93 protein-coding genes and 3 tRNA genes (2 of these 96 only partly in view) are annotated in these 113,219 nt (G+C 74.3%); 25 read left to right on the top strand and 71 right to left on the bottom strand.

From position 1 onward, the window contains the following. The 4 genes from ACFQ8E_RS10685 to ACFQ8E_RS10700 form a co-directional block, all read left to right on the top strand. Positions 1 to 206 carry the 3' portion of a sensor histidine kinase gene (locus ACFQ8E_RS10685; protein ID WP_430550531.1) on the top strand. 1,036 nt of this gene lie to the left of the window's left edge, so only the last 206 of its 1,242 coding nucleotides appear in the window; the start codon falls outside the window, past its left edge; it ends in the stop codon at positions 204 to 206. Further along, positions 203 to 868, top strand: coding sequence for a response regulator (locus ACFQ8E_RS10690; RefSeq protein WP_430550532.1), 666 nt, complete (start codon positions 203 to 205; stop codon positions 866 to 868). Before ACFQ8E_RS10685 ends, ACFQ8E_RS10690 begins: the two co-directional genes overlap by 4 nt. Positions 869 to 1,011: 143 nt before the next feature. After that, positions 1,012 to 1,296 (top strand): SHOCT domain-containing protein, encoded by a 285-nt coding sequence (locus tag ACFQ8E_RS10695; protein ID WP_430550533.1) that lies wholly within the window; start codon positions 1,012 to 1,014, stop codon positions 1,294 to 1,296. 299 nt (positions 1,297 to 1,595) lie between these two features. Continuing rightward, on the top strand, positions 1,596 to 2,621 hold the full coding sequence (locus ACFQ8E_RS10700) for a L,D-transpeptidase family protein (protein ID WP_430550534.1): 1,026 nt from the start codon (positions 1,596 to 1,598) through the stop codon (positions 2,619 to 2,621). Positions 2,622 to 2,639: 18 nt separating this feature from the next. Here ACFQ8E_RS10700 and ACFQ8E_RS10705 read toward each other — a convergent pair whose 3' ends face one another. Continuing rightward, positions 2,640 to 3,866, bottom strand: a complete 1,227-nt coding sequence (locus ACFQ8E_RS10705) for a UDP-N-acetylmuramate dehydrogenase (RefSeq protein WP_430550766.1) — start codon at positions 3,864 to 3,866, stop codon at positions 2,640 to 2,642. A gap of 2 nt (positions 3,867 to 3,868) precedes the next feature. Continuing rightward, positions 3,869 to 5,152, bottom strand: coding sequence for an MFS transporter (locus ACFQ8E_RS10710; protein ID WP_430550535.1), 1,284 nt, complete (start codon positions 5,150 to 5,152; stop codon positions 3,869 to 3,871). Positions 5,153 to 5,253: 101 nt separating this feature from the next. Between ACFQ8E_RS10710 and ACFQ8E_RS10715 the strand changes: the two genes are divergently transcribed. Then, positions 5,254 to 6,390: a LacI family DNA-binding transcriptional regulator gene (locus tag ACFQ8E_RS10715; RefSeq protein WP_430550536.1), complete on the top strand. Its 1,137-nt coding sequence runs from the start codon at positions 5,254 to 5,256 to the stop codon at positions 6,388 to 6,390. A 29-nt stretch (positions 6,391 to 6,419) separates the two neighbouring features. Here the strand turns inward: ACFQ8E_RS10715 and ACFQ8E_RS10720 are convergent, their stop codons facing one another. The 5 genes from ACFQ8E_RS10720 to ACFQ8E_RS10740 are packed head-to-tail and all read right to left on the bottom strand — an operon-like array spanning position 6,420 to position 14,827. Next, positions 6,420 to 7,115 (bottom strand): GNAT family N-acetyltransferase, encoded by a 696-nt coding sequence (locus ACFQ8E_RS10720; RefSeq protein ID WP_430550537.1) that lies wholly within the window; start codon positions 7,113 to 7,115, stop codon positions 6,420 to 6,422. Further along, the gene (locus ACFQ8E_RS10725) at positions 7,112 to 9,316 is read right to left on the bottom strand and encodes a penicillin acylase family protein (RefSeq protein ID WP_430550538.1); all 2,205 of its coding nucleotides are present in this window, start codon (positions 9,314 to 9,316) and stop codon (positions 7,112 to 7,114) included. The genes ACFQ8E_RS10720 and ACFQ8E_RS10725 overlap by 4 nt, the downstream gene beginning before the upstream one ends. After that, positions 9,313 to 11,802 carry a GNAT family N-acetyltransferase gene (locus tag ACFQ8E_RS10730; protein WP_430550539.1) on the bottom strand — a complete coding sequence of 830 codons (2,490 nt, stop codon included), beginning with the start codon at positions 11,800 to 11,802 and terminating at the stop codon, positions 9,313 to 9,315. The genes ACFQ8E_RS10725 and ACFQ8E_RS10730 overlap by 4 nt, the downstream gene beginning before the upstream one ends. Next, on the bottom strand, positions 11,799 to 13,259 hold the full coding sequence (locus ACFQ8E_RS10735; RefSeq protein WP_430550540.1) for a lysine N(6)-hydroxylase/L-ornithine N(5)-oxygenase family protein: 1,461 nt from the start codon (positions 13,257 to 13,259) through the stop codon (positions 11,799 to 11,801). The genes ACFQ8E_RS10730 and ACFQ8E_RS10735 overlap by 4 nt, the downstream gene beginning before the upstream one ends. Next, positions 13,256 to 14,827, bottom strand: coding sequence for a pyridoxal phosphate-dependent decarboxylase family protein (locus ACFQ8E_RS10740; RefSeq protein ID WP_430550767.1), 1,572 nt, complete (start codon positions 14,825 to 14,827; stop codon positions 13,256 to 13,258). Before ACFQ8E_RS10740 ends, ACFQ8E_RS10735 begins: the two co-directional genes overlap by 4 nt. Positions 14,828 to 15,080: 253 nt before the next feature. Between ACFQ8E_RS10740 and ACFQ8E_RS10745 the strand changes: the two genes are divergently transcribed. Further along, entirely contained in the window at positions 15,081 to 16,400 is a 1,320-nt protein-coding gene (locus ACFQ8E_RS10745; RefSeq protein ID WP_430550541.1) for a C39 family peptidase, read from the top strand. 94 nt (positions 16,401 to 16,494) lie between these two features. Here ACFQ8E_RS10745 and ACFQ8E_RS10750 read toward each other — a convergent pair whose 3' ends face one another. From ACFQ8E_RS10750 to ACFQ8E_RS10780, 7 genes are all read right to left on the bottom strand, one after another. Beyond that, the gene (locus tag ACFQ8E_RS10750) at positions 16,495 to 18,702 is read right to left on the bottom strand and encodes an N-acetylmuramoyl-L-alanine amidase (RefSeq protein WP_430550542.1); all 2,208 of its coding nucleotides are present in this window, start codon (positions 18,700 to 18,702) and stop codon (positions 16,495 to 16,497) included. 153 nt (positions 18,703 to 18,855) lie between these two features. Next, positions 18,856 to 19,293 carry a MaoC family dehydratase gene (locus tag ACFQ8E_RS10755; RefSeq protein ID WP_430550543.1) on the bottom strand — a complete coding sequence of 146 codons (438 nt, stop codon included), beginning with the start codon at positions 19,291 to 19,293 and terminating at the stop codon, positions 18,856 to 18,858. Next, entirely contained in the window at positions 19,293 to 19,775 is a 483-nt protein-coding gene (locus ACFQ8E_RS10760; protein ID WP_430550544.1) for a MaoC family dehydratase N-terminal domain-containing protein, read from the bottom strand. Before ACFQ8E_RS10760 ends, ACFQ8E_RS10755 begins: the two co-directional genes overlap by 1 nt. Positions 19,776 to 19,804: 29 nt before the next feature. Further along, positions 19,805 to 19,975, bottom strand: coding sequence for a 50S ribosomal protein L33 (rpmG, locus tag ACFQ8E_RS10765; protein WP_079572326.1), 171 nt, complete (start codon positions 19,973 to 19,975; stop codon positions 19,805 to 19,807). A 90-nt stretch (positions 19,976 to 20,065) separates the two neighbouring features. Then, positions 20,066 to 20,139 (bottom strand) — tRNA-Met (locus ACFQ8E_RS10770). A gap of 65 nt (positions 20,140 to 20,204) precedes the next feature. Beyond that, a tRNA-Thr gene (locus tag ACFQ8E_RS10775) sits at positions 20,205 to 20,277 on the bottom strand. A 142-nt stretch (positions 20,278 to 20,419) separates the two neighbouring features. Continuing rightward, positions 20,420 to 20,501, bottom strand: a tRNA-Tyr gene (locus tag ACFQ8E_RS10780). Between the two features lie 125 nt (positions 20,502 to 20,626). Here ACFQ8E_RS10780 and rarD point away from each other — a divergent pair. Next, a complete protein-coding gene (gene rarD / locus ACFQ8E_RS10785; protein ID WP_430550545.1) occupies positions 20,627 to 21,562 on the top strand; it encodes an EamA family transporter RarD in 936 nt (311 codons plus the stop codon). A gap of 34 nt (positions 21,563 to 21,596) precedes the next feature. Here the strand turns inward: rarD and ACFQ8E_RS10790 are convergent, their stop codons facing one another. From ACFQ8E_RS10790 to ACFQ8E_RS10865, 16 genes are all read right to left on the bottom strand, one after another. Beyond that, positions 21,597 to 22,244 carry a hypothetical protein gene (locus ACFQ8E_RS10790; RefSeq protein ID WP_430550546.1) on the bottom strand — a complete coding sequence of 216 codons (648 nt, stop codon included), beginning with the start codon at positions 22,242 to 22,244 and terminating at the stop codon, positions 21,597 to 21,599. 22 nt (positions 22,245 to 22,266) lie between these two features. Beyond that, entirely contained in the window at positions 22,267 to 23,040 is a 774-nt protein-coding gene (locus ACFQ8E_RS10795; RefSeq protein WP_430550547.1) for a hypothetical protein, read from the bottom strand. Then, positions 23,037 to 23,513: an LpqN/LpqT family lipoprotein gene (locus ACFQ8E_RS10800; RefSeq protein ID WP_430550548.1), complete on the bottom strand. Its 477-nt coding sequence runs from the start codon at positions 23,511 to 23,513 to the stop codon at positions 23,037 to 23,039. The genes ACFQ8E_RS10795 and ACFQ8E_RS10800 overlap by 4 nt, the downstream gene beginning before the upstream one ends. A gap of 32 nt (positions 23,514 to 23,545) precedes the next feature. Continuing rightward, on the bottom strand, positions 23,546 to 24,796 hold the full coding sequence (locus tag ACFQ8E_RS10805; protein WP_430550549.1) for a hypothetical protein: 1,251 nt from the start codon (positions 24,794 to 24,796) through the stop codon (positions 23,546 to 23,548). Between the two features lie 138 nt (positions 24,797 to 24,934). Then, positions 24,935 to 25,219 carry a WXG100 family type VII secretion target gene (locus ACFQ8E_RS10810; RefSeq protein ID WP_430550550.1) on the bottom strand — a complete coding sequence of 95 codons (285 nt, stop codon included), beginning with the start codon at positions 25,217 to 25,219 and terminating at the stop codon, positions 24,935 to 24,937. A gap of 299 nt (positions 25,220 to 25,518) precedes the next feature. Further along, positions 25,519 to 25,803 (bottom strand): WXG100 family type VII secretion target, encoded by a 285-nt coding sequence (locus tag ACFQ8E_RS10815; protein WP_430550550.1) that lies wholly within the window; start codon positions 25,801 to 25,803, stop codon positions 25,519 to 25,521. A 121-nt stretch (positions 25,804 to 25,924) separates the two neighbouring features. Next, a complete protein-coding gene (locus ACFQ8E_RS10820; protein ID WP_430550551.1) occupies positions 25,925 to 30,406 on the bottom strand; it encodes an FtsK/SpoIIIE domain-containing protein in 4,482 nt (1,493 codons plus the stop codon). A gap of 1 nt (position 30,407) precedes the next feature. Continuing rightward, a complete protein-coding gene (locus ACFQ8E_RS10825; protein WP_430550552.1) occupies positions 30,408 to 31,103 on the bottom strand; it encodes a hypothetical protein in 696 nt (231 codons plus the stop codon). Next, positions 31,103 to 32,806 (bottom strand): serine/threonine protein kinase, encoded by a 1,704-nt coding sequence (locus ACFQ8E_RS10830; RefSeq protein ID WP_430550553.1) that lies wholly within the window; start codon positions 32,804 to 32,806, stop codon positions 31,103 to 31,105. The genes ACFQ8E_RS10825 and ACFQ8E_RS10830 overlap by 1 nt, the downstream gene beginning before the upstream one ends. 7 nt (positions 32,807 to 32,813) lie before the next feature. Next, positions 32,814 to 34,625, bottom strand: a complete 1,812-nt coding sequence (locus ACFQ8E_RS10835) for an FHA domain-containing protein (protein ID WP_430550554.1) — start codon at positions 34,623 to 34,625, stop codon at positions 32,814 to 32,816. After that, complete coding sequence (locus ACFQ8E_RS10840; protein WP_430550555.1) at positions 34,622 to 35,485, bottom strand: PP2C family protein-serine/threonine phosphatase; 864 nt, start codon at positions 35,483 to 35,485, stop codon at positions 34,622 to 34,624. Before ACFQ8E_RS10840 ends, ACFQ8E_RS10835 begins: the two co-directional genes overlap by 4 nt. Then, positions 35,482 to 37,122, bottom strand: a complete 1,641-nt coding sequence (locus tag ACFQ8E_RS10845; RefSeq protein WP_430550556.1) for an RDD family protein — start codon at positions 37,120 to 37,122, stop codon at positions 35,482 to 35,484. Before ACFQ8E_RS10845 ends, ACFQ8E_RS10840 begins: the two co-directional genes overlap by 4 nt. Beyond that, positions 37,119 to 39,614, bottom strand: coding sequence for a transglutaminase-like domain-containing protein (locus tag ACFQ8E_RS10850; RefSeq protein ID WP_430550557.1), 2,496 nt, complete (start codon positions 39,612 to 39,614; stop codon positions 37,119 to 37,121). The genes ACFQ8E_RS10845 and ACFQ8E_RS10850 overlap by 4 nt, the downstream gene beginning before the upstream one ends. Beyond that, positions 39,611 to 40,903: a DUF58 domain-containing protein gene (locus ACFQ8E_RS10855; protein WP_430550558.1), complete on the bottom strand. Its 1,293-nt coding sequence runs from the start codon at positions 40,901 to 40,903 to the stop codon at positions 39,611 to 39,613. The genes ACFQ8E_RS10850 and ACFQ8E_RS10855 overlap by 4 nt, the downstream gene beginning before the upstream one ends. Further along, the gene (locus ACFQ8E_RS10860; protein WP_430550559.1) at positions 40,900 to 41,871 is read right to left on the bottom strand and encodes an AAA family ATPase; all 972 of its coding nucleotides are present in this window, start codon (positions 41,869 to 41,871) and stop codon (positions 40,900 to 40,902) included. Before ACFQ8E_RS10860 ends, ACFQ8E_RS10855 begins: the two co-directional genes overlap by 4 nt. Positions 41,872 to 41,926: 55 nt before the next feature. After that, positions 41,927 to 48,034 (bottom strand): Ig-like domain-containing protein, encoded by a 6,108-nt coding sequence (locus ACFQ8E_RS10865; RefSeq protein ID WP_430550560.1) that lies wholly within the window; start codon positions 48,032 to 48,034, stop codon positions 41,927 to 41,929. A 305-nt stretch (positions 48,035 to 48,339) separates the two neighbouring features. On the opposite strand from ACFQ8E_RS10865, the gene ACFQ8E_RS10870 reads away from it, so the two are divergent. Further along, entirely contained in the window at positions 48,340 to 48,837 is a 498-nt protein-coding gene (locus ACFQ8E_RS10870; protein ID WP_429764848.1) for a YajQ family cyclic di-GMP-binding protein, read from the top strand. Positions 48,838 to 48,875: 38 nt separating this feature from the next. Then, positions 48,876 to 49,757, top strand: a complete 882-nt coding sequence (locus ACFQ8E_RS10875; RefSeq protein ID WP_430550561.1) for an HAD family hydrolase — start codon at positions 48,876 to 48,878, stop codon at positions 49,755 to 49,757. Here ACFQ8E_RS10875 and ACFQ8E_RS10880 read toward each other — a convergent pair. The 6 genes from ACFQ8E_RS10880 to ACFQ8E_RS10905 all read right to left on the bottom strand — a co-directional run bounded on the left by ACFQ8E_RS10880 (position 49,730) and on the right by ACFQ8E_RS10905 (position 55,969). Then, positions 49,730 to 50,602 (bottom strand): potassium channel family protein, encoded by an 873-nt coding sequence (locus ACFQ8E_RS10880; protein WP_430550562.1) that lies wholly within the window; start codon positions 50,600 to 50,602, stop codon positions 49,730 to 49,732. The two genes, ACFQ8E_RS10875 and ACFQ8E_RS10880, sit on opposite strands and share 28 nt — an antisense overlap. Positions 50,603 to 50,662: 60 nt before the next feature. Further along, positions 50,663 to 51,556 carry a zinc metalloprotease HtpX gene (gene htpX, locus ACFQ8E_RS10885; RefSeq protein WP_429764854.1) on the bottom strand — a complete coding sequence of 298 codons (894 nt, stop codon included), beginning with the start codon at positions 51,554 to 51,556 and terminating at the stop codon, positions 50,663 to 50,665. A 141-nt stretch (positions 51,557 to 51,697) separates the two neighbouring features. Beyond that, positions 51,698 to 53,104: an FAD-dependent oxidoreductase gene (locus ACFQ8E_RS10890; RefSeq protein ID WP_430550563.1), complete on the bottom strand. Its 1,407-nt coding sequence runs from the start codon at positions 53,102 to 53,104 to the stop codon at positions 51,698 to 51,700. Positions 53,105 to 53,280: 176 nt separating this feature from the next. Continuing rightward, positions 53,281 to 54,366 carry an NAD(P)/FAD-dependent oxidoreductase gene (locus ACFQ8E_RS10895; protein ID WP_430550564.1) on the bottom strand — a complete coding sequence of 362 codons (1,086 nt, stop codon included), beginning with the start codon at positions 54,364 to 54,366 and terminating at the stop codon, positions 53,281 to 53,283. Beyond that, positions 54,366 to 54,890: an isoprenylcysteine carboxyl methyltransferase family protein gene (locus ACFQ8E_RS10900; protein ID WP_430550565.1), complete on the bottom strand. Its 525-nt coding sequence runs from the start codon at positions 54,888 to 54,890 to the stop codon at positions 54,366 to 54,368. The genes ACFQ8E_RS10895 and ACFQ8E_RS10900 overlap by 1 nt, the downstream gene beginning before the upstream one ends. After that, positions 54,887 to 55,969 carry a type III polyketide synthase gene (locus ACFQ8E_RS10905; protein ID WP_430550566.1) on the bottom strand — a complete coding sequence of 361 codons (1,083 nt, stop codon included), beginning with the start codon at positions 55,967 to 55,969 and terminating at the stop codon, positions 54,887 to 54,889. The genes ACFQ8E_RS10900 and ACFQ8E_RS10905 overlap by 4 nt, the downstream gene beginning before the upstream one ends. Positions 55,970 to 56,111: 142 nt before the next feature. Between ACFQ8E_RS10905 and ACFQ8E_RS10910 the strand changes: the two genes are divergently transcribed. Both ACFQ8E_RS10910 and ACFQ8E_RS10915 read left to right on the top strand, forming a co-directional pair. Then, positions 56,112 to 56,963, top strand: a complete 852-nt coding sequence (locus tag ACFQ8E_RS10910) for a UbiA family prenyltransferase (protein WP_430550567.1) — start codon at positions 56,112 to 56,114, stop codon at positions 56,961 to 56,963. Positions 56,964 to 57,036: 73 nt separating this feature from the next. After that, complete coding sequence (locus tag ACFQ8E_RS10915) at positions 57,037 to 57,615, top strand: prepilin peptidase (protein ID WP_430550568.1); 579 nt, start codon at positions 57,037 to 57,039, stop codon at positions 57,613 to 57,615. A gap of 62 nt (positions 57,616 to 57,677) precedes the next feature. On the opposite strand, the gene ACFQ8E_RS10920 is transcribed toward ACFQ8E_RS10915, so the two are convergent. From ACFQ8E_RS10920 to ACFQ8E_RS10995, 16 genes are all read right to left on the bottom strand, one after another. After that, on the bottom strand, positions 57,678 to 58,622 hold the full coding sequence (locus tag ACFQ8E_RS10920; RefSeq protein WP_430550768.1) for a polyprenyl synthetase family protein: 945 nt from the start codon (positions 58,620 to 58,622) through the stop codon (positions 57,678 to 57,680). Between the two features lie 268 nt (positions 58,623 to 58,890). Then, positions 58,891 to 60,657, bottom strand: a complete 1,767-nt coding sequence (nuoN, locus tag ACFQ8E_RS10925) for an NADH-quinone oxidoreductase subunit NuoN (protein WP_430550569.1) — start codon at positions 60,655 to 60,657, stop codon at positions 58,891 to 58,893. Further along, the gene (locus ACFQ8E_RS10930; protein WP_430550769.1) at positions 60,654 to 62,297 is read right to left on the bottom strand and encodes an NADH-quinone oxidoreductase subunit M; all 1,644 of its coding nucleotides are present in this window, start codon (positions 62,295 to 62,297) and stop codon (positions 60,654 to 60,656) included. Before ACFQ8E_RS10930 ends, nuoN begins: the two co-directional genes overlap by 4 nt. A gap of 94 nt (positions 62,298 to 62,391) precedes the next feature. Further along, the gene (nuoL, locus tag ACFQ8E_RS10935) at positions 62,392 to 64,317 is read right to left on the bottom strand and encodes an NADH-quinone oxidoreductase subunit L (protein WP_430550570.1); all 1,926 of its coding nucleotides are present in this window, start codon (positions 64,315 to 64,317) and stop codon (positions 62,392 to 62,394) included. A gap of 28 nt (positions 64,318 to 64,345) precedes the next feature. After that, the gene (gene nuoK / locus ACFQ8E_RS10940) at positions 64,346 to 64,645 is read right to left on the bottom strand and encodes an NADH-quinone oxidoreductase subunit NuoK (RefSeq protein WP_430550571.1); all 300 of its coding nucleotides are present in this window, start codon (positions 64,643 to 64,645) and stop codon (positions 64,346 to 64,348) included. Further along, on the bottom strand, positions 64,645 to 65,472 hold the full coding sequence (locus ACFQ8E_RS10945; protein WP_430550770.1) for an NADH-quinone oxidoreductase subunit J: 828 nt from the start codon (positions 65,470 to 65,472) through the stop codon (positions 64,645 to 64,647). Before ACFQ8E_RS10945 ends, nuoK begins: the two co-directional genes overlap by 1 nt. 47 nt (positions 65,473 to 65,519) lie before the next feature. After that, the gene (nuoI, locus tag ACFQ8E_RS10950; protein ID WP_430550572.1) at positions 65,520 to 66,299 is read right to left on the bottom strand and encodes an NADH-quinone oxidoreductase subunit NuoI; all 780 of its coding nucleotides are present in this window, start codon (positions 66,297 to 66,299) and stop codon (positions 65,520 to 65,522) included. Then, a complete protein-coding gene (gene nuoH, locus ACFQ8E_RS10955) occupies positions 66,296 to 67,654 on the bottom strand; it encodes an NADH-quinone oxidoreductase subunit NuoH (RefSeq protein WP_430550573.1) in 1,359 nt (452 codons plus the stop codon). Before nuoH ends, nuoI begins: the two co-directional genes overlap by 4 nt. Next, positions 67,651 to 70,308 (bottom strand): NADH-quinone oxidoreductase subunit G, encoded by a 2,658-nt coding sequence (locus ACFQ8E_RS10960; protein WP_430550574.1) that lies wholly within the window; start codon positions 70,306 to 70,308, stop codon positions 67,651 to 67,653. Before ACFQ8E_RS10960 ends, nuoH begins: the two co-directional genes overlap by 4 nt. Continuing rightward, positions 70,308 to 71,642: an NADH-quinone oxidoreductase subunit NuoF gene (gene nuoF / locus ACFQ8E_RS10965; RefSeq protein WP_430550575.1), complete on the bottom strand. Its 1,335-nt coding sequence runs from the start codon at positions 71,640 to 71,642 to the stop codon at positions 70,308 to 70,310. Before nuoF ends, ACFQ8E_RS10960 begins: the two co-directional genes overlap by 1 nt. Further along, entirely contained in the window at positions 71,635 to 72,471 is an 837-nt protein-coding gene (gene nuoE, locus ACFQ8E_RS10970) for an NADH-quinone oxidoreductase subunit NuoE (protein ID WP_430550576.1), read from the bottom strand. Before nuoE ends, nuoF begins: the two co-directional genes overlap by 8 nt. Next, entirely contained in the window at positions 72,468 to 73,814 is a 1,347-nt protein-coding gene (locus ACFQ8E_RS10975; RefSeq protein WP_430550577.1) for an NADH-quinone oxidoreductase subunit D, read from the bottom strand. The genes nuoE and ACFQ8E_RS10975 overlap by 4 nt, the downstream gene beginning before the upstream one ends. After that, positions 73,811 to 74,539: an NADH-quinone oxidoreductase subunit C gene (locus tag ACFQ8E_RS10980; RefSeq protein ID WP_430550578.1), complete on the bottom strand. Its 729-nt coding sequence runs from the start codon at positions 74,537 to 74,539 to the stop codon at positions 73,811 to 73,813. Before ACFQ8E_RS10980 ends, ACFQ8E_RS10975 begins: the two co-directional genes overlap by 4 nt. After that, entirely contained in the window at positions 74,536 to 75,087 is a 552-nt protein-coding gene (locus tag ACFQ8E_RS10985) for a NuoB/complex I 20 kDa subunit family protein (RefSeq protein WP_380245150.1), read from the bottom strand. Before ACFQ8E_RS10985 ends, ACFQ8E_RS10980 begins: the two co-directional genes overlap by 4 nt. Positions 75,088 to 75,204: 117 nt before the next feature. Further along, positions 75,205 to 75,567: an NADH-quinone oxidoreductase subunit A gene (locus ACFQ8E_RS10990; protein WP_429735904.1), complete on the bottom strand. Its 363-nt coding sequence runs from the start codon at positions 75,565 to 75,567 to the stop codon at positions 75,205 to 75,207. A gap of 76 nt (positions 75,568 to 75,643) precedes the next feature. Beyond that, positions 75,644 to 76,957, bottom strand: a complete 1,314-nt coding sequence (locus ACFQ8E_RS10995; protein ID WP_430550579.1) for a geranylgeranyl reductase family protein — start codon at positions 76,955 to 76,957, stop codon at positions 75,644 to 75,646. Between the two features lie 304 nt (positions 76,958 to 77,261). Here ACFQ8E_RS10995 and ACFQ8E_RS11000 point away from each other — a divergent pair, with 304 nt between their 5' ends. After that, positions 77,262 to 77,477, top strand: a complete 216-nt coding sequence (locus ACFQ8E_RS11000; RefSeq protein ID WP_430550580.1) for a YtxH domain-containing protein — start codon at positions 77,262 to 77,264, stop codon at positions 77,475 to 77,477. Positions 77,478 to 77,567: 90 nt separating this feature from the next. Here the strand turns inward: ACFQ8E_RS11000 and ACFQ8E_RS11005 are convergent, their stop codons facing one another. Together ACFQ8E_RS11005 and ACFQ8E_RS11010 are read right to left on the bottom strand one after the other, a co-directional pair. Next, positions 77,568 to 78,899 carry an MFS transporter gene (locus ACFQ8E_RS11005; RefSeq protein ID WP_430550581.1) on the bottom strand — a complete coding sequence of 444 codons (1,332 nt, stop codon included), beginning with the start codon at positions 78,897 to 78,899 and terminating at the stop codon, positions 77,568 to 77,570. A gap of 126 nt (positions 78,900 to 79,025) precedes the next feature. Beyond that, positions 79,026 to 79,721 carry a demethylmenaquinone methyltransferase gene (locus tag ACFQ8E_RS11010; RefSeq protein WP_430550582.1) on the bottom strand — a complete coding sequence of 232 codons (696 nt, stop codon included), beginning with the start codon at positions 79,719 to 79,721 and terminating at the stop codon, positions 79,026 to 79,028. Positions 79,722 to 79,882: 161 nt separating this feature from the next. Between ACFQ8E_RS11010 and ACFQ8E_RS11015 the strand changes: the two genes are divergently transcribed. From ACFQ8E_RS11015 to ACFQ8E_RS11025, 3 genes are all read left to right on the top strand, one after another. Then, entirely contained in the window at positions 79,883 to 81,238 is a 1,356-nt protein-coding gene (locus tag ACFQ8E_RS11015) for an 8-oxoguanine deaminase (protein WP_430550583.1), read from the top strand. 131 nt (positions 81,239 to 81,369) lie between these two features. Next, on the top strand, positions 81,370 to 82,830 hold the full coding sequence (locus ACFQ8E_RS11020) for a nucleobase:cation symporter-2 family protein (protein WP_430550584.1): 1,461 nt from the start codon (positions 81,370 to 81,372) through the stop codon (positions 82,828 to 82,830). Positions 82,831 to 82,908: 78 nt separating this feature from the next. Continuing rightward, a complete protein-coding gene (locus tag ACFQ8E_RS11025) occupies positions 82,909 to 84,345 on the top strand; it encodes an isochorismate synthase MenF (RefSeq protein ID WP_430550585.1) in 1,437 nt (478 codons plus the stop codon). A gap of 18 nt (positions 84,346 to 84,363) precedes the next feature. Here the strand turns inward: ACFQ8E_RS11025 and ACFQ8E_RS11030 are convergent, their stop codons facing one another. Further along, positions 84,364 to 85,902, bottom strand: a complete 1,539-nt coding sequence (locus tag ACFQ8E_RS11030) for a DUF6114 domain-containing protein (RefSeq protein ID WP_430550586.1) — start codon at positions 85,900 to 85,902, stop codon at positions 84,364 to 84,366. 28 nt (positions 85,903 to 85,930) lie between these two features. Further along, entirely contained in the window at positions 85,931 to 86,521 is a 591-nt protein-coding gene (locus ACFQ8E_RS11035) for a DUF6230 family protein (RefSeq protein WP_430550587.1), read from the bottom strand. A gap of 154 nt (positions 86,522 to 86,675) precedes the next feature. Here ACFQ8E_RS11035 and ACFQ8E_RS11040 point away from each other — a divergent pair, with 154 nt between their 5' ends. Further along, positions 86,676 to 87,275, top strand: coding sequence for a TetR/AcrR family transcriptional regulator (locus ACFQ8E_RS11040; protein ID WP_430550588.1), 600 nt, complete (start codon positions 86,676 to 86,678; stop codon positions 87,273 to 87,275). A gap of 140 nt (positions 87,276 to 87,415) precedes the next feature. Here ACFQ8E_RS11040 and ACFQ8E_RS11045 read toward each other — a convergent pair whose 3' ends face one another. The 4 genes from ACFQ8E_RS11045 to ACFQ8E_RS11060 form a co-directional block, all read right to left on the bottom strand. Next, positions 87,416 to 89,221 carry a trypsin-like peptidase domain-containing protein gene (locus ACFQ8E_RS11045; protein WP_430550589.1) on the bottom strand — a complete coding sequence of 602 codons (1,806 nt, stop codon included), beginning with the start codon at positions 89,219 to 89,221 and terminating at the stop codon, positions 87,416 to 87,418. Between the two features lie 96 nt (positions 89,222 to 89,317). Then, positions 89,318 to 91,156: a 2-succinyl-5-enolpyruvyl-6-hydroxy-3-cyclohexene-1-carboxylic-acid synthase gene (gene menD / locus ACFQ8E_RS11050; protein ID WP_430550590.1), complete on the bottom strand. Its 1,839-nt coding sequence runs from the start codon at positions 91,154 to 91,156 to the stop codon at positions 89,318 to 89,320. Beyond that, positions 91,153 to 92,169 carry an o-succinylbenzoate synthase gene (locus ACFQ8E_RS11055; protein ID WP_430550591.1) on the bottom strand — a complete coding sequence of 339 codons (1,017 nt, stop codon included), beginning with the start codon at positions 92,167 to 92,169 and terminating at the stop codon, positions 91,153 to 91,155. The genes menD and ACFQ8E_RS11055 overlap by 4 nt, the downstream gene beginning before the upstream one ends. A gap of 92 nt (positions 92,170 to 92,261) precedes the next feature. Next, a complete protein-coding gene (locus ACFQ8E_RS11060; RefSeq protein WP_430550592.1) occupies positions 92,262 to 92,429 on the bottom strand; it encodes a hypothetical protein in 168 nt (55 codons plus the stop codon). A 337-nt stretch (positions 92,430 to 92,766) separates the two neighbouring features. On the opposite strand from ACFQ8E_RS11060, the gene ACFQ8E_RS11065 reads away from it, so the two are divergent. Continuing rightward, positions 92,767 to 94,488 (top strand): BCCT family transporter, encoded by a 1,722-nt coding sequence (locus ACFQ8E_RS11065; RefSeq protein WP_430550771.1) that lies wholly within the window; start codon positions 92,767 to 92,769, stop codon positions 94,486 to 94,488. 44 nt (positions 94,489 to 94,532) lie between these two features. On the opposite strand, the gene ACFQ8E_RS11070 is transcribed toward ACFQ8E_RS11065, so the two are convergent. After that, a complete protein-coding gene (locus ACFQ8E_RS11070) occupies positions 94,533 to 95,933 on the bottom strand; it encodes a PLP-dependent aminotransferase family protein (protein ID WP_430550593.1) in 1,401 nt (466 codons plus the stop codon). A gap of 117 nt (positions 95,934 to 96,050) precedes the next feature. Here ACFQ8E_RS11070 and ACFQ8E_RS11075 point away from each other — a divergent pair, with 117 nt between their 5' ends. The 4 genes from ACFQ8E_RS11075 (at position 96,051) to ACFQ8E_RS11090 (ending at position 101,379) form a co-directional block, all read left to right on the top strand. Further along, positions 96,051 to 96,974 carry a DMT family transporter gene (locus ACFQ8E_RS11075; protein ID WP_430550594.1) on the top strand — a complete coding sequence of 308 codons (924 nt, stop codon included), beginning with the start codon at positions 96,051 to 96,053 and terminating at the stop codon, positions 96,972 to 96,974. After that, the gene (locus ACFQ8E_RS11080; RefSeq protein WP_430550595.1) at positions 96,971 to 97,948 is read left to right on the top strand and encodes a 1,4-dihydroxy-2-naphthoyl-CoA synthase; all 978 of its coding nucleotides are present in this window, start codon (positions 96,971 to 96,973) and stop codon (positions 97,946 to 97,948) included. Before ACFQ8E_RS11075 ends, ACFQ8E_RS11080 begins: the two co-directional genes overlap by 4 nt. 157 nt (positions 97,949 to 98,105) lie before the next feature. Then, positions 98,106 to 99,722, top strand: a complete 1,617-nt coding sequence (locus tag ACFQ8E_RS11085; protein ID WP_430550596.1) for a PQQ-binding-like beta-propeller repeat protein — start codon at positions 98,106 to 98,108, stop codon at positions 99,720 to 99,722. Positions 99,723 to 99,744: 22 nt separating this feature from the next. After that, positions 99,745 to 101,379: a PQQ-binding-like beta-propeller repeat protein gene (locus tag ACFQ8E_RS11090; protein ID WP_430550597.1), complete on the top strand. Its 1,635-nt coding sequence runs from the start codon at positions 99,745 to 99,747 to the stop codon at positions 101,377 to 101,379. 31 nt (positions 101,380 to 101,410) lie between these two features. On the opposite strand, the gene ACFQ8E_RS11095 is transcribed toward ACFQ8E_RS11090, so the two are convergent. Together ACFQ8E_RS11095 and ACFQ8E_RS11100 are read right to left on the bottom strand one after the other, a co-directional pair. Beyond that, positions 101,411 to 102,472, bottom strand: a complete 1,062-nt coding sequence (locus tag ACFQ8E_RS11095) for a DUF3048 domain-containing protein (protein ID WP_430550598.1) — start codon at positions 102,470 to 102,472, stop codon at positions 101,411 to 101,413. 76 nt (positions 102,473 to 102,548) lie between these two features. Next, positions 102,549 to 103,661: a DUF3048 domain-containing protein gene (locus tag ACFQ8E_RS11100; RefSeq protein ID WP_430550599.1), complete on the bottom strand. Its 1,113-nt coding sequence runs from the start codon at positions 103,659 to 103,661 to the stop codon at positions 102,549 to 102,551. A gap of 142 nt (positions 103,662 to 103,803) precedes the next feature. Between ACFQ8E_RS11100 and ACFQ8E_RS11105 the strand changes: the two genes are divergently transcribed. Both ACFQ8E_RS11105 and ACFQ8E_RS11110 read left to right on the top strand, forming a co-directional pair. Next, positions 103,804 to 105,018, top strand: coding sequence for an AMP-binding protein (locus ACFQ8E_RS11105; RefSeq protein WP_430550600.1), 1,215 nt, complete (start codon positions 103,804 to 103,806; stop codon positions 105,016 to 105,018). A 49-nt stretch (positions 105,019 to 105,067) separates the two neighbouring features. Beyond that, positions 105,068 to 105,937, top strand: a complete 870-nt coding sequence (locus ACFQ8E_RS11110; protein ID WP_430550601.1) for a 1,4-dihydroxy-2-naphthoate polyprenyltransferase — start codon at positions 105,068 to 105,070, stop codon at positions 105,935 to 105,937. 19 nt (positions 105,938 to 105,956) lie between these two features. Here ACFQ8E_RS11110 and ACFQ8E_RS11115 read toward each other — a convergent pair whose 3' ends face one another. Beyond that, a complete protein-coding gene (locus tag ACFQ8E_RS11115) occupies positions 105,957 to 106,232 on the bottom strand; it encodes a DUF4229 domain-containing protein (protein ID WP_430550602.1) in 276 nt (91 codons plus the stop codon). A gap of 55 nt (positions 106,233 to 106,287) precedes the next feature. Between ACFQ8E_RS11115 and ACFQ8E_RS11120 the strand changes: the two genes are divergently transcribed. Next, positions 106,288 to 106,644 (top strand): PLD nuclease N-terminal domain-containing protein, encoded by a 357-nt coding sequence (locus tag ACFQ8E_RS11120; protein ID WP_430550603.1) that lies wholly within the window; start codon positions 106,288 to 106,290, stop codon positions 106,642 to 106,644. Positions 106,645 to 106,720: 76 nt separating this feature from the next. Here ACFQ8E_RS11120 and ccsB read toward each other — a convergent pair whose 3' ends face one another. The 6 genes from ccsB to ACFQ8E_RS11150 form a co-directional block, all read right to left on the bottom strand. Further along, the gene (gene ccsB / locus ACFQ8E_RS11125) at positions 106,721 to 107,722 is read right to left on the bottom strand and encodes a c-type cytochrome biogenesis protein CcsB (RefSeq protein ID WP_430550604.1); all 1,002 of its coding nucleotides are present in this window, start codon (positions 107,720 to 107,722) and stop codon (positions 106,721 to 106,723) included. Between the two features lie 2 nt (positions 107,723 to 107,724). Continuing rightward, positions 107,725 to 109,509, bottom strand: coding sequence for a cytochrome c biogenesis protein ResB (locus ACFQ8E_RS11130; RefSeq protein ID WP_430550605.1), 1,785 nt, complete (start codon positions 109,507 to 109,509; stop codon positions 107,725 to 107,727). Next, positions 109,509 to 110,288 (bottom strand): cytochrome c biogenesis CcdA family protein, encoded by a 780-nt coding sequence (locus ACFQ8E_RS11135; RefSeq protein ID WP_430550606.1) that lies wholly within the window; start codon positions 110,286 to 110,288, stop codon positions 109,509 to 109,511. Before ACFQ8E_RS11135 ends, ACFQ8E_RS11130 begins: the two co-directional genes overlap by 1 nt. Then, positions 110,288 to 110,908: a TlpA family protein disulfide reductase gene (locus ACFQ8E_RS11140; RefSeq protein ID WP_430550607.1), complete on the bottom strand. Its 621-nt coding sequence runs from the start codon at positions 110,906 to 110,908 to the stop codon at positions 110,288 to 110,290. The genes ACFQ8E_RS11135 and ACFQ8E_RS11140 overlap by 1 nt, the downstream gene beginning before the upstream one ends. After that, positions 110,908 to 111,552, bottom strand: a complete 645-nt coding sequence (locus ACFQ8E_RS11145) for a histidine phosphatase family protein (RefSeq protein WP_430550608.1) — start codon at positions 111,550 to 111,552, stop codon at positions 110,908 to 110,910. The genes ACFQ8E_RS11140 and ACFQ8E_RS11145 overlap by 1 nt, the downstream gene beginning before the upstream one ends. A 169-nt stretch (positions 111,553 to 111,721) precedes the next feature. Beyond that, on the bottom strand, positions 111,722 to 112,228 hold the full coding sequence (locus tag ACFQ8E_RS11150; RefSeq protein WP_430550609.1) for a MarR family winged helix-turn-helix transcriptional regulator: 507 nt from the start codon (positions 112,226 to 112,228) through the stop codon (positions 111,722 to 111,724). A 101-nt stretch (positions 112,229 to 112,329) separates the two neighbouring features. Here ACFQ8E_RS11150 and ACFQ8E_RS11155 point away from each other — a divergent pair, with 101 nt between their 5' ends. After that, positions 112,330 to 112,878 (top strand): YceI family protein, encoded by a 549-nt coding sequence (locus ACFQ8E_RS11155; protein ID WP_430550610.1) that lies wholly within the window; start codon positions 112,330 to 112,332, stop codon positions 112,876 to 112,878. A 119-nt stretch (positions 112,879 to 112,997) separates the two neighbouring features. Here ACFQ8E_RS11155 and ACFQ8E_RS11160 read toward each other — a convergent pair whose 3' ends face one another. Further along, positions 112,998 to 113,219, bottom strand: the 3' portion of a protein-coding gene (locus ACFQ8E_RS11160; RefSeq protein WP_430550611.1) for a redox-sensing transcriptional repressor Rex. 441 nt of this gene lie beyond the right edge of the window; 222 of the gene's 663 nt are visible here — the last part of the coding sequence; its start codon lies off the right edge, out of view — the gene reads right to left on this strand; its stop codon occupies positions 112,998 to 113,000.

Consider the following 113,219-nt stretch of genomic DNA (forward strand, 5'->3'; position numbering starts at 1 on the left):
GCGGGGACGCGGTCGGCTACGGGCTGCGCGGCATGCGCGAACGCGTCGAGGGCGCGGGCGGCGCCCTCGCCGCCGGGCCCGGCGCGCGCGGGTTCTCCGTCGCCGCGACCATCCCGCTGCCCGCCGACGTGTCCGCCCCGGGGCCGTCGGACGCACGGCCTCCTCGGGCGCCGCGGGGGTCCGACAGCTCGCGGGAGGACGCATGATCCGGGTGCTGCTGGCCGACGACCAGGCACTGGTGCGCGGCGGCTTCCGCGCGCTGCTGGACGCCGAGGACGACATGACCGTGGTGGGCGAGGCCGCGACCGGCGACGAGGCCGTGCGCCTGGCCCTGCGGCTGCGGCCCGACGTCGTGCTCATGGACGTGCGGATGCCCGGCGCGGACGGGCTGGAGGCGACCCGGCGCATCGTCGCCGACCCGGGCGCGGGCGGCGTGCACCTGGTGGTCGTGACGACGTTCGAGCTGGACGAGTACGTGGCCGAGGCCATCCGCGGCGGCGCGAGCGGCTTCCTCGTCAAGGACACCGAGCCCGCCGACCTCGTGCGCGCGGTGCGCGTGGCGGCGGCCGGCGACGCGCTGCTCTCCCCCGGCGTCACCCGCCGGCTGCTCGCCCGGGTCGCCGACGCGACCCGCGACGTGCCGCCCCCTCCCGGCCTCGACGACCTCACCGCCCGCGAGCGCGAGGTGCTCGTCGAGGTCGCCGGCGGCCTGTCCAACGACGAGATCGCGCGCGCCCTCTACCTGTCCGAGTCGACCGTCAAGACGCACGTCTCGCGCGTCATGGCCAAGCTGGGCGCCCGCGACCGCGCGCAGCTCGTCGTCGCGGCGTACGAGGGCGGCGTCGTGCGGCCGGGCTGGACCGGCTGACCTCCGCCGGCCCGGCGCACCACGGCGGCACGAGGGGACGACGCAGGTCGGTACGAGGGGCTGACGACGGCGCCCGCCCCGCCGGGCGACGGTGGTGGTGAAGGGCCCGCACCGGGCGGACCCACCGTCACGAGGAGTCCCCGATGCTCACCACTGCCACCGCGACCGCCGTCCCCGCGGCCCTCGCCGCGCACCCGTACGCCGCCGGCGGCGGGCCGGGCTGGTGGATCGTCTTCCCGATCCTGTGGTTCCTGCTCTTCGCCACCGTCGTGTTCCTCATCGCCCGCCGCGCGCGCCGGTACGGCCCGCCGTGGGCCCGCGGCGGTGCGGGCGGCGTCGACGTCCTGGGCGAGCGGTACGCCCGCGGCGAGATCGACGAGGCCGAGTACCGGCAGCGGCTCGCCGTCCTCAAGGAGGACCGGCGCTGAGGACCGGCGCTGACGACCGGCGCTGACGACCGGCGCCGCTCCGGTCGAGAACGCGATCGGTCCCGCCGCCCTCGGGGGCGGCGGGACCGACCGCGTTCTCGACGGGTTCGCTCGCCCCGCGGACCGGGCCCAACCTTTTCCCTCCGTCGTGCGTCTGAGCAGGTGAACGGCAGACGACAGGTCACGACACGGTGACGATCACGACACGAACGGAGCGCTGCGTTCGCGCCCCGGGCACCCGCAGGGCACGGTAGTACCCCGCGGCGCGCCTGGTGCGCCGACGGCGCGGAAGGGGCTCCATGCGTACGGTTCCCAGCCTGAGGCGACGCCTGCGGGCGTCGCTCGTCGGCGTCCCGGTGGTGCTCGCCCTGACCCTTGCCGGGTGCGCTCCCCTGTCCGGCGAGACCGAGCCCGAGCCGGGCGCGGCCCCGACGACCTCCGCTCCCCCGTCCGAGGACGGCGCCGGGTCGGCGTCCGACGACGCGCAGGGTCGTGCCGACCAGGACGCGCAGGAGCAGGCCGAGCAGGAGGCCGCCGAGAAGAAGGCGGCGGAGAAGAAGGCCGCCGAGGAGCAGGCCGAGCAGGACGCTGCGGAGGAACGGGCCGCGGAGAAGGCGAAGAAGGCCGCGGAGAAGAAGGAGGCCGAGAAGAAGGCCGCCGAGAAGGCCGCGAAGGAGCAGGCGGAGCAGGAGGCGGCGGAGAAGAAGGCCGCCGAGGAGCGGGACAAGATGCTCGAGTACGGCGACTCCGGCGAGCGGGTCGTCGCGCTCCAGGAGCGGCTGCAGGAGCTCGGGTACTTCATCCAGGACGCCGACGGAAGCTTCGGCCCGGCCACCCAGCAGGCGGTGTGGGCGCTGCAGAAGGCCGCCGGGCAGTACCGTGACGGCGTCGTGGGTCCCAAGACGCAGGCCGCGCTGGACGACGGCGTCCGCCCGAAGGCGCACACGTCGTCGGGCAAGGCGATCGAGATCGACCTCGACCGGCAGCTGCTCATGACCGTCGAGGGCGGCAAGGTCACCCGGATCATCAACGCGTCGTCGGGCAACGGCGAGACGTACGAGGCCAAGGGCCGCAGCTACCACGCGACGACGCCGCGCGGCTCCTACGCCGTGTACATGGAGCGCAACGGCATGCACGAGTCCACGCTGGAGCTGGGGTCGATGTACCGGCCGAAGTACTTCTCCGGCGGGTACGCGGTGCACGGCTCGGGATCCATCCCGCCGTACCCCGCGTCGCACGGCTGCGTGCGCGTGTCCAACGCCGCGATGAACTGGCTCTGGGACTCGTGGGGCACGCCGAAGGGCACCCCGGTCGTCCTCTACTGACCCGGCCGGCGGTGCCGGCTACAGGGCGGTGCCGACCAGGACCGGCTCGGGCTCGAGCTCGATGCCGAACGCGTCGCGGACGCCGTCGCGCACGGCGCGGGCGAGGGCCACGAGGTCGGCCGCCGTCGCTCCGCCGCGGTTGGTCAGCGCGAGCGTGTGCCGTGTCGACAGGCGCGCCGGGCTGTGCTCGCCCGCGACGCCGAAGCCCTTGGTGAACCCCGCGTGCTCGATGAGCCAGGCGGCGCTCGTCTTCACGAGCGTCGGGTCGACGACGCCGAGGCTCGGGCTCACCGTCGACTCCGGCGTCGCGGAGCGCACGGCGAAGCGCGGCGCGTCCTTGGGCAGCTCGTCCGCCGCGTCGGCCGGCAGCACCGGGTTGGTGAAGAACGACCCCGCCGACCAGCGGTCGTGATCGCCGAGCGGCACCCCGCCCACGCCGTCCAGCAGCATGCCCTTGCCGCCGCGCAGCTCCAGCACGGCCTCGCGCACCTCGGCCGACGGCGCGCGCTGCCCCACCTCGACGCCGAGGCGCCGGGCGAGCTCGCCGTAGCCGACGGGCGCGGACAGGCTGCCGAGCCGCATCTGCAGGTTGACCTCGAGCACGACGTACCGCGGCGTGGGGTACCAGGGCGCGCCCTCCCCGCCGTCGGCCCGCATCGTGCGCTTGAGCAGCGACGTGCGGTACCCGAAGCCCAGCTCGCTGAGCGTGAAGGTCCTGCGGCTGCCGGTGGCGCGGTCCCAGGTGACCACCGACGCGACGACGCCGGACACGTCCTGGCCGTACGCGCCGATGTTCTGCACCGGCGCGGCGCCGAGGGTGCCCGGGATGCCGGACAGCGCCTCGACCCCCACCCACTCGTTCGCGACGGCCTCGGCCACGAAGGCGTCCCAGTCCTGCCCGGCGGGCAGACGCAGGCTCGCGCCCCCGCAGGCGCCGTCGGTGCCGCAGGAGTCCTCGAGGTCGGCACTGAGGCCCTGGCGCGCGTCGCGCACGACGACGCCGGCGAACCCCTCGTCCGCGACCAGCAGGTTGGAGCCGCCGCCGATCACGAGCAGCGGCCGCCCGGCGTCGTCCGCGGCGCGCACCGCGTCGATCAGCTCGGCCTCGGACTCCGCCTCGACGTACTCGTCGACCGGGCCTCCGACGCGCAGCGTGGTGAGCTCGGAGAGGGCCGGAGCGGCCGTCTCGCGCCCGTCGTGCTCACGGGCGGGCTCGTCGGCGGACGGCGTGTTCAGGGTCGACAGGCTCACTCGCCCAGCGTACGCGCCGGGTCGGGAGCGGCCGGCAGCGGCTTCGCCGCCCCGGCGACCAGCAGCCCCAGCGCCACGGGCACGGCCAGCACCAGCAGGGCGTCGCGGTAGCCGACGTGCTCGGCGAGGAAGCCGATGAGCGCGGGGCCGACGAAGAACGCCGAGTACCCGATCGTCGAGACGACGGAAACGCGCAGGGCGGCCCGCTTCGGGTCGTCCGAGGCGGCGGACATGCCCAGCGGGAACCCGAGCGACGCGCCGGCGCCCCAGATCGCGACCCCGACCAGCGCGACCCACAGGGACGGCACGAGCGCGAAGACGAGGACGCCCACGAGCGCGGCCGCGCCGCACACCCGCAGCATGGGCACGCGGCCGTAGCGGTCGATGAGCGACGTGCCCGCCAGCCGGGCGAGCGTCATCGCGCACAGGAAGACGGCGAGGCCGATGGCGCCGACGGAGTCGTCGGTGCCGAAGCCGTCGACGACGGCGAGGCTCACCCAGTCGTTCGCCGCCCCCTCGGTGAGGGCGGCGGCGAGCACGACCAGACCCACGAGCAGCGTGCGCGACTCGCGCCAGGTCGCCAGGGTGTCGCGCAGGGTGTGGCCGGTGCCCGTGTCGACGGCCGTGGCCGGGTCGGCCCGCGTGTCCGGCGCGGGCGCCCCCACCGCCGCGGCGTCCGCCGTCGGCTCGAAGAACCGCACGCAGGCCACCACCACCAGCAGGTCGATCACCATCACGGTGATGACGTGCCCGGGCAGCGAGGCGCCGGCGTGCGCCGCCAGGGCACCGATGCCCGCGCCCGCGACCGTCCCGAGCGAGAAGCCGGCGTGGAAGCGCGGCATGACGGACTTCCCCAGGCGCTGCTCGACGACGGCGCCCTCGAGGTTCATCGCCGCGTCCCAGATGCCCACGCCCATGCCGCCGAGGAAGAGGCCGACGCGCACCAGCATCGGGTGGTCGCCGTCGACGGCGAGGGTGGCGACGGCGAAGCCGGCGGCGGCCAGCGCGGCGAACGACACGCAGGTGCGGCCGGCGCCGATGCGGGAGGCGATCATGCCCGACAGCGGCAGCGCGACGAGCGACCCGATGGCTCCCGTGAGCAGCAGCACGCCCATCTCCGCCTCGGAGAAGCCGAGGCCGTCACGCACCGCGGGGATGCGGGAGGCCCACGTGGCCATCCCGATCCCGGCGACCACGAAGACGACGAAGACGGCCCAGGCCGCACGGACGGCGTGCGCGGGCGGCGCGGCCGGGCGCTCGGGCGGCAGATCGGTGCTCACGGTCCGACGCTTCCGGATTCCGCCACGCCGGTCAAATCGATTCGAGCACGCGCTGGTCAGCGCGGGTAGGCTTCGCCCCGGACCTCGCCGGAAGGAGCCCCATGGGCCGCAGCAACGCCCGACCGACCCTCGCGCGGGTGGCCGAGCTCGCGGGTGTCTCGGTCTCCACCGCCTCGCTGGCGTTCTCGGGCGCGGGACCGATCACCGCCGAGACGCGCGACAAGGTGCTCGCCGCCGCCGCCGAGCTGGGCTACTCCGGCCCCAACCCGCTGGGCCGGCAGCTGCGCTCCGGACGCTCCGGCATCGTGGGCGTCGTCCTCGGCGACCAGCCCGGCCGCGCCTTCCGCGACCCGGTCGCGGTCAAGGTGCTCGACGGCCTCGTGGACGTGCTCGGCGCCGAGGGCCTGGGCGTGCTGCTCATCCCCGGCGTGCGCGCGGTCCCCGGGCCGCGCGTCGACGGCGAGGAGACGGCGCCCGTGCCCGCCGTCGACCCCCTGCTGGAGTCCGCCGCCATGGACGTGGCCGTGCTCGTGTGGGGCGTGCTCACCGACGACGCGACGCTCGCGGCCCTGCGCCGCCGCGACGTCCCCGTCGTGGTCGGCGAGGGCGGCCGGGTCGAGGGCGCGCCGCTCGTCGCGCTGGACGACCGGGCCGGCACGGCCCTGGCCGTGCGCCACCTCCAGGAGCTGGGGCACACCCGCATCGCGGAGATCACGCTGCCCCTCGACGCCGCGGAGCGGTCCGGCCCGATCGACGCGGCGCGCCTCGCCCAGGCGGACCGCACGTCGACGCGGCACCGTCTCGCGGGCGTCCGCGACGCGGTGGAGCCCGTGATCTCGTGGGAGACGCCCGCGTCCCTCGTGGAGCACGGTCGCGACGCCGCGACGGAGATCCTCGGGGCGTGGGTGCCCGAGACGGAGCGCCCGACGGCGATCGTCGCGCACTCGGACCTGCTCGCCGCGGGTGCCGTCATCGCGGCCCGCGAGCTCGGGCTGCGCGTGCCCGAGGACGTCTCGGTCGCGGGCTTCGACGGCATCGACCTGCCGTGGCTCTCCCCCGACGTGCTCACCAGCGTGCACCAGCCGCTGCAGGCCAAGGGCGCCGCGCTCGGCCGCGCCGTCCTGGGCGTGCTCGCGGACGAGGCGCCCACCTGCACCACGCTCCCCGTGGAGCTCGTGCCCGGCACCACGACCGGCCCCGTGCCCGACGTCGTCCGCCCCGCCGACCCGCAGGCCTGACGCCGGCCCGGCGCCGGCCCGGCGCCGGCTCAGCCGGCGGCGCCGAACGCTGCCGCGACGAGCTCCTCGGCGCGCTCGCGGGGGCAGAACGCCAGCACGGCCTCCTTCGGCCCCTGGGGGGACTCGAAGCGCACGGTGCCCGCGGCCTCGAAGCCGAACGCCGCCATACGCGCGACCGCGGACCGGTTGCGGGCGTCCGGCTCGCCGACCAGCCGCCGCGTGCCCGGGCGGGCGAATGCGAAGGCGAGCACCGCCGGCCCGACCACGGCCCACGGCACGACGTCGTGGCGCGCGGCCGGGCCGTCGCCGCCCTTGAAGAAGTGCATGCCGAGGTCGCCGGGGAGCACGTCGTAGGCCGTCGAGACCGGGTCGTCCTCCGGGTGGTACAGCTGCACCAGGACCACCGGCTCGCCGTCCCAGCGCACCAGGTAGGCGTGGTGCGTGGGCAGGGAGTCGACGAACGCGTACGTGGCGCTCAGGTCCTCGCGGCTCAGGCCCGCCAGGCCCCAGAACCCGGCGTGCGGGCGGTTGACCCACTCGTGCAGCACGTCGAGGTCGGCGACCGGATCCAGCACGTGCGCCGTGACCGTGCCCGCGCCCGGGACGTCGGCGCGCCACACCTCCGCGCCGCGCGCCCCGGACAGGAGGCGGTTGGACGTCGCGGGCTCGGGCAGGGAATCGGGCAGGGGCTCGGTCGGGTGGTCGGCGGTGGGCTCGCGGGTCATCGGTCCTCCGAGGGTCGTCGGGTCGGCAGGGGTTCCGGGCGCAGCCGCGCCCAGTCGGTCTCGATCGGGGTGGTGCGCGCCTCGGCCCACGCGGGGTGCTGGTCGGCGAAGTGCGGCGAGCGGGGGTCGCCGGAGGTGCCGAACGGCACTCCCCAGCGGCTGCGGCGGCGGTCGCCCAGGTCCCACACCCAGCGGGCGACCGACCCGTGCAGGACGGCGTGGGTCACGCCGGGCACGCCCGCCGTGCAGCGGACCGCGTCGACCGACCCGCCCAGCGGACGCGCGTGCTCCGCCGGCACCGCGGGCGCCGCCGCGCCCGGCACCAGGCCCAGCGCGTGCAGCGGGGCCAGGCGGTGCAGGTCGCCCCACATCTCGACCGGGCGGCCGGGGTGGTCGCCCGGGTGATCGCCGCTCGGCTCGTCGTGGACGTCGACCTCGTCGAGGTCCGCGAGCGCCTCCGCGGCCAGGCGCCCGTCGTCGACGACGCCCGAGCCCAGGATCACCGCGAGCGCGTCTCCGACGCGTGCGACGACGTCGAGCCACGGCGCGAAGACCTCGGGCAGGCCGTGGGGCTCGTGCAGCGCGGTGAGGGCCGGGTCGGCCGCGACGCGGCGCACCAGCGCGTGCCGCCAGCGCGCGAACAGCGCGGCGTCCGCGGAGCCGGCGTCCATCCGCGCGCCCGCCGCCGCCCACGCGCGCAGCCGCGCAGCGCGGCCCGCGGTCCCGACAGCGCCGACCGCCTCGGCCGCCCCGAGCGCGCCGACGGACGGGCCCGGCCCGAGCCGGGCGACGAGCCCCGCCGCGCCGCCGTCGTGGGTGTCCGCGAGCACGCGGTCCTGGGCCTCGGCCGTCTCCCCGCCGGGCGGCAGGTCGGCGAGCAGCGCGCGCACGCGCGCGGCCCGGTGCGGGGCGTAGGCGTGGCCGAGGTCGTGCTCCGTCCGCGCGGGGCGGTGGTTGGCGTCCACCGCGACGTCGGTCACGACGGCGGGCGCGGGCAGCCGGCGCCACCCCGGCGAGGTGCCGCCGGTCGCCGGGACGACGCGGCCCGACGGCGCCACCTCGGGCACCAGGCCGGCGGTCAGGCGCAGCACCTCGCCGGTCGAGTCGGCGGCGAGCACCCGGTCCACGGGGTCGACCCAGCCGGCGAACGCGGCGGCGACGTCGCGCGCCGTGGCCGCGTGCTGGAGCGCGCGCCAGGCGGCCACACCGGCGTCCGCGGTGACGCGCACGGGCCAGCGGAGGCTGTGCCGGTCTGTGACGAGCGGGCCGCGGGGCGCCTCGGCCCAGCGCACGACCACGGGTTCGCCGCCGCGCACGGGCACGGTGTCCGAACCCTGCGCGACCACCCGCGCCCCCGCGGCGGCGGCGTCGCACCCCTCCGCGTACAGCTCGACGTGGTGCGCCATCGCGTTGGTGACGCCCCAGGCCACGACGGTCTCGGCGGATCCGGCCGACGACACCGCCTGCCCGAAGTGCAGCACCCCGGGGACGCCGGGGAACGCCAGCCCGACGACGTCGTGCCCCGGGCGGGCGAGCCGGACCTGCTGGTAGACGCCGGGCAGCTCGAGCAGCCGGTGCGGGTCGCCGGCGAGCAGCGGAGCGCCGGACGCCGTGCGGGAGCCGTGCAGCGCCCACGCGTTGGACCCCGACGACGGGCCGCCCGCGCCGTCCCGTGCGCCCCACCAGCCGACGGCCGCGTCGCCCAGGGTCGGGCCGAGGGTGCGCGCCACGTGCTCGCGCCACAGCAGGTGCGGGAAGCCGCTGAACAGCACGTGGTGCACCAGGAACGTGCCGACCGGCGTCCAGGGCCGCCAGGGCTCGTCGTCGGGCAGGTCCGCGCCGCCGAGGGCGCGGGCGAGCTCGGCCCGCTCGGGCGTGTCCCGACCGCCGGCGTCGAGCCCGGCGCGCACGCCGTCGGCGTACGCGCCGAGCCACGCCCGCTCCGGCTCCGCGAGCGCGTCCCAGACCCGGCGCGTCGTGTCGGCCAGGCGCACGCGGGCGGCGAACCGGTCCCACTCCAGCCCGGCCGGGCCGACCCGCGCGGCGAGCCGCCCCTCGCCGTACCAGCGGTCGACCTCGAGCTGCCAGCCCCGGTCCAGCGCGGTGACGTAGCCCTGCCCGTACGCCAGGTCCGCCTCCGAGCCCGCCCGCACGTGCGGCACCCCGAGGTCGTCGCGGAAGAGCTCGAAGGGGTGGGTCACGGGGCGTCCGGGCGGGCGACGGGGTTGGCCATCGTCCCTGCGTACAGCAGCGAGGCGGACTGGTCGGTGAGGTCCACCATCTGCAGCGTGTTGCGCAGCTGCAGCCGGTTGAGGCACGAGTGCGCGAACCGCCGGCCCCGCAGCTCGATCCGCCCCGCCAGGTCGGGGTGCTCCGCCCCGTGCCGGTCGATCACGTCGGCCACCACGGCCCAGAACCGGTCCTCGCCCAGCAGGCCGTCCACCGCGAGGATGCCCGCGAGGTGGCGAAGCACGCCGTCGAACACGTCGGTGAAGATCGACAGCGCCTTCTGGTCGGCGTCGACGACGGCGCGCGCCCGCTCCACGCCGGCCGGCAGCTCGCGGTGCCCGAGGACGGCGATCTCCTCCCCGATGTCCTTCATGAACACCCGCCGCACCACGCCGTCGCGCAGCACGAGCACCAGGTTCTCGCCGTGCGGCATGAACGCCAGGTCGTGCGCGCGCAGGCAGTGCACCAGCGGGTACAGGTAGGCGTCGAGGTAGGCGCGCAGCCACGCCTCGGGCGCGATCCCCGACTCCCGCACGAGGGCGGTGGCGAGCGCCCGCCCCGCCGCGTCGCGGTGCAGCAGGCTCGCCATGGTCGCCAGCCGCTCCCCCGGCGCGGTACGGGGCACGGGCGACTCGCGCCAGAGCGCGGCGAGCATCTTGCGGTGCGCGCTCGGGCGGGCGGTGCGGTGGTAGACGTCGCCGGTGTAGCCGACCGACGCGCGCTCGCGCAGGACGCCGAACCCGGCGTCGCGCAGCGTGGGGTCGCCCGCGACGACGCCCGCCACCCAGTCGTTGATCTCCGGGGTGCCGCGCATGTAGGCCGGGGAGAGCCCGCGCAGGAAGCCCATGTTCTGGATCGCGAGCGCCACCTTGACGTAGTGCCGCTCGGGCCGCGTGCGGTTGAACATCGTGCGGATCGACTGCTGCGGCTGGTACTCGTCGGCGCCCGGGCCGAGGGGTACCAGGTCGCCCCGCGCGACGTCCGCGGCGAACGTGATCGGCACGCGGTGCTGCCACTGCCAGGGGTGCACCGGCAGGTACAGGTAGTCGGCCGGGTCCTGGCCGCGCGCGGCCAGCCGCTCGGCGAACGCGGCGCGCTCGGCGCCGGAGAGTTCGGCGCCGTACAGCTCCCGCTCGGTGAGGCCGTCGCCGACGGCGAGGTGGGTGTGCTCGCGCCGCGCCGCCAGCCACATCAGGCGCATCCGCTCGCCACGCTCGGGGGCGAACGACCGGTAGTCGTCGAGGGAGAACCCGATGCGGCCGTTGTTCGCGAGGAAACCGGGGTGCCCCTCGGTCATCGCCGCCTCGGTGGCCTGGAACGCGTCGGCCCGCCGCCGGTCGTCGTCGCCCTCGTCGCCGGCGCCGGAGCCGTGCGGGACCAGGTCCGTGAGCAGCGCCGGCACCTGCGGGGACGCACCGGCCAGCTCGCGGTCGCGCTTGGCGCACGCGGCGGCGAGGGTCGAGGACAGCTCCTCGAGGTAGGTCGCCACGAGGTCGTCCGGGATCTGCAGCAGGGGCTGCAGCTCCGCCACCAGCTCCAGCGCGTCCACGGGCAGGTCGGCGCCGTCGCCCGACGACGCCGTGCGCGTGATGGACGCCGGGTCCACCACCCAGTGCTCCAGCGCGAACGTCCGCGCCGCGAACCGGTACGTGACGCCGTCGAGCGCGAGCACGAACCGGCCCGGCTCCGGGTCGGGCTCGGGGCGGAAGAGCCGCTCGTGCGCGAGCTCCGCGAGCGCCTTGGCGGCCAGGTGCCGGTGGGCGTGCTCGGCGACGTCGGGGCGCAGGTGCGGCGCGAGGTCCGCGCCGTCGCCCTCGCCGAGGCCGGCGAGGGCGCCGAGCGGCGAGGCCGCGAAGTCCGCCCGCGTGCACACGCTCAGCGCCGCGCGCTTGGTGTGCCCGCCGGGCCCGTCGCCGTCGTCGAGCTCCACCTCGCGCAGCACGCGGAACCCGGCGGCCGCGTTCTTCGCGGCGATCGCGCGGTTGCGCACGTCCGGCTCGACGACGACGCGCGCCCCGCCGCGGCCCTCCGCGGCCAGGCAGAAGCGCACGACGGCGGCCATCACCGCGTCGGTGAAGCCCGGCGCGCGGGCGGCCGGGTCGTCGGGCGGAGGCGCCACGAGCAGGTGCATGCCGACGTCGCCGGGTGCGGCGTCGTGCACGCCGACGAGCAGCACGCGGGCCGGGTCGTAGGTCTCGGCGTAGAAGGCGGGGACGCCGTCGACGCGGCCGAGCCAGCCGTCCTGCCGGTCGTCGTCCGCGACGTCGGCGAGGTAGTCGCGGACCTCCGCGACGTCCAGGTGCCCCATCTGCCAGAACACCGACGCCGGGTGGGTCAGCCACCCGTGCACGGTCGCGGCGTCCCGCGCCGGGTCGACCGGCTCGAGGACGACGGCGTCCGGGGACGTGCGGGGCGTGCCGGCGCCGCGGGCGGTCCGGGTCTCGGCGACGGCGGTCATCGGGCCACCTCCCGCACGGCCGCGGCGGGTTCGGGCGGCGACCAGGGCGTCGAGGGCTCGCCGTCGGGCCGGCCGCCCGGCAGGCCGAACGTCTGGAACGCGATCCGTCGCTCGATGGCGTACGGCTCGCGGCCGGTGACCTGCGCGAGGATCACGGAGTTCCGCCAGGCGGCGAAGCCCAGGTCGGGCGCGGTGACACCGTGGGTGTGCGCCTCCGTGCCGCCCACGTGCAGGCGGCCGCCCGCGCCGGCCGTGTAGTCGCGGGCCACGTCCACGCGGCCCAGCTCGTCGAGGTCCACCAGGCCGGGCGCCACGAAGCCGGGCACCCCCGCCCCGTACCCGGTGGCGGCGACGACGGCGCGCGTGCGGTGCTCCGCCGTCGTGCCGAGCTGGCCGTGCCGCAGGGTGAGGACGTACTCCCCCGCACGGTCGGTGCTGCCGTCGGCTCCGTCGTCGGGCTCGTAGCGCGCCGCGACCACCTCCGTGTCCGACAGCAGGGTGGTCGGCACCTCTCGCCCGAGGGCCGACTTGCGGTACAGCGTGTCGTAGATGTCGTCCACGAGGTCGCCGCTGATCCCCTTGTACAGCGCGCGCTGCTCGCGGCCGAGGATCTCGCGCAGCTCGGTGGGCAGCGCGCGGTAGTGGTCGGTGTACTCCGGCGACGTCATCTCGAGCGTGAGCTTCGTGTACTCCATCGGGAAGAAGCGCGGCGAGCGGGTCACCCAGTCCACGCGGTGGGCGTCGGGCGCTGCGTCCTCGAGCAGGTCGCGGTACACCTCGGCAGCCGACTGCCCCGACCCGACGACGGTCACCGCGCCCGACGCGGCGAGCGCGTCGCGGTGCGGCAGGTAGTCGGCGCTGTGCACGACCGGCCCGGCGCCTGGGTGCCGGGCCGCCTCCGCCGCCAGGACGGCGAGCGGTCCGGGGAGCTGCGGCGTCGTCCCGACGCCGAGGACGACGTGGCGGGCCCGGTACGTCTCCGTGCGGGCCGTGCCGTCCGGGCCGGCGGAGAGGCGGGCGGTCACCACCAGGTCACCGGTCTCCTCGTCCCGGTCCACCGCCGTGACGTCACGGCCCCAGCGCAGGGTGGTGAGCCGGTCGGCCGCCCAGCGGCAGTACTCGTCGTACTCGGCGCGCAGCGGGTAGAAGGACTCACGGATGTAGAACGGGTACAGCCGGCCCGTGTCCTTGAGGAACGCGAGGAACGAGTACGGCGACGTGGGGTCGGCCATCGTCACCAGGTCGGCCAGGAACGGCACCTGGATCGTGGCGCCCTCGAGCATCATCCCGGGGTGCCAGCTGAAGCCCTCGCGCCGGTCGAGGAAGACGGCGTCGACGTCGTCGAGCGGGTCGGCGAGCGCGGCGAGGCCCAGGTTGAACGGCCCGACGCCGATGCCGACGAGGTCGTAGGTGCGGTCGTGGGCACGGTCGTGGGCACGGTCGGTCGGGCGGGTCATCGGGCGACCTCCTCGAGGGCGGGGTCGGTGGGCACGGCGGACGCCCGGGTCAGGCGCGGGTGGACGCCCCGGCACGGCGGCGCGTCCAGGTCGAGCAGCTCCTCGCCGGCGAGCAGCCCCTGCGCCGTGGCGCGCACCAGGTCGAGCACGCCGCGGACGTCGTCGAGCGTCGCGTCCGGGTTGAGGAGCGTGAGCTTGAGGCACGGACGCCCGTCGATCACCGTCTTCGCGACGAGCGCGCGGCCGGAGTCGAACAGCACGCGCCGCACACGCGGCACGAGGGCGTCGGCCTGCGCGTCGTCGAGGCCGCCGGGCTGGTAGCGGAACAGCACGGTGGACAGGTCGGTGGGGGCGAGGAGCTGCAGGTCGGGGTCCTCGGCGAGGTCGGCGTGCACGGCCGCGGCGAGGTCGCAGACGGCGTCGACCATGTCGCCGATCCCGTCCGCGCCCACGGCGCGCAGGGTGGCCCACAGCTTGAGCGCGTCGAACCGGCGCGTGGTCTGCAGCGACCGGTCGACGAGGTTGAGGTCGGGGTTCGGCTCCCCCGCCTCCTCGGCGGGGTTGAGGTAGTCCGCGTGCCACGCGGCCCGCGCCAGGTCGGTGGCGTCGCGCACCAGGAGCGCGCTGGAGGAGACCGGCTGGAAGAACGTCTTGTGGAAGTCGACCGTGACGCTGCGTGCCCGCTCGACGCCTTCCAGCAGGTGGCGACGGCGCGGCGAGACCAGCAGCCCGCCGCCGTACGCGGCGTCGACGTGCAGCCAGGCCCCGACGGCGTCGCACAGGTCGGCGACCGGGGCGATCGGGTCGACGCACCCGCGGTCGGTGGTCCCCGCGGTGACGACGACGGCCATGACGACGTCGCCCGCCCGCTCGACGTCGACCAGGGCCCGGGCCAGCGCGCCCGGGTCGAGGCGGCCCTCGGCGTCGGTGCCGACGCCGATCACGGCGTCGTCGTCGAGGCCGAGCAGCAGCGCGGAGCGCGCCACGCTGAAGTGCCCGGCGGTCGTGGCGAGCACCCGCAGCCGGCCGAGCCGCTCGCGCCGCGCCGCGCCGCCGAGCCGGGCGCCGTCGGGCCCGGTGAGCGCGGCCTCGCGCGCCAGGTGCAGCGCCTGCAGGTTGGACTGCGTGCCGCCCGAGGTGAAGACGCCGTCGCTCCCGGCCGGGAAGCCGATGCGGCCGGCCGTCCACTCGACGAGGCGCTGCTCCATGAGCGTCGCGACCGTGGACTGGTCGTACGTGTCGACGGACGTGTTGATCGCGGCGAGCATCGCCTCCGCCCCGACCGCGGGGAGCGCCACCGGGCAGTTGAGGTGCGCGGCGTACGCGGGGTGGTGGAACCAGACGGCGTGCGAGGCGTAGAGGTCGGCGCTCTCGCGCAGCGCGTCGGGCGTCCCGACCGGCGGCCCGTCGAGGTCGACGGCGTCGACGAGCGCCTGCAGCTCGCGGCGGCTCGCACCGCAGAACGGCTGGCGGGCGGTCTCGACGCGGGCGGCCACGTCGTCCACGACGGCGTGCAGCGCGCCGGCGTAGTCGGCCGCGGTCGCGGCTCCGAGCAGGGCGGAGGGCATCGTCACGGGGCTCCTTACGAGGATCGGGTTAGGTCAGCCTCGCCTAACTTAGGTGCCGAGACTTCCGCTGCCAACCGCAGCGACGCAGATCACACCGCGGCGCCACGGCGCCCGCGTTGCCCGCAAACCCGTGACACGGACCGCACGATCTGGGAAAGTCTTCGCCATCAGGGCAGTGGGGACCGTCCACCGCCCCCGCCTGCGGGGAGGACCCATGAGAGGCACGGCGCGAGGTACGGCACGAAGGAGCTGGATGCGAGCGACGACGGCGGCACTGGCGGCGGGGGCGGTGATCGCACCCACCGCGGGCGCGGCCGGCGCGGCCCCCACGGACGACCCGGGGCCGACCGGCCACAAGATCACCACCACCCACTGGCAGGGCATCGATGACCTGCGGCAGGGCGAGTGGGAGAACCTGCGGCCAGGGGCGCGCGGCACCCTCGGCCTGCGTGGTCCCGGCGGCCCGAAGACGGAGTACACCGACCCGTTCGGCGACGGCGCCGCGGTCGAGTACGAGACGGGCACCTGGACGTCGCCGGTCGTCGAGACCGGGTACGCCGTCGACGAGTCCCTCACGTCCTGGAACGCCACCACCCCCACCGGCACGTGGGTCGAGGTCGAGTTCCGCGGACGCAAGGCCGACGGCGCGTGGACCAAGTGGTTCGTCATGGGGCGCTGGGCGTCCGGCGACGACGTCGAGCCCGCCGACGGCGGCGTGGGCGACATCCACCGCACCTCCGTGGACGGTCAGAACGACGACGACGCGTACCTGTTCACCGACACGTACGTCGCCAAGTCCGGGCGCGAGCCCGAGGCGTTCCAGACCCGGGTCACGCTCTACCGGCCGGCCGGGTCGACCGCGACCCCGCGGCTGGCGGGCGTGACGACCATGACCAACGAGTACCTGCCCGACTCCGCCTACACCGGCACCAGCGACTTCACGCTGGGGCGCGCGGTCGAGCTCGACGTGCCCGGCTACTCGCAGCTGACCCACATCGGCGAGTACCCGGAGTTCGGCGGCGGCGGCCAGGTGTGGTGCTCCCCGACGTCGACGACGATGATCCAGTACTCCTACGGCAGGAAGCACCAGGTGCCGGCGTCGGAGCTCGAGGACATCGTGGCCCCGAACGGTGACCCCCAGGTCGCCTACGCCGCCATCAACACGTGGGACTACACGTACGAGGGCTCGGGCAACTGGCCGTTCAACACCGCCTACGCGCACCGGTTCGGGCTGGAGTCGTTCGTGACCCGCCTGCGGTCGCTGGCCGAGGCGGAGCGGTTCGTCGCGGCGGGCATCCCGCTGGTCGTGTCGATCCACTTCGCCGAGGAGGAGATGCCCGAGGCCGGCTACGGCACCGACGGCCACCTCGTGACCATCGTCGGCTTCACCGCCGAGGGCGACCCGGTCATCAACGACCCCAACAAGGCGACCGACGCCGACGTGCGCAGCGTCTACACCCGCGAGAACTTCGAGCGCGTGTGGCAGACGTCCACCGACGGCATCGCCTACGTCATCCACCCGCACCAGGTGAAGCTGCCCCGCAACGTCCCCGGGGCCACCCCCAACTGGTGAGGTAGCACGAACCTCGCCGAGGTAGTTCGCACAGATGTGCGAACTACCTCGGCGAGGGCCGGGCTACCTCGGCGAGGGCCGGGCTACCTCGGCGTCAGTGCGGACGGACCGGGCCGACGGCGTCGGACGTGAACGTCGCCGACGTGTAGCCGGGCGCCGACACGGTCACCTCGACCGAGATGTCCGCGCCGCGGTCACGACCGGTGAGGTGGTACCGCGTGCCGTCCGCGCCGCGCACGGGCTCGCCGTCGCGCAGCCACTGCACGTCGACGTCGGTGCCGTCCCCGGGCAGGTACTCCCCCGGGTCGACGGTGAGGACCTTGCCGATCTTCGCCCTGCCCTCGATGCTCGGCCCCTCGACGTCGGTGACGACGGGGTCGTGCAGGGTCACGTCGGCGGCCCGGGTGAACACCTGCCGGTGCGCGTACCAGAGCTGGTAGTAGGCGTCCTCGCCGCGCACGTCCGTGCGGTCGTCGGGCACGGAGCCGTCGAACGAGGTGGCGTAGTAGTAGTCGGTCGAGACCGAGTCGTCGGACACCACGTAGCTCTGCTCGGCCCCGATGGTGTACTCGATCGGCGTGACCGCCTGCTCGGCGATGCCCGGGTAGGGCTGGTACGCCTCGCCCTCCGGGTACGCCCGGCCGTAGATGGCCGCGGTCTCGTCCCCGCTCACGGTCACCGTCTGCCCGGTGCTCGGCACGACCACGGGGCGGTCCGCCGGGTTGTGGATCCAGGCCAGCGACCCGGCCCACCACACGCCCAGCCACTGGTCCCGCACCTGCGCGACGACGAGCTTGTGGCCCGAGGTGACGCGCGCGCTGATGTCGCTGGCGTAGGTCGTGCCGTCCGCGCCGCCCGGCTTCCAGCCGGGGTCACGGGCGTAGGGGGCGTCGAGCGACGGCTCCTGGTACGCCACCGCAAAGTTGGTGCCGGCGCCCGCGACGCAGTCGCCGGACCCCGGCGACGCCTGCTCGCACCCCGTGACCGGGTTGGCGTTGTCGTCGTAGCCGGCGACCACCTCGACGACGTCGCCGGGCGCGACGTCCGTCGTCGTGTCCAGCCCGCCGCCGATCGGTGCACCGAGCAGCTCGAAGTAGTGCTCCCAGTCCCAGTACGGGCCCGGGTCCCAGTGCACGCTCTTCGTGTAGCCGGGCAGGATGCCGGGGATCTGGTCGTGCCCGATGACGTGCGCGCGGTCGAGCGGGACGTCGTACTTCTCGCCCAGGTACCGCACGAGCTGCGCGGACGACTGGTAGAGCGCCTCCGTGAACCAGCCCGACGTGCCGGCCCAGCCCTCGTGCTCCAGGCCGATCGAGTGCATGTTCATGTACCAGTTGCCGGCGTGCCAGCCCACGTCGGAGGGCTCGAGGTGGTTCGCCACGTGCCCGTCGGACGAGCGCAGCGTGTAGTTCCACGCCAGGTAGTTCGGGTCCTGGACCATGTTCAGGGTCCCGTCGTACCCGCCCTCGGTGTCGTGGACGACGATGTAGTCGATCGACGGGCCGCCCTCGCCCGTGCGGTCGGCCTGGTCGTGGTTGCCGTAGTTGCCCGTGTCGTCGGGCAGGTCGGCGCTGCCCTTCGCGTACGGCGCCGGGATCCAGTCGCAGCCCAGGTCGGGCGGGCAGTCGGCGGCCGGGTCGCTCGCCGCGGCCGCGGACGCCTCGGGCAGGACGGCGTCCGGACGGGCGGCGAGGGTGACCAGACCGCCGTCGTCGGTCGTGCGGCTCTCGCCCTTCCGCAGGGTCGAGTACACCCGCGCGGCGAACGACGGCGAGCCGCCCAGCCGCGCGACGGCCGTTCCCCAGGACGCGAGGTCGCCCGCGCCCTCGCCCGCGTCCTCCTGGTAGGAGGCGAGGAGCGCGGCGGCGCCGCAGGTGTTCGCGGCGGCGTCGGACCTCAGCTCGGCGACGGGCAGCCCGGTCAGGGCGGCGGCGCGGTCGAGCTCGCTCACGGCGGTGCGGGGCGTGGCGTCCTTGCCGGCCCCGTCGGGCGCCTCGGGCGCGTGGTCGAGCAGGTTGAACAGGCCGTAGCCGCCGTCGATGCTGGGGGTGCCGGCGTGCTGGTCCCAGCGGGACTCCATGTAGGAGACGGCCTTGAGCAGGTCGGCGGGGACCCCGGTGGCGTCGCTCGCCGCGGCGAACGCGGACTCCCGGTCCGGCGCGGCGACGACGGCGTCGCAGGTCACGTCGGACGTGGGGGCGGTGGACGGCCCCGCCCCCGCGGCGACCGCGGGGATCGTGACCAGGGGCAGGAGGAGGCCGGCGGCTGCCAGCCCGGTGGTGCGTCGTCGTACGGATCTCACGGGGAGTGCTCCTCTCGAGGACGGAGTGCGCTCGGGGCGCACCTCGTCATCGAACCGTGAAATCCCGTTTCATGGGAAGTGATAGACGTAAAAAATCTCGTCGCGCGAGATCGCGACGAGATCCGGCCACGCCCGGGGGACGGACGGCGGGAATCAGGAGAGGCGGACGGTGGCCTGCGAGCGGCCGAGCACCTTGGCGCCCTCGTGGGTCACCGTGAGGTCGACCCGCACCGTCCCGGCGTCGGCGTCGATCGCGCCGACGGCGGCGGAGACCTCGACGACGGCGCCACCGTCGCGCGGCACCGGGACCGGCTTCGTGAAGCGGGTCTGGTAGGCGACGACGGCGCCCGGGTCCCCCGCCCAGTCGGCGACGACGCCGACGACGGAACCCATCGTGAGCATGCCGTGGGCGATGACGTCGGGCAGCCCGACGCCGGTGGCGAAGGACTCGTCCCAGTGGATCGGGTTGAAGTCGCCGCTGGCCCCGGCGTAGCGCACGAGGCGGGCGCGGTCGAGCTCGACCGTGCCGGTGGCGACGACGTCGCCGACGGCGAGGTCCGCGAGCACGGGGCGGGGCTGCTCGTGTGCCATCAGGAGTCCTCCCCGCGGATCACCAGGCTCGAGCTGACGGTCGCGACGGGCTCGCGGGCGCGGTCGTCGGCCGCGCCGTCCGCGGCCGCGAAGATCTCGCAGCGCGTGGTCACCATCGCGATGCCCGCCCGCTCGGTCACCGAGTCCACGTGGAGCACGGTGACCAGCTCGTCGCCCGCGACGATCGGCCGGTGGTGCGTGAACCTCTCGTCCGCGTGCACGACGCGCGAGAAGTCGATCCCGGCGGCCGGGTCCTGGACGTACTGCGCCTCGGCCCGTTGCGCGACGACGACGGCGAACGTGGGGGGCGCGACCAGGTCCGGATAGCCGAGACCCCGCGCTGCCACGAGGTCGTGGTGCGCGGGGTGGGCGGCACCGACGGCGGAGGCGAACTCACGGAGCTTCTCGCGCCCTACCGAGTAGGGGGCGGTGGCCGGGTACTCGCGGCCAGCGAAGCCTCGATCGGGAAGCGTGTTCGCCACGTCGGTGCGGTGATCCGTCGAGAGCTGCGTCAGCGGGTCTCGCGGTGCGACGTGTGCTTGCCGCAGCGCGGGCAGAACTTCGCCAGCTCGAGACGGTCGGGGTCGTTACGACGGTTCTTCTTCGTGATGTAGTTCCGCTCCTTGCAGTCCACGCAGGCCAGCGTGATCTTCGGGCGGACGTCCGCGCTCTTGGCAGCCATGGTGTGTCACCTCTCGCGCCCCCGGAAGGCGCCACGTGAATCAAGGAACAGGCCGGTCCGACGCCGGCCGTCGAACCGTGATGGTGTCGGTAGCGAGGGCGGGGCTCGAACCCGCGACCTCACGATTATGAGTCGTGCGCTCTGACCAGCTGAGCTACCCCGCCGCGCGTGACGGAACGCAGGACCATTCGTCCTCGAACAAGGACGACGGTCCCGCGTCACATCACAGAGCCCCGAAAGGGAATCGAACCCTTGACCTTCTCCTTACCATGGAGACGCTCTGCCGACTGAGCTATCGGGGCAGCGGAGAAGACTCTACACGGCTCTCGGCACCTGATGAAATCCGCGGGATGCCCGCTCGATCACATCGTGCACCGGGGCCGTGCAGGCCCCTCCAGACGTCGGACGAGGCGCCTCCCGAGGGTGGCGCCCCGTCCGTCGCGGTGGCAGGTGAGGGATTCGAACCCCCGAAGGCTGAGCCGTCTGATTTACAGTCAGATCCCTTTGGCCGCTCGGGCAACCTGCCGTGCGGGCTCGCGGACGAGCTCGCGGGTAGAACCATAACGCCCCGGAGGGCCCCGGCGGAAATCGTCCCGCCGTGGCCCCCGTCACGACCGCACGCGGGGTACGCCGGGGCCCTACATTGAGGCGGTGACGTCCCCCTCCTCCCCCGACCGCTGGGGGCTGCCGCTCGGCCTCTCGGCGTTCGTCCTGTGGGGCGCGATGCCCCTCTTCTTCCCGCTGCTCGAGCCCGCCGGCCCGGTCGAGATCATCGCCCACCGCGTGGTGTGGAGCCTCGTGTTCTGCGTGGTGCTCCTGCTCGTCACGCGCACGTTCGGGTCGTTCCTCGCCGTCCTGCGCAACGGGCGCGTCATGGGCGCGCTCGCCGTCGCGTCCGTCCTGATCATCGCGAACTGGACCACGTACGTGTACGCGGTGCTCTCCGGCCACGTGCTGGACGCCGCCCTCGGGTACTTCATCAACCCGCTGCTGACCGTGCTCCTCGGCGTGCTCGTGCTGCGCGAGCGCCTGCGCGTGGCGCAGTGGGTCGCGCTCGGGTTCGGAGCCGCGGCCGTCGTGGTGATCTCCACGGGCGTGGGCGGCCTGCCGTGGATCGCCCTCGTCCTCGCGGGCGCCTTCGGGCTCTACTCCCTGGTGAAGAACCGGGTGGGGCGCGACGTCGGCGCGCTGCCCGGCCTGGCCGCGGAGACGGCCGTGGCCACCCCGTTCGCCCTGGCATACCTCGTGGTGCTCGGCGTCACCGGCGTCGGCACGTTCACGACCGAGGGCATGGGGCACGCGCTCCTGCTCGCCGCCTGCGGCGTCATCACCGGGCTGCCCCTGCTGCTCTTCTCGGCCGCCGCGCGCCGGCTGCCGCTGTCCGTCGTCGGGATGCTGCAGTACCTGACCCCGGTGCTCCAGTTCCTGCTGGGCCTGCTGGTCTTCGGGGAGCACATGCCGCCCACCCGCTGGGCCGGGTTCGTGCTCGTGTGGGTGGCGCTCGTGATCCTCACGGCCGACGGCACCCGGCAGGCCCGCGCGTCGCGCCTCGCCACCCGGGACGCCGCAGGGGCGGTGCGACCCTGAGGTCGCACCGCCCCTGCGCGCGGTCGGGAGCCGGTCAGCCGGCGGCCTTGCCCTCCCAGTCGCCGTTGAGGTTGAGCGACTGGTCGAAACCGGTGACGAAGTCCTCGGTCATGATGTCCTGGGTGCCGGACAGCTGGACGAGCGACGGGATGCCGTTGCCGTCCACGAGCCCCCACACCACCGAGGTGTACGTCTCGCCGCCGGACGAGTAGGTGTACGACGTGTTCGCGCGCTCCGGCTCGTCGCGGAGCGTCGTCACGGGCGCGTAGTTCTCGTCCGTGACGCCCTTGCCCTCGACCTGGCTGACGTACCAGTCGACCGACTCCTGCGCGGTCATCGCGGAGCCGCCCGGCATGAAGCCGACACGACCGGCGACGCCGCCGGAGTCGTTCGCCTTCTGGTGCACGTAGGACCAGCCGTCCGCGTCGCCGACCTGCTGCCAGTCGGCCGGGACCCGCGCCGCGATGTGCTCGGCGTGGATGGTCGTGAGCTCGGCGGCGGCCGTCTCCTCGGGAGCCGACTCGGTCGGCTCCGCCGACTCCTCGGCAGGCTGCGACGCCTCGGCGTCGCCCCCCACGGGCTCGAGCTCGCCGGCCGAGAACGAGCACGCGGCCAGAGCCGGCGCCACGATCAGGGCCGCGAGCGCGAGGCGCGCGCGACGTCGGGTGCGGATCTGCTTCATAGGTGTCCTTCGATGGGTGTGGCTAGTTCTCGAACATGCGCGAGCCGGCCCAGTCGGCCCGGGGGCGCCACCCGTGGTTGCGCAGCACGGTGAAGACCGGCTTCTTCGCGTCGGCGGGGCGGATGATGGTCGCGCCCTCCCAGGAGGCTCGCGCGCCGCTGGCGTCCGCGACGACGATCTGGCCGTCGGCGCCCTCGCGGAACGAGGCCGACGTCTGGAACGCCGTCTTGCCCCGCTTCCAGTTCCAGTCGCCGCGGGCGTAGACGCCGCCGGGGCCGAAGCCCGCGTTGGTCGACGCCGTCCCGGAGTACTCGGTGAACTTGTACTGCGCCTTCGCCGGGTCGAGCGTCAGCTCCATGCGCCACGCGTACGCTACCCGCCCGCGGACGAAGAGCGTCTGCCAGCGGAGCTCCTCGGACTTCCACCGGACCTCGACCTCGACGTCGTCCCCCGACCGCGTCGCGTCGATGCGGTAGGGCAGGCCGTCGCTGTTCATCCCGACCAGGTCGGCCACGACACGGTCGACGGGCGACGCCGAGCCCGGCGCCACGACCGGGGCGTCCGGCACCTGGGCCTTCTCCCTGCCGGCCGCCACGGCGCGCGTGCCGCGCACCGCGGTCCAGACCCCTCGGGCGATGACGAGCAGCGCCGCCACCACGATCAGCACGATGCCCAGCACCGTGCTGCCGGACGCGAGCGCGAGGGCGCCGAAGGCCAGGAGGGCGATGCCGACGACGAGCACGACGACGCGGCTGACCACCGCGAAGCGCTGGGCCCCCCGGTCCTCGGCCGTCATCGGGCGACCAGCTCGACGCTGTCCTGGATGGCCCGGACGGTCTGCCAGACCTCGGTGGCCTGCGATCCCGCGCACGTCCCCGTGACCTCGACGACGTCCCGGACGCCGTCGTGCTCGATGACGGCGATGCGCAGGGCCTGGGCGACCGTGCCGGTCTCCTCCGTGGACCACGCGCCCTCGATCCGGGCCGCGGGGGCCCCGGCGAGCGTCGTGCGGATGCGGCCGACCTCCTCGTACCCGGGGGTCGCCTCCAGCCGCTCGACGGCCTGCTGGATGACCTCCTCGATCGTCTGGTCACCGCTGAGCCGCTGCATCACGACGACGACGTTGGGGCGGAACTCCCCGTCGGGCCGCTGCTGCACGATGGCGAGCTGTGCGGCCGGCACCGGGTGCGGCGCCCAGCCCTCCGGGCAGTCCATGGAGATCTCGGGGAAGCCCGGGAACGTCTCGCTCGGGTAGGTGACTGTGCTCATGTCCTCATCCAATCAGTCGCTGCCATGACGGGTCACCACCATCCACCGGTGATCCCGTCGACGAAGTCACCGCCGAGGTCACCGATCGCGTCGACCGTCTCCGACGGCGACCAGTCGAACGAGACGTCGAAGCCGGCGCCGACGCCGAGCGCGGCACCCAGCTCCAGGTCGACACCCACGCTGTCCCAGCCGACGTTGACGTCCGCGTTGGCGGTCACGCCGACACCCGCGTAGACCTCCGCGCCGGCCCCCACCTGCGCACCCGCGATGTTCACCGATCCGTCCACGCCCGCCTCGGCACCAGCGAAGGCGTCGACGCCGACGCTCGCACCGAGGCCGTGCGGACCCACGGAGACGCCACCGGTCGCCTCGGCCCGGGCGCCGACGAGCGCGTCGGCCGACCCCTCGGCCGTCAGGTGCTCCCCGACGCCGACCTGGCCGCTCGCGTTCGCGCTCACGCCGGCGCTGCCGCCGACGGAGCCCTCCGCGACGAGGCCGTTCTCCGAGATGCTCACCTCGCCGGACGCGTCGTACCCGGCACCGGCGGCCACGCCCGCCTCGCCCGAGCCGTGCACGCCGTCCTCGGAGCCGAACTCGCCCTCGGCGCCCGCCTCGTACCCGACGAAGCCGCCCGTCTCCCCCTCGAGGAGCGTCTCGCCGACGTTCCCCTTCTCCGAGCTGGTCAGGTTGCTGTTGTTGCCGGTGCCGTCACCCGTGCCGTCGCCGGTGCCGTCGCCCTCACCGGTACCGGTGCCGTTCTCGCCCGTCCGGATCTGGTTCTCGGCCTGGTACGAGGGACCGCGGTGCTCGCCGCCCTCGTAGCCGTCGGTCCAGTGGTGGTCCGGGTCGGTGGTGTCGGTCGGCGTCCGCGTCGGGTCGGCCCCGGGCGACGACAGCGGGTTCTCCCCGCCCTCCGCCTCCTCGTCGCCGACCCCGCCGCCACCGCCACCGCCGCCGCCACCGCCGGCGTTCCCGGTGCCGCTGCCCGTGGCCCCGCCGAAGCCCGAGTAGTCGTTCGACGTCGTGTCCTGCTCGTCCGCGTTCTCGCGCACCTTCGTCGCGACGTCGCGCAGCAGGTTCGCCGTGTCACGCAGGCGCACGACGTGCGTGTCGCCCCACTCCGAGCGGAACCCCTCCGCGTCGGGGCCGTCCCACCCCTCCGGACCGGGCATGGCCGTCTCGACCGCGGTGATGACGGCCTCCAGCGTGGTGCCACCCTCAGCGATCTTGTCCGCGAGCAGACGCAGCGCCTCGATATCGGCGCCGTACATCCCTTCGCCCACAGCTCCTCCTCAACACCCCGCCGGACGTCCGTCCGGGATCCGCACCACTCGACCGACCCAGCGTTCGAGGGGTGCGGCACCTCTCTGCCGTGTGCCGCACCCCTCGTTCGTCCCCGCAGCGGGGACCCCCACCCGAACTCAGTACGAGTTCGAGGTGTCCTCCTGCTGCGACGCGTTGTTGTCCGCCGTCGAGGCGTACCCGTCAAGCGCCGACGCGATCTCGTTCAGCTTCGCCGAGTGCGTCCCGTCCCACTCCTCCTGGAACTGCACCGCGTCCGGACCGTTCCACTCCGTCTGACCCATCTGCGACGTGATCGTGGAGACCGTCGTCCGCACCTGCTCCGCCTGCTCCCGCAGGACGTTCGCCAGGCTCCGGACCGCCTCGACGTCAAGACCGAAGACGTTGCCACCCTCTGCGACCATGTGCTGCTCCTTCATTCATGGCTGCCCCCGACGGACAACCTCTTCACGTTTCGACGCCGCTCACTCAACCAGAGCCCGGGGCATCCGGGAATGGGGAGCGCTACCCATCCGGTTCGATACCACCGCCCAGGGAGCGGTCAGGGAACGGCGCCGTTCCCCGGCGGACCCGAGCACGACGAGTGCGCCACCGGGGCTCCGTCCCGGCCCTGCCGCCGCCCCCACCGACCGCGAGGGGTGCGGCGCCACGCCCGTGGTCCGCACCCCTCGTTCGTCCCCGCAGCGGGGACCCCCACCCGAACTCAGTACGAGTTCGAGGTGTCCTCCTGCTGCGACGCGTTGTTGTCCGCCGTCGAGGCGTACCCGTCAAGCGCCGACGCGATCTCGTTCAGCTTCGCCGAGTGCGTCCCGTCCCACTCCTCCTGGAACTGCACCGCGTCCGGACCGTTCCACTCCGTCTGACCCATCTGCGACGTGATCGTGGAGACCGTCGTCCGCACCTGCTCCGCCTGCTCCCGCAGGACGTTCGCCAGGCTCCGGACCGCCTCGACGTCAAGACCGAAGACGTTGCCACCCTCTGCGACCATGTGCTGCTCCTTCATTCATGGCTGCCCCCGACGGACAACCTCTTCACGTTTCGACGCCGCTCACTCAACCAGAGCCCGCGACGTCGGGGAATGGGGAGACCTCCCCATCTCCCTGCTCCCGTCAGCCCGGCAGGGCCACGTGGATCTTGACGGCGCGCCCCGCGGTGACGAGGAACCCTCGGCCGGGCGGGAAGTCCTTGCGCCGCATGCGCCCGAGCGGCGTGTTCATCAGGGTGTCGCCGTCCGTGTCGCCGGGCGTCAGCAGGATGCCGTTGCGCCCCGACTTGAACGGGCCGGCCAGCGTGAACGCCTTCGACCAGGTGGACGACTCCGACTCGCCGACGACGAAGTGCTCCTTGCGCACCGCGAGCTTCACGAACGCCTCGAGCGGCTTCTCCGCGGGGGTGCCCGTGAGCTCGGTGTAGTTCTCGATCATCACGGCGAGCCCGCCCGGCGCGACGCTCTCGGCGTTGAGCACCTCCGTGAGCTCCTTGACGAGCTCGACGACGTCCTCCGGGTTGGCCGCCTGCTGGTCCCACAGGTCCAGGGCGCCCAGGCTCGTGCGCCGTGACGACAGGTACACCAGGCGGGTGCCGCCCCGGCGCCGCAGCGCCGTCGCGAGCGTGACGAACGCCGTCGTGCGCCCCGACCCCGGCGGGCCCGCCAGCATGAACGGTGAGCGCAGCGGCAGCCCGACCGGCAAGAGGTCGAGGTCGCGCAGGCCGATCGTCGCCAGCTCGCCGGTGCGCACCGGCAGGCTGTCGAGCGTGAAGTTGTCGGGCAGCCGCGCCACGCCGGGCGCCTGTACCGCACCCATGCGACGCATGGTCTGCTCGAGCTTGGCCAGCTCGCGCGACTGCACGGCGCCGTTCGGGTCGCCGCCGAGCACCGCGATCTGCGCCTCCTGGCCGTGCATGATCGCGCGGCCCGGCGCCGACGCGGGGGTCAGCACGTCCTTCGGGACGTTGAGCATCATGTAGTCGTCCTCGCGCGCCATCCGGTGCACGATCCGCTTCTGCACCGTGGAGGCGAGCGCCGGCGGCACCGCCACGGCCCGGTCGCCCGACATCACCAGGTGGATGCCCACGGGGCGGCCGTCGGTGGCCAGCTGGGAGAACGCGCCATAGACGGAGAACCCCCGGCCCGCGAAGATCTCGTAGCTGTCCCGGAACGACTGGATGCCGTCGACCAGCACGATGATGCGGGGCTCGTCCGGGCGGTTCGCGATGCGCCGGTACTCGTCGATCGTGCTCGCCCGCACCTCCGCGTACCGCGCGGAGCGCTCGTCGAGCATCTCGGTGAGCCGCCGCATGAGGCGCGACACCCGCTCCTCGTCGTCGCCGGAGATCACCGCGCCGACGTGCGGCAGGCTCTCCAGCATCGACAGGCCGCCGGAGCCGCAGTCGATGCCGTACACCTGGACCGGGCCGCCGCGGGCCGTGAGGCCTGCGGTCACCGCGATCGTGCGCAGCGTGGTGCTCTTGCCGGTACCGCCCGTGCCGTACACGGCGAGGTTGCCGTCGACGTCCGGCTCGTAGTGCACCGTCGGCTGGGCCTGCCCGTGCGGGTCGTCGCGCACGCCGAGCAGCAGGCGCGAGTCCGTGCGCGGGTTGGGCAGCAGGGCCAGGTCGTAGGTGGCGGCCAGCTCCTCCAGCCACGGCTTGCGGGGTGCGGGCACCCCCGCGCTGGTCGCCGCGTGGCGGATCGTCGCCACCATGCGCGCGATGTCGTTCGGCCCCGGGTCGCCGTCGTCGTCGGACCGGGCGACCGTCGGCATCTCCCAGCGCCGGCCCGTGCCGAAGTCCATCTCCTCGACGTCGATCTGGGACGGCTCCGGCTCGTCCTTCGTCCACCCGCCGGCGTAGCCGGTCTGGAAGGTCGTGAGACGGCCGGGACCGGTCTTCGCCGCGCCGCGGCCGGGGATCGTCGGCGGGAAGTGCGCCGCCATCGTGTCGCCGAGCACGTCCTTGGAGTCCGACTCGTCGGCCATCCGCAGGGCGATGCGCAGGTTCGTGTTGGCGCGCAGGTTGTCCTTGATGACGCCCGCGGGCCGCTGCGTCGCGAGGATGAGGTGCAGGCCGAGGGACCGGCCACGCTGGGCGACGTCGACGACGCCGTCCACGAACTCCGGGACCTCGCCGACCAGCGCCGCGAACTCGTCCACCACGATGATGAGGCTCGGCGGCGCCTCCGGGTCGCCCGTGCGCTCCAGGGACGCGAGGTCCTTGGCCTTCTTCCGGTTCAGCAGGTGCTCGCGGTAGTGCAGCTCCGCGCGCAGCGACGACAGCGCGCGCCGCACCAGGTGCGGCGACAGGTCGGTGACCAGGCCCACCGTGTGCGGCAGGTGCACGCAGTCCGCGAACGCGGCGCCGCCCTTGTAGTCCACGAACAGGAACGTGACGCGGTCCGGGCTGTGCGCCGCGGCCATGCCCAGCACCCACGACTGGAGGAACTCGGACTTGCCCGCACCGGTGGTGCCGCCCACCAGCGCGTGCGGGCCCTGGGTGCGCAGGTCCAGGTAGAACTGCTCGACGCCGTTGTGCCCGATGAGGGCGCGCAGGTTGGTCGGCGTCTTGCGGCGCACCGGCGGCGAGCCGTCGCGCGGCGTGAGCGAGAGGTTCTCCCGCCACCGCTCGACCACGCCGGCCGCGTCGGAGCCGAGGTCCGTGCCCGCGAGCGCCAGGTACGACACGGAGCGGGGCAGGTCGGACTCGTCGTCCACGGGCGCGCCGACGTCGACCACCGGGGACAGGATGCGGGCCACCTCGGCCGCCGTGGCCAGGTCCGCCGCCTCGCAGCGCACCGGGAACGCGAGGCGGCCGTAGTGCACCTCGCCCGTCATGCCGGAGCCGGCGCCCTCCTGGGCGTCGAGGAGCACGAACGTCCGGCACGCGGCGGGGAGCTGCTCCACAGTGGGGGCCACCCACACGACGTGCACGTTCGCCTTGGGGCCGCGCTCCGCGAGCCGCACGAGCCGCGACCGCTCGAGCGGCGTGTCGTCCTCGACGAGCACCACCACGGCCGGGAGCACCGGCTTGGGCGCGGCCTCGCCGCGGTCCTTCTCGGGATCCCGCTCCGTCTCCAGCGGCGGCGGCCCGTCCAGGCTGATCCCGCGGGCCTCGATGAGCTCCTCCAGGCGGGTCAGCAGGGCGAGGCCGCGGCCCGGGTCTGCGGCCAGGTGGTCCGAGGTCCCCAGCGGGCTGTGCGGCGAGCCGGTGTGCGGCACCCACTGGAGCCACTCCCAGTCCTCGCGCGAGCGGTGCGACGTCAGGGCCGTGAGCACGACCTCCGACGGCGAGTGCAGCGCCACCATCTGCAGCAGCGCGGCGCGCGCCACGGACTCGACCATGCCGGCGGGCCCCGCCAGGCCGACGTTGCCGCCGTAGCGCAGCGCGGCGACGGCGGGCACGTCGTCGATCACCGAGCAGCGCGACTGCAGCTCGAGCACCTTCTCCCAGTGCTCCGGGATCGCCTCGTTCTCCCGCGGCTCGGCGAACTCGGTGCGCGACGGCGCCGCCCCGATGCCGAGGCGCAGGGTGAGGAAGCCGCGGTGCTCGGGCCGGTGGGTCCACATGAGCCCGCCGAGGCGGCGCACCGCGTCGAGCGACTCCGCGAGGGACGGGACCTCGGCCAGGCGCACCGCCCGCTCGACGGCGTGCGTCCGGGCGATCCGCTCCTGCGTGGCGGTGACGGCCTCCTCGAACAGCTCCGACGCCCGCTCGAAGTCCTTCTTCCGCGCGATCCGCCGGTCGTAGTAGACGCCCAGCATGATCAGCGGGCTCATGAACATGAACACGAGCATCCGCGGGTTGTTGAAGAACGCGAACATCACCAGGCCCATGAGGGCGGGCGCCATCATGGGGATCCACGGCAGCCGGCCCGGAGGCACGGGCTTCGGGGGCTTGGGCGCCGTGATCTTGCGCTCGCCGAACCGCGCGACGACGCGGGGCGAGCGGTTGAACTCCACCACGGGGCTGGTGGGCGGGAGGCTCGTGGAACGGTGCAGGGACACCACCGACACGACGCTCTGGCCCACGGTCACGGTGTCGGACGACGTGAGGACGGAGCGGGTCATCCGCTTGCCGCCCATCTCCAGCCCGTTCGCGGAGTCGAGGTCGTGGATCTCGAGCTGCTCCCCCACGATGATCCGCGCGTGCCGCTTGGAGACCTGGGCGTCCTGCAGCCGGATGTCCATCCCCCGGTCGCGGCCGAGGTAGGAGGTGCCGACGGGCAGGTGGAACTCGCGCCCGGCGTCCGGGCCCTCGAGCACGCGCAGGACGGCGACGGCCGCCCCACGGTCCTGCCCGCTGTGCACGAACTGGTCGGAGAGCCGCACGATCGACACCCCGGACCCCGACCGGAGCCCGGCCTGCACCAGGTCGCTCGTCGGGGTGAGCACCCTGCCGGCGGTCACGGTGTGCTGCGCCGTGCCGTCGCCGACGACCTGGAGCGTCAGGTTCTCCGGGGCGGCCGCGCCGCGGCGGCCGGGGTCGCCGGAGAACAGCGCCTCCGCGACGTCACGGACGGTGGCGGTGGCGTCCGCCGTGACCGCCACGTCGACGGCCGAGTCGTCCGACCGGTGCAGGGTGAGCTTGATGCGCACGTCAGGCGTCGTCCTTCTGGTCGAGGAGGTGGAGGTCGTCGGCGGTGACGAGGCGGGAGGTGACGGCGTGCTCGACGAGGCGCGCCCGGCGGTTGGTCGCCGCGCCGCCCGGGCCGCCCCGCAGCCCCTTCACCCCGATCCGGTCGAGCTTGTCGCAGACGTTGTCGAGCTTGCGGTTGAAGCGCGTGGTGGCCCAGCCGAGCCGCCGCGCGGCGTCGACGCTGGACGGGATCTCGCTGAGGCCCGTGCCCTCGCGCCGGAGCATGGGCTCCGCGAGCGCGACGATGAGCTGGCGCTGGCTCACGGTGAACTGCACCGCCCCGATCGTCGTGTCGCCGCTGCCCGGGTCCTCCGGGTGCACCTCGTAGTACGGCGCGTCGCTGAGCGTCACGGTGAGCTCGTAGGTGGTGGGGCCGGCGGTGAAGACGATCGCCGTGTGCGGCAGCACGATCGGCAGGCGGTGCCCGGGCGGCAGCCACGACTGCACGCCGCCCCGGACGTCGCTCACGGTGGCGGCGATGTTCGAGCCCGCGTTGGTGAGCCACCAGATGTCGTCGTCGCAGGTGACGCGGAGGAAGCGGCGGTGCAGGTACAGGTTGTCGTCGATCGCCAGGTCGCCCTCGCGACCGATGTCGAACGGCACCTCGGGCGAGGGCCGGAACCACTCGCCGCAGAACTCGATCGCCAGCTCGCCCATCAGCCCGTCGCCCCCTCGCTCGCGTCCGCACCGGCCGCGACGCAGGTCTGCTCCGTCTGCGACAGGCTGCTGCCGTCCCGGATCACCACGACCTGCACGCACACGTCCTTGCCGGGATCCGCCGGGACGCTGGCCGACGTCTCGTCCGTCGTCGTGTACTGCGACTCCGAGGTGAGCGAGAGCTGCTTCCACCCGAAGGAGTCGCCCTCCTCCGCCTCGCGCGGGGGCTCCCAGGTCACGAGGACCTCGTCGCCCTCGACCACGGCCTGCAGGTCCTGCACCGGCGGCACGTAGCCGCCGAGCGGGTCGGCGGGCGCCGCGGCCTGCGTCTGGCCGGGGTCGGCCACGGTGGGCTCGGTCCCGGCGTCGCGGTTCAGCCACCAGATCAGACCGCCGACACCGAGGACGAGGACCGACCCGACGGCGACCAGCAGCCACGCCCACCGCGACGCGGCGGGCGCCTCGGCCCCGGAATCGTCGTCCGTTTCGGGCGCGGCCGGGCGCTCCGTGCGGAACACCGTCTCGTCCACCGACGCGTCGGACGGCTCGCCCGCCGCGTCGACGGTCGGCACCCGCCCCGGGGCGGGGGTCGCCGTGGCCGGGGCCGCCCACCCGGACTCCGTGCCCGACGAGAAGCCCGACGAGAAGCCCGACGAGAAGCCCGACGAGGTGCCCGGGGAGGCCGTCGGGTACGGCGGCGCCTGGACCGGCGCATAGGGCACGGCGGCCACCGCCGGGCCCGGCGGCGCGCTGCGCTGCTCCGGGTCGATCGCCCGGACCCGGTTCATCCGGGTGCCCTCGGCCTCGTCCTCGTCCTCGAGCACCGACCCGGCCTCGTCGAGGAGGTCGATCGGGGTCATGTCGCGCGCCAGCTCGACCTGCACCTGCTGCACGGCGCGCGCGAACGCGAGCGCCGTCGGGTACCGCGACCCCGGCCGCTTCGCCATCGCGATGCGCAGCACCCGTTCGAGCGACTCGGGGACGTCGCCGCGCCCGATCTCGGCCAGGGAGGTGGTCGCGATGCGGCCCATGAGGTCGGCCGACGAGTTGGACCCGCCCGGCACCTCGAACGGCGTCCGCCCCGCGAGCAGGGTGTAGCAGGTGGCGCCCAGGGCCCACACGTCCGTCGCGATGCCGCTGACGGGCGGGTCGCCGAACGACTCGGGCGGCGACCAGGGGATGGACATGCCCTCCGCGACCGACGCCGAGTCCACGGTGGACGAGATGCCGAAGTCGGTGAGCGCCGGGTGCCCGAACTGGGTGACCAGGATGTTCGCCGGCTTGATGTCACGGTGCAGGATGCCGAGGCGGTGCGCCGTCTCGACCGCTCCCGCGATCTGGATCGTCGTGCGCATCGCCTCCGGCACCGACATGCGCTCCGAGCGGTAGCGCGCGCCGAGGTTCGGGCGCGAGCAGTACTCGAGCGCGAGGTAGGGGCGCCCGTCGGGGGCGACCCCCGCCTCGTACATCGTGACGATCGACGGGTGGTTCCCCAGCGTCGCCATGAGGTCGGCCTCGGCGTCGAACGCCGCGCGCTGGGTGTCGTTCGACCACTCCTTGAGCAGCACCTTCACCGCCACCTGGCGGCGCGGCCGGTGCTGCTCGTAGAGGAAGACGTCGGAGAAGCCGCCGGTGCCGATGACCTTGCGATACGTGTAGCCCGGGATCTCCGGCGGCGCGGAGGGTGCCCGCTTGCTGCTCATCCGCCAGTCACCAGATCCCTTCGAACGCGAGGGTGATGCCGTCCCCGAGCTCCAGCACGTCGCCGTCCACCACGATCTCCTTCTGGTTCGGGTGCAGGCGCCGGGGCTTCTGTCCCGGGCGGAGCAGCACGGTGCCGTTCGTGGTGGCAAGGTCCTCCACCAGCACGTGCCACTCCTCGAGCGTCACCTGGACGTGCGAGCGGGAGATGTCCTTCTGCGGGCTCGGGACCGTGACCATCCGCGGCATCCGGTCCGCCGACGTCGTGCTGGACCGGGGGCGGCGTCCGACGACGACGTCGCGGTCGAGCTCCACCACCTGGTCCTCCCCCGCGGGGGCCCCGTCGACCGCCCCGATCCGGACGCGGCCCAGCGGCGGGCGCGGCGAGAGCGCCGGGTCGCCGTCCAGCGGGACGCCGCAGGTGCGGCACTGCTGACGGGTCGGCGGGTTGGGGTGCCCCTGCGGGCACTCCAGCGCCAGGACGTCCCGGGCCCCGGGGGCCGCGGGCGCCCCGAACTGCGGCAGCGCGGCGCCCGCGGCCTCGCGCAGCGCGGCCAGGTCCGAGGTCATGATCGTGTTGCCGTCGTGGTCGTCGACGGGCCCGGACGGTGCGGGTGGTCCGCTCGGGGGCTCCGCGGAGACGGAGGCGGCACGGGAGGCGGCCGCCGGGGTCCCCGGGGCGCCGGGGCCGAACGGGATCGACGCGATCAGCCCGCCGTCCGACGCCGCCGGGGGCGCGGGAGGGGCGGGGGGCGCGGACGCCTCCGGTGCGGGGCCCGGTGCGGGGTCCGGTGCGGGAGCCTCGGGGCCCGCCGCGGGCCCGGACGACGCGTCCGGCGCGGCGTCGTCCTCGCCCTCCTCGTCGCCGGCGAGACGCACCGCCGCGTCCTCGACGCTGCGGAACACGGTGTCGCCGAACAGGTGGTCGTAGTCGTCCCCGTCGCCGCCGAGCACGGTGTCCGAGCTCGGCTCGCCCTGCTCCTGCCGCTCGGGCGCGGGGGTCTCGTCGTCGTCCGGCGTGCCGTCGGCGATCGCGGGCCCGTCCGGGGCGGCGGCGTCCGGCACGTCGCCGGTGGCCGCCACACCCTCGCCGGGCGCCGAGATCGTCGCGATCGGCAGGGGGTCACCGTCGGCGCCCCCGATCAGCGTCTCCTGCGAGGGGACCGCGACGACCGCGGGCAGCACCGGAGCGCGCAGCTTCGACTGGCCCGGCAGCGGCCAGGCGTCCGGGTCGGAACCCCCGAGGCCGCCGAGCGGCTCGGCCGGGGCGGGTACGGCGTGCCCCGCCGCAGGCGCGGCCGGGGCGGACCCGGCGGGTTCCGCCGCGGGTGCCGCCGCGGGTGCCGCGGTCGCGACGTCGCCGCCGTCCAGCGCCCGGCGCAGGAGCGCCGCGCGGACCACTCCGCCCTGCAACGGCCAGACCGGGCCGTCCCCGGCAGGGCCGGGGTCCAGGGCCAGCTCGACCGAGGCCACCTCCGCCACCACGCGCTCGGCCCACATCAGCACGCCGGCGCCGGACACCTCCACGTCGCCGCCCGCCGCCCGCACCCGCACCGCGGCGGACGTCCCGCGCACGGCGACGCGCGCCTCGCGCGCCCGGGCGTCGAGCGTCACCACCGCGAAGGGCGGCACCGCCGTCAGGCTCCCCGCGACGTCCGTCAGCGCCCCGACCACGGACACGACACCGCCCTGCTCCGGCGCCTCGAGCGCCTCCCAGAGCCGCGAGACGACCTCCGGCTCCACGGGCTCCGGCAGCAGCAGCACGGTGTCCCCCCGTACCAGCGCCTGCGCCCTGCCCTCGACGTATCCCACCGTCATCATGCGTCGACCTCCTGCCCCCCGGTCATCGAGGCCCGGCCCCACGCGCCCTCGGGCGTCGGGATCGTGTCCTCGTCGTCCAGCACCTGCCCGCCCCGCGGGCTGGTCGCGGTCTCGTCGTCGTCCACCGCATGGGTGACGTCGACCACCACGACCGTGATGTTGTCGCGGCCTCCGGCCGCGACCGCCTCCTCCACGAGCCGGCTCGCCGCCCGCTGCGGGTCCGGGTGCTCGAGCAGCACCCGGGCGATCCGCTCATCGGTGAGCTCGACGGTCAGCCCGTCGGAGCACACCAGCACCCGGTCGCCCGCGGCGACCGGGACGTACCGGAAGTCGGGCATCGGCGTGGAGTCCGCGCCGAGCGCCCGCGTCACGACGTTCCGGCGCGGGTGCAACCGCGCCTCCTGCGCCGTGAGCATCCCCGCGTCCACCAGCTCCTGGACCTCGGAGTGGTCCACGCTGACCTGGTCCAGCACGCCGCTCGACATCAGGTACGTGCGCGAGTCGCCCACGTTCACGAACAGCCAGTAGGGGACGTCGTCCTGCTCGGAGACCAGCGCGCCGGTGAGCGTCGTGCCGGCGCCCCGCCCCGAGGGGCCGGTGTCGATCGCCCGCACCCGCGACTGCGCCAGGGCGACCAGCTCGGCCACCCGGTCGGCGTCCACCCTCGGCTCGTCCTGCAGCGGGCTCAGGGTGTCGAGCGCGACGGCGCTGGCGACCTCGCCCGCGTCGTGACCGCCCATCCCGTCCGCCACCAGGAAGACGCCGGCCCCGGCCAGGTACCCGTCCTCGTTGACCTTGCGCCGGCGCCCCACGTGCGACGAGCTGCCCCAGGACAGGACGAGCGCGTCGTCGTCGGTCATGCGTGCGCCCCCGGGTGGACGACGATGCGACGGTCGCCCACGTGGATCGTGGCCCCCATGGGCACGCGGACGCGTGCGCCGGGCTCGGCCACCCGCGGCGGCAGACCGGCGACGGAGATGACGGTCCCGTTCGTGGACCCGCGGTCGTTGATCCACAGGCCCGCGGAGTCCACGTCCAGGTCGGCGTGGTTCTTCGACACCGACCGCGTCGGGTCGTCGATCCGCACGAGCGTGACGGTCTCGCCCGCCGACGCCTCCGGGTTGCGGCCGACCCGGGCCGGCCCGTCGACGGTGTGCCGGTCGCCCGACTCGAGCTCGAGCACCACGCCCACGACGGGCGCCGGGCGCAGCTCCTGGCGCTGCGCCCGCGACTGCATGCGCGTGTCGAAGCTCGTGTGCTCCGACACCTCGGGCGTGACGTCCGGGGCGGGCTGCTGGGTCTGGGGCTGCTGGGTCTGGGGCTGCTGGGTCTGGGGCTGCTGGGTCTGGGGCTGCTGGGTCTGGGGCTGCTGGGTCTGGGGCTGCTGCTGGAGCTGCTGCGGGTCCGGCATCGCCGGCTGCGCGGCCGACGCCGCCGGCTGCCGGGCCGCGGACCCCGGCACCCCGGTGATGAGCCCGCCCGCACCGGCGGCGGGGCCGGCGAGCGCCTGGAAGGCCGGCGTCGCGTACGGGTCCGGCACGCCCGCCGGCGGGCCGGCAGGAGCCTGGTGCGTCGGCTGGTGCGTCGGCTGGTGCGCCGGCTGCGGCGCGGGCTGCTGCGTCGGAACCGGCGGCGCGGCCACCGCCCCCAGCAGGACGGCGGACGGCGCCGACGGCGGGGCCGCGAGGCCCGCCACCGGGCCGCCGGAGGCCGGGGCGAAGCTGGCGGTGCGCGGCGCCGCGGCACGCTGCATGGCGCGAGCGTCCACGACGACGGCCTTCCCGGCCTTGTCGTGCCAGCCCTGGCGGCGGCCGCCGCCGTCCCACAGCGGGCTGAGCTGCACGAGGATCGTGCCGAAGAACGGCACCAGCCCGCAGGCGGCGACGACCAGGTAGCGCAGGAACGCGCGGCCCACCCCGATCGGCATGCCGCCGTCGACGCCCTGCGTGCGGATACCCATGACCAGGTTGCCGAGCGTCTTGCCGGTCAGGCCCTCCCAGATCAGCATGGCGAGCCAGTACAGGCCCGCCGCCGCGGAGGCGAGGCCCGCCACGGTGAGGATCTGGGTGACGAGCCCCGCGAACCGCGGGTCGGTGGACGTGATGACGCCCGACGGCAGGTCGATCGTCGAGAACCCGATGCCGTAGACGATCCCGAAGAGCACCCCCGCCACGACGCCGTCGAGCAGGAACGCCACGATGCGCCGGCCCACGTGCGCGTACACGGGTACGGCCTCGGGCTCGGGCGTCGAGGACCCGAGGTACGCGGGCACCTGCGTGGCCGTCATCATCTCGGGCTCGGTGGTGCCCGTGTGCACGAGGGACGCGGGGCCACCCGGGCCGGCGACGCCGGCCGCGGCGTCGAACGCGCCCCGCGGAGGACCCGCGGGCGGCCCGACCGGCCTGCCCGTGCGTGGGAACTCGCGCCCGCACACGGCGCAGAACGGCGCCCCCGCCCGCTGGGTGGACCCGCAGCCGGGGCACTGCACGTCACTCATCGCTTCTCCTTGCTCCTGGAGCCGTCCCTGGAGACGATCCTCGAACCGACCCCGGAGACCTTGGCGCCGACGTCCCGCGCGAACCGGCCGAGCGCCCGCCCCGGCCGCCACGTCGCGCGAGCACGCAGCGACCGCAGGGACAGGGCCCCGAAGAGCCGGCGGCGCCGATCGACACCGGACCGCACCCCCGCGACGAGCTCGTCCACCTCGCGCCAGAAGTCGTCCGCCTCCGTGGCACTGGGCTCGCCCTCCCCGAAGACGCCTGCGTCCGCACGGTGGGCGAGAGCGAGCGTACCGGGCGCCCGGTACTGCTCGGCGATCAGGTACGCGCCCTCCCGGCGGGTGGCCGACGGGGGGACGGTGCTGCCCAGGTCCGTGGCGACGTCCACGACCTCGTGCCAGCCGCCGCTGATCCGGGCGGCAGCGTCGTCGGCCGTGCGCCGTCGGGCCCGACGACGCGCCTTGTACGCGAGGATCGCGACGATCGGGCCGCCGATCAGCAGCAGCGGGATCCCGACGATCAGCACGACCAGGCCCACGAGGCGCCAGTCGAAGGCCTCGTTCTCGGCCTCCTCCTCGTCGTCCTCGACCGTGCCCGCCTCGACGCGCTCGGGCTCCTCCGGCGGCTCCGGCTCCTGGAGCACCGGCGGCTTGGGCACCTGCTCCGACTTGGGCTCCGGCTGGATCTGCGGCTTCTGCTCCGGCACGGCCTCGATCGCCGCCCACCCGTACTCCGAGGTCGGCACCTCGACCCAGGCGTGCACGTCGCTGCCCAGCACGGTCCACGGCTCGCCGGCCGTGTAGTTGCTGTCCTTGCCGGGGTAGAAGCCCATGACGACGCGCGCCGGGATGCCGGCCTGCCGTGCCATGAGGGCGAGCGCGACGGCGAACTGCTCGTCGTCGCCCACCATCTTCTCCTGCTGCACCAGCGTGTCGACCCGCTCCGCGGAGTGGCCGGGGCGCGACGGGTACTGGCCCTCGAGCCCGCTCGACAGGACGCCCGACGCCGCGAGGGCGTCACGGATGAGGAACAGCTTCGTGGCCGGGTCCGTCTCCTCCCCCGCGAACTGCACCGCCTTCGCGGGCAGGCCCGGCGGCAGGGCCGACTGGTCGGTCTCGGGCAGGTCGGCGCCCACGATCGTCGCCTTCTTGAGCGCGTCCTCCGACGGCTCCTCGGTGACGATCGTGTCCAGGCTGTACGTGTCGCCGGGGCGCACGCCCGCGGTCGTGAGCACCGTGCCCGTGGTCGAGTTGTAGTACGAGCCCGCGTCCTGGGCGCGCGCGTTCGCGTCCGTCCACGTGAGGCCCGTGAGCGCACCGAACTGCGGCACCCACACGCCGTCGTACCCCGTCACGGTCACGTCGACGCGCTGCGGGGTGCCCTCCTGGGCGGTGGCGATGGTCGTGCCGACGCGGCTGTACACGCCGGTGTCGCCGCCGGTCCCGGAGGCGTCGAAGACCACCCCGTCGTAGCGGTCGAGCGCGGCCAGGCGCACGCGGCCGTCCTCGGGCAGGTCGCTCACCGTGAACAGCTCGTCCTCCCGCTGCTCCTTCACGATGTGGCGGAAGCCGACGAGCGGGCTCGCGTACTGGTGCAGGTCGAGCGGCGGCACGATCGTCTCGCGCAGCACCGACCGCGGCTGGGACGGCATGATCGCCGGCGCCACGAAGGCGGCCGTCACGGCCGCGACGCCGAGGATGGCGGCGCCCGTGCGCACCCGGTACCAGCGCAGGCGGCGGGTGGCCTCCTCGCTCTGCTCCGTGCTGATCGAGTGGGTCCCGACCCGCGCCTCCATCGCGCGGACCCCGCCCCACAGCAGGCCGACGAGGGCGATCGTGATGCCCTGGGCCACCGGCAGCGCCGCGTCGAGCGTGCCGAGCAGGATGACGCCCACGAACCCGACGAGCACCGGGACCATCGCCCACACCGCGTGCCGGGCGCGCCAGGCGATCGTCCCCGCGACGAGCGCCACGAGCAGCATCAGCAGGTAGGGCACGACCGCGAGCTCTGGGAACGAGCTCATGGGCGGCACCGTGGTGATGAACTGCTTCCAGCCCTCGACCGCGCCGATCAGGAGGTCCTGGAGGGTCTGCAGGCTCGGCAGCACGCCGCCGATCGCGTCCTGCGGCAGCGCGAGGGCCGCGCCGAACAGCAGGTACGCGACCACCGCGACCGCCAGCACGAGCACCGCCGGGAACCGGCGCCAGGCACCGAGCCAGGCGACCGCCAGACCGAGGACGGCACCCCCGGCGGCGGGCAGCACGTAGCCCGCCGAGCCCCAGACCGGCCCGAAGCCGACGGCGACGGCCGCGAGCAGCACCACGAGCGCCGCCAGGTCGACCAGGGCGAGCGGCGACGTCGCGCGCGGACGCGACGCCTCCTTGCGGCGCGTCGTGCCGCGGCCGAGCCCGGTGCCGGTGCGCAGCGAGTCGTCGCCCGCGCCCTGCCCCGACCAGGCCCGGCGCCCGCCGCGTGTGGTCTCGTCGTTCATGTCTCGCTCATCTTCTTCAGCGCGATCGGCAGGTCGCCCAGCCGCCCGAGGGTCAGGACGCCGACCTCCGCGATGTTGTGCCGCGACAGGTTCGCCCCCGGCACGCACTGGATCGCCATGACGTTCACGCCCACGGGCAGGCGCGCGGACGCGGACCGCAGCTCGGTCGGGGTCACCCGGCTGCCGAGCACGAACGCGATCACGGACGCGTCGGCGGCGGTGCTCCCCGCGGCGCGGGCCAGGTCGACGAGCGCACGACGCGACGGCTCGAGCTCCACGCGCGACAGGTCGTCGAGCAGCCGGGTGTGGTGGTCGCCGCGCAGGCTGCCGGACTGCACGAGCACGGTGACCCCGCGGTCCTCCTTGATGGCCTGCAGGCCGAGGGAGGCGCACACCGACACCGCGAGCTCGAACTCGTCGTCGTTCGCGTAGTCCTCGACGCGGGTGGAGAGCAGCACCGCGAGGTGCGAGCGCCGCGTCTCCTCGAACTGGCGCACCATGAGCGTGCCGGTGCGGGCCGTCGTCTTCCAGTGGATGTGCCGCAGGTCGTCGCCCGCCACGTACTCGCGCAGGGCGTGGAACGACACGTCGGAGTCGGTGATGTCGGTCGTGACGCGCCCCTCGAGGTCGCGCAGGTAGCCCGTCGACGACCCCGCCAGGTTCTTCACCTGCGGGTGCACGAACAGCTCCTGCTCGTCCGTCCACGTCACCTCGCGGCGCAGCAGCCCGATCGGGTCGGCGCGCACCGACTTCACCGGGCCGACGGTGATGACGCCGCGGCGCCGGGTCGGGATGCGGAAGATCTCCTCGTGCGAGCCGCCGCCGCGCAGCCGCGGCACCGGGAACGCGGCGGTGCCGCGGCCGACGGGCAGCTCCATCACGGACGGCAGGATCGGCCGCACCGCGGAGTTGCGGACGTCGAGGCGCCCCACCGCCGGGTCCCCCACCGTCACGCGCGACTGCGTGAGCGTGAGCGAGACCTCGTACCGCAGGCGCCCCAGGACGAAGCCGATGGCCGCCACGAGGGTCACCGTGAGCAGGACGGCGCCCACGAGCACCTCGAGCCAGCCCAGGGCGAGCCCGGCCACCCATGCGCCCACGCACACGACCAGCACGGCCACGCCGAACGTCGAGAACGCCTGCGTCACGGGGGCGCACGCCCGCACGAGCGCCGCCCAGCGTGCGCCGACGGCCCCGGACGCGCGCACCCACCAGCGCCCGAGCCGGTTCCCGGTGGTGTCCCGTGCGGCCGCGGGGGCCGGGGACACCGGGGTCGATGTCGAGGTCATACCGCGGCGCGCTCCTGCGGCGCGGCGACGTCGGCGAGGATGCGCGCGAGGACGACCTCCGCCCGGGCGCCGGTGAACTCGGCCTCCGGATCCAGGACGAAGCGGTGGGCCCAGACGGGCTGCGCGAGCTGCTTGACGTCGTCCGGCAGCACGTAGTTGCGGCCGTGCGCGGCCGCCCACACCTTGCAGCACCGCACCAGGGCGAGCGCGCCACGGACGGACACGCCGATCCGGGCCTCGGGCGCGTTGCGGGTCTCCTCCGCCAGGCGGCTCACGTACTCGAGCACCGCGGAATCGGTGTGCACCGTCGCGCCGAGCGTCGCCATCTCCGTGACCGCCTGCGTGGTGATGATCGGCTGGAGCGCCTGGCTGCGGTCGCGCACCGACGCGCCGGACAGGATCTCCACCGTGGACGCGTGGTCCGGGTAGCCCACCGACGTCTTCATGAGGAAGCGGTCGAGCTGCGCCTCGGGCAGGCGGTACGTGCCGGCCTGCTCGATCGGGTTCTGCGTGGCGATGACCATGAACGGGCGGCCCACGTCGTGGGTGGTGCCGTCCACGGTGACGCGCCCCTCCTCCATGACCTCCAGCAGCGCCGACTGCGTCTTCGGCGAGGCACGGTTGATCTCGTCGGCCAGCACGATGGACGCGAAGATCGGACCCGGGCGGAAGTCGAACTCGTGCGTGCGCTGGTCGTAGATCGTCACGCCGGTGACGTCGGACGGCAGCAGGTCCGGGGTGAACTGGATGCGGTTGTGGGAGCCCTGCACGGACGCCGCGATCGCGCGCGCCATCGCCGTCTTGCCGGTGCCGGGGGCGTCCTCCAGCAGGAGGTGCCCCTCGGCCAGCATGCAGGTCAGCGCGAGGCGCACCACGGGCGCCTTGCCCAGGACCGCCTGCCCCACGTTGCCGACGAGGCGCTCGAACGTCTGGGCGAACCAGGCGGCCTGCTCGGGGGTCATCGTCATCTCGGTGTTCCTTCGTGCTCGTTGTCTCGGGGAGTCGTGGTCCGGCTGGACGGGGTCACCAGGTGGTCGCGGCATATCGCTTGCCGTCGATCACCACGGCGACCTGGGTGCCGTCGTAGCCGTAGTAGCAGTCGAGCTGGACGGTGGTCGAGGCGCCGAGCTTCACGTCGTAGCCGGGGCCGCCCGGGGTCGTCCAGACCTTGCTGCCCGTCATGCGGATGTTGTGCCAGCCCGCGGTCGAGTCCGGGTTGTTGTACGACCAGCACTCGACGCGGTGGGACTTGCCGTCGAAGTCCTTGGCCGTGACCTTGAAGTAGTTGCAGTTGCCGGACGAGCAGCCGTCCTGCACGCCGGTCCGGTTGCCCTTCGACACCGTCGCCTTCGGCTGCGGCGGCGCGTCCGTCTTGCCCGTGACGGAGGTCCACGCTCCCCAGCCCGCCTCGTTGTGGGCGCGGGCCTGCAGCGTGTAGGTCTTGCTGTAGCCCGTCGGGACACCGACGGAGGCCGGCCACGAGGTCTTGGTCCCGCCGTCCGAGGCGCTGCCCGACAGCTTCCACTCGATCTTGTCGACCGCCCGCCCGCCGTTGCTGCTCGGGGCGTTGATCGAGAACGACCCGTCGTCGACCCGGCCGGTGCCGTTCTTGGTCCCGCTCCAGCTGAGGCGCGGGTTTCCCGGGGTGGTGAACGGGGTCACGGAGCCCGAGCTGTCCGACCAGTCGGAGCAGGTGTACTCGTTGCACGCCTGGACCTGGAACGTGTACTTGGTGCCGTTGGACAGGCCCTTGTAGGTGTACGACGTCACGTTGCCGACGTTCTTCCCGCCGGAGCCGTTGGCCCGCACCTGGTAGTACGGGGCCGGCCCCCGGAACTCCGCCGCCGCGCTCCAGCTCACGTCCGCCTGGCCGTTCGTGGTCGAACCGAGGGCGGCCTGCACGTTGCCCGGCACCGTCGGCGTGCCGTACGGGACCACCGCGTTGGACGCGGGGCTCGCGGCGGAGACGTCGGCCTTGTTCTCGGCCCGCACCTTGAAGGTGTACGTGGCGTTCGTCTTGAGGTCCTGCACCGTCTGGGACCGCGCCTTGCCGACCTTGACGGTCTTGACCTGGGAACCGCCCTCGTACACGTCGAGGTAGTACATGTCGATCGGGGCGCCGTTGGTGTCCGGCTCCTGCCACGACACGGTCGTCTGGCCGCCCACGGCCGTGTCCACCCGGCTCGCCTTCGGGGCCGCCGGGGCCGCCGGGGGGCCGGCGGGCGTCTCCGGGGAGGATGCATCGCCCCAGTCGGACGGGTCCGGGGCGTCGTTCAGCGCCTGCGCCCGCACCGTGTACGCGGTGCCGTTGGTCAGGCCCTCCCACACGGTCGAGGTCCCCTCGACGCACGGCTTCTGGATCTTGCCGTCGGCCGGGGCCGGGCTGATCTCCAGGTTGACGCACGTGATCGCGGACCGGTCGGTGTAGTCCTTGTTCGTCCACGTGACGGTGAGCTGCTCGTCGCCGAACTCGAGCTTCGGCGCCGCCGGCGCGTCGGGCTTCTGGTCCGGCCGGGCGCTCTTCGACGCCGCCGACTCGTCCGAGTCGCCCACCTCGTTCGTGGCCGTCACCGTGAACGTGTACTCCACGTCGTTGGTCAGCCCGTCGAAGGTGCACGTCGTGGTGGCGCACTCCTGGGTCTTGCCGTCCGAGGCGTGCAGCGTGTACCCGGTGATGTCGGCGCCGTTGTTGTTCGGCTGCTCCCAGCTCAGCACCACCGTGCCGGAGCGCACCTCCTCCACCGTGGGCGCGCGCGGCGGCTCCGGACGGCCCAGGACGGTGACCGTCACGGTGCCCTCGACCTGGCGGTCCGGGTCCTGCGTGGCGTCGTGCACCGCGTAGCGCGCGGTGAGCACACCGTGGAAGTCCTCGTCCGGGGTGATGATCACGTCCCGGTCGTCGTACGACACGGTGCCCGACCCGGTCTCGCCGTACGCGCCGACCACGGTCAGGTCCTCGCCCGGGAACGGGTTGGTGTCGTTCTCCAGCACCGGGATCGTCACCGGCTGCCCCTGGTGGGCGTCGGGCACCTTGTCGGGCGTCGTCTGCACGAGCGGGCGCGTGGAGCCGACGACCGTGAGCTCGAGGTTGCCGCTGACGGGCGGGTTCTTGCCGTCGGACACGGTGAACGCGACGTCCGCGGCGGTGCCCTTGGGCACCGACGGCTCGACCTGCGCGGTCACGGTGCCGCCCGACACGGACGTCGTGATGCCCTTCGGGCTCTCGACGTCGAAGGTCAGCTTGTCCTTGTCCGGGTCCTTGACGTAGCGCGACAGGTCGACCGTGCTGTCCTCGCCCGCCGCGACCTGGAGCGTCGGCGAGCCGACCACCTTCGGCGGCTGGTTCGTCGAGGGCACGACGTCGATCGGCAGCGTGAGCACCGCCTTGTTGCCGTCCTCGTCGTCGGGCCCGTCGCCGTCGGTCACCTCGAAGCTCACCGACGCCGACCCGGCGAAGTCCTCGCTCGACGTGAACTCGATCGTGTCGGCGTCCTGCACGACCGCGGTCCCCTCGGTGACCCCGACCGACTTCTCCTCGGTGATCCGGGGCTCACGACCGTCCCGGACCACCACGAGCTCGCCCAGCTCGACGGGCAGCGGCTCGCCGCTGACCGCCTGGAGCGGCGTCGAGCCCGGCTTCACGTAGGGACGCGACTGGTCGCCCGGCACGCGCACGAAGGCCTTGGCCTGCAGCCCGTCCACGTCCGTGACGGTGTAGGTGATCACCTGCGCCTGCGGCGTCAGCGCCACCTGCACCTGGCCGTCCTCGCGCACGGTGACGCCCTCGGACGCCTGGTCCACCGACACCTCGAGGTCGGCACCCACGCCGTCGGGGTCGACGTCGTTGGCGAGGACGTCCACCGTGACCGTCGAGGCGTCGCGGACCTGCTCCGCCGTCACCACGTCGTCCTTCGCGACCGGCCGGAGCAGCGGCGCGTCGGCGTCCACGTTCACCGTGACCGACCCGGTAGAACGTGCCTTGAAGGCGTCCTGGACCGTGTAGTAGAAGGATGTCGCGCCCTCGTCGGCGGGGGCCTCGAGGACGATGTCGTCCTCGACCGCCTTCGGCGTCAGCCCGTCCGGCAGCCCGTCGAAGCCGTCCTTGACGAGGCCGATCTCGTCGCCGTCGGGGTCGTTGTCGTTCTCCAGCGCGCGGACGGCCACCGTGCGGCCGGGCCGCACCGTGGTCTCGTCGTCCACGGCCTGCGGGGGCTGGTTCGTCTCCGGCGGCGCGGCGATGCCCACGCGCACGGTGCCCTGGCCGACCGCTCCGCGGGTGTCGGTCACCTGGTAGGTGAAGGAGTCGAAGCCCGCGGCGCCCTCCGCCGCCGTGTAGTCGACGAACCCGTCCACGATCGTCGCCGTACCCTGCTCCGGGGCCGCGGCGATCGAGCTCAGCGTGACCTGGTCGCCGTCGGGGTCGGTGCCGTCGAGCGCGAGCGGGATGCGCACCGTCTTGCCGCTGAGCACCCGCGTCTCGGTGTCGGGCACCTGCGGGGCGGTGTTCTCCTCGTCGTCCTTGATCGTGATGGTGACCTGCGCGGAGTCCTTCTGACCGTTGCTGTCCCGCACCTCGTAGACGAGGTGGGCGGTGCCCGCCTCGGGACCCGCCTTGAACCGCACGGTGTCCTCGGAGACGAACGCCTCGCCGAGCTCCGCCTCGGGCTCCTCCTGCAGCTCGTCGTTCAGCTCGACGTCCAGCCCGTCCGGGTGCGTGTCGTTGTCGAGCACGGGGACGGTGACGACGTCGCCCGTGTGGACGATCGCCTCGTCGGCACCCGCGTCCGGCGGCCGCAGGGTGTTCGGGGCCGGGATGGGCACCACGCGCACCTGGCCGGTGGCGGAGCCGGTGCCGTTCGCGACGGTGTACTCGAAGGTCACCGGCTCGTCGAGCCGCTGCTTCTCCATGACCTTGAGGACGTCGTGGTTGAGCACCGCCACGTCGACCGGGGAGTCGTCCGGCACGGTGACCGACTGCACGACGAGCACGCCGCCCGCCGGGTCGGTGTCGTTCGCCAGCACGTCGAGCAGCGCGGAGCCGTCCGACGGCAGCAGCACCTGGTCGGAGACCACGACCGGCGGGGCCGCGTCCTCCGGCGGCGCGACGACGTCCACCCGGACGAGCCCCGTCGTCGAGTTGGGGCCGTCGCTCACCTGGTAGGTCACGTCGAAGGACCCGGGCTCGTCGCCCTGCACCGTGAACATCCCCGCGTTGAGGTTGTTCGAGAACGACAGGCCCTTCTTCTCGGTCACGTGCACGAGCCGGAGCGGGTCGCCGTTGGGGTCGGTGTCGTTCTCGAGCGGCCGCACGGTGACCGGCTGGCCGGCGAGCACCGTGACGTGGTCCTGCACCGCGACCGGTGGCTCGTTGGTCGCCACGACCTCGACGATCAGCGTCCCCTCCACCGGCTTGCCCCGGGAGTCGGAGACCGTGACGTCGACGATCTTGCGGCCGGTGGCCGCCCCGCCGTCGCGGAACTCGATCGTCCCGTCGGGCCGCGAGCGCACCTCGTCCTTCGGGTCGCCCGTGCTGGCGTGGGACAGGAACAGGTCGTCGCCGTCCGGGTCGCGGAAGTACGGCAGCACCTTGATGCTGGCGGTGCCGTCCTGGCCGACCCGCAGCACGGGCTCGCCCGTCTGGGTCGGGGCGTCGTTCTCGGACTCCGGCACCACGGTGAGCGTGACCTTCGCAGTGTCGGACCCGTCGCGGCCGTCGTCGACCACGTAGGTGAGCGTCGTGCTCCCCGTCGCGTCCGTGGGCACGTCGGCCTGCAGCGCGGCGCCGTCGAGCACCCGGTCCACGGCGATGTCACCGGTCGGCTCGCCGTCGACCTCGACGGTCATGACGTCGCCGTCGGGGTCGACGTCGTTGCCGAGCACGTTGAGCACGGTGGTGCGGCCGGGCCGGACGCCGAACGAGTCGTCCTTCGCCTGCGGCGGCCGGTTCTTCTTGTCGCGGTCGGCGACGAACTGGTCGACCTGCTCCGGCGTCGTCTCCTCGGACTCGGTCTTCTCGCCCTCGTCGTTCTCCGGGATGGTCAGGTCCCAGTCGTCGACCTTCTGGAACTCGTCCGCCGCCATCCACAGGGTGCCGCGGGCCACGTCGTTGAGCACGATGACGTCGCGGTTCACGCGGTAGACGAGGCTGCTGTCGGCGGAGAGGCCCTCCAGGACGACGTCCTGGTCGTCGTCGGTCCCGGGGCAGTCGCGCACGACCTGCCCGGACACCGACCAGGCGCCGTAGACGCACTCGCCGAGCTGGACGGGCCGCGCGGGCGTGCCGTTCGCGGTGCGCTTCGTCGGCGTCCCGCCGTCCAGCGGCTGGGAGACCAGCCCGCGCGAGGTCGCGAGGAGCACGATGTCCGAGTCGGGCGACGGCTGCTGCAGCTGCGCCTCGGCGCCGCCGTCGATCTCCACCGCGTCGCCCCCGGGCAGCACGACCTTGCCCGTCGAGCGGTCGAGCACCACGGGCTCCTCGCCCACGGTGGTCACCTGCACGTCGGTCCCCGGCTGCACCGAGAGCCGTTCCTCCTCGGGGTCCTCGGCCGTGCCGCGCGCGCTGGTCGGGATGGTCCACAGCTTCTGGTCGGCCGGGGACGCCACGACGGCGGTGCCGCCGGTGCTCACCTCGAGCCGGGCGCCCTTGCCCACCTTCTCGAGCACGGGCTCCGTCTCCTCGGGGTCGAAGGACGCCGCCCCGTCGAACGGGAGCACCCACACGCTGCCCGACTCGCCGTCGTAGATCGCGGTGGTGGCGCTGCCCGAGGCGACCTGCGCCCCTCCGGGCAGCTTCATCGTGCTGGTCAGGGCGAGCTGCGCCGGGTCGACGGGGCTGGCCGAGGAGTCCCCCGTGCTCGACAGGAGCACGCGCTGCGCGTCCTGCTGGACGTCGAAGCCCGTCGTGTTGGCGTACAGCGTGCCGTCGAGCGCCTTGGCCTCGTAGTTGAACCGGCCGATCTCGCCGTCGGCGGCGTTCGTCACCCACACGCCGGAGTCGTTGAGGTCGACGTCCACCGTCGCCTCGCCGTCGTACCAGAGCGCGAAGCCGGTCAGCCCCGCGCCGAAGAGCGCGACGACCCCGACCGATGCGATGGACCGACGGTTCTCCACGGCACGAGAGACGAGGCTCATGCGGTTCGGTTCCTCTCCTACTTCTGGGCAGGTGCGGACAGCGGCTGGTGCGACAGCCCGCGCGCTACCGTCGCGCCGCGGGCGGAGGACCGGTCTGACCCATCTGGGGAAGTTGCCTGGGAACCGGTGTGATGCAAACCTCGGCGAACCCTACCGAAGACGCCCGACATGACGCCGTCCGTCTCGATGGGTAGGCCTCCCCATGCACCGCCGCACTACGGTAGTGGGCGAACCCCACCCACCTGATACGTCCGGGCCCGGATCGCACGCCGATCTGAGCAAGACCAGAGCAGCAAGGAGCAGTCGTGGCCGACTCGTCGTTCGACATCGTCAGCAAGGTGGACCGCCAGGAGGTGGACAACGCCCTCAACCAGGCCGCCAAGGAGATCGCGCAGCGGTACGACTTCAAGGGGGTGGGCGCGTCCATCGCGTGGAGCGGTCAGGACACCATCGTCTTCGAGGCGAACTCCGCGGAGCGCGTGCTCGCCGCCCTCGACGTGTTCCAGACCAAGCTCGTCAAGCGCGGGGTCTCGCTCAAGGCCCTCGACACGGGCGAGAACGAGCCCCAGTCGTCCGGCAAGGTCTACCGGCTCGCCGGCTCCCTCAAGGAGGGCCTCGCGGGTGAGAACGCCAAGAAGGTCACCAAGCTCATCCGCGAGGAGGGCCCCAAGGGCGTCAAGACGCAGATCACCGGCGACGAGGTCCGCGCGACGAGCAAGTCCCGCGACGACCTGCAGGCCGTGATCGCGCTCCTCAAGGGCGCGGACCTCGACTTCGCGGTCCAGTTCGTCAACTACCGGTGACCGCACGGGCGGGCGGCGCACGCCGCGGGTTGCCGCGCGTGGTCGCGACAGACCTCGACGGCACGCTGCTGCGCTCGGACGGCACCGTCTCCGCGCGCACGCGCCGCGCGCTGCGGGACGTGGAGGACGCCGGAGTCGAGGTCGTCTTCGTCACCGCCCGCCCGCCCCGCTGGCTGGCCGACCTGGGCGACCTGGTCGGCGGCCACGGCCGGGTCATCGCGCTGGGCGGCGCCGCGGTCTGGGACCTGGGCTCCGGCCGGGCGCTGGACGCCTGCGGCTTCGGCGAGGGCGTCGTGCAGGAGCTCGTCGCCGGGCTGCGGGCGGCCGTGCCCGGGGTCGGCCTCGCCGTCGAGACCGTCCGCGGCCCGGCCTTCGACCCCTGGTTCCCCGACGGCGAGCCCGGGCTCGACCGCGGCCTGCGGGCCGTGCCCGTCGAGGACGCGCTGCGCGGCGGGGACGACGCCGTGGCCAAGCTGCTCGCCGTCCGGCCCGGCACACCCACGCAGGGCTTCGGCGTCGTGCAGCGCGGCGACGTCCGGGACGACGACCAGGAGGTGTTCTTCGACCGGGTGCGCGAGGTCGTGGGCGGCCGGGCCGAGCTGCACTACTCCGGCGCCGCCGGGCTGGCCGAGCTGCTGCCGCCCGGCGTGACGAAGGACGTCGCGCTCGCCCGGTGGTGCCGCCGGCTCGGCGTCGACGCCCGCGACGTGTGGGCCTTCGGCGACATGCCGAACGACCTGCCGATGCTGCGCTGGGCCGGCCGCGGGCACGCCGTCGCCAACGCGCACCCGGACGTGCTCGCCTGCGCGGACGCCGTCGTGCCCGGCAACGACGACGACGGCGTCGCCGCCGCGCTGGAGGCCGCGCTCGACGTCTCCCCGCGCGTGGACGGCTACTCCGCGGAGCCGCTCTCCCCCTGAGCCTGCGTGCGCTGCCGGTCGGCGACGAGCTGCGCGCGCAGCTCCTGCACCTCCGCGACGAGCAGCGCCACCTGCGCCTGGCTGACCATGCCGACGGGCGCCTCCCCCGCCGCACCCAGGCGGTCGTCGGGCGACGACGTGTCGGTGACCCGCTCCACCAGCCAGGACGAGAGCGTCGCCGTCACGACGCCCAGCAGCGCGATGCCCCCGAGCATCAGGCAGACCGCGATGACCCGGCCCGTCGGGGTCACCGGCGTGAGGTCGCCGTAGCCGACGGTCGTGATGGTCACCATCGCCCACCAGAAACCGTCGCCGAGGTTGACGATGGTGGCGCCCGGCGCACCCCGCTCGGCCTGCGTCACCGTCAGCGCTCCGACGACGACCAGGAGCGCGGTGCCGGCCACGGCGAACCGCACCACGCGTCCCCGCAGGCGCACGGCGTTGACGCGGTTGAGGCGCACCACCACGGAGACCAGCAGCAGGGGGCGCAGCACCGGCAGCACGACCACGGCGAGCTCGAGCGGGTGCCGGCGCACGTACCGCCACGGGTGCGGGGCCAGCCGGGTGCGCACCACGTAGTCCAGGACGAAGAGCAGCCACGTCACCCCGAGCACGACGGAGCAGACGGCCCGCACGTCCGGCGAGACGTCCGGGCGCGCGATCGGGATCGCGTACGCGACCAGGAACAGCAGGGAGATCGCCGTCAGCGGCCACTCGGTGGCCGCCTGCCAGCGCCGCAGGCGCGCGTGACCGGCGTCCGGGTGCGACGACGTCGGGCGCTCGCGCTGCCCGGGCTCGGCCGTGTCACGGGTGTCGTCCCGGCCGCCCGGCGGGGCTGAGGTCATCGCAGGTCAGCCTGGCAGACCGACGTCGGCCACGCTCCCCGAGCGCGGCCGCGCGGGGCGTCAGTAGCGGGTGATTCCCCCCGGGCCGAAGCCCGTGCCGCCGGCCATCTTCTCCAGGCGGGCGATGCGGTCCGCCATCGGCGGGTGCGTGGAGAACATCTTCGCCATGCCGGCGCCGCGGAACGGGTTGGCCAGCATGAGGTGGGAGACGTTCTGCAGCTCGCGGGTCTGCGGCAGCGGTGCCTTCGCCGTGCCGGACTCCAGCTTGCGCAGCGCGGACGCGAGGGCCATCGGGTCGCCCGTGAGCTTGGCGCCGTCCTCGTCCGCGTCGTACTCGCGCGTGCGGGAGATCGCCATCTGGATCATCATCGCGGCGAACGGCGCGAGGATCGCCATGGCCAGCGCGGCGAGCGGGTTGCCGCCCTCGCGCCGGTCGCCGCCGCCGAAGATCAGCAGGAACTGCGCCAGCGAGGTGATGACGCCCGCCATCGCGGACGCCACCGAGGACGTGAGGATGTCGCGGTTGTACACGTGCATCAGCTCGTGCCCGAGCACGCCGCGCAGCTCCCGCTCGTCGAGCAGGCGCAGGATGCCCTCGGTGCAGCACACCGCCGCGTTCTTGGGGTTGCGCCCGGTCGCGAACGCGTTCGGCGCCTGCGTGGGCGAGATGAACAGGCGCGGCATGGGCTGGCGGGCCTCGGTGGAGAGCTCCCGCACGATGCGGTACATCTCCGGCGCCTCGAGCTCCGTCACCGGGTAGGCGTGCATCGCCCGGATCGCGATCTTGTCGGAGTTCCAGTAGCCGACGAACGTCGTGACCAGACCGATCCCCACGAAGACGACGAGCATGCCCGCGCTGCCGCGGAAGAACAGCGCCCACAGACCGAGGACCACGGCCCACATGACGCCGAAGAGCGCCGCCGTCTTGAGACCGTTGAAGTGCTGGTGGCCCATGTGTCCTGCCGTCTCCTTCCGTGCGCCCTGCCCGCGCCGGCGCGCCGGCAGGATGTCACGGGGTGAACGCGCCGAGAGCCCGGGCGGTTCCCGCCCGGGCCCTCGTGCCGATCCGTCGGTCCCGCCGTCAGGCTCGCACCGTCACGCGCGGCCCTTCGCGATGTCGAGCATCTCGTCGCGCGGCACGACCTTGATCCGCTCGCGGCCGTGCGGCTCGCCCAGCGCCTTCTCGTGCTCGTCGAGGAGCACGAAGTGGTCCCACTCGACGACGTCCACGCCGCGGTCGGCGAGGAAGTCGAGGACGGCCTGCGGGTCCGCCTGCGTGGCGGTACGGCCGGACGCGAGGTCGCCGATCGCGACGTCGCCGCCGTCGCCCACACCCGTGACGTCCTCCACGAGGTGGCGGATCGTCTCGGACGCGTCGGACTTGGTGTGGCCGATGAGGCCGACCGGCCCGCGCTTGATCCAGCCGGTGGCGTACACGCCGGGCAGGTGCTCGCCGTCGAGGTCGACGACGCGGCCCTCGCGGTTGGAGATGACGCCCTTCAGCTCGTCGAAGGGGATCTCCGGCAGCGGCGAGCCGAAGTAGCCGACCGCGCGGTAGACGGCCTGGACCGGCCAGTCGTGGAACTCGCCCGTGCCCTTGACCGTGCCGTCGCCCTGGAGCGCCGTGCGCTCGGTGCGCAGCCCCACGACCTTGCCGTCCTCGCCGAGGATCTCGGCCGGCGCGTGCAGGAAGTGCAGGTGCAGGCGGCGCGAGGCCTTCTGCGTCGACGGGTCGACGAGCGTCCAGTCCGTGAGCGTCTTGACGACCTGCTTGGTCTGGTTGGACGACTCGACGGCGGCCATCGAGCCGTCGTCGAACTCGTAGTCCTCGGGGTAGACGACGATGTCGACGTCCGGCACGTGGCCGAGCTCGCGCAGCTCCAGCGGCGAGAACTTCACCTGCGCCGGGCCGCGGCGGGCGAACACGTGCACGTCGGTGACCGGCGAGGACTTGAGGATGTCGTAGACGTTGGCCGGGATCTCGGTGGGCAGCAGGTCGTCCGCGTGCTTGGCGAGGATCCGCGCGACGTCGAGGGCGACGTTGCCGGCGCCGAGCACGGCGACCTCCTTGGCCTCGAGCGGCCAGGTGCGCGGCACGTCGGGGTGGCCGTCGTACCAGGACACGAAGTCCGCGGCGCCGTACGAGCCCTCGAGGTCGATGCCGGGCACCGGCAGCTCGTGGTCCTTGATCGCGCCCGTGGAGAAGATCACGGCGTCGTAGAACTGACGCAGGTCGTCGAGCTTGAGGTCGACGCCGTAGTCCACGTTGCCCAGCAGGCGCACGTCGCCGCGGCCGAGCACGCGGTGCAGCGCGGTGATGATCTGCTTGATGCGCGGGTGGTCCGGGGCGACGCCGTAGCGCACGAGGCCGAACGGGGCGGGCAGGCGTTCGAAGAGGTCGATGCTCACGTCGAGGTCGGTCTTCGACAGGATGTCCGCGGCGTAGATGCCGGCGGGGCCTGCGCCGACGATCGCGACGCGCAGAGGTCGGATGCTGCTCACTGCGGGATACGCCTTCCGGATCGGGGATGCGTGGCGTTCGATTCTAGGAGGATTCTCCTGCGATCGGGTGAGGCTTACCTCACCTGTCAGGGTCCAGCCTTACCCAGGGTGCCACAACCGTCCCGCCATGTGAACGGCTTGTCTTGCAGATCGGTCACAGTTGCCTCGGGCTTTCATCAGCGCGCCAGTCGTTCGACCACGGCGCCGTACAGCGCCGGCGCCCGGGCCGCCGCCGGCACGACCCGGCCGCGCAGCGGCGACGTCGCCGCCGCCACGAGCCCGGACGTGAGCCAACGCACGTCCCGGGTGGCCCGGGACCACGCCCGCTCGTACCCGGCCGGGTCGTCGAGGTCCGCGACGGCGGCGCGCGCCTGCGCGAACCCGACCCGCAGCCCCTCCCCCGTCAGCGCGTCCACGTAGCCGGACGCGTCCCCGACCAGCCGCACCCGCCCGGCCGTCCGCGCCCGGCTGCGCACCCGCATGGGCCCGGCACCCCGCACCGGCCCGGCCGCCGGCGCGCCCGCCAGCCGGTCGGCCAGCTCCGGCAGGGTCGCGAGCGCCGCGTCGAGGTCCGCGCCCGCCGGGCCGAGCACGGCCACGCCCACGAGGTCCAGGGCCACGGGCGTGACGTACGCCTCGACCCCGGGAGCCCAGTGCACCTCCACCAGGTCCGTCCACGGCGCCACCCGGAAGTGCCGGCGGAGCCCGAACCGCCGCCTCCGGTCCCGGCCGACGCGCCGGCGCGCGCCGCCGGGGGGCCCGTCGTCGCGCAGGTCGAGGCCCACCTCCCTCCGCACCCGCGAGTGCAGCCCGTCGCAGGCGAGCAGCCAGCGGCCACGCACCCCCGCCGCCACGGCGCCCTCGGCGTCCTGCACCACCGCCCCGGCGCGCCGGGGAAGCACGGACGCGCCGGCGTCGAGCGCGGCCGCGTGCAGCGCGGCGTGCAGGGCGGTGCGGCGCACGCCACGACCGGGCCCGACCGCGAACCGGTGATCGGCGACCACCCCGTCCTGGCGGTAGGAGATCCCGAGCAGCGGCCAGCCCGGCGGGTCGACCCCCAGCCGCCGCACCGCGGCGAGCGTGCCCGGCATCAGCCCCTCGCCGCACGCCTTGTCGACCGGTGCCGACCGGGGCTCCAGCACCACGACGCCCAGCCCGGCCCGCCGAGCCTCGATCGCCGCCGCGAGGCCGACGGGGCCGCCGCCGACCACCAGCACGTCCGTCTCGACGTCGACGCCCTGCTCGGGCGGGCGGCCGGACATCAGCCGGCCTCGACGGCCCGCAGCGCGCGTTCCTCCGCGGGGATGCGGAAGCCCAGCAGCAACCAGGCGTTCAGGACGGTGAACACCAGCGCCGTCACCCACGCCGTGTGCACCAGCGGCAGCGCGACGCCCTCGACGACCACGGCCACGTAGTTGGGGTGCGCCAGCCAGCGGTAGGGGCCGCGGCGCACCAGCGGCAGCCCGGGCACCACGATCACGCGCGTGTTCCACCGCTCCCCCAGCGTCGCGATGCACCACCAGCGCAGCCCCTGGCTCGCGAGGACGAGCGCGAGCGTGGGCCACCCCAGCCACGGCAGGAAGGGCCGGTCGGCGACGACGACCTCCACGACGCACGCCACCAGCAGGCCGGTGTGCAGGGCGACCATCGCCGGGAAGTGCCCGCGGCCGGACTCGACGCCCCCGCGCGCGAACGACCAGCGGGCGTGGCGCGCCGAGACCACGAGCTCGGCCAGCCGCTCCACGCCGGTCGCGAGCACCAGGGCGGCGTAGAACGCCGCGCTCATGCCGCCCCCGCGCCGGCCGCGCGCAGCAGCACCAGCTCGACCGCCACGCCGGGCCCGAACGCCATGAGCACCGCCCACCCGCCCGGCGGCGGCGCGCCGTCGTCGAGGGTCGCCGCGAGCACGTGCAGCACGGACGACGACGACAGGTTGCCCTCGGCCGCCAGCGTCGCGCGGGTGCGGGCCAGCGCCTCCTCGGGCAGGTCGAGGGCGTCGCGCACGGCGTCGACGATCTTCGGCCCGCCGGCGTGCACCACCCAGGTGCCGACGTCGGCCGGCTCCAGGCCGTGCGCCGCCAGCAGGTCCTTGACGTCCCCCGCGAGGTGCGCCCGCAGCAGCTGCGGCAGCTCCGCCGACAGCACGATGCCGAACCCGGTGTCCCGGACCTCCCACCCCAGGAGCCGCTCGGTGCCGGCGTAGAGCCGGCCGCGGGCGTCCACGACCCAGGGCGCGGGGCGCGGGCCGCGGGGCACGACGTCGTCGCCGGCGACGACCACCGCGCTCGCCCCGTCCCCGAAGAGGCCGGACGAGAGCAGGTTCGCGGTCGAGCCGTCGTCCCGCTGCAGCGTGAGCGAGCACAGCTCGACGGAGACCAGCAGCGCCACCTGGTCCGGGTGCCCCGCGAGGTACTCGTGCAGGTGCGCCAGCCCGGCGGCGCCACCCGCGCACCCGAGCCCGAAGGACGGCACGCGGCGCACGTCGGGCCGCAGCCCCAGACGGGCCACCAGCCCGGCGTCGACCGACGGCGCGCCCACGCCCGTCACCGACGTGAAGAACAGCAGGTCGACGTCGCCCGGCTCCACGCCCGCGGCCGCCAGCGCCTCCCGGCACGCCCGCTCGGCCAGCGCCGTCCCCTCGCGGGCGAACACGGCGTTGGCGTCCGCGAACCCGAACGGCCGCTCGTAGTCGGCGAGCGGGAGCGCGAGGTGCCGGGTGCGCACCCCGGCCGCGGCGTGCAGCCGGCGGGCCAGCTCGCGGCGCGGCCCCGCGTCTGCCAGCAGCGGGGCGACCATCTCGGCGATCCGCCCCTGGGGGTGCGCCGGACCGGGCAGGACGGGGGCGACGGCGAGGACGCGCGACATGCTTCGCATCGTGGCACCGGCGCCGCTCTCCCGCGCGCGGGCACCCCGCCGGACGCGGCAGACGCGCGCCGCGAGCCTTCCTTCCGCGCGAGAACCCCGCGTCCTGCCCCGGGTCACGGGGCGACAGGCGTAGTTTCCCGTCATGGGCAGCGACGTGGCGGCACGGGTGCGCGGGTTGCTGCTCGCCACGCACCCTGCACCCGCGGCGGTGGTCACGGGGCTGGCCCTGGTCTTCGCGGTCGGCGTCGGCCTCCCCGGGGGCCGCGCCCTGCTCGTCACGGCGGCCGTCGCCGCCGGCCAGCTGTCGGTCGGGTGGAGCAACGACTGGCTGGACGCCGCGCGCGACCGCCGCGTCGGACGCGCGGACAAGCCGACCGTGACGGGCGCCGTCGCGCCCCGCACGCTCCGGACGGCCGCCATCGCCGCCCTGACCGGGTGCGTCGTCCTGTCCTTCGCGACGGGGCTCGTGCCGGGGCTGCTGCACGTCGCCGCGGTCGGCAGCGCCTGGGCCTACAACGCGCGGCTCAAGTCGACGCCGCTGTCGTGGCTGCCCTACGCCGTGAGCTTCGGCCTGCTGCCCGCGTTCGTGGTGGCCGCGGCGGGCGACGGTCGCGTCGTCGCGGGCTGGACGGTCGGCGCGGCCGCGCTGCTCGGCGTCGGCGCCCACCTCGCCAACGTGCTGCCGGACCTGGAGGACGACGACGCCACCGGGGTACGGGGGCTGCCGCACCGACTGGGGCGCCGGGGCGCGAGCGTGCTGGCGCCCGTGGTCCTGGCGGCGGGCAGCGTCGTGATCCTCCTCGGCCCGCCGGGCCCGCCCTCCGTCGCGTCGGCAGCGCTCACCGGCGGCGCGGTCGTGCTGGCCGCCCTCGCCGGGACCGTGGGGCTCGTGCGGCCGCACAGCCGCGCGCCGTTCCTGCTGAGCCTGGCCGTGGCGGTGGTGTGCGTCGTGCAGCTCGTCCTCGCGGCCGACGCCGTGGCGCTCCCGGGCTGACCCGGCCCGGGGCGGCCGGACGGGCTGTGGACGGCGCCCCCGGCGCCCCGACGCCGGCGCATAGCATCCCGACGTGCCCCCGATCCTCCAGCGTGCCCGTGCCGAGGTCGCGCCCCACCGCCGCGCGGTGACGTGGGGAGCCGCCCTCGCCGCGGCCTGGGCGGTCTGGGCGAGCGGACCCGGCTGGTCGACGCCGGCGCTCGTCGTCGCGGCCGTGGCGGGGGCCGCGCTGTGGGTGATCGACGCCCGCACGCACCGGCTGCCGGACGCCCTCACCTACCCGACGACGGCGGTCGTCGCCGCGCTCCTCGCCCTCGCGGCGCTCGGCGGCGGGACGTGGGACACGGCGCTGCGGGCGCTCCTCGGCGGCCTCCTGCTCGGCGGCGCGTACCTGCTGCTGCACCTCGTGCACCGCTCGGGGATGGGGCGCGGCGACGCCAAGCTCGCCGCGCTGCTCGGCCTCGTCTCCGCCTGGTACGGGTGGTCGACGCTCGTCGCCGCGGCGGTGCTCCCGATCCTGCTCGGCGGGGCCGTGGCGATCGTGCTCATGGCCTCCCGGCGGGCGTCGCGCGGGACGGCGCTGGCCTTCGGCCCGTACCTGCTCGCCGGCGCGGCGATCGCGGTGACGCTCGCCCGGCTGGCCTCCGCCTAGCCCGTCGACGCCCGGTCACGAGGCAGGCCGGAGTCAGGTCGGAGGCAGGTCGCGGCGGCCGGTCACACCGTCCGGTCGGCCAGCGCCTGGGCGAGGTCGGCGAGCGCCTGCTTCACCGGGCCGTCGGGCAGCGGCGCCAGCTCCGCGGCGGCCTCGCGCGCCCACCGGCCGGCGAGGGCGCGGGTCTCGGCGAGCACGTCGTGCGCCCGCAGCTCCGCGACGACGTCGGCGAGCGCGTCGTCGCCGGCGAGGTCGCCGTCGAGCCGGGCGACGAGCGCCGCGTCCGCCGCGGAGCCCTCGCCCTGCGCGACCCGCTGGCGCAACAGCAGCACGGGCATCGTCGGCACGTGCTCGCGGAGGTCGGTGCCGGGCGTCTTGCCGGACTCGTCGCCGGAGGACGCGATGTCGAGCACGTCGTCGGCGAGCTGGAACGCGACGCCCACCTTCTCGCCGTATGCCGCCACGGCGTCGACGACGGCCGGCTCGCACCCACCGAACATCGCACCGAGGCGCGCCGACGTCGCGAGCAGCGACGCCGTCTTGTCGCTGAGCACCTGCAGGTAGTGCTCCACCGGGTCGTCGTCGGCACGCGGCCCCATCGTCTCGTGCAGCTGGCCGAGGCACATGCGCTCGAAGGTGCGCGACTGCAGCACCACCGCCTCCGGGCCGAGGCCGGCGACGAGCGCGGACGCCCGGGCGAACAGGAGGTCGCCCACCAGGATCGCGACCGAGTTGCCCCACACGGTGTGCGCCGCGGGGGCCCCGCGGCGCAGCGGCGCGGAGTCCATGACGTCGTCGTGGTACAGCGACGCGACCTGCGTGAGCTCCACGACGACCGCCGCGTCCACGAGCTCCGGGCGCGACCCGTCGCCCAGCTCGCCCGCGAGCAGCGTGAGCAGCGGGCGGAACCGCTTGCCACCGGCCGCGACGAGGTGCCGCGACGCGTCGTCGGCCAGGGCGTCCGCCGAGGCCACGGCCTCGTCGAGCGCCGCGTCCACCCGCGTCATGCGCTCGGCGAGCCGGTCGGCGAGCGCCGGGTCGGACAGCGGGATCGCCGGAGGCGCCGGGGGCGGCGTGGGCCCGGGCCGGGGGGCCGAGGCGGAAGGAGCGCGAGTCACTGTCCGAACCTATCCGGCCGGGGCGCCGAACACCGCACCGAGACGGCCCTCGGCCGCGTCAGGTCGGACACCCCGGCGGGTGCGCCGGGCCGGCCACCCGTCCTGGGGTCGGCGCGAACGTGGGCCGACCCGAGGACGGACCGCCGACCGGAGGTCGTCAGGGGCGGAACTGCGCCGCCTGGCCGACCAGGTCCAGCGCGCCCGACGGGAGGATGCCGAGGAGCAGCACGCCCACCGCGCACACCGCGATCGCGAACGCCGCGGGACCGCGCGAGCCGACCACCGTCACGACCGTCCGCGAGACGAGCGTGCGGGTCGCGGCGCCCGTCACCGTGGCGGTGCCACCGCTGCCGCCGCCCTGCTCACCGCCGTCCGTCGTCCCCGACGAGGCCGCGCCCGTCGATGTCGTGCCCTGCTCACCGCCGGGCGGCGGGGTGAGGACCATGAGCACGATGACCCGGACGTAGAAGAAGACGGAGACGGCGGACGCGAGCACGCCGAGCAGCGCGAGCGGCCACGCCCCCGCCTCGACGGCGGCCGAGAAGACGCCGAACTTCGCCACGAACCCGGCCGTGAGCGGGATCCCCGCCATCGACAGGAGGAACAGCGAGAACGCCGCCGTGAGCCACGGGGCCTGCCGCCCCAGGCCCGTCCACTGCGCCAGGCGGGTGGCCTCGCCCAGCACCACGCCGTCGTCGGGGACCGGCCCACCGGCCCCCCTCTCGGCGGTGTCGTCGTCGCCCGACACGGTGCGCTCGCGCACGAGCGTGACGACGGCGAACGCGCCGACGGACGCGAGCCCGTACGCGAGCAGGTAGAAGAGGACGGCCCGCGAGCCGGCCTCGTCCATCCCGACCACGCCGACCAGGAGGAACCCGGCGTGCGCGATCGCGGAGTACGCGAGCAGGCGCTTGACGTCGGTCTGCACCGCGCCGACGACGGTGCCGATCAGCATCGTGAGGATCGCGACCGCCCAGAGCGCGACCTCCACGTCGTGCCGGACGGCGGGGCTCAGCCCGTTCGCCAGCGTGAACAGCACGCGCACCAGCGCGCCCATCGCGGCGGCCTTGGTGCACGCCGCCATGAAGCCCGTGATCGGCGTGGGCGCGCCCTGGTACACGTCCGGGGTCCAGGCGTGCAGCGGCGCGGCGCCGATCTTGAACAGCAGCCCGCTGAGCACCAGCAGCAGGCCGACCACCACCAGGGCCGTCATCGACCCCAGCGGCGAGACGGCCGGGTCCGCGAGCACCTGCACCACGCCCTGCAGCCGCACCGTGCCGGCGAAGCCGTAGACGAGCGCGATGCCGAAGACGAACAGCGCGGAGGCGAACGCGCCGAGCACGAAGTACTTGAACGCGGCCTCCTGGCTGAGGAGCCGGCGGCGGCGCGCCGTCGCGCACAGCACGTACAGCGGCAGCGACAGCACCTCGAGCGCGACGAACATGACGATGAGGTCGTCCGTGGCCGGGAAGAGCAGCATGCCGCCGGTCGAGAACAGCAGGAGCGGGTAGATCTCGGTCTGCTGGAGGCCCGCACGGCGCGTCTCGTCCTCGTACGCCGTGCCCGGCACCGCCGCCGCGGACGGCGCGAACGCGTCCTGGCCGGTGGTGGTGCGCTCCGCGACGACGAGCACGCCCAGCAGCGCGCACACGCCGATCACGGCCTGCACGCCCAGGCCGAACGGCGTCAGCAGGTACGACCCGCCCACCACCGACACCGCGTTCTCCTGCACCCGCTCCCAGAGCAGCCCGACCGCGACGAGCGAGCCCGCGAGCGCCGCCAGGGTGAGCGTGAGCTGCGTCGCGCGCCGGGCCTTCGCCGGCACGAACGCCTCCAGCAGGACGCCGAGCACGCCCGCCGCCAGCACGATCAGCACCGGCGACACGGCGGCCCAGTCGATGGTCGGGGCGACGAAGTCGTTCACAGCTGGCTCCCCTCGGTGAAGCTCCCGTCAGCCGAGCCCGTCGCGACCATCGCCTGGGTCTCGACCGGTTCGACCACCGGTGGTGGATCCGTCTCGCCGACCTGCTCGACGGCGACCTCCCCCGGCGCACGCACGTAGTCGAGCACCGGCCCGGGCACGAGGCCGAGCACGAGCAGGGCCCCCACGAGCACGCCGGCCACGGTCTTCTCCCGGCCGTCGAGGTCGCGCGCGGACGCCAGCTCCGGCGTCGTCTCCCCCGTGAACATGCGCTGGTAGGTGAGCAGCACGTAGACCGCGGCGAGGACGACGGCGGGCACGGCCACGAGCACGGCGGCGGGCCAGCGGGCGTACGACCCGAGGAACACCATGATCTCGGAGACGAACGTCGCCAGGCCGGGCAGGGCCGCCGCGGACAGGCCGGCGACGAGGAACGTGCCGCCCAGGATCGGCGCCACCCGGCGCAGGCCGCCGTAGTCGCCGATGAGCTGGCTCTGGCGCGGGTGCCGCGCGATCGCGAACCCGGCGACGAGGAACAGGGCCCCGGTGGAGATGCCGTGGTTGAGCATCATCAGCCCGGAGCCCGCGGTGCCCAGCGACGTGAAGGTGAAGATGCCCAGGACGATGAACCCGAAGTGCGACACCGACGTGTAGCCGATGAGGCGCAGCAGGTCGCTCTGGCCGATCGCGAGGACCGCGCCGTACAGGATCGAGATCACCGCGAGCACGATCACGAACGGTGCCGCCCAGCGGCTCGCCTCGGGGAACAGCGGCAGGCACAGGGTGAGCATCCCGAAGGTGCCCACCTTGTCGAGCACGCAGATGAGGAGCGTCGAGGTGCCGGGCGTCGAGTGCTGCGTGACGTCGGGCAGCCACGAGTGCACGGGGAACATCGGCGCCTTGATCGCGAACGCGAGGAAGAAGGCGCAGAACATGAGCTTCTCGGCCGTCGGGTCGAGCGTCAGCCCCGTGAGGTTGTCGGTGAGGAACGTCTGCGGGCCGCGGTCCGCGGCCGGCACCTGCAGGTAGAGCGCGATGACGCCCACCAGCATCACGAGGCCGCCGGCCAGCGAGAACAGCAGGAACTTCACCGCCGCGTACCGGCGCTGCGGCCCCTGCCCGAACCCGCCGATGAGGAAGTACGCCGGGATGAGCATGGCCTCGAACACCACGTAGAAGAGGAACACGTCGCGGGCGACGAAGACCGTCACCATGAACGCCTCGAGCAGCAGCACGGTGGCGAGGTAGCGGCGCAGCCGCACGTGGTCGCCGCCCTGCTCGCGCCAGGCCGCGAGGATCACCAGGGGCACCAGGCCCACCGACAGCGCAACCAGCAGCAGCCCCACGCCGTCGACGCCGACGGCATAGCTGGCGCCGATCGGCGGGATCCAGGAGTACGTCTCGGTGAGCTGGTGGGTCCCCGAGTCGCCGGTGTCGAAGGCCGCGAAGGCCCCGACCAGCAGGAGGACCTCCACCAGCGCGCCGACCAGGGCGACCGTGCGAGCGGCGCCCGCACCGAACCTGCCCCCGGTGACCGGGCCGGCGGCCGGGCGGCCCCGGCCCACGCCCGTGAGGGCCGTCGCGGCCGCGGCCACCAGCGGCCACACGATGAGGACCGTGAGCCAGGGGAACCCTGCGGACATCGTCATGCTTCCCCGTCCTTCGTCGTCGACACCGGGTTCGGCGTCGTGTTCGGCGTCGTGTTCGGCGTCATCGCCATCGCTCCCGCCACCCCGCTCAGCTCGCCAGGACCCAGACGACCAGCCCGACGACGCCGACGCCGCCGAGCATCGTCGCCGCGTACGACCGCACGTAGCCGTTCTGCATCCGCCTCAGCCGGGAGCCGAGGCGCCCGATGCCGCCGGCCAGGCCCAGCCAGCCGCCGTCGACGGCCGTGCGGTCCGAGTACACGAGCGCCCGGGTGAGGTACTGCCCCGGCCGCATGACCAGCGACTCGTTGACGGCGTCCTGGTACAGGTCGACCCGCGCCGCCCGCACGACGGCGGGCGCCGGAGGCGGCTCGACCGGCACCGCGGCGACCACGTACTGGCGCCAGGCCAGCACGATGCCGAGCGCCACGAGCAGCAGCGTGAGCCCGATGAGCAGCCCCACCGGGAGCACCGGCTCGTGGTGCTCGGCGTGCCCGGTGACCGGCTCGAGCCACGTGACGAAGCGGTCGCCCATCGTCAGGATCCCGCCGAGCGCCACCGACCCCACGGCCAGCACGATCATCGGCCAGGTCATGAGGCGCGGGGACTCGTGCGGGTGCCGCACGGGCGCGCCGTCGTCGCCGGGCCCGCCGTCGCTCCAGCGGCGCCGCCCCAGGAACGTCATGAAGAACAGCCGGGACATGTAGTACGCCGTGATCCCGGCGCCCAGCAGCGCCGCCATGCCGAAGACCCACGGGCGCCAGCCCTCGCCGACGAACGCCGCCTCGATGATCTTGTCCTTCGACCAGAACCCCGAGAACGGCGGCACCCCGAGGATGGCGAGCCAGCCCAGGCCCATCGTGATGGCCGTGACGGGCAGCAGACGGGACAGCCCGCCGAAGCGCCGCATGTTCACGTCGTCGTCCATCGCGTGCATCACGGACCCGGCGCCGAGGAACAGCCCCGCCTTGAAGAAGCCGTGCGTGAGCAGGTGGAAGATCGCGAACGCGTACCCGACCGGCCCCAGGCCGGCGGCGAGCATCATGTAGCCGATCTGCGACATCGTCGACGCCGCGAGCGCCTTCTTGATGTCGTCCTTCGCGGTACCGACGATCGCCCCGAACAGCAGGGTCAGCGCGCCGACGATCGCGACGACGAGCTGCGCGTCCGGCGCCGCCTCGAGGATCGGGCCCGAGCGCACCAGCAGGTACACCCCGGCGGTCACCATCGTCGCCGCGTGGATCAGCGCGGACACCGGCGTCGGGCCGGCCATCGCGTCCCCGAGCCACGCCTGCAGCGGCAGCTGCGCCGACTTGCCGCACGCCGCCAGCAGGAGCATGAGGCCGATCGCCGTCATGACGCCCTGACCGGCCGCCGTCGCCCCCTCGCCGGCCGCCGGCAGCACCGTGCCGAAGCTCAGCGAACCGAAGGTCGCGAGCAGCAGCATCATCGCGACGATGAGCCCCATGTCGCCGACGCGGTTCATGACGAACGCCTTCTTGCCCGCGACCGCGTTCTCCCGCTTGCCGTCCCAGAACCCGATGAGCAGGAACGACGCCAGGCCCACGCCCTCCCAGCCGACGAAGAGCAGCAGGTAGGAGTCGGCGAGCACCAGCAGCAGCATCGCCGCGACGAAGAGGTTGAGGTACCCGAAGAAGCGGCGCCGGTCGACGTCGTGGCCCATGTACGCCACCGAGTACACGTGGATCAGCGTGCCGACGAACGTCACGAGCATCACGAACGTCATCGACAGCGGGTCCACCTGGAACCCGAGGTCCACGTGCAGGGGCCCCGAGTCGATCCAGGTGCCCACGGTGTGGGTGCCCACCCGCTGGTCGGCGGGGGTGCCGAGCATGTCGAGCAGGATCACCAGCCCGACGACGAACGTCGCCGCGCTGGCCAGCACGCCCAGCCAGTGCCCCCACCGGTCGGTGCGTCGACCGGCGACCAGCAGCACGAGGGCGCCGATCATCGGGGTCGCGACCAGCCAGGGGGCGAGGGAGAGAGTCTGCATCGTCGTCTGCGTGTCCACAGGTCGCCTCTCAGCTGTGCAGCAGGTTGACGTCGTCGACCGAGGCCGACCTACGGGAACGGAAGATCGTGATGATGATCGCGAGGCCCACCACGACCTCGGCCGCGGCGACCACCATGACGAAGAACGCGAGCACCTGGCCCGTCACGTCGCCGTGGATGCGCGCGAACGTCACGAACGCGAGGTTGGTGGCGTTGAGCATGAGCTCCACGCCCATGAACACCACGATGGCGTTGCGCCGCAGCAGCACCGTCGTCGCACCGATCGCGAACAGGATCGCGGCCAGCCCCAGGTAGTTCGTGATCTCCATCAGCGCACCTCCCCGTCGTCGTCGCCGGAGCCCTCGTCGGTCGCGCCCGTCGCGACCGGGTCGCCGGTCTGCTCGACCGTCGTGTCCGCCGCGGGGCCGACGCCGAGGAGGCGCAGGTCGTCGCGCGCCACGAGCGTCTCCTCCTCGGCGAGGACCGCCGTCGCCGACCGCTCCTGCCCGCGGATGCGCAGCACGCGCGGCACGGAGTGCGGCAGCGGCTCGCCGTCGGGTCCGAGCGCCGGCGTGTCCATGGCGTTGTTCTGCGCGTAGACGCCGGGCGCGGGCAGCGGCGTGAGCGTGCTGCCGTGCGGCAGGGCGGCGACGCGTGCTTGCGCGAGGACGCGCTGCGTGGGCCGCACGCTGAGCCGGCGGCGGTGCGTGAGCACCAGGCCGGCCAGCGCGGCGGTGACCAGCAGGACGCCGACCACCTCCATCGCGAGGACGTAGTCGCCCAGCAGCACCCGGGCCAGTGCCACCGGGTTGGTGAGCTCCTCGCTCGCAGCCAGCCCGACGGCGGGCGGGAACGTCGCCTGCGCGACCACGCCGAGCAGCACGACGACCAGCCCGAGGCCGAGCAGCACGCCCAGCCCGCGCTGGCCCTTGATGGTCTCGGTCAGCGAGTCCGCGGAGTCGACGCCCACCAGCATGAGCACGAACAGGAAGAGCATCATCACGGCGCCGGTGTAGACGACCACCTGCACGACGCCGAGGAACGGCGCCTCCTGCGCCACGTAGAAGATGGCCAGCCCGACCATCACGAACATCACGCACACCGCGGCGTGCACGGCCTTGCGGGCGAACAGCAGCCCGAGCGCGGCGAGCACCATGAGCGGGGCGAGCACCCAGAACAGCGCGGCCTCCGCGCCCGACGCGGTCACGGCCGGCCGTCCGTGAGGTCGGGGGTGGGCAGCGTCGCCACATGACCGCCCTCGGCGGCCTGCCGGGTCGCGACGGCGGCCTTGGTGGCGCTGCCGCGCAGCCGGTGCCGACGTGGGGTCGGGGGCGGCGCGTCCCCGTGCACCACGCGGGCGGCGGCGTCCAGGGTCGGGTCGTCGGGCCGGTGCTCGCGCACCCAGTCGACCTGCTGCGCCGTCGGCGCGGTGACCTCGCCGCGGTAGTACTCGGTGTCCGTCGTCCCCTCGACCATCGGGTGCGGCGCGGCGAGCATCCCCTCGGCGAGCGGGGCGAGGAGATCCTGCTTCTCGTAGATCATCCCGGCGCGGTCGGGGCCCGCGAGCTCGTAGTCGTTGGTCATCGTGAGCGCCCGCGTGGGGCACGCCTCGATGCACAGCCCGCAGAAGATGCAGCGCAGGTAGTTGATCTGGTAGACGCGGCCGTAGCGCTCACCGGGCGACAGGTGCGCGCCGTCGGGCAGCTCGGCGTTGTCCGCCCCCTCCACGTAGATCGCGTCCGCCGGGCACGCCCACGCGCACAGCTCGCAGCCGATGCACTTCTCCAGGCCGTCGGCGTAGCGGTTGAGCTGGTGACGGCCGTGGTACCGGCGCTGCGGCGCCGTCTTCTTGCGGGGGTACTGCTCCGTCACCGTGGGCCGGAACATCGACGAGAACGTCACGCCGAACCCGGCCACCGGGGCGAACAGCTCCCCGAGCGGCCCCTTGGACGGGCGCAGCGGCTCGTACGGCTTGTCGGTCATCGCGTCTCCTCGGATCGGTCGACGGCGGGGTCGGGGGCGGCGGACGCGCCCGGGACGTCGGCGGCCTGCATCACGTGCCGGCGCGCGCGGGGCGACGGCGGCAGGGCCTGGCCCGGGAGCGGCGGCACGGGGAAGCCGTCGGCGAAGGCGTCGAAGTCCCCGGCCGGACGGCGAGAGCCGCCCGGTGGACCGGCGCCGTCGGCGGCCTTCGCCTTCCGGTCGGGCCAGAGCCACAGGAGGCCGATGACGACCACCGCCGCGACCGCGACGCCGGTGATGAGCTGGGTGCGGGTGACGCCCGCGAGGCCGAGGTACTGGAACACGCTCAGCACCACGACCCACACCAGCGCGACCGGGATGAGCACCTTCCAGCCGAACGACATGAACTGGTCGTAGCGGAGGCGGAGCAGCGTGCCGCGCACCCAGACGAACACGAACATGACCAGCCAGAGCTTGACCAGGAACCACAGCACCGGCCACCAGCCGGTGTTGAACATCCCGTCGTTGATCGCCGACAGCGGCCACGGCGCCCGCCAGCCGCCGAGGAACAGGGTGGTGGCGACGGCGGAGACGTTGAGCATGTTGATGTACTCCGCCAGGAAGAACCAGGCGAACTTCATCGAGCTGTACTCGGTCATGTAGCCGGAGACGAGCTCGCCCTCGGCCTCCGGCAGGTCGAACGGGAGCCGGTTGGTCTCGCCGATCATCGAGATGACGTAGACGACGAACGCGGGCAGCAGCGGCAGGAACCACCAGATGCTGGTCTGCGACGCCACGATCTGCGAGGTCGACATCGAGCCGGCCATGATGAACACGCTGACCAGCGAGAGCCCCATGGCGAGCTCGTACGAGATCACCTGGGCCGTGGACCGCACGGACCCGAGGAGCGGGTAGGTGGAGCCCGACGACCAGCCGCCCAGCACGATGCCGTAGACGCCCATCGACGCGCAGGCCAGCACGTACAGGACCGCCACCGGGAAGTCGGTCAGCTGGGCCGGCGTCGTGTAGTCGGTGAACGGGATCGTCACCTCGGGCCCGAACGGGATGACCGCGAACACCAGCAGCGCGCAGAACACCGAGATCATCGGTGCCAGCAGGTACACGATCCGGTCCGCCCGGGTGACGTTCACGTCCTCCTTGAGCAGCAGCTTCATCGCGTCCGCGAGCGACTGCAGCAGGCCGAACGGGCCGTGCCAGTTGGGGCCGGGGCGCACCTGCATGCGCGCCACGACCTTGCGCTCGAACCAGATGGCGAAGAGCACGCTGGTCAGGAGGAAGACGACGATGAGCACCGCCTTGATCAGCGACACCCACAGCCAGTCGTTGCTGAAGTCGGACGCGACCCCGGGGATCATGCGGCCCCTCCCTGTGCCTTCTCGTCGGTCGAGCCTGGGACCCCGCCGGCGGCGACCGCCTCCGGCGGTCCGATGCGCACCAGGTCGCCCGGCGCGGCGCCGAGCGTGTCGTGCACCCGGCACCCGCGCGACGCGAGCGGCAGCCACACGACGTGGTCGACCATCTCCGTGATCGCGACCGGCACCGTCACCGTCCCGCGGTCGGTGGCCACGGTCACCCGGTCGCCGTCGTACACGTCGACGGCGGCCGCCGTGGCCGCCGACATCCGCGCGACGGGCCGCTTGGCCGTGCCGGCGAGGAACTGCTCGCCGTCCTGCAGGGCCCCGTCGTCGAGCAGCAGGTGCCAGCTCGCCAGCAGGGCGGACCCGGCCGGCACCACGGGCGGCTCGACCGGCTCGGCCTGCGGGGCCGGCACGCGGGTGCCGCCCCACGCAGGCAGGGCCGCGATCGCCCGGTGCGCGTCGAGCGGCGTCGCCGCGCCGAGCGCGACGCCCGCCTGCGCGGCCAACGCGTCGAGCACCCGGTGGTCGGGCAGCGCGGCGGACTCCAGCGCCTGGCCGAACGCGCGGACGCGGCCCTCCCAGTTCCAGTACGACCCCGCCCTCTCGACGGGAGGAGCAACAGGAAGCACGACGTCAGCGAGCTCGACGGCTTCGGTCCTCCGGACCTCGAGCGAGACCACGAAGCCCGCCGCGCCGAGCGCCCGCCGGGCGTGCGCCGGGTCGGGCAGGTCGGCGAGCTCGACGCCACCGACGAGGGCGCCGCCGAGCTGGCCGACCGAGAGGGCGTCGAGGATCTCCGCGACGTCGCGCCCCGGGGCGGACGGCAGCGCGTCGGCGTCGACGCCCCAGGCCGCGGCCACCTCGGCACGGGCCGCGGCGTCGGTCAGCGGGCGTCCGCCGGGCAGCAGCCCCGGCAGGAGGCCCGCCTCGAGGCCGCCGCGCTCCCCCGCGCGGCGCGGGACCCAGGCGACACGGGCGCCGGTGGCCTCCGCGAGCCGCAGGACCGCCCCGTAGGCGCCGGGCGCCGACGCGAGCCGCTCGCCCACGAGGATCAGCGCGCCGGGCGTCGCGAGGCCGTCGGCGACGGCGCCCAGCGTGCCCGCGTCCGAGTCCGCGGGCACCAGACCGCCGCCCGCCCGGGTGGCGAGGATGCCCAGCCACTCCGCCTCGGTGCCGGGGGCGGCGGGCAGCAGCTCGCCCTCCAGCCGGGCGAGGCCGCGGCTCGCGAACGGGGCGATCGACCACACCGTCGTGCCGTGCTTGCGCACCCCCTTGCGCAGCCGCAGGAAGGTGACGCCCGCCTCCTCCTCGGCCTCCAGGCCGGCCAGCAGCACGGCCGGTGCGGCCTCGACGTCGCCGAACGTCACGCCGATGCCGGTGCCCGCCACCGCGTGGCCCAGGAACGCCGTCTCCTCCGCCGAGCCCACGCGGGCCCGCTGGTCGACGTCGTCGGTGCCGAGCACGGTGCGCGCGAAGCGCGACCAGGCGAACGCGTCCTCGACGGTCAGCCGGCCGCCGGGCAGCACCCCGACCCCGCCGGCCGCGCGGGCCGCGGCCAGGCCCTCGGCCGCCAGCTCGAGCGCCTCGACCCACGACGCGGGGCGCAGCTCGCCGCGGGACACGACGGCGCCGTCCTGGCCGAGCACCCGGTCCCGCACCAGCGGGACCGTGAGCCGGTCGGGCGCCGCCTGCCACGTGAACGCGAAGCGGTCCTTGTCGGTGATCCACTCCTCGTTGACCGCAGGGTCCTCCCCCGACAGCCGGCGCAGCACCACGCCGCGCCGGTGGTCGACGCGGATCGCCGAGCCGCACGAGTCGTGCTCGGAGATCCCCGGCGTCGACACCAGGTCGAAGGGCCGGGACCGGAACCGGTAGGCCGCGCCCGTGAGCGCGCCCACCGGGCAGATCTGCACGGTGTTGCCGGAGAAGTACGACGCGAAGGGCTGCCCGCCGGCCGTGGCCGCGGCGGACCCGAACGTCGCCTCGGCGGGCTCGCCGGGCGGGGGCGTGAAGTCCAGCACCGTCTCGTCGAACCGGCCGATCTGCTGGTGCGCGCCGCGCTCCTGCAGCGCGATGAACGCGTCGCCCGCGATCTCGTCGCTGAACCGGGTGCAGCGCTGGCACAGCACGCAGCGCTCCCGGTCCAGCAGGATCTCGGTGGACACCGCGATGGGCTTGGGGAAGGTCCGCTTGACGTCCTCGAACCGCGTCTCCGCGCGCCCGTTGGTCATCGCCTGGTTCTGCAGGGGGCACTCGCCGCCCTTGTCGCACACCGGGCAGTCCAGCGGGTGGTTCATGAGCAGCAGCTCCATGACACCGTGCTGCGCCTTGTCCGCGACCGGCGACGTGCGCTGGGTCTTGACGACCATGCCGGGCGTGACCGTCATCGTGCACGAGGCCTGCGGCTTCGGCATGGGCCGCACGTTGCCCTCGCGGTCGGGCATCGCGACCTCGACCAGGCACTGCCGGCACGCGCCGGCGGGCTCGAGGAGCGGGTGGTCGCAGAACCGCGGGATCTGGATGCCCACCTGCTCGGCCGCGCGGATGATCAGCGTGCCCTTCGGCACGGTCACCTCGACCTCGTCGATGGTGAGCGTGACCGTCTCCACCGGAGGCGCGGCCGCCGTCGACTTGTCCGTGGTCGCCGTCATCAGTGACCTCCCGCCCCGGCGAGCGCCGGCGTCTGCTTGGGGGTGTACGGGAACAGCGCGCTGGCGCTCGGGTCGAAGGGGCACCCGCGGCCGGTGAGGTGCGCCTCGTACTCGTCGCGGAAGAGCTGGATGCTCGACGTCACCGGCGACGTCGCGCCGTCGCCGAGCGCGCAGAACGCGCGGCCGAGGATGTTGTCGCACAGGTCGAGCAGCAGGTCGACGTCGCGCTCCTCGCCCTGCCCCGCCTCGATGCGGTGCAGCACCTGCTTGAGCCAGTAGGTGCCCTCGCGGCACGGCGTGCACTTGCCGCACGACTCGTGCGCGTAGAAGTCGGTCCACCGGCTGACCGCGCGGACCACGCACGTCGTGTCGTCGAAGAGCTGGAGCGCGCGGGTGCCGAGCATCGAGCCCGCCGCGCCCACCGACTCGTAGTCGAGCGGGGTGTCGAGGTGGTCGGCGGTGAACAGCGGCGTCGACGACCCGCCCGGAGTCCAGAACTTCAGCTCGTGCCCCGCCCGCATCCCGCCGGCGAGGTCGAGCAGCTCGCGCAGCGTGATGCCGAGCGGCGCCTCGTACTGGCCCGGCCGGGTCACGTGCCCGGACAGGGAGAACAGGCCGTGCCCCTGCGACTTCTCGGTGCCCATGCCGGCGAACCAGTCCGCGCCGCGCGCCACGATGCCGGGCACCGACGCGATGGACTCGACGTTGTTCACCACCGTGGGCCGCGCGTACAGGCCCGCGACCGCGGGGAACGGCGGCTTGAGCCGCGGCTGGCCGCGCTTGCCCTCGAGCGAGTCGAGCAGCGCCGTCTCCTCGCCGCAGATGTAGGCGCCGGCGCCCGCGTGCACGGTGACGTCCAGGTCGAAGCCGGAGCCGAGCACGTCCTTGCCGAGGTACCCGGCGTCGTACGCCTCCTGCACCGCGGCCAGCAGCCGCCGGTACACGTGCAGCACCTCCCCGCGCACGTACACGAACGCGTGGTGGCAGCCGATCGCGTAGCTCGTGATCGCGATGCCCTCCACCAGGTGCTGGGGGCTCGCCAGCATCAGGGGGATGTCCTTGCACGTGCCCGGCTCGGACTCGTCCGCGTTGACCACGAGGTAGCGCGGGCCGCCGTCCGGCGGAGGCAGGAAGCCCCACTTCATGCCGGTCGGGAAGCCGGCGCCGCCGCGGCCGCGCAGGCCCGAGTCCTTGACCGTCTGCACGAGGTCGGCGGGCTCCGTCGCCAGGGCCTTGCGCAGCCCCGCGTACCCGCCGGCGGCCTCGTACGACGCGAGCTTCCACGACCGGTCGGCGTCCCACGTGTCCGTGAGCACCGGCATGAGATCAGTCATCGCTGCCACCCTTCGGCTCGACATCGTCCTCGGTCGTGGGCTTGCGCTCCGCGCCGGACTGCGCCGTCCCGGTCTCCGGCGGCACCTCGGCGGACGACGCCGCGGACTCACCGTCGGGCGACGCGGCGGGCCCGCCGGACGGCTCCCCGCCGTCGACGGCGGCCGCGGCGCGCGCCAGCCGCAGCCCGGCGAGCGTCGGCTCCCCCGCGCCCACGCCCTCGTCCGCGCGGCCGTCGGTGAACCCCGCGAGCACGCGGCTCATCTGCTTGAAGCCGCACACCGAGGACGCGCCGCGCGTGGGCGCCACCTGCTCGCCCGCCCGCAGGCGGTCGGCGAGGTCCGTGGCGGACTCCGGCGTCTGGTTGTCGAAGAACTCCCAGTTGACCATCACGACCGGCGCGTAGTCGCAGGCGGCGTTGCACTCGACGCGCTCGAGCGTGATCGCGCCGTCGTCGGTGGTCTCGTCGTGCCCGACGCCGAGGTGCTCGCTCAGCTCGTCGAAGATCGCGTCACCCCCCATCACCGCGCACAGCGTGTTCGTGCACACGCCCACCGTGTAGGTGCCGTTGGGGTGCCGCTTGTACTGGGTGTAGAAGGTCGCGACGGCGCTCACCTCGGCGGGCGTCATCCCGAGCTGCTCGGCGCAGAACAGGATGCCGTCGCGGCTCACGTACCCGTCCACCGACTGCACCAGGTGCAGCATCGGCAGCAGGCCGGAGCGCGGGTCGGGGTAGCGCGCCTTGATCGCGGCGGCGTCGGCCGCCAGCGACGCGAGCGTGTCGGCGTCGTACCGCGTGGCCGAACGGGCGCTCGTGGGTTCTGCCGTCATCGGTCGACCCCTCCCAGCACGGGGTCCAGGGACGCGACGGCCACGACGACGTCGGCCACCTGGCCGCCCTCGCACATCACCGACACGGCCTGGAGGTTGTTGAACGACGGGTCGCGGAAGTGCGCCCGGTACGGCTTGGTGCCGCCGTCGGACACCGCGTGCACGCCCAGCTCGCCGCGCGGGTGCTCGACGGTCTGCCACACCTGCCCGGCCGGCACCCGGAAGCCCTCCGTGACGAGCTTGAAGTGGTGGATCAGGGCCTCCATCGAGGTACCCATGATCTGGCGGATGTGGTCGAGCGAGTTGCCCTGACCGTCGCCGCCGACCGCGAGCTGCGCCGGCCACGCGATCTTCTTGTCCGCCACCATGACCGGTGCCCCCGAGGTCGCCTCGAGCCGGGTGAGCGCCTGCTCCACGATGCGCAGCGACTGGTAGCACTCCTCGATCCGCAGCACCACGCGGGAGTAGCAGTCCGCGTCGGTCGAGGTCGGCACGTCGAAGTCGTACGTCTCGTACCCGCAGTACGGGAAGGCCTTGCGCACGTCGTACGGCAGCCCCGTGGAGCGCAGCACCGGGCCGGTGACGCCCAGCGCCATGCAGCCGGCGAGGTTGAGGACGCCGACGTCGGTGAGGCGCGCCTTGAAGATCGGGTTGGCGAGCATGAGGTCGCCGAGCTGGCCGAGGTAGTGGCGGATCTTCGGCAGCGCCGCCCGCACCTGGTCCTCGAAGCCGTCCGGCACGTCCTGCGCGACGCCGCCCGGCCGCACGTACGCGTGGTTCATCCGCAGCCCGGTGACCGCCTCGAACAGCCGCAGGATCTCCTCACGGGCGGTGAAGCCGATCGTCATGACCGTCGTCGCGCCCATCTCGTTGCCGCCCGTGCCCAGGCAGACGAGGTGGGACGCCACCCGGTTGAGCTCCATCATCAGCACGCGGATGATCGACGCCCGCTCCGGCACGTCGTCGGTGATGCCGAGCAGCTTCTCGGTGGCGAGGCAGTACGCCGTCTCCTGGAAGAGCGGCGCCAGGTAGTCCATCCGGGTGCAGAACGTGGTGCCCTGCGTCCAGGTGCGGAACTCCATGTTCTTCTCGATGCCGGTGTGCAGGTAGCCGATGCCGCAGCGGGCCTCGGTGACCGTCTCCCCGTCGATCTCCAGCATGAGGCGCAGCACCCCGTGCGTCGACGGGTGCTGGGGGCCCATGTTGACGACGATGCGCTCCTCGCCCACGGCCTCGCGGGCGATCTCGTCCCAGTCGCCCCCCGACGCCTCGAACCCGGGGATCCCCGGGTCGAACTCGTCGGCGGTGGGCGGGCGGGTGGCGCTGAAGGTTCCAGTGCTCACGAGTAAGACCTCCTCGTGTCCGGCGGCGGCACCGTGGCGCCCTTGTACTCCACGGGGATGCCGCCGAGCGGGTAGTCCTTGCGCTGCGGGTGGCCCGGCCAGTCGTCGGGCATCTCGATGCGCGCCAGTCCGGGGTGGTCGTCGAAGACGATCCCGAAGAAGTCCCAGGTCTCGCGCTCGTGCCAGTCGTTGGTGGGGTACAGCGACGTGGTGGACGGGACGTGCGGGTCGGCGTCGGGCACCGACACCTCGAGCCGCACGCGGCGGCCGTGCGTCACCGAGGTGAGGTGGTAGACGGCGTGCAGCTCGCGCCCGGCGTCGTCGGGGTAGTGCACGCCCGAGACCCCGAGGCTGAGCTCGAACCGCAGGTCCTGGTCGTCGCGCAGCGCCCGGCAGACGGCCAGCAGGTGCTCGCGCGCCACGTGCAGCGTGAGCTCGGCGTGGGGGCTCGGCGGGTCGGTGTGCGGGTCGACGGCCACGCGCTCCACCGCGTCGTCGAACGCGACCCCCGCCTCGCCGAGCACCTCGGCCAGCACGTCCACGGCCTCGTCGAACCAGCCGCCGTACGGCCTCGTGGCGGCGGCGGGCATCGCGACCGGCTGCACCAGGCCGCCGTACCCGGAGGTGTCGCCGGAGCCGCGGACGCCGAACATGCCGTGCCGCACCTCGACGACCTCCGGCCGGCGGGCGTCCGGGGCGCCCTCGGGGACGAGCTCGCCGGTCATCGCAGCAGCCCCTTGAGCTCGAACGTCGGGGTGGCCTCGAGCGCCGCCGCCTCGGCGGCCGCGGCCGCCTCCCTGCGGTTCACGCCCAGCGGCGAGTCCTGGATGTGCTGGTGCAGCGCGAGGATCGCGTTGATGAGCATCTCCGGGCGCGGCGGGCAGCCGGGCAGGTAGACGTCGACCGGCACGATGTGGTCGACGCCCTGCACGATCGCGTAGTTGTTGAACATGCCGCCGCTGGACGCGCACACGCCCATCGACAGCACCCACTTGGGCTCGCTCATCTGGTCGTAGACCTGCCGCACGACGGGCGCCATCTTCTGGCTCACCCGGCCCGCCACGATCATGAGGTCCGCCTGACGCGGCGAGGCCCGGAAGACCTCCATGCCGAACCGCGACAGGTCGAACCGCGACGCGCCGGCCGCCATCATCTCGATGGCGCAGCACGCCAGCCCGAACGTCACCGGCCAGACGGACGCCTTGCGCAGGTAGCCCGCCAGGTCCTCGATCGTCGTCAGCAGGAAGCCCGACGGAGCCTCTTCCAGGCCCATGACCCCTCCCCTTCGTGAACATCGGCGTGAGGATCCTCGGCGCCGATGCCGTCCGTTGTGCCGTGTCGTGCTGGGTGGTGCTGGTCGTGCTGGGTGGTGCTGGTCGTGCGTGCGGGCCTAGACCCAGGTGAGGCCCCCGCGCCGCCACTCGTAGACGAAGGGGACGGTGATGAGGGCGAGGAACGTGAGCATCGCGACGAGGCCGAAGCCGGCCAGCACGGCGAAGTCCACCGCCCACGGGTAGAGGAAGACGACCTCGATGTCGAAGACGATGAACGTCATCGCCACCAGGTAGTACTTGACCGGCAGCCGCCCACCGCCGACCGCGTGCGGCGTCGGCTCGATGCCGCACTCGTACGCGTCGAGCTTGGCCCGGTTGTAGCGCTTGGGCCCGATGACGGCGCTCGCCGCCACGCCGCCCACGGCGAGCACCAGGGCTACGCCCATGAGCATGAGGACCGGCACGTACGGGTTCGTCATCGCAGGACCCCCGTCCGCACGGCCGCGCGCTCGTCGACCTCGTGCATCTCGACCACTCCCTTGTGCTCGTGTGCGCTCATGCCGCCGGGACCACCCTCGTGAGCCCCGCGATGACCCGGTCCACCCAGTCACCGCCGCGCGGCTCGTAGCAGTCGGACAGCAGCTTGAGCACGAACCGCATGACCACCGGCCGCGGCAGCCCGTACCGCACGCAGATCCGCATGATCTGCGGGTGCTCGATGAGCCGCACGAACCAGCGGCCCAGCGTGTAGTAGCCGCCCAGGTCGGCCCGCATGCGGTCCCCGTAGGAGGCGAGCGTCCGCTCGCGCGCGTCGTCCGTGGCGCGGGTGCGCGCCTGGGCGATCGCGTCGGCCGCGACGCGGCCCGCCTGCAGGGCGTAGGCGATGCCCTCGCCGTTGAACGGGCTGACCATGCCGGCCGCGTCGCCCACGAGCACCGCGCCGTCGCGGTACAGGGGCGTGCGGTTGAAGCCCATCGGCAGCGCGGCCCCGCGGATCGGCCCCACCTGGTTCTCGGGGGTGAACCCCCACTCCGCGGGGGCGTTGCGCATCCAGGCCTGCATCAGGCCCTTGTAGTCGTGCCCGTGGGCGGACTGACGGGCGGGCGTGGAGCTCACCGAGCCGAGACCGACGTTCGCGGTGCCGTCGCCCAGCGCGAAGATCCAGCCGTAGCCCGGCAGCAGGTTCGACGCCCCCGGGGCGCCGTCCCACAGCTCGAGGTGCGACTCCATCCACGCGTCCTCGTGCCGCGACGTGCCCTCGGTGCGGAAGTACGTGCGCACCGCCGTGCCGAGCGGTCGGTCGTCGCGGCGGGCGATGCCGAGGCCGGTGGCGAAGCGGGAGGAGACGCCGTCGGCGGCGACCACGACGGGCGCCCGGTAGGTCGTCTCGGCGCCGTCGGCGCGACCGCGGCCGTCGAGGGCCTGCGCCCGCACGCCCACGACGCGACCGTCGCGCTCGTCGAGGACGGGCCCGGTCACCTTGGTGCGCTCGAGCAGCTTGGCGCCGCTCGCCTGCGCGTGCTGCGCGAGCCGGTGGTCGAGCGACGTCCGCGCGCGGGCCATGCCGTAGCCGGGGTACGAGTCGAGGTCGGGCCAGGGCAGCTCCCACGACCGGGCGCCCGCGACCACGCGCAGGCCCTCGTTGCGGATCCAGCCGTCGTCCTCGCGGGTGCCGAGCCCCATGCGGGCCAGCTCGCCGACGGCACGGGGAGTCAGCCCGTCGCCGCACACCTTGTCGCGGGGGAAGGAGGCCTTGTCGAGCAGGAGCACGTCGAGGCCCGCGGCGGCGCACCAGTGGGCCGTGGACGAACCGGCCGGGCCGGCGCCCACGACGATGACGTCGGCGTCGTCGACGCGACCTGACCGCACGTGCTCACCTCGATCCCTCGAAGCGCCCCGGCGACGGTGCCGGGGCGGACTTGTGAACCTGATCACAACTCTTGCGAGCACTCTAGTCACGATCGGGCGGCGCTGTGTAGGAAGGTAAACCTTCCTTGCGCCCGGGAGGCGCGCCGCAGGCGCACCGGCCCGCGTCCCCGCAGGTCCGGCAGGGTGCCGCGGTCGGCATGTCGCGGGGTGCGTACGACGGCAGGCGTGCCTACGGTCGTGCGCACGACCCACGACCACGACCGGCAGCAACACCATCGGCACGACCTACGAGGAGGCGCGACACATGAAGGCAGGACCGGCATTCGTCGTCGGCGCGACGCTCGGCTACCTGCTCGGCACCGAGAGGGGCCGGCAGCAGCTGGACAAGGCCAAGGACTGGGCGACGGAGACCTGGAACGACCCGCGCGTGCAGGCCAAGGTCTCGGACGTCACGAGCAGCGTGACCGAGTTCGCCAAGGAGCAGGGCAGCACGCTCAAGGACCGCACGGCAGGCAGCTGACCACGATCTGTTCGGCAGCGGGTGGATCAGCTCGGCACCGCCACGTGCCGAGCTGACCCACCCATTGCCGAACGGATCCCTACGATGGCGTCAACGGACGCCCGAGACCTCCGCGTCGTCGAGGTCGGCGCCGTAGCGCTCCTGCTCGATCTCCTTGAGGCTCTTGCCGGCGGTGTCGGGGGTCCACACGACGCCGATGACGAGCGAGGCGACCAGGAGCGCGACCATGATGCCGCCGACGAACGGCACACCCTGCTCGGCGAGCATCGTCGGGAACAGGTAGCTGAGCAGGCCCACCGCGATGCGGGCGACGAAGAACAGCACGCCCTGCGCCGACGCGCGGTACGCCGTGGCGAACAGCTCGGCGGTCCACAGCGCGTAGAACGCCTGCGCGCCGATGCCGGCGGACACGCCCCACAGGACGGCGTACGCGATGAGCAGGGGCATCGAGACGTGCGGGACGAAGGCGAGGATCATCCACGCGGCGACGGCCATGACCGCGCCGATGCCGTAGAGCAGCCGGCGGCTCACCCGGTCGCCGTACCTCATGAAGCCCCAGAAGGTGGCGGCCGACGTCAGGCCCCACACCAGCACCTGCAGCAGGTTCTGCGCGACGGCGCTCTCGACGCCCGCGGTCTGGTAGACGCGGGGCATGAAGATGCCGGCCTGCCCGGCGACCGTGTTCCACAGGGCGTAGACGCCGACGAGGAACAGCAGCGCCTTGACGTTCTGCGGGTGCGAGATCAGCTCGCGGAAGCCGCGCCGCTTGCGGCCGAGGGCGACCTGCTTGGCGTTCGACTGCTTCCAGACGTCGGACTCGGCGAGCCCGCGCCGCACCCACCAGGTGACGAAGGCGATGACGAACAGGTGCGCGAAGATGATGCGGCTGCCCAGCAGGCCGAGCGGGACCAGCGCCGTCGCGAGCACGAAGCCGACGAACGGCCCGAGCGACCACGCGAGCTGGGCGGTGCCGACGTGCCGGGCACGCTGGTCGTCGGGGGCCTCCTCCGCGATGTACGTCCACGCCACGGGGACGCCCGCGCCCACGGCGATGCCGGTGAGGACGATGCCGACGAACAGCATCCACGGCGCCCCGGCGAACACGATGAAGGCCGTGCCGAGCATGTAGAGCAGCAGGTCGTAGGTGTAGATGAACTTGCGCCCGTACCGGTCGCCGAGCGGCCCGCCGATCATGGCGCCCACCGCCGCGCCGAACGCGTTGGCGCTCAGGGCCGCGGCGAGCCCGACGGCGAGGTTGCTCAGCCCGAAGTGCTCCTGCCAGAGCGTGAGGCTGGTGGCGAGCGCGATGATCGAGCCCGCCTCGATGTAGTTGGACATCGCGACCGCGACGGTCGCCCGGTAGCCGTGCAGGCGGGTCCCGCCGCCCTGCGTCGGGCGCGTCGCGCTGTGTGGTGTCGTCATCGACCGTGCCTTCCCTGCGTACGTCGTCGTGCCGAACGTCGTCTTTGAATCGTTTCAGGATCGAAGCGACGATACGCCGGGGCCCTCGGGGACGTCAAAGCCCGAGGTCGGGACCGCGCGACGCGGTCAGGCCGGGCGCACGGCCCGGTGCAGGGCGACGATGCCGCCGGTGAGGTTGCGGTAGGACACGCGGTCCCAGCCGGCCCCGATCATCCGGCGGCCGAGGGCCGCCTGGTCGGGCCAGCTCCGGATGGACTCGGCGAGATAGTCGTACGACCCGCGGTCGCGCGTCACGGCGCCCGCCACCACCGGCAGCGCGCGCATGAGGTACTCCATGTACACCGTGCGGAACGGCGCCCAGGTGGGCGTGGAGAACTCGCAGATCACCACCCGCCCGCCGGGACGCACGACGCGCAGCATCTCGCGCAGCGCGGCGTCGGTGTCCACCACGTTGCGCAGCCCGAAGCTGATCGTCACCGCGTCGAACGCGCCGTCCGCGAACGGCAGCCGGGTGGCGTCGCCCGCGACGAACGACAGGTCCGGACGGCGCTCCTTGCCCACCGCGAGCATGCCTAGGCTGAAGTCGGACGGCACCACCAGCGCGCCGTCGGCGGCGAACGGCTCGCTCGACGTGCCGGTGCCGGCCGCGAGGTCGAGCACCCGCTCGCCGGGGACGGCCGCGACGGCGTCCACCACCGCGCGGCGCCACCGCCGGTCCTGGCCCAGGGAGACGAGGTCGTTGACGAGGTCGTAGCGCTCGGCGATCCCGTCGAACATCGACGCGACCTCGGCGGGCTTCTTCTCCAGGCTGGCGCGGGACATGGACGTCATGGTCGCACGCACCGTTGACGCGCCGAGCGCCGCTCACCTACCGTCGCGGCAGAGGACGGCGCGGTGCTGTCGCTCCCTGGATCGGCAGACAGGACCACTGAGCCGGCGCGACGCGGCGCCGCTCCCCCGGTGCCGCCGCCATGGAGGCACCGATGAGCATCTGGATCAAGAACCCGCTGGCCGTCTTCACCGCCGACGACGGGCCCGACGCCCCCGACGCCCGCGGCGGCGTCGTCGTCGCGGACGGCGTGATCACCGAGCTGGTCGCGGCGGGTGCGAGCCCGTCGGCACCGGTCGGCGAGACGTTCGACGCGTCCGAGCACGTGGTCACGCCCGGCCTGATCAACACGCACCATCACTTCTACCAGACCCTCACGCGCGCCTGGGGGCCGGTCGCCGACGCCGAGCTGTTCCCCTGGCTCACCACGCTCTACCCGGTCTGGGCGCGCCTCACGCCCCGCGCTCACGAGCTCGCGACGAAGGTCGCGCTGACCGAGCTGCTGCTGTCCGGCTGCACCACGGCGGCCGACCACCACTACGTGTTCCCGGCGGGGCTGGACGACGCGATCGACATCCAGGTCGCGGCGGTCCGCGAGCTCGGGATGCGCGCCACGCTGACGCGCGGCTCGATGTCGCTCGGCACGGACGACGGCGGGCTGCCGCCGCAGTCCGTGGTGCAGGACCCGGACACGATCCTGGCCGACTCCGAGCGACTGATCTCCACGTACCACGAGCGGGGCGAGGGGGCGCGGGTGCAGATCGCGCTGGCGCCGTGCTCGCCGTTCTCGGTGACGCCCTCGACCATGCGCGACACCGCCGAGCTGGCCGAGCGGCACGACGTGCGCCTGCACACCCACCTGGCGGAGACGATCGACGAGGAGGACTTCCTGCGCGAGCGGTTCGGCATGCGCACGGTGGACTACCTCGAGTCGGTCGGCTGGCTCACCGACCGGGCCTGGCTGGGCCACGGCATCCACTTCGACGACGCCGAGATCGCCCGGCTCGGCGCGGCGGGCACCGGGGTGGCGCACTGCCCGACGTCGAACATGCGGCTCGCGTCCGGGATCGCACGGGTGCTGGAGCTGGAGGACGCCGGCGCGCCGGTGGGCCTCGGCGTGGACGGCTCCGCGTCGAACGACGCGTCGACGATGATGCCCGAGGCCCGCCAGGCGCTGTACCTGCAGCGGCTCAAGTACGGCGCCTCCGTGCCGGTCGCACGCGCCCTGGGCTGGGCCACGCGCGGCTCCGCGCGCGTCCTGGGGCGCGACGACCTCGGCGTGCTCGCCGTCGGCAAGCAGGCCGACCTCGCGCTGTGGCGGCTCGACGAGCCCCGCTTCTCGGGCTCGCACGACCCGGTCGCCGCGCTCCTGCTGTGCGGCGCGGACCGCGCCGACCGGGTGATGGTCGGCGGCGGGTGGCGCGTCGTCGACGGCGCGGTGGTCGGCCTCGACCTGCCGGCCCTCCTGGCCGAGCACCGTGAGGCGGCGCGCCGACTCGTCGCGGGCTGAGGCCGCAGAAGGTCCCAGATCCACCCCCCGGAAGGGGTTGACACAGATCACACTTGCCGGTCGAATAGTGGAAGGCTTCTTCCGCACACCGGAAGAGTGAAGACCATCGATAGCGAACGAGGAGGTCCGCTATGTCACGGTCCGCTACCACCCGCGCGGCGACCGGTCCCGCCCGCCCCGAGGACGAGCGCCTGCCGATCGGCGCGACGTTCGGGTACGGCTTCCAGCACGTCCTGACGATGTACGGCGGCATCATCGCCCCGCCGCTCATCGTGGGCGGCGCCGCCGGGCTCACCTCGGCGGAGATCGGCACGCTCATCGCCGCCTCGCTCTTCATGGGCGGCCTGGCGACGATCCTGCAGACGGTCGGGATCAAGTTCTTCGGCTCCCAGCTCCCGCTGGTGCAGGGCGTGTCGTTCGCCGGCGTCTCGACCATGGTCGCGATCGTCGGGGGCGGCGGCGGGATCCCCGCCGTCCTCGGCGCGGTGCTCGTCGCGTCGGCGATCGGGTTCCTCATCACGCCGTTCTTCGCCCAGATCATCCGGTTCTTCCCGCCCGTGGTCACCGGCGTCGTCATCACGACGATCGGCCTGACCCTCATGCCGGTGGCGGCGAACTGGGCGATGGGCGGGAACGCCGAGGCGCCCGACTACGGCTCCACGAGCAACATCGGGCTCGCGTTCCTCACCTTCGCGATCGTCATCCTGCTGTCCAAGGTGGGCTCCGGCGTCGTCTCGCGGCTGTCGATCCTCATCGCGATCGTCGCCGGCACGCTGATCGCGCTCGCCCTCGGGATGGCGGACTTCGCCGGCGTCGGCGAGGGCCCGGTGTTCGCGTTCCCGACGCCGTTCAGCTTCGGCGCGCCGACGTTCGAGGTCGCCGCCATCGTCTCGATGCTCATCGTCATCCTGGTGACGCTCACGGAGACGACCGCGGACATCATCGCCGTCGGCGAGATCGTCGGCACCAAGGTGGACCGCAAGCGGATCGCGAACGGCCTGCGCGCCGACATGGCGTCGTCCGTCGTGTCGCCGGTCTTCGGCTCGTTCACGCAGTCCGCGTTCGCCCAGAACGTGGGCCTGGTCGCGATCACCGGCGTGAAGTCACGCTTCGTGGTGTCGGCCGGCGGCGTGATCCTCGTGGTCCTCGGCCTGCTGCCGGTGCTGGGCCGCGTCGTGGCCGCCGTCCCGACCCCCGTGCTCGGCGGCGCCGGCGTGGTGCTGTTCGGGTCGGTGGCGGCGTCGGGCATCCGCACCCTGGCCAAGGTCGACTACAAGAACTCGATGAACCTCATCATCGTGGCGGCGTCGATCTCGTTCGGCATGATCCCGATCGCGAAGCCCGACTTCTACGACCAGTTCCCCACGTGGTTCGGCACCATCTTCCACTCGGGGATCAGCTCGGCCGCGCTGATGGCGATCCTGCTGAACATCCTGTTCAACCACATCAAGGCCGGCACGCCCGAGAACCCCTCGGTCTTCGTCAAGGGCACCGCGAGCAAGGCCGTCGACGACGAGCAGCTCGAGGACCTCGCCGACGACGGCGTGCTCAACCGGTCCAACCGCCGGGAGGGCGAGGCGACCTCGAGGTGAGTGGTCGGTGCAGCACACGGGGCTGAGCCGCGCACCGTGAGCGGGGCGTGGCGGACCGTCGGGCGTACCCTGGAGCCGATGTCCGCCACGCCCCTGCCGGCGCCGCGCCCCCACCCGGGCACGACCACCGGCACCAGCCCCGATCCCGCGACAGCGCCGGCCACGGAGCCCCTCGCGCTCCTGGTCCGCACCTCCCGGATCGACGACCTTCCCGGCGGTCTCACCGCCCTCGTCGACCTCCTGCCGGACACCCGCCCGCTGAGCTGGGTGCGGCGCGGCGACGGCATCGTCGGCTGGGGCGAGGCGCTCCGCTTCGACACCTTCGGGCCCGGCCGGTTCGCCGACGCCGAGGCCGCCTGGCAGGCCACCCTCCAGCGGGCCGTGGTGCGCGACGACGTGCGCCTGCCCGGCACGGGGCCCGTCGCGTTCGGCACCTTCGCCTTCGACGACGCCGGCCAGCTCGACGACCAGGACGGCGACGACGCCGGCCACCCGCGGCCGGACGGGTCGCTCGTGGTGCCGCGCGTCGTCGTCGGGCGCCGTGCCGGCGTCACCTGGATGACCACCATCACCCCCGGCGCGAGCCTCGACGCCGTGCCGGGCACCGCCGCCCTGCGCCGCGAGCCGCGCACGGACGTCGCCGCCCCCGGCCGGGTCCGCTTCGCCGACGGTGCCGTCGCCGCCGCGGACTGGCCCGCCGTCGTGCGCGAGGGCGTGGCCCGCATCCAGTCGGGAGACCTCGAGAAGGTGGTGCTGGCGCGCGACGTCCTCGCCACCACCGAGCACCCCCTGGACCCGCGGTGGCTGCTGCGCCGCCTCGCCGACCGCTACGAGGCCTGCTGGACGTTCTCCGTCTCCGGCATGGTCGGCGCCACCCCCGAGCTCCTGGTGCGCAGCGAGAAGGGGCTCGTCACCTCCCGCGTGCTCGCGGGCACCATCCGCCGCGAGGCCGGGATGTCGGACGACGACGCCCTGCTGCACGCGGCGCAGCTCGCCCGCTCCTCCAAGGACCTCGAGGAGCACGAGTACGCCGTGCGCTCCGTGGCGGCCGCGCTCGAGCCGTTCTGCTCGTCGATGAACGTGCCGGACGCCCCGTTCGTGCTGCACCTGCCGAACGTCATGCACCTCGCGTCCGACGTCACGGGAGTCCTCGACCGCGTCCTCGACCACGGCCGCGACGCGGCCGGGCGGGCGCCGTCCTCGCTCACCCTGGCGGCCGCGCTGCACCCGTCGGCCGCCGTGTGCGGGACGCCGACGAACGTCGCCCGCGACCTCATCCGCGAGATCGAGGGGATGGACCGGTCCCGCTACGCCGGTCCGGTCGGGTGGGTCGGCGCCGACGGCGACGGCGAGTGGGGCATCGCGCTGCGGTCCGCCGAGCTCTCGGCCGCCGACCCGCGGCACGTGCGGCTGTTCGCCGGCTGCGGCATCGTCGCCGCCTCCGACCCGGAGGCCGAGCTCGCCGAGTCCGAGGCGAAGCTCGTGCCCATGCGGTGGGCGCTCGGCGCGGACTGACGCCCGACGCCGAGGCGCCTACTCCTCCCAGACCTGCTCGCGGAAACCGGACCAGACCTGCTTGTCCGAGGTGGCCCCCATGAGGCCGATCCGCGCGTCGGTCAGACCGAGCAGCATCTCGACCGGCGACGCGCCCGCCGCGATCTTCTCGCCCAGCTCGGCCCAGTCGTCCCCGTCGGGCAGGTCCGCGTGGATGGACGAGATGTACATCTGCGCGTCGCCCTCCATCGACACGTAGTCCGCGTCGGTGACCGTGCCGCCGACCTTGCCGTTGTTGTCGGCGTAGGTCTTGAGCCAGAACCCCGGCACCTTGACGTAGTCGACGTTGATCCGCAGCGCGTCGCGGCGGGGACCGCCGTTCGTCACCGGTACGTTGACCACGTCGATGCCGTTGATGCCGGTGAGCGGCAGCTGCAGGTCCCGCGTCTCGAGCTCGCCGTCGACGGAGAACACGTTGGCGTCCTCGCGCTTGCCGCAGTCACCCGGCAACGAGACGTTGATGTCGTACTCGCCGCCGAACGTGATCCGCGCGCAGGGGCCGAGCTCGAGCTTGAACTCCTTCTCGACGTCGTCCTGCGCCTGCTCCTCGGCCGGGGTGTCCTCCTCGGCCTTGCCGTCCTTGTCGGCGTCCTTGCCGTCGGCGTCCTTCGCGTCGGCGCCCTTCGGGGCGTCGTCATCCGCGCCGGACGCGTCGGCGGCCGTCCCGTCGCCGGCGGACGCACCGTCGTCCGTCGCCCCGGTGCTGCTGTCGTCCGTGGCCTCGCCGGAACCGCCGGCGTCCTGAGACGCGGACGGCGAGGGGCTGGGCGTCGACTCTTCGTCGTCGTCGCTGCCGCAGGCCCACTCGAGCCACCCCAGCGGGTCCCAGCAGTCCGACGCCGCGCGCACCTGCGACGCGGGCGCCGCGGCCGCCTCGACCGCCGTCGTCCCCGTGCCCCCGAGGGCGAGCACGGCGACCGCCGCGACGACGGCCACGTGCCGGCCGCCGCGGGCCGGCTCCTCGTCGAACGGCAGCAGCTCGGCGAGGCCGACCTCCTGCACCTCTCGCGGGTCGGCGGGCGCCGGGGCGGCGTCGCGGTCCGGCGCCGTCGCGGGCACGTCGTCCGCCGCAGGCTCTGCCTCGGCGGCCTCGGCCGCGGGCCGCGGCATCCACGAGACCGCGAGGATGCCGCCGACGACGCCGAGGACCATGCCGACGCCGAAGCCGCCCAGGTTCACGCCCAGCAGCGAGTAGACCGAGATCGCCAGCGTGATCACGCCGTAGAACACGCGGAACTGCGGCTGCGTCATCACGAGGGCGCCGAGGAGCACCAGCGCCACGGGCAGCAGCGTCGACTGCATGCCCTCGATGCCGAGCTGGATCTCGAAGTTGTCGATCTGCAGCCGGCCGGAGAACCACAGCACCAGGCCCGACAGGATCGCGAGCGTGCCGCCCCAGAAGGGCCGGTCCCGCCGCCAGGCGGCGAACCGCTGGCGGCGGGTGGCCGGCACCTCCGGGGTCGACGCCGCGGACGGCTCGGGGGACGCCTCGGGGATCGAGGTGTTCTCGTCGCTCACGCCTGGTCTCCCTGGTCGCCGGGGCCGCTCAGAAGCACTCGGTGCCGTCGGAGATCTTCAGGTGCAGGTCGGTGAGCTTGAAGACCGCGGCCGACGTGCTCGTCGAGACCTGCTTGAGGTCGTCGATGGTGATCGCGTCGGAGTCCATCGCGAAGTCGCCCTTGCTGCCGTGCGCCTTGGTGTTCACGGTGGAGGCGTCGACGCCGATCCGGATCTGGTTGAACTGCGCGGTGCCGCGCAGGTCGCTCATGCCGATCTGCAGGTCGGTCGCCGTGACCGGGTTCTTGGGGTTGGTCCCCGCGGAGATGAGCAGGCCCAGCGGCATGCCGGGGACCTTCACCGACTGGCACAGGTTGTGCAGCGTCGCGTCCTTGATGTTGGCGATCGCCACGGGGCGCGACTTGCCGTCGGCGTCCTTGGACTCGCCGGCGTACTGCGAGAAGCCGGTCCCGTCGAGCTTGTCGGCCGCGATCTTGAACTGCTGGCCCGAGATCGCCATCGACACCGGAACGGCGCCCTGGGCGACGCCGCCCATGAGGACGCCGATCACCGCCACCGTCGGGACCGCCGCGAGCATCGCACGGCCTCGACGCGTGCGCGTCAGTGCGCTGAGCTTCATTTCCCCTCCAACAGACGACATGGCGACCCCTGTGTCGCCGACGAGTGGCGACGGTACGCCCCTTACTGAGGCGCCGTCAATAGCAACGGTTGCCCGCGGCGCTTCACCCTGCGGGCGACGCCGTCACCTCGTGAAACGGCCATATGCTCGGGTCATGGCAGTCGCGCGACGCACCCGGATGAGCCCCGACGAACGCCGGCAGCAGCTCGTCGCGCTCGGGGTAGCCGCGCTGGCCGACCGGCCCCTGGAGGCCGTCACCGTCGAGGACCTCGCGGCGCAGGCCGGCGTCTCCCCCGGGCTCGTCCATTACTACTTCGGCAACCGCCAGGGCCTGCACTCCGCCATCGTCCGCACCGCGCGCGACGCGATGCTGCACGCCACGCAGCCGCGGCCCGAGCTGCCGCCGCGCGAACGCCTGCGCGACACCCTCGACCGGTTCGTGGAGTTCGTGCACGACCACGACGCGACCTTCTACTCGCTCGTGCGCGGCGCGGCCTCCGGCGACGAGCACGTGCGCGCCACCATCCAGCACGCGCGCGACGTGCTGGCCGGGCACCTGCGCGACGCCTTCCAGGAGATCGGCGTCGCCCCCACCCCCCTGCTCGAGGTCGCGCTGCACTCCTGGATCTCGTTCGCCGAGCAGGCGCTCGTCGAGGCCGCGACCGACCCCGACATCGCCCCGTCCGACCTCGCCGACTTCCTCGAGCGCAGCGCGCTCGGCGTCCTCGCCGCACTGCACCCCGCGGCCGACTGAGCCAACCCGCCGCGCTCCCCCTCGGACCCGCCGGTCCGCGCACGGCAAAGCCCCGCGGGCCGCGACGGGGAGGGGGAGTCGTCGCAGGCCCGCGGGGCTGCTGGTGCGGCCGGCCGGTGCGCGGACCGGCCGGCCGCGGCTCAGTTGTTGCCGCTGCCGCCCTGGAGCAGGTCCTCGAGCCAGCCGGGCAGGTTGCCCGGGTCGGTCGAGTCGGAACCGCCCTGGCCCTGGTCCTGACCGTTCTGGTCACCCTGACCCTGGCCGTCCTGGCCCTGACCGTCCTGGCCGTTCTGGCCGTTCGGGTCCTGGCCGTTCTGGTCGTTCTGCCCCGAGCCGCCCTGATCCGTGGCCGACTCGTCGCGGACCGCGAGGGTCACGTCGACCGTCTGCGTCTTGCCGTCACGGACGTAGGTCAGCGTGACCTTCTGGTCGGCCGCCTTCTCCCGGACGTACGCGGTGAGCGACTCGGCGCCGTTGACGGCGTCGTCGTCGATCGCGACGATCACGTCGCCGGCCTGGAGACCGGCGTCCGCGGCGGGAGACCCGGACGACACCTCGGCCACCTGGGCGCCGCGGCGGGTGACGCCGTCGGCCGTGGCCGTCGCGTCCTGCATGGTCACGCCGAGGAAGGCGTGCTCCGCCGAGCCGTCCTTGATGAGCTGGTCGGCGATGTTGGTCGCGAGGTTCACCGGGATGGCGAACCCGAGCCCGATCGAGCCGGACTGCTCGCCGCTCATGCCGCTCGACATCGTCGCGATCGACGACGTGATGCCGATGACCTGGCCCTGCGCGTTGAACAGGGGGCCGCCGGAGTTGCCGGGGTTGATCGCCGCGTCGATCTGGATCGCGTTGGTGACGACCTGCGTGCTGCCGTCCTCCCCCGACGCCGAGACCGGGCGGTCCACCGCCGACACGATGCCCGTGGTGGCGGTGTTCGCCAGGCCCAGCGGGTTGCCGACGGCCAGCACGGCGTCGCCCACCGTGACGTCGTCGGACGAGCCGAACGACGCGGGCTTCAGGTCGTCCGGCGGGTTCTTCAGCTTGACGACGGCCAGGTCGGTGGTCGGGTCGGTGCCCACGATGGTCGCCTCGTACAGGCGGCCGTCGGACAGGGTGACCTGCACGGTGTCGTCCTGCGCGCCCGAGACGACGTGGTTGTTGGTGACGATGTGGCCCTGGTCGTCGAAGATCACGCCGGAGCCCTCGGCGCCGCCGGACTGGCTCTGCACCTGGATGGCGACCACGGACGGGGCCACGGCCGTCGTGACGGCCTCCCAGTCCGGGTTGCTCGAGGTCGAGTTCTTGACCGGGGCCTCGTCGGTGGACTGCGCGGACGAGCCGACGCTCGCCAGCGACGACGGGTTGCCCGCGTCGAACGCGCCGGTCGCCGCGGCGGTACCCAGGCTCGCGAGGACGGCCGCGATGACGGCCGCGCTGGCCACGGGGACCCAGACGGACCGCTCGCGCTTGGTGGCGGTCCCTCCCCCGGGCCCCTGCTGCGAGGACGTCTGGCCCAGGGCGTACGGGTTGCCCGGGCCCTGGCCGTACGGCTGGCCCTGCGGGTGCTGACCCTGCTGCGGGTGCTGCGCCTGCGGGTACTGCTGCGGCGCACCCTGCGGGTGCTGCTGCGTGGAGTACGGCGACCCGGGAGCCATCTGCCCGTAGCGCGGCTGCTGCGCGCCGTGCTGCTGCGCGCCATGCTGCTGCGACGCCTGCTGCGGAGCGGGCGGCTGCGGGGGCCCCTGGGTGGGGAGCTGCTGGGTCGGCTGGACGATGAGGTGCTGGGTGTCCTGCGTGGCCGGCTGCGGCGCGGTGCGGTCCGCGGCGCCCGGCTGCTCGCCCGGCTGGACGGCCGGCCGCTCGGTCGGCTGCTCAGCGGGGTTCGCGCTCCGGTTCGGCTCGTCGGCGCCCGACGGCTGCGGTGCGCCCGGGGTGTCGGTGCTCATGGTGCCCTCCTCGATGTGTGCCTCCAGGAGACCACCCCATCCTGGCGGGGCGCTTGGTTCAACCTGAGAACTTCCTGCGAATCGTGTCGTCGCAGGTCAGAGCGCCTCCCGTACCGCGGCGGCGACGCGGGCCGCGAGATCTCGCGTCTCGGCGAGCCGGTCGGCGCGCGGCACGTGCACCTCGATCACCTGCACGCCGCGCGTCGGCGCCTGGAGGGCGTGCCGCAGCGAGCCGACGTCGAGCACCAGCTGGTGGTCCACGCCGTAGCCGGCGCACAGCTGGGCGAGGTGGGCGCCGTGCGGCGTGCCGAAGACGCGCTCGAAGGTGGCGGCGCCCTGCGGGGACAACGTCGCGAGCTCGCCGTGCTCGAGCGTGGCGAAGATGGACCCGCCGTCGTCGTTCACCACGACGATCTCCAGGTCGACGGGCGGCTCGTGCGGGCCGCGCAGCAGGCCTCCGGCGTCGTGCAGGAACGTGAGGTCGCCGACCAGCGCGCGCGTGCGGCGGCCCTGTCGGGCGGCGGCGTGCGCGACTCCCGTCGCGGTCGACACGGTGCCGTCGATGCCGGCCAGCCCGCGGTTGGCGAGCACGTCGGGCAGGTCGCCGGCCTGGGGGTGGTCCAGCCCGAGCACGAGGTCGAGGTCGCGCACGGGGTTGGACGAGCCGACCACGAGCAGGTCGTCGGGTCCGAGCACCGACGCGACGGCGCGCGCGACGGCGAGCGCGGCATGAGGGGCCGTCAGCAGCCCTTCGGCGACGGCGGCGTCCGAGGTCGCGGCGTCCACGACGGCGGCGGCCGCGCGTCCGGCGGCCAGCCACCGGTCGAGGAATCCGCCGCCGTCGCCGGCGCGGGCCCCGACGGGCGCCGTCGGCGACGACCACCGGTCGGCGAGCGCGGGGACGACGACCTCGGCGTTGCGGGCGGCGTCCGGCCACGGCCCGCCGCCCGGCGCGACGACCGTGACGACGACGTCGGGCCGCCCCAGCAGCCGCTGCACGGGGCGGGACAGCGTCGGGCGGCCGAAGACGACGACGTGCTCGACGTCGCGGGTGAGCTCGTCGACGCCCAGCACCGAGCGGTACGCCGCGACCGCGTTCGGCCCGCCGCACGCCCCCGACGACGGCTCGGCGAGCAACGGCCAGCCCTGCGCCTCCGCGACGGCGCGGGCGACCGTTCCGGCGCCGTCGCCCGCGACGACGAGCGTGCGTGCGGGGTCGCCGTGCAGCGCCGGGTCGTCGCCCGGGGCCGGGGCGGGGGGGACGACGGCCGTGCGGCGGAAGCCGGCGGGCCAGGTCTCCTCGGGCGGGACCGGCGCGAGCGGCTCCGGCGGGTGCAGCGGGTCGCGGAACGCGACGTTCACGTGCACGGGGCCGGGGTGCCCGTCGCGCAGTCCCTGCGCCGCCGCGAGCGCCCGGCCGAGCGTGCCGAGCAGGTCGCGCACCTCGCCCGCGCGCCCGTCCGGGGCGGGGAGGTCCACGTCGTACCGCACGGCGATACCGAAGATCCCCACCTGGTCGGTGGTCTGGGAGGCGCCCGTGCCACGCAGCTCGTGCGGCCGGTCGGCCGCGAGCACCACGAGGGGCACGCCGGTGTGGTGCGCCTCGAGGACCGCGGGATGGAGGTTGGCGACGGCGGTGCCGGACGTCGTGACGACGGCCACCGGCCGCGGCAGCGCGACCTGCTCGCCGTCCCCGACGCCGCGGAGGACGGGCTCGGCCCCCCGCGAGAGGCCCAGCGCGAGGAAGCCGGCGGACCGCTCGTCGACGCGCACGTGCAGCGTGAGCAGTCCCGTGTCCGCGGCCTCGGCGAGCGCGTACGCGAGCGGGGCGGACCGGGACCCGGGCGCCAGCACGACGTCCCGCACCCCCTGCAGCGCGAGGTCGGTCACGAGCGCCCGCGCCGCGACGAGCGACGGCGGCAGGACGGCGCTCATGCAGCCTCCTCGAGCAGGGCGGACAGTCGCGCGTACCGGGCGAGCCAGCGCTCACGCGTCGCGGTGTCGGGCTCGGCCGCGGCGAGGGCGTCCGCGTCGGGTCCGGGACGGCGCACCGGCAGCGCGCCGTCCACCGGCAGCAGCGGGTCGGCGACGACGTCGTGGGCGAGGAGCTGCGACGTCGCGAGGCCGCAGGCGTAGGGCAGGTCGGGCAGCGCCGCCGCGAGCGCGACCCCGGCGGCGAGGCCGACGGACGACTCCAGCGCCGACGACACCACGACCGGCAGCCCCACCTGCTCGGCGAGGTCGAGGCAGGCGCGCACGCCGCCGAGCGGCTGCACCTTGAGCACGACGACGTCCGCGGCGTCCTCGCGCACCACCCGCAGCGGGTCGGCGGCGCGACGGATCGACTCATCGGCGGCGACCGGGACGGGCGAGCGCAGCCCACGGCGCACGGCGGCCAGCTCCGGCACGGTGGCGCAGGGCTGCTCGACGTACTCCAGGCCACCGGCGGCGGCGTCGAGCACCGGGATGCGGGCGAGCGCCTCGTCGACGGACCAGCCGCCGTTGGCGTCCACCCGGATCGCCCCGACGCCGGGACCGTGCAGCTCGTCGAGGGCGGCGCGGACCGCGTCGACGCGGGCCTCCTCCGCCGTCAGCGGCTCGAGCGGGCCAGGTCGCCCGTCGACCGCGGGGCCGCGCTGCGCGACCTTCACCTTGGCGGTGCGGCAGCCGCCCGACGCGAGCACGATCTCGCGCGCCCGCTCGGGCCCGACGGCGGGCACGGTGACGTTGACCGGCACACGGTCGCGCACGGGGGCGGGGAAGCCGACGTCGGCCGCCTCGCGCGCGGCGCGCAGCCACGTCGCGGACTCCGCGTCGTCGTAGTCCCAGAACGGGGACAGCTCGCCCCAGCCGGCGGCGCCCCGCAGCAGCAGGCCGTCGCGCACGTCGAGGCCGCGGAACCTGGTGGTCAGCGGGGTGCGGTACACGATCTCACGCAGCAGCTGCACCCGTTCAGGTTACTGGCCGCCACGCGGGCCGGTGGCGGGACGCGGGCGCGCCGGGGCCCCGCCGACGCCCCCGCCCGGAGGCCGCCCTGCGGTCAGTCGGTGAAGTCCACCAGCTCCGGCACGTACGTCAACGGGCTCGGAGCGGGCCGGCCACCGATGCGCTCGGCGTCGCGGCGGACCGTCTCGGCGTCGTACACGAAGATCTCGTGCGCGACGTCCTCCGGGTCCACCACGTCGTCGTCCGGTTCCCGCACGCTCATGCCCTCAGCGTGCGCCCGCCCGGTGCCGGCGCCGGGGAGGAGCCCGGGCGTGCCGCGACAGGAGCGAGCCCACGGTCCGCAGCGGTTGCAGGAGGCGACCAGGTACGAGACGGTCGGACGCCGTCCCACCTGGGTCGCACGGAGCCGACGTCGAAGTCACGGACGGGGTCATGCAGTGAACGAGCAACCGGACAAGGTCGAACATCGCGGCGCGAAGCGGCACGCGCACGACGCGGCGGACAGGGTCGGCCGCGCCCTCAGGTCGCCCACCGCCGAGGTGGTGCCGCACCCGGCCCTGGACTACCCGATCGGGATCGACGAGCAGCGGCGCAGTCCGATGGACTGGACCGTCTTCGGGGTCACCGCAGCCGTGGCCGTCGCCTTCCTCGTCTGGGGTTTCGTCGACACGGACAGCCTGGCGAGCGCCTCCAGCTCGGCCCTGGGCTGGGTGACCACGAACATGGGCTGGCTCTTCGTGCTCACCGCCAGCCTGTTCGTCGTGTACAGCCTGTGGCTGGCGATCAGCAAGTTCGGCGCCATCCCGCTCGGCGCCGACGGGGAGGCGCCCGAGTTCCGCACGGTGTCCTGGGTGGCGATGATGTTCTCCGCGGGGATGGGTATCGGGCTGATCTTCTGGGGCGTCGCCGAGCCGCTCGCCCACTACGTGGACCCGCCGCCGGGCACCGTCGACGCCGGCGACCCCGAGGCCGTCCAGCACGCGATGTCCACCACGATGTTCCACTGGACCCTGCACCCCTGGGCGATCTACGCCGTGGTCGGGCTGGCGATCGCCTACAGCGCCTACCGCAAGGGCCGCAAGCAGCTGATCTCCTCGGTGTTCGAGCCGCTGCTGGGCCGGCACGCACGCGGCCCGGTCGGCAAGGTCATCGACATGCTCGCGATCTTCGCGACGCTGTTCGGGTCGGCCGCCTCGCTCGGGCTGGGTGCGCTGCAGATCAAGAGCGGCCTGCAGGTCGTCGGCTGGGCCGGCGACGTGGGCAACGGCATCCTGGTCGCGATCATCGCGGTGCTCACGGTCTGCTTCGTGCTCTCGGCAGTCTCGGGCGTCGCCCGCGGCATCCAGTGGCTGTCGAACATCAACATGGTGCTGGCCCTGGCGCTGGCGGTGTTCGTCTTCGTGGTCGGGCCGACGGTGTTCATCCTGAACCTCATCCCGAACTCGATCGGCACCTACTTCCAGGACCTGGCGATGATGGCGGCCCGGACCGGCGCCGACAGCGCCTCGACCCCCGGCGGTGTCTCCACCAGCGACTGGCTGGCGCAGTGGACCGTCTTCTACTGGGCCTGGTGGATCTCGTGGACGCCCTTCGTCGGCATGTTCATCGCCCGGATCTCCCGCGGCCGGACGATCCGCCAGTTCGTCGGCGGTGTCCTCCTGGTGCCGAGCCTGGTCACCATCGTGTGGTTCTGCGTCTTCGGTGGCGCGAGCCTCTTCCTCCAGAAGGGCGGCACCGACATCGCCGGCGCCGGGGAGACGGAGGCGCAGCTGTTCGGGATGCTCGGCGAGTACCCGTGGCAGTCGCTCACCACCGTGGTCGTGATGATCCTGGTCGCGATCTTCTTCGTCTCCGGTGCGGACGCCGCCTCCATCGTCATGGGCACGCTGTCGCAGCGCGGCAGCGCCGAACCGAGTCGCCCCAACGTCGTCTTCTGGGGCGTCGCGACGGGTGCGGTCGCCGCGGTGATGCTGCTCGTGGGCGGGAACGACGCGCTCACCGGCCTCCAGAACCTCACCATCCTGGTCGCTCTGCCGTTCGTGGTCGTGATGGTGCTGCTGATGGTCTCGCTGACCCGGGACCTCAACCAGGACCCCATGATCGTGCGGCAGAAGTACGCCCGGGAGGCCGTCAAGCAGGCCGTCATCGCCGGCGTCACCGAGCACGGGGACGAGTTCGCGATCGCGGTCGAACCCTCCGACCGGCCGATCACGCCCGACGGCATCGAGGTGCCCGCCGAGGTCGATCTCCCTGGCGACGTGGTGGCCCGCGCGGAGCCCACCGACAGGGCCGACCGCGACGCCGAGGAGCCGCAGCCCTGACGCGGACGGCGCCGGACCCTCCCGGCGCCGGGCACCCTGGGCGGCTACCCGCGAGCCCCGGCGCCTCCGGCGGCCGACCGGAGCACCTCGACGACCCGCGGCACGGCCGAGCCCTGCACCCGCGCGGCGCCCACGACGACGCCCCAGGACCCGGCGTGCGCCGACGTGCCGGACAACGGCTCGGCGGGGACGTCCACGGCTCGCAGAGCCGACACCGCCGTCGCCTCGGCGGCGGCGTCCGGCAGCCGCACGACGAGGTGCAGTCCGGCGGCGACTCCCTCGACGGGGAGGTGCGGCGCGTCCCGCGCGAGCGCGTCGAGCAGGAGCCCGCGCCGCTGCTTGTAGATCAGGCGGGCCCGGCGCAGGTGCCGCGCGTACGCGCCGTCGGCGATCAGCCGGGCGAACGCGGCCTGCTCCGGCACCGAGCAGCCGAGGTCGGCGCGGCGCTTGGCGTCGACGAGCGCGTCACGCACCCCGGGCGGCGCGACCACCCAGCCCAGCCGCAGCGCCGGGGACAGCAGCTTCGACACCGAGCCGAGCAGGGCGACGTGCTCGGGGGCCAGCCCCCGCAGGGCGCCGACGGGCTGCCGGTCGTACCGGAGCTCGGCGTCGTAGTCGTCCTCCAGCACCAGGCGGTCGCCGTCCTGCGCCCAGGCGACCAGCTCACGACGCCGGTCGGGCGCCAGCACGACCCCGAGCGGGAACTGGTGGGCCGGCGTCACGACCGCCGCCGCGGCGTCGGGCAGGGCGCCGGTCCGCAGCCCGCGGTCGTCCACGGGCACCGGGACGACCTCCAGGCCGGCGTCGCGCAGCTGCGCGACGACCCCGGGCGACGCCGGGTCCTCGACGACCACCCGCCGACCGCCGCCCCCGCCCGCGAGCACGTCGCCGAGCAGCGCCAGCCCCTGCGCGACGCCGCTCACGATCACCACGTCCTCGGCCTCGACCGGGGCGGCGCGCGCGGTCCGCAGGTGCGCGGCGAGCGCGTGGCGCAGCTCGAGCAGGCCCTGCGGGTCCGGATAGCCCAGCTCCGCGTCGGGCAGCCCGCGCATCGCGTCGCGCACGGCGCGGGCCCAGGCCGCGCGGGGGAAGAGCGCCGGGTCGGGCGCCCCGACGCTGGCCGGGCGATCGGTCCCGCCGCCGGGGCGCGCGGGCCGGGCCGTCGTGCCGCGCGGCGGCCGGTCGAGGTCGGCGACGACGACGCTCGAGCGCGGGCGGCTCTCCAGCACCCCCTCCCCCACGAGCTCGTCCACGGCCGCCGCCACCGTGCCCCGCGAGACGCCCAGCCCGGCCGCCGCGGAGCGCGACGACGGCAGGGTCGCCCCGGCCTCCAGCCGCCCCGTCGCGACGGCGTCCCGCAGGCCGTCGCGCAGCCAGCCGCCGACCTCGGTCCGCGGGCGCGCGCCGAGCACGAGGAGCAGGTCCTCCGGCTGCAGCCGCCGCATCGAGCCACGCTCCTCCTCCGGCCACGACCCGCATCGGGCCACACCTCGTCTGGCCCAGTGAACCAGGACCGAACTGGCCCTGCCCACCGGTCCAGGTCTCTTCGTAGCGTCGACCGCATGACCACCTCGACCGACCCCGCCGGCGTCACCGGCGCGTCACCCCGCACGGACGGCCTCACCGGCGCGTACGCCCGCAGCGCCGCCGCGATGGCGCTCGTGGGCGCGTCGTTCACCGCCTCCGCCGCGCTCGCCGACTACCCGGTGCCGGGCGGGCAGGCGGTGCGCTACGCCGTCGCCGCCCTGTGCCTGCTCGCCGTGATGCGGTGGCGACGGGTCGCGTTCGTGCTGCCCAGCCCGCGCCAGGCCGCCCGCCTGCTGGCGCTCGCGGCCACGGGCCTCACCGGGTTCAGCGCGTTCGTCGTCCTCGCCACCCGGCACGCCGAGCCCTCGCTGGTGGGGGCGGTCGTGGGCGCCACGCCCGTCGTGCTGGCCGGGGCGCAGGCCGTCCGGGAACGGCGCCTCGCCCCCCGGACGCTCGCGGCGGCGGTCGTCGTGACGGCGGGGGTGGCGCTCGTCGAGGGCCTCGGGTCGGCCGACCCGCTCGGCCTGCTGCTCGCCGTCGGCGCGCTCGCGTGCGAGGCGGCGTTCTCGCTGCTCGCCGTGCCGCTGCTGCCCACGCTGGGACCGCTGCGCGTCTCGGCGTACGCCTGCGTCGCGGCGGTCCCGCAGCTCCTGGTGCTGGGCCTGCTCGCGCCCGGGCCTCTGCTCGCCGTGCCCGACGGCGGCGAGCTCGTGGCCCTGGCCTACCTGTCCGTCGTCGTCACCGCGGTCGCCTTCCTGCTCTGGTACACCGGGCTCGCCCGGGTCGGCCCCGCCCGCGCCGGGCTCTTCGCCGGCCTGATGCCGGTCGCCGCCCTGGTGACGTCGCTCTCGCTGGGCGTCGAGACGCCGACGGCGCACGGCGTCGCGGGAGCGCTCGTCGTGGCGGCGGGGCTCGTGCTGGGGCTGTCGTCCCGGCGACGAACTAGGGTGACGGCGTGAGCAGCGCACCCCTCCCCCGGACCGTCTCCCACACGTTCGACCCCGCGCGGTGGCGCGAGGTGTCCGGGTTCGAGGGCCTCACCGACCTCACCTACCACCGCGGCGTGGAGCGCGACGCCGACGGCGCCGTCGTCCGCGACCTGCCCGTGGTGCGCGTCGCGTTCGACCGCCCCGAGGTGCGCAACGCCTTCCGGCCGCACACCGTCGACGAGCTCTACCGCGTGCTCGACCACGCCCGCATGACCTCCGACGTCGGCACGGTGCTGCTCACCGGCAACGGGCCGTCCCCGAAGGACGGCGGCTGGGCGTTCTGCTCCGGCGGCGACCAGCGCATCCGCGGCCGCTCCGGGTACCAGTACACGACCGCCGACGACGGCGGCGGCGAGGAGCACGGCGCGGACGCCGTCGACCCGGCCCGCGCCGGGCGGCTGCACATCCTCGAGGTGCAGCGACTCATCCGCACGATGCCCAAGGTCGTCATCGCCGTCGTGGACGGCTGGGCCGCGGGCGGCGGGCACTCGCTGCACGTCGTGGCGGACCTGTCGATCGCCTGCCGCCAGCACGGACGGTTCAAGCAGACCGACGCCGACGTCGGCTCGTTCGACGGCGGCTACGGGTCGGCGTACCTGGCCCGGCAGGTGGGGCAGAAGCGCGCGCGGGAGATCTTCTTCCTCGCGCGCGAGTACTCGGCGGACGACGCCGAGCGCTGGGGCGGCGTCAACGAGGTGGCCGAGCACGACGACCTCGAGGGCCTCGCCGTCGAGTACGCGCGCACCATCGCCGGCAAGTCGCCGCAGGCGGTCCGGATGCTGAAGTTCGCGTTCAACCTCGCCGACGACGGCCTCATGGGTCAGCAGGTCTTCGCCGGCGAGGCCACGCGCCTCGCCTACCTCACCGACGAGGCCGTCGAGGGCCGCGACGCCTTCCTCGAGAAGCGCGACCCCGACTGGTCGCGCTTCCCGTACGCGTTCTGACCTGGCGCGATCCCTTCCGCGCCCGCAGGGACGCCCTGGCGTCGGGGGCCGGCGCCACCGGGACCTGTGACCCGCCGCCGGGCACGTCCCCGGATCTCACCCGCGCGCTCGGACGACGCGGACGGCCGGGCCTCCGCACCGCCGGTAGCCTCCCGTCATGCCTCCGAGGTTCCGTCGCGCCGAGCCGATGACCACCTTCGAGCTCGTGCCGGACGACGAGCTCGAGGACTGGCCCGCTCCGGCCCCCGACGACCCGGAGCCCGGCCGGGCGCGACGGCTGCTGGCCGCCCTGCGCGTCCGCGCCGCCGCCCGCTGGCGCGCTCTGTCCCGCCGCGGCCGCGTCGCCGTCGCGGCCGGGACCGCCGTCGTCGTGGTCGCCGCGGCCGGCGCCGCCGTCACCCCGGGGATCCTGGAGGCCCGGGGCGAGAGGCTGCGCGCCGAGGCCGTCCAGGGCCTCCCGGGCGCGGTCGACGACCTGTCCGAGCCGTTGGCCGGGACGTGGCGGCTCACGAACGGCAGCGGCGCCCTGGCGGCGCTGCGCGGCGGCCTCGTGCTCACGACCGAAGGGACGGCTGTGGCGGCGCTCGACGCCGGCACCGGCCGCGAGACGTGGCGGCACGACGTCGGGCCCTTCCCGACGTGCGGCCCGCAGCGGGGCTACCGGAGCGACTCGGTCCCGCCCGCCGACGTCGTGGTCTGCCTCAGCGGCGACCCGGACGACCGCACCGTCACGGTGCTCGACGCGGCCGGCGGGGTCGTCGGCGAGCGGTCGATCGGCCCGGCACGGATCGACACGTTCAGCGACGGGACCCCGGACGGCGCCCCGGTGGTGGTGCCCGCAGCCGCCGGCGCGGTCGCGGTGGTCGACGACATCACCGACGCCACCGCGCCCTGGCCCGCGGACGACCTGCCCGACGCGGACACCCTGCGGAAGCTCCGCGCCGACGGCTGGCGCGACCCGACGCTGCGTCTGGAGGACGCTCTCACCGGCGAGGTGCGGGGCGAGGCGACCGTGCACCTCCGGCCGGAGGACCTCGGCGAGTGCGGGATGACGCAGGACGAGGACAGCGACCCCGAGCTGATGACGGAACCCATGGTCGACGCGTCCCCGTCGAGCACGACGCTCTCCGTGTGCGGCGCCTCGGTCGTCGTCACCCCCGACGGCGTCGTCCTCGACACCGGCGCGGACGACCGGTGGGCGATACCGCTGCCGGGCGGGGGTCTCGTCTCCGTGGGCGAGGAGAGCACCGTGCTCGACGAGGACGGGACGGTCGTCGCGACGGTGCCGGGCTACCTGCTCCCGCCGGTCCTGGACGACGACCCCGACGGCCCCTTCCTCGTGCTCGCGGGCCAGGACGACGTCGACGACGAGCTGCGGCTCAGCGCGGTCGACGCGGACGGAGCCGAGGCGTGGGATGCCACGGCCGACGGCCTCGAGGGCGTCCTCGCCCGCGTGGCGGGCGTGGTCGTCGTGCAGACCCAGGGGGGCCTCGTCGGCCTCGACGCGGGAACCGGCGCCCAGGTCTGGGCCCGCGACAACCTGCTCCGGCGTTCGGCCGACGGCTCGGGCGACTGGTTCGCCGGGGCGGTCACGGACGGCACCCGCCTGCTGTTCGGCGTCAGCGGCAACGGCGAGCACCACCGGCTGGTCACCCTCGACCTCCGGGACGGCTCCACGGTGTGGGAGCGGGAGGAGACGGGCTTCCTCGAGTGGCTGACGGCGATCGAGGGGCACGCGGTCGCGTTCGACGGCGTCGTGCACGGCCTGGGCTGACGGTCGCCGGTAGCCTCCGGGCATGCCTCCGAGGTTCCGGCGCCCCGAGCCGATGACCACCTTCGAGCTCGTGCCGGACGACGAGCGCGAGGACGCGCTCGACGACGCCCCGGACGACCGGCCCCACGAGAGCCGCCGGCGCCCGGCGGACCTGATCGTCCGGGCCCGCGCCCGGTGGCGCACGCTCTCCCGCCGGGGCCGCGTCGCCGTCGCGGGCGGCACCGCCGTCGTCGTGGTCGCCGCCGCCACCGCTGCCGTCGCCCCGGGCCTGCTGGATGCCCGCGCCGAGCGCCAGCGCGCCGAGGCGATCCGCGGCATGCCCGGCGTCGTGGGCGACCTGTCCGAGCCCGTCGACGTCGTCTGGTCCCTCCCCGAGGAGTCGTCGGTCGCCGCGGTCCTGCCGGGCGGCGTGCTGGCCGTCACCGACGGCGACGGCGTCCGGGCGATGGACGCGGCGACCGGCGACGTCGTGTGGGAGCACCCGCTCGACGACGGCGCGATGTGCGGGCCCGCGCCCTGGACCCCGGTCGACTGGAGCGCCCCGGTGGACACCGTGGTCTGCGTCGAGGACGCCTCCCGCGTCACGGTGCTCGACGCCGACGGCACGGTGGTGAGCGAACGGGAGCTCGACCTCCTCGAGGCGGTCGACGCGCCCGGGGAGGGCGACCCCGGCGTGTCCTCCTGGTCCCAGGTGGTCCCGGCCGCCGGCGGGACGGTCGCGGTGCTCGACGCGATCGCCCCGGAGAGCGGCATCCCCTGGCGCGCGGGCGAGGACGCCGCGAGCCTCCAGCGCGCCCTGCGCGACGCGGGCTGGCGGGACCCGTCCGTGCGGGTCGTCGACGCCGTCACCGGGCAGGCGCGCGCCGAGGTGACGATCCCTCTCACGGAGGACGCCCTCGATTCGTGCGGGGTGATGGAGGGCCCGGGCACGCAGACGGTGACCGTCACGCCGCAGCCCTGGGTCGACGCGACGCCGTCGGCGACGACGCTCGGCCTGTGCGGCCTCATGCGGGCGGTCACGCCGACCGGCGGGTCGTTCGACGTGGGCGGCGACGCGCACACGCTGGTGCCGCTGCCCGGCGGCCGGTTCCTGGTGCAGGGCGAGACCAGCGAGGTCCGCGACGCCCACGGCGAGCGGCTGGAGACGATCCACGGCTCGGCGGTCGCCCCGCTCGTCGACACGACGCCCGACGGCGCGCGGCTGGTCCTCGTCGGCGCCGGCGGCAGCGCCTCGTCGCTGGCGGCCCTCGGCGCCGACGGGGCGCCCACCTGGTCGGTCTCCGTCGACCCCCTCACGACGCCGCTCGCCCGGGTCGGGGACGCGATCGTGCTCGCCGACGAGACGTCGCTCACGGTCGTCGACGCCCGCAGCGGCGCACAGCGGTGGCGGGTGCCGGACCTGCTCGACGGCGACCCCGAGGACGGCGAGACGGTCGCGGGCGCCGTCACCGACGGCACCCGCCTGCTGCTCGCGATCTCCCCGGCCTCGTGGTCCGACGACGGCGCGGACGCGCCCCACCGCCTGGTCGCGCTCGACCTGCGGGACGGCAGCACGGCGTGGGAACGAACCGGCACGGGTGTGCTGTGGGGGCTGTTCTCCGCCGGCGGCACTCCCGTGATCCTCGGGAACCGCCTCTCGGGGCTCGGCGGGGCCTAGCCGCGGCGCGGTCGGTCGGCGGTCGTCGCCGTCAGGACGCCTTCCAGCTCCCGCCGTCCTTCGGGACGAGCTCGATCCACGTGCTGCCGGGGTCGAGCTCGACCGGCTCGCCGTCGCGGGTCAGCTCGACCGGCGACCTCTGGTCCTTCTTCGACCACTGCACGGACACCGTCCGGCCGGCGGACGCCAGCACCCCCTTGCCCTTGCCCACCAGCTCGGTCTTCGGGACGGGCGCGCCGGCCGGGTCCTTGTACTGCGTGTCCACCACGTCCACCGACAGCGCGAGCACGTTGACGGCCGCGTGCCGCTTCCCCGACGACGACACCGACTCGCGCGAGCCCTCGCTGCGCAGCCACCGCTTCTCCTCGCCGGACCAGTCCCAGACGCTGCGCTGCGCCGGGCTGAGGGTCACGTCGAGGGTGGCCGCCTTCGTGCCGTCGGCCGCCGCGGTGCCCTCGCCCGCCTCGCCCGCGTACCGGAACTGGGCGGGCGGCGGCACGGTGCGGTCGCCGTCGGCCTGGTCGAGGAAGGCCTTCGGGTCCCCGACGACGTTGTGCGGCGCGGCGCGGCCCGGGTCGCGGGAGAAGCCCGCGTCGCCGCGGTCCATGATCACCGACTGGGTGCCGGACTTCTCCACCGCCGCGATGAACGGCGCCTGACCGCCCGAGTAGGCGAGGATGCCACCGAGCGGGGCGACGACGTCGGGGTCCATGGGCCGCACCGAGCGCACGGGTTCCACCGCCTTCGGGATCCGCGAGTGGTAGACGGCGACGAACCGGGTGATGCCGCCCTCGACGACCTCCTCCCACACCAGGTCGGCGTCCTCGAGGCCGGTCTGCGGACGTGCCTCGGGCGCGTTCTCGATCTTCACCGCGAGCGCCGGCCGGGCCGCCACCTCGTCCGAGCGCACCCCGGTGAGCGGCCAGGCCGACGGCATCGTGGGCGACGGCGGGGCGCCCTTGTCGGCGGTGCTGCCCGGCGTGACGACCGGCGACGGCGACCCGCCGGACGAGCACGCCGCCAGAGCCAGGACGGCGGCGACCGTCAGCGCTGCGGCGCGCCGGGTGCGGGACGGGCGGGGCGTGGCGGTCATACGGTTCTCCCGGGGTCGCGGGCTGTGCGCGCGGTCACACGCCCTCACCGTAGGCCGGGAACGCCCCGATCCGGCGTCAACGCACCCGCCACGACCCGGTGCCGCGTGGGACGAGCTCGACCCACAGGTTGCCCGGGTCGAGGCGGACGGGGTCGCCCCCGCGGGTCTTCAGCACCAGCTTCTTGCTCGTCGACTTCTTCGACCAGATCACGCTGAGCGCCTTGCCGCGGGTGAGGAGCACGCCCTTGCCGCGGCCCACCATCTGCGTCTCGGGCACGGGGGCGCCGCTCGGGTCGCGGTACCTCGTGTTCTTCAGCTTCACGGACAGGAGCAGCACGTTGCGGGCCCGCAGCTGGCTCCCGGAGGAGATCGAGGGGGCCGAGCCGTCGTAGCGGGCGTACGTCTTCGTCTTCGCCTTCCACCGCCACACGGTGCGCTGCGCCGGGGAGAGCCGGACGTCGGCCACGCGCCCCTTCCGGTCGTTCTTCGCGGCGGACCCCTGGCCGACCTTGGCGGCGTACGAGAACTGCGCGGGCGGCGGGGTCGCCCGGCTCTTGGTCGCCTGCTTCGCGAACGCCTTCACGGACCCGTACACGTTGTGCGGCGCGGCCCGGTCGCCGCTGCGCCGGAAGCCAGGGTCGCCGCCGTCCATGGTCACGGACTGGACCTTCGCCTTCCCCACGGCGCGGACGAACGGCGGCTGCCCGCCGGAGTAGGCCAGGATGCCGTGCATCGGCGCGACGATGCCCGGGTCCATGGGGCGCACGGACCGGACGGGACCGACGGTGCCGGGCAGCTTCGAGTGGTACACGGCGACGTACCGGCTGATGCCGCCCTCGACCACCTGCTCCCACACGATGTCCGCCTGCTGCAGCCCGGACTGCGGTCGTGCCTGCGACGAGTTCTCGATCTTCACCGCGACGGCCGGCCTGGAAGGGACCTTCTTCGTCCCGGTCTGCCTGCCGTTGAGCGGCCACACCACGGGCTTCGGCTTCGGTGCCGGCTTCGGCTTCACGGGGTCGGGCGGCGCGGCCTTCGGCTGGGAGACGTCCGGTGCGGCGGTGACGGTGGGCGGCGCGGCGGGCTCGCCGGCGCCGCAGGCGGCCGTGGCCAGCAGGGCGAGCGCGACGATCGCGCCGACGGCCCCGGTCCGGGCGCCACGGGGTGCGCCTGCGGGCTTCGTGGGCATCCTCGGCGTCCTCCTCGACGTGCGTGCGGCCCAGGGGCTCCCGGGCCAGGACCGTGCCACCCTACGGCAGGCCTGCCGCGACCCGGTCGGGACCCGGACCGACCCGGACCGACCCGGACCGACCCGGACCTACGCTGGTGCGGTGCCCCGCCCCTCGCTCCCCCCGTCCGTCGGCGTGCTCCGCGACGCCGTGCGCGCCGCGCTCGACGGCGGCCCCGCCGTCGTGCCGCTCCCTCGCACGACGGCGGCCCCCGTACCGCCGGGCACGGCGCTGCTGGTGCGCACGTCCGGGTCGACGGGGACGCCCCGCGAGGTCGCGCTGCCCGCGGCCGCCCTGCGCGCCTCCGCGTCGGCCACCCACGAGCGACTGGGCGGCCCCGGACGGTGGGTGCTGACGCTGCCGCCGACGCACGTGGCGGGCCTGCAGGTGCTGGTGCGGTCGGCGCTCGCCGGCACCCCGCTGACGGCGGCCGACCCGGACGCGCGGTTCACGCCCGACGGCCTGGCCGACCTGCTCGAACCCACGCTCGACACCGCCGGCGACGACCCGGTGTACGTGTCGCTGGTGCCCACCCAGGTGCACCGCCTGCTCGCCGCCGCCCAGGACGGCGCGCCCCGCGGGCTGGCGGCGCTGGCCCGCTGCGCGGCGGTGCTGCTCGGCGGCGCGGCGACCCCGCCCCCGCTGCTCGCCCGCGCCGCGGAGGCGGGCGTGCGCGTCGTGACGACCTACGGCATGTCGGAGACCGCCGGCGGCTGCGTGTACGACGGCGCGCCCCTGCGCGGCGTCCGGGTCCGCCTCGTCCCCCCCGAGCCGTCAGGAGAGGTGGGGGTCGTCGAGCTGGGCGGGCCCACGCTCGCGGCCGGGTACCTGGGCGACGACGCCGCCACGGCCGCGGCGTTCCGCACCGACCCGGACGGCGCCCGCTGGTTCCGCACGTCCGACCTCGGCCGGCTGCGCCCGGACGGCACGCTGCAGGTGCTCGGCCGGGCGGACGACGTCGTCGTCACCGGCGGCGTGAACGTGGCGCCGGCGCCCGTCGAGGCGCTCGTCGGCGAGCTGCTCGACGGCGAGGCGTGCGTCGTCGGCGTGCCCGACGCCGAGTGGGGGCAGGCGCTCGTGGCCGTGGTCGCGTCCCCGGCCGCGTCGACCGGGCCGAGCGGGCCGAGCGGGCCGCGGCTCGTGCCCGTGGACGACGACGCGCTGGCGCGGGTCCGGTCCGCCGCGACGACTAGGCTGGGTGCGCCGTCCGCGCCCCGCCGCGTGTACCGCACGGCCGCGCTCCCGCTGCGCGGCCCCGGCAAGGTGGACCGCAGCGGCGTCGTCGCCCTCGTCCGCGAGCACGAGGCGCACGCCTGACCTGCTCGCGCACGCGACGCCCCGGCGCCGCACCGACGGACGGAGAAGCATGGCCACGACGAGCGAGTGGATCGCCGGAGCACGCCCCCGCACCCTGCCGGCCGCGGCCGCGCCGGTGCTGATCGGGTCGGGCGCCGCGGCGGACGTGGGAGCCTTCGCCTGGCTGCCCGCCGTCCTCGCCCTCGGCGTCGCGCTCGCCCTGCAGGTGGGGGTCAACTACGCCAACGACTACTCGGACGGCGTGCGCGGTACGGACGTCGACCGGGTGGGTCCGTTGCGCCTTACGGCGTCCGGCATCGCGCCGCCCCGCCGCGTCAAGGGGGCCGCGTTCGCGTCGTTCGGGGTCGCCGGGGTGCTCGGCCTCGCGCTGTGCGCCGTCAGCGGGCACTGGTGGCTGCTCGCGGTGGGCGTGCTCTGCGTGCTCGCCGCCTGGTACTACACGGGCGGCAAGCACCCGTACGGCTACGCGGGGCTGGGCGAGGTGGGCGTCTTCGTGTTCTTCGGGCTCGTCGCGACGCTCGGCACCACGTACACCCAGGCGGACACCCTCACGTGGCCGTCCGTGCTGGGAGCGGTCGGCGTCGGCCTGATCGCCTGCGGGCTGCTCATGGTGAACAACGTGCGCGACATCCCGACCGACGTCGTCGCGGGCAAGCGGACCCTCGCCGTGCGCCTGGGCGACCACCGCGCCCGGCGCTGGTACGCCGGCTGCATCCTGCTGCCCGTGGTGCTGGGCATGGTGTGCGCGGCGTGGTCGCCGTGGGCGCTGCTCGTCACGGTGCTGCTGCTGCCCGCCGCGCTGCTCGTGGCCCCGGTGATCGCCGGGGCGCGCGGGCCGCTGCTCGTGAAGGTGCTCGCCGGCACCGGGATGTTCGAGCTCGCCTACGGCGTGCTGCTGGCCGTCGGCCTGGCGCTCTGACGTCGGCACACCCGCCCGCTCAACCGGCCGTGGGGTGCTCCCGGTCCACGACGGAGTCCTCGTAGTCGGAGTCGACGTCGTGCTTGTCGGCCCCGTCCTTGCGCCGCTGCTCCTTCTCCGCGAGCCAGCGCGCCGCGGCGTCCCGGGGCTTGCTCAGCGCGAGGTACGAGACGGCGAACGCCACGACGGCGGCGACCAGGACGAGGAGCCAGCTGCGCAGGCCGAGCAGGTAGCCGGCGCCGAGGGCGGCGACGAACAGCAGGATCCGCCAGACGGTGTACATGACGAGGGGCACGCTTCCAGGGTAGGCGCGATTCCTGAGCATCCCGACGCCGAACTAGGCTGGAGGCATGTTCGCGCGTGTGATCCTGCCCCTCCTCGTGGTGGGGCTCGCCCTGTACGCCCTGCTCGACCTGTTCGGCTCCGAGGAGGACGAGCGCGGAGGCCTCCCCCGCTGGCTCTGGGCGGTGATCATCGTGCTGCTGCCGATCTTCGGCGCCGTCGCGTGGATCGTCGTCAAGCAGTCCGCCCGCCGCGCCTCCGGCGGCCGCGGCCCGACGTCCCGCCGCCGGCGTCCCGGACCGTCCGGCCCGCGCCGTCCGTCCGGTCCCGTGGCGCCCGACGACGACCCGGAGTTCCTCTGGCGCCTCGAGCAGGAGAAGCGCCGCCGCGAGCGCGAGGGCGGCGGCAACGGCGACGCTCCCTAGACGCCGTGAGCGCGAAAGAGGGGACTGTCCGGTGGCGGACAGTCCCCTCTTTCGCGCTCGCAGCGGCCGGGTGGCGTCAGGCGCCGCCGGTGCTGTCGGTGTTGAGCCCCGAGTACGAGTGCTTGCCGTTGAAGATCAGGTTCACGCCGGTGAAGTTGAACAGCACGCACAGGTAGCCGACGATCACGAACCACGCGGCGCGGCGGCCGTCCCAGCCGCGGGTGGTGCGGGCGTGCAGGTACGCCGCGTACACGACCCAGATGACGAAGCTCCAGACCTCCTTGGGGTCCCAGCCCCAGTAGCGGCCCCAGGCGTGCTCGGCCCAGATCGCGCCGCCGATGATGGTGAAGGTCCACAGCACGAAGCCGACGGCGTTGAGCCGGAACGACAGCGCCTCGAGCGAGGTGGGGGTCGGCACGCGGTCGAGCCAGCGGAAGCCGGGCCGCTGCAGGTACGGGGAGCCGGTGTCGCGGCTGTCGCGCAGGAGCTGCAGCACCGACGCGACGAACGCGACGGTGAAGATGCCGGTGGCGCTGATCGCCACGCCCACGTGGATGACGAGCCAGTAGTTCTGCAGCGCCGGCTGCACGCCCATGGCGGCGACGTAGAAGACGTTGAGGCCGAGCACGAGGAAGAGCACCGTCAGGCCGGTGACGAACGCGCCGAGGAACTTGAAGTCCTTGCGGACGTTCATGCCGAGGAACACGGCGAGGGCCATGAACGACCCCACCAGGGTGAACTCGTACATGTTGGCCCACGGCGTGCGGCCCGCGGCGAACCCGCGCAGCACGATCGCCACGAGGAGCATCGCCGTGCCCAGCCACGTGGTCGACATCGCGATGCCGGCAGCACGACGGCGCGCGGGGGCGGCGTCCCCCGCCGTCCCCGGGGTGCTCGCGGCAGGCGCGGGTCCAGGCCGGGACCCGGCCCCCACCGCCGCGGGCGTGCGCGCCTCGGCGTGGGCCTCTGCCCGCGCCTCCGTGCGGCGGCCCAGGTCGATCGCGAACGCGACGAGCGCGATCGTGAGCGCCGTGGCGGCGCCCCACACGAGCAGCACGCTCAGCTCGGCGATCTGCATGGTCAGTCCTCCGTGGCGGTTCTCTGGTGGTCGGCGGCGAGCTGGTCGTCGTCGGGCTTGTCGTCGGGCTTGTCGTCGTCACTCGTGCCGTCGGCGAGCCCCGGCACCGCTGCCAGGGCCTTGTCGACCTCGCGCTGCAGGCCGGCGTCGTCCCCGCGCGCGAGCCCGGCGAGCTCGACGTGCGTGACGGCCCGGCCGTCGTCGTCCGTGGTCTCCCATGATCGCACCCACACGCGGCGGCGCGGCGTGAACAGCGAGACCGCGAGGCCGGCGAGGGCCAGCAGGGAGAACGTCAGCACCCAGGCGAGCGAGGGGTCGTAGCGCAGGTCGAGCGCGACGTAGCGCGGCACCGCCTCGCCGAGGGTGACGGTGCCGAGGCCGTCGGGCAGCTCGACCGTCTCCCCGGGCTTCACGAGCAGCTTGATCGTCTCGCCGTCCTCGTCCGTCGACGGCGTGAGGGAGGCGGTGTCGAGGCGGTACACGTTCTGCGGCACGCCGTCGTCCAGGCCCAGGTCGCCGCGGAACACCTCGAGCACCATGAGCGGGTTCTGCGGCTGCGGGAAGACGGAGCGGGCCGAGCCGTCCGCCTCGACGACGGCGGTGGGCAGGAAGTACCCGACCAGGCCGATCTGCTCCTGCCCGTCGGAGACGTCCGGGACCTTCACGACGCCGCGCGACGTGTACATGGTGTCCTCGGGCAGGAACGGGACGCGGCCGGAGAACGCCATCTCGCCGGCGCCGTCCTTGACGGTGATCTCCGGGGCGAACCCGTTGCCCTGGAGGTAGATCTTGGCGCCGTCGACCGTCAGCGGGGAGTTCACCTTGATCTGGTCGGAGTGCTGCCCGCCGTCCGGCTCGGTGACCGTCACGTGGGCGGTGAAGTCGCGCGCCTGCGCGAAGGCCACGGTGTCGGAGGCGAACTCGGAGTCGAACGAGTCGAGCGTCATCGAGAACGGCGACAGCGACGACGGCTGGAACCACGCGCCCTTGTCGAAGGTGTCGTAGTCGACGACCGCGTTGGCGAAGCCGCGGCCCTCCGTGACGATCGCCTGGCCGCGGTAGTGGAGCAACTGACCGAGGGCGACGGAGACGAGCAGGCCGAGCAGCGCGAGGTGGAACACGAGGTTGCCGGTCTCGCGCAGATAGCCGCGCTCCGCGGCCACCGTGCGGGTGGCGGGCCGGCCGAGGCGCGGCTCCTCCGACCCGACGTCGACGCGGAACGTGGGCAGGCGGCGCAACGGGCCGCGCAGGTGGCCGGCCACGGCCTCGACGACCTCGTCGGGCGAGGCCGTCGTGCTGGCCTCGGCCGTGGCGGGGAACCGGCCGAACCTGACCGGCGTCTTCGGCGGCCGGTTCCGCAGGTTGCGGGCGTGCGCGAGCGTGCGCGGCACGATGCAGCCCACGAGCGACACGAACAGCAGGATGTAGATCGCCGAGAACCAGACCGAGCTGTAGACCTCGAAGAAGCCGAACCGGTCCAGCCACTCCCCCAGCGTGGGGTGGTCGCCGAGGTACTCGAGCACCGCGGCGGCGTCCTGGCCGCGCTGCGGCAGCACCGAGCCGGGCACCGCCGCGACGGCGAGCAGCATGAGCAGCATGAGCGCCACGCGCATGCTCGTGAGCTGGCGCCACGTCCAGCGCAGCATGCCGCGCCAGCCCAGCGTCGGCAGGTTCGGGCCGGCGGGCTTGGCCGGCCCCTCGGCGGGGGACGAGGGGCCGGCGTCGGCGCGGCCCTCGACGAACGCGTCGTTGATGCCCTCCGGTCGGTACGTCGCCTTCTCGCTCATCACACCACCGTCACGAATCCGCCGATCCAGCCCTGGAGCTGGCTGGTCCACGAGGACCACAGCCCCGTGACCAGCGCCAGGCCGACCAGCACCAGCAGGGCGCCGCCCGCGCGCTGGATGCCCAGGCGGTGCCGGCGCAGGAAGCCGAGCATGCGCTGCGAGGACTGCAGCCCGAGCGCGACCAGGAGGAAGGGCACGCCCAGCCCGACGCAGTACGCGACGCCGAGCACCAGTCCGCGGCCGGCCGACGCCTGGTCGAGCGCCAGCGTCTGCACGGCCGCGAGCGTCGGGCCGATGCAGGGGGTCCAGCCGAGGCCGAACACGACGCCCAGCAGCGGCGCGCCCCACAGGCCCGCCCGGGGGCTCACGTGCATGCGCCGCTCCCGCTGCAGGAACGGCACGGCGCCGAGGAAGGCGAGACCCATGAGGATCACGACGACCCCGAGGACACGCATGATCGTGCCCTCCCACTGCACCAGGTAGGAGCCGATCGCCCCCGCGGCTGCCATGAACGCCACGAACACCGCGGTGAAGCCGAGGACGAAGAGCGCCACGCCGGCGACGACGCGGCGCCGGGCCGGGTCCTGAGGCACCCCAGGCCGGCCCTTCGCGCCCGTCCCGGCCGACGCGGCGGCCATGCCGCTCACGTACCCGACGTAGCCGGGCACCAGGGGCAGCACGCACGGCGAGGCGAACGACACGAGGCCGGCGATCAGCGCCACGGGCAGCGCCAGCAGCATCGAGCCGCTGAACACCGTGGTCGCGAAGGTCTCGCCCATCAGGCGCCCTTCGCGCCGTCGCCCGACTCGGCGAGCACCTCGTCGACGATCGCGTCGAGCGTGGACGCCTCCGCCTGCCCGATGACGCGCGCCGCGACCCGGCCCTCGGCGTCGAGCACGACGGTGGACGGCACGGCCTGCAGCGGCACGACGCCGGAGAGCCTGGCCACGACCTGGCCGCTGCGGTCCTCGATGGACGGGTAGGGCACGTCGAACGTGCGCTGGAACGAGGTGGCGGCGCCGGCCTCGTCCTCGGTGTTGATGCCCAGCACGCGTACGCCGTCGGCCTCGCGCTCGTTCGCGAGCGCCACGAGGTCGGGGGCCTCGGCGCGGCACGGCGCGCACCCGGCGTACCAGGTGTTGACCACGACGACGTCGCCGAGCCAGTCGGCCGTGCTGACCTCGTCGCCCTCGAACGACGTGCCCTCGACGGTCACGGCGTCCTCGCGGTCCCCCGCGTCCCACTGCTTCACGGAGCCGTCGCCGGAGACGAAGCCCTGTCCGACGACGTCGCCGGCGCCCGAGTCCTGGGCGCCGCACGCGGCGAGGAGCCCGAGGGCGAGGACGGCGCCGACGGCCGCCGAGGCGCGGCGGAGCGCGCGCGGGCGAGCGGTGCGCATCACGCCCCCGGCACGGGGTCGGCGCCGGCGAGCAGGTCGGCGGCGGGCTCGGTGTAGTGCAGGCCCACGAACATCTCGCCGTCGAACCGCAGCGAGGTCATCGACGCCAGGGCGCACTGACGGTGGCGGGGGTCGTGCGCCAGGGAGCCGCCCTCGTACGACCGGCGGGTGACCCAGACCGGGAGCTGGTGGCTGACCAGCACGACCTCGTGGCCCTCGTAGGCACGACGCGCGTCGTCCACGGCGGCACGCATCCGGGTCACCTGGTCCGCGTACGGCTCGCCCCACGACGGGCGGAGCGGGTTCCACAGGTAGCGCCAGTACTTCGGGTGGGCGAGCTGCCCCGGGTTCTTCCCGATCGTCGTGCCCTCGAAGTGGTTCCCCGCCTCGACGAGCCGGTGGTCGGTGGCGAGGGTCAGGCCGAAGGCCTCGGCCGTCGGCGTCGCGGTCTCCTGCGCACGCTGCAGCGGGGAGGCGACGACGGCGACGACGTCGCGGCCCGCGCCGGACAGGTGCTGCGCCACGCGGCGCGCCATCGCCTGGCCGCGGTCGGACAGGCGGTAGCCGGGGATGCGCCCGTAGAGGACGCCGTCCGGGTTGTGGACCTCGCCGTGCCGTACGAGATGGACGGTGGTGGTGGCCATGGGTCCCAGTGTCCCAGACCGGCGGCGTACCCAGGTCCCGTCCAGCATGACGTGACGACCCTCACGCGACCGGCACGGGCCGACGGGCCGTCACCGACACTGCGGGGCTCACCGTCGGCGGTGGACCAGTTGGCCACCTCCATCGCCGTGCCGCCCTGCCGCAGAGCGACTAGGGCGCCGCGGGCCCCCTGGCCACGTCCGCCACCTTCGCCATGGCGCGGCCCAGGGTCGCGAACTCCTCGTCGGTGAGGGCGTCGACCAGCAGGCGCCGGACCGCGGTCACATGGCCCGGCGCGGCGTCGACGAGCGCCGCGTACCCGGCGTCGGTCATGACGCAGTTCACCCCGCGCCGGTCCCCGGGCACGGGCGTGCGGACCACGAGCCCGCGCCGCTCCATCCGGTCGACCGTGTGCGTCAGGCGGCTGCGCGACAGCGCGAGGAAGTCCGCGAGCGCCGACATCCGCAGCGTCCTGCCCGACGCCTCGGAGAGCTGCACCAGCAGGTGGTACTCGCCGAGCGTGACCGGCAGCCCCTCGTCGTGCGCGTCCCCCAGCGCCTCGAAGAAGCGTGACGTCCCCTCGAGGAACCGTCGCCACGCCCACTGCTGCTGCTCGTCGAGCCAGCGCACGTCCGCGCGGCCCTCGTCGTCGCGCTCCTGCGCTCTCGTCGCACCCACGGGAATAGGTTACGAGAGCGGCGCGTTCCACCCCCGTGACGATAGTTGATTCATCAACTATCTTGGTGACAGTCAGCACGACCCAACCCGAGGGAGACACCATGACCGCGCTGCCCGCAGGCCTGACCGCCGGTACCTACGCCATCGACACCGCCCACTCGACCGCCTCGTTCGCCGTGCGCCACGCCGGGATCGCCAAGGTGCGCGGCACGATCGCCATCTCGTCCGGCGCCATCACCGTGGGCGACGACCTCGAGTCGACGGCCGTCTCCGCCGAGCTCGACGCCGCGTCGGTCAACACCGGCGACGAGAACCGCGACGGCCACCTGAAGAGCGCCGACTTCTGGCACGCCGAGGAGAAGCCGGTCTGGTCCTTCGCCTCCAAGGGCATCTCCACCGACGGTGACGACTACACGATCACCGGCGACCTCACCATCAACGGCGTCACCAACACGGTCGAGCTGCCCACCGAGTTCACCGGCACCGCCACCGACCCGTTCGGCAACCCGCGCGCCGGCTTCGAGTCCCAGATCGAGATCTCGCGCAAGGACTACGGCCTCACCTGGAACGCCGCGCTCGAGACCGGCGGCGTCCTCGTGGGCGACAAGGTCAAGATCGCCCTCGACGTCTCGGCCATCAAGCAGAGCTGACCCTCTCGCCGAGGTGGTTCGAGATCTGCCCAGGTAGTTCGAAGGGGCGGCCCGCACATCTGCGGGCCGCCCCTTCGGACGACCTGGACCATGTCTGAACTACCTCGGCGACTCCGGGACTACCTCGCGGGGGCTCCGTTGGTCGCCGCACGGGCCGCGGCGTGGAACGCGAGGATCTGCAGCTCGCCGGCCACGTCCACCGAGCGCACGACGACGTCGTCGGGCAGCTGCAGCGCCACCGGTGCGAAGGACAGGATCTCCCGCACGCCGCACGCCACGATCCGTTCGGCGATGGCCTGCGCCACCGGCCCGGGGGTCGCCAGCACCACCATCGACACGCC

Origin of the sequence: Isoptericola sp. NPDC056573 (assembly GCF_042793335.1) — a bacterium.
GTDB lineage: Bacteria > Actinomycetota > Actinomycetes > Actinomycetales > Cellulomonadaceae > Isoptericola.

Excerpts from the sequence above, each read along its gene's own strand:
- ACFQ8E_RS10745 (WP_430550541.1), top strand. The coding sequence starts at position 15,081 with ATGCGAGCGACGACGGCGGCACTGGCGGCGGGGGCGGTGATCGCACCC.
- ACFQ8E_RS10815 (WP_430550550.1), bottom strand. The coding sequence starts at position 25,803 with ATGGTCGCAGAGGGTGGCAACGTCTTCGGTCTTGACGTCGAGGCGGTC.
- ACFQ8E_RS11130 (WP_430550605.1), bottom strand. The coding sequence starts at position 109,509 with ATGAGCGAGAAGGCGACGTACCGACCGGAGGGCATCAACGACGCGTTC.
- ACFQ8E_RS10830 (WP_430550553.1), bottom strand. The coding sequence starts at position 32,806 with ATGAGCAGCAAGCGGGCACCCTCCGCGCCGCCGGAGATCCCGGGCTAC.
- ACFQ8E_RS11005 (WP_430550581.1), bottom strand. The coding sequence starts at position 78,899 with ATGACGACACCACACAGCGCGACGCGCCCGACGCAGGGCGGCGGGACC.
- htpX (WP_429764854.1), bottom strand. The coding sequence starts at position 51,556 with ATGGGCCACCAGCACTTCAACGGTCTCAAGACGGCGGCGCTCTTCGGC.
- ACFQ8E_RS10840 (WP_430550555.1), bottom strand. The coding sequence starts at position 35,485 with ATGACCGACGACGACGCGCTCGTCCTGTCCTGGGGCAGCTCGTCGCAC.
- ACFQ8E_RS11085 (WP_430550596.1), top strand. The coding sequence starts at position 98,106 with ATGCCTCCGAGGTTCCGTCGCGCCGAGCCGATGACCACCTTCGAGCTC.
- ACFQ8E_RS11065 (WP_430550771.1), top strand. The coding sequence starts at position 92,767 with ATGGACTGGACCGTCTTCGGGGTCACCGCAGCCGTGGCCGTCGCCTTC.
- nuoK (WP_430550571.1), bottom strand. The coding sequence starts at position 64,645 with ATGGAGATCACGAACTACCTGGGGCTGGCCGCGATCCTGTTCGCGATC.
- ACFQ8E_RS11075 (WP_430550594.1), top strand. The coding sequence starts at position 96,051 with ATGACCACCTCGACCGACCCCGCCGGCGTCACCGGCGCGTCACCCCGC.
- ACFQ8E_RS11015 (WP_430550583.1), top strand. The coding sequence starts at position 79,883 with ATGAGCATCTGGATCAAGAACCCGCTGGCCGTCTTCACCGCCGACGAC.
- rpmG (WP_079572326.1), bottom strand. The coding sequence starts at position 19,975 with ATGGCTGCCAAGAGCGCGGACGTCCGCCCGAAGATCACGCTGGCCTGC.
- ACFQ8E_RS11090 (WP_430550597.1), top strand. The coding sequence starts at position 99,745 with ATGCCTCCGAGGTTCCGGCGCCCCGAGCCGATGACCACCTTCGAGCTC.
- ACFQ8E_RS10865 (WP_430550560.1), bottom strand. The coding sequence starts at position 48,034 with ATGAGCCTCGTCTCTCGTGCCGTGGAGAACCGTCGGTCCATCGCATCG.
- ACFQ8E_RS10790 (WP_430550546.1), bottom strand. The coding sequence starts at position 22,244 with ATGAAGCAGATCCGCACCCGACGTCGCGCGCGCCTCGCGCTCGCGGCC.
- ACFQ8E_RS11035 (WP_430550587.1), bottom strand. The coding sequence starts at position 86,521 with ATGAAGCTCAGCGCACTGACGCGCACGCGTCGAGGCCGTGCGATGCTC.
- ACFQ8E_RS11155 (WP_430550610.1), top strand. The coding sequence starts at position 112,330 with ATGACCGCGCTGCCCGCAGGCCTGACCGCCGGTACCTACGCCATCGAC.
- nuoE (WP_430550576.1), bottom strand. The coding sequence starts at position 72,471 with ATGACGGCAGAACCCACGAGCGCCCGTTCGGCCACGCGGTACGACGCC.
- ACFQ8E_RS10800 (WP_430550548.1), bottom strand. The coding sequence starts at position 23,513 with ATGAGCACAGTCACCTACCCGAGCGAGACGTTCCCGGGCTTCCCCGAG.
- nuoF (WP_430550575.1), bottom strand. The coding sequence starts at position 71,642 with ATGACTGATCTCATGCCGGTGCTCACGGACACGTGGGACGCCGACCGG.
- ACFQ8E_RS11025 (WP_430550585.1), top strand. The coding sequence starts at position 82,909 with ATGTCCGCCACGCCCCTGCCGGCGCCGCGCCCCCACCCGGGCACGACC.
- ACFQ8E_RS11040 (WP_430550588.1), top strand. The coding sequence starts at position 86,676 with ATGGCAGTCGCGCGACGCACCCGGATGAGCCCCGACGAACGCCGGCAG.
- ACFQ8E_RS10695 (WP_430550533.1), top strand. The coding sequence starts at position 1,012 with ATGCTCACCACTGCCACCGCGACCGCCGTCCCCGCGGCCCTCGCCGCG.
- ACFQ8E_RS10825 (WP_430550552.1), bottom strand. The coding sequence starts at position 31,103 with ATGGGCGAGCTGGCGATCGAGTTCTGCGGCGAGTGGTTCCGGCCCTCG.
- ACFQ8E_RS10895 (WP_430550564.1), bottom strand. The coding sequence starts at position 54,366 with ATGTCCGGCCGCCCGCCCGAGCAGGGCGTCGACGTCGAGACGGACGTG.
- ACFQ8E_RS11020 (WP_430550584.1), top strand. The coding sequence starts at position 81,370 with ATGTCACGGTCCGCTACCACCCGCGCGGCGACCGGTCCCGCCCGCCCC.
- ACFQ8E_RS11140 (WP_430550607.1), bottom strand. The coding sequence starts at position 110,908 with ATGCGCACCGCTCGCCCGCGCGCGCTCCGCCGCGCCTCGGCGGCCGTC.
- ACFQ8E_RS10985 (WP_380245150.1), bottom strand. The coding sequence starts at position 75,087 with ATGGGCCTGGAAGAGGCTCCGTCGGGCTTCCTGCTGACGACGATCGAG.
- ACFQ8E_RS10920 (WP_430550768.1), bottom strand. The coding sequence starts at position 58,622 with ATGACGCGGGTGGACGCGGCGCTCGACGAGGCCGTGGCCTCGGCGGAC.
- ACFQ8E_RS11110 (WP_430550601.1), top strand. The coding sequence starts at position 105,068 with ATGGCCACGACGAGCGAGTGGATCGCCGGAGCACGCCCCCGCACCCTG.
- ACFQ8E_RS10960 (WP_430550574.1), bottom strand. The coding sequence starts at position 70,308 with ATGACGGCGACCACGGACAAGTCGACGGCGGCCGCGCCTCCGGTGGAG.
- ACFQ8E_RS11045 (WP_430550589.1), bottom strand. The coding sequence starts at position 89,221 with ATGAGCACCGACACCCCGGGCGCACCGCAGCCGTCGGGCGCCGACGAG.
- ACFQ8E_RS11000 (WP_430550580.1), top strand. The coding sequence starts at position 77,262 with ATGAAGGCAGGACCGGCATTCGTCGTCGGCGCGACGCTCGGCTACCTG.
- nuoL (WP_430550570.1), bottom strand. The coding sequence starts at position 64,317 with ATGCAGACTCTCTCCCTCGCCCCCTGGCTGGTCGCGACCCCGATGATC.
- ACFQ8E_RS10810 (WP_430550550.1), bottom strand. The coding sequence starts at position 25,219 with ATGGTCGCAGAGGGTGGCAACGTCTTCGGTCTTGACGTCGAGGCGGTC.
- ACFQ8E_RS11095 (WP_430550598.1), bottom strand. The coding sequence starts at position 102,472 with ATGACCGCCACGCCCCGCCCGTCCCGCACCCGGCGCGCCGCAGCGCTG.
- ACFQ8E_RS11060 (WP_430550592.1), bottom strand. The coding sequence starts at position 92,429 with ATGAGCGTGCGGGAACCGGACGACGACGTGGTGGACCCGGAGGACGTC.
- ACFQ8E_RS10795 (WP_430550547.1), bottom strand. The coding sequence starts at position 23,040 with ATGACGGCCGAGGACCGGGGGGCCCAGCGCTTCGCGGTGGTCAGCCGC.
- ACFQ8E_RS10715 (WP_430550536.1), top strand. The coding sequence starts at position 5,254 with ATGGGCCGCAGCAACGCCCGACCGACCCTCGCGCGGGTGGCCGAGCTC.
- ACFQ8E_RS10855 (WP_430550558.1), bottom strand. The coding sequence starts at position 40,903 with ATGACCTCGACATCGACCCCGGTGTCCCCGGCCCCCGCGGCCGCACGG.
- ACFQ8E_RS10755 (WP_430550543.1), bottom strand. The coding sequence starts at position 19,293 with ATGGCACACGAGCAGCCCCGCCCCGTGCTCGCGGACCTCGCCGTCGGC.
- ACFQ8E_RS10910 (WP_430550567.1), top strand. The coding sequence starts at position 56,112 with ATGGGCAGCGACGTGGCGGCACGGGTGCGCGGGTTGCTGCTCGCCACG.
- ACFQ8E_RS10735 (WP_430550540.1), bottom strand. The coding sequence starts at position 13,259 with ATGACCCGCCCGACCGACCGTGCCCACGACCGTGCCCACGACCGCACC.
- ACFQ8E_RS10720 (WP_430550537.1), bottom strand. The coding sequence starts at position 7,115 with ATGACCCGCGAGCCCACCGCCGACCACCCGACCGAGCCCCTGCCCGAT.
- ACFQ8E_RS10860 (WP_430550559.1), bottom strand. The coding sequence starts at position 41,871 with ATGACGATGACCCCCGAGCAGGCCGCCTGGTTCGCCCAGACGTTCGAG.
- ACFQ8E_RS10730 (WP_430550539.1), bottom strand. The coding sequence starts at position 11,802 with ATGACCGCCGTCGCCGAGACCCGGACCGCCCGCGGCGCCGGCACGCCC.
- ACFQ8E_RS11120 (WP_430550603.1), top strand. The coding sequence starts at position 106,288 with ATGTTCGCGCGTGTGATCCTGCCCCTCCTCGTGGTGGGGCTCGCCCTG.
- nuoI (WP_430550572.1), bottom strand. The coding sequence starts at position 66,299 with ATGACCGACAAGCCGTACGAGCCGCTGCGCCCGTCCAAGGGGCCGCTC.
- ccsB (WP_430550604.1), bottom strand. The coding sequence starts at position 107,722 with ATGCAGATCGCCGAGCTGAGCGTGCTGCTCGTGTGGGGCGCCGCCACG.
- menD (WP_430550590.1), bottom strand. The coding sequence starts at position 91,156 with ATGAGCGCCGTCCTGCCGCCGTCGCTCGTCGCGGCGCGGGCGCTCGTG.
- ACFQ8E_RS10900 (WP_430550565.1), bottom strand. The coding sequence starts at position 54,890 with ATGAGCGCGGCGTTCTACGCCGCCCTGGTGCTCGCGACCGGCGTGGAG.
- nuoH (WP_430550573.1), bottom strand. The coding sequence starts at position 67,654 with ATGATCCCCGGGGTCGCGTCCGACTTCAGCAACGACTGGCTGTGGGTG.
- ACFQ8E_RS11010 (WP_430550582.1), bottom strand. The coding sequence starts at position 79,721 with ATGTCCCGCGCCAGCCTGGAGAAGAAGCCCGCCGAGGTCGCGTCGATG.
- ACFQ8E_RS10905 (WP_430550566.1), bottom strand. The coding sequence starts at position 55,969 with ATGTCGCGCGTCCTCGCCGTCGCCCCCGTCCTGCCCGGTCCGGCGCAC.
- ACFQ8E_RS10980 (WP_430550578.1), bottom strand. The coding sequence starts at position 74,539 with ATGACCGGCGAGCTCGTCCCCGAGGGCGCCCCGGACGCCCGCCGGCCG.
- ACFQ8E_RS10930 (WP_430550769.1), bottom strand. The coding sequence starts at position 62,297 with ATGTCCGCAGGGTTCCCCTGGCTCACGGTCCTCATCGTGTGGCCGCTG.
- ACFQ8E_RS10835 (WP_430550554.1), bottom strand. The coding sequence starts at position 34,625 with ATGATGACGGTGGGATACGTCGAGGGCAGGGCGCAGGCGCTGGTACGG.
- ACFQ8E_RS11135 (WP_430550606.1), bottom strand. The coding sequence starts at position 110,288 with ATGGGCGAGACCTTCGCGACCACGGTGTTCAGCGGCTCGATGCTGCTG.
- ACFQ8E_RS10945 (WP_430550770.1), bottom strand. The coding sequence starts at position 65,472 with ATGGTGCTCGCCGCGCTCGGGCTGCTGTTCGCCCGCAAGGCCGTGCAC.
- ACFQ8E_RS11145 (WP_430550608.1), bottom strand. The coding sequence starts at position 111,552 with ATGGCCACCACCACCGTCCATCTCGTACGGCACGGCGAGGTCCACAAC.
- ACFQ8E_RS11100 (WP_430550599.1), bottom strand. The coding sequence starts at position 103,661 with ATGCCCACGAAGCCCGCAGGCGCACCCCGTGGCGCCCGGACCGGGGCC.
- ACFQ8E_RS10740 (WP_430550767.1), bottom strand. The coding sequence starts at position 14,827 with ATGCCCTCCGCCCTGCTCGGAGCCGCGACCGCGGCCGACTACGCCGGC.
- ACFQ8E_RS10880 (WP_430550562.1), bottom strand. The coding sequence starts at position 50,602 with ATGACCTCAGCCCCGCCGGGCGGCCGGGACGACACCCGTGACACGGCC.
- ACFQ8E_RS10850 (WP_430550557.1), bottom strand. The coding sequence starts at position 39,614 with ATGAACGACGAGACCACACGCGGCGGGCGCCGGGCCTGGTCGGGGCAG.
- ACFQ8E_RS10845 (WP_430550556.1), bottom strand. The coding sequence starts at position 37,122 with ATGAGTGACGTGCAGTGCCCCGGCTGCGGGTCCACCCAGCGGGCGGGG.
- ACFQ8E_RS10990 (WP_429735904.1), bottom strand. The coding sequence starts at position 75,567 with ATGACGAACCCGTACGTGCCGGTCCTCATGCTCATGGGCGTAGCCCTG.
- ACFQ8E_RS10690 (WP_430550532.1), top strand. The coding sequence starts at position 203 with ATGATCCGGGTGCTGCTGGCCGACGACCAGGCACTGGTGCGCGGCGGC.
- ACFQ8E_RS10700 (WP_430550534.1), top strand. The coding sequence starts at position 1,596 with ATGCGTACGGTTCCCAGCCTGAGGCGACGCCTGCGGGCGTCGCTCGTC.
- ACFQ8E_RS11070 (WP_430550593.1), bottom strand. The coding sequence starts at position 95,933 with ATGCGGCGGCTGCAGCCGGAGGACCTGCTCCTCGTGCTCGGCGCGCGC.